Consider the following 105,232-nt stretch of genomic DNA (forward strand, 5'->3'; position numbering starts at 1 on the left):
CGATGTCCAGAATCCCTTCGATATCCTGAAAGACAAGGAAATGGCGTCTTTCATGCGGACGGCACTTGGTTTTCCGGCTGCGATGGCGCAGGTCGATATCGACCGGCAGGCCAAGTTCATCGAAGAAGCCTACGACCTGTCCAAGCTGCAAGACCCGGAAGAAGTCGAAAAGCTGATCAAGCGTTTCACGATCATTTCGGATGCCAAGGACGGGTCCAACGTCGCCAACAATCCAATTGTCCAGATGATGAGCGGTGCGACATCGATCGGGTCGGGACGCTTTGTGCCGATCACGCTCAACATCAGCACAATCGATTTTGCTTCGCTGAAAGCCTATCGCTGATTCCGCGCCTCTGCCCGGTCTCAGCTAAACCCCTGATCAGTCGATAAAATCATCCTCTTCATCATCTGATGGCAAGGAGATCACATCCTCTTCGGCCAGTTCCTTGGCGTAATCGACCATGGCGGATTGCGCCTCGCGGACGTGACGGCCACGTACCGGTCCCATGTTTTCCATCTCGTCGACCAGCATGTCGCGCGACCGGCCCGGCAGAACATCTAGGAAATAGTTGCGCACCTCTTCGCTGGCGCCGCGCAGGGCCAGAGGCAGCGTCGTTCCGGGAACGCCACGCATCACGCGGGCAAGGGACATACCGTCCAGCTTGATGAGGTCGTCGAAGGTGAACATCTTCTGCTTGATGTTGCCAAAGGCTTCGGGAACGCGCTTTTCCAACTCGGGCGCGATTGCATCGAACGTATCCCGGTCGAACTTGTTGAGCAGTTCCGCCATATGCTGCTGCATGTCCTGACCGTTGGATTCCAGCGCGGACCCCATGAGATCCGTTTTCAGCGTTTCTTCGATTTCCTTCATCAGATCCTGGGGTACAGCGTCCATGCGGATCATCCGTTCGACAACGTCCTGCATTTTCTCGGTTCCCATAAGCGGAAGGACCTTGGCGGCGACGTCGACTTTCACATTCGTCAGAATCGCAGCAACCGTCTGGACGTGTTCGCCCTTGAGATAGCTCGCGATGACGTTTTCGTTGATCGTGCTGAAACGGTCCCAGAGATCGCGGACCTTTAACGGACCAGAGATATCCTTGAGAATGCCGTCCACCTGTTCGCCCGGCAGGAAGTTCCGCAGAAGACGTTCGGCAACCGAGAAAGATCCTACAATGGCCCCGCCATTCGCGGCGCTTTCGACGAATTCCGACAGCACCTTTTCGACCTGAGGCGAGTCGATAACACCCAGACGAGACATGGCGCGAGTGATTTTCTGAATCTCCATTTCATCGAGCTGCTGCATAAGCTCGGAACCCCGACGTTCGCCGAGGCAGAGAAAGAGAATGGCCGCTTTTTCAGGGCCTTTCAGACGTTTGCGACGCGGTTGCTCTGCTACTTCTGCATTCGCGCGCTTCATTGCTGCTACTGCCATCGTGCCATCTCCATTTTAAATCTAATTCCCCGCCATCGGCAGGTAACCTTCCATCAGGCTGCCGGCGAGCATGTACCAACCGTCGATCAGAACGAAAAAAATCACTTTGAACGGCAAGGATACCAGCACGGGTGGCAGCATCATCATGCCTGCGCTCATCAGGATCGACGCGACGATCAGGTCGATTGCGATGAAGGGAAGATAGATCAGGAAACCGATCGAAAATGCCCGGCGCAACTCCGAGATCATGAAGCCGGGCACCAGCGTGCGCCAGCTTGCCGCCTCGGCACTGGTGGCCGTTTCCGCCGCTTCTTCGGCGCCTTCGCTGCGGGCCGCGATATTTTCGAAAAGCGCGATATCCTTTTCACGCGTGTTTGCATACATGAACCGTTTGAACGGTTCCCCGATGCGCGCCAGCGCCTGTTCCTCGGTGATCGCGTTGTCGATCAGGGGCTGCACGCCGCCGTCCCAAGCGTCCTCAAATACCGGCTGCATGACGAAGAAGGTCATGAACAAAGCCATCGACGACAGTACCATGTTCGGCGGCGTCTGGTTCAATCCGAGAGCCGAGCGGAGCATCGAAAACACGATAACGAAACGGGTAAAGCTGGTCATCACGACAAGAAGACCGGGCGCAATCGACAGCACCGTCATCAGCGCGATCAATTGAATGATGCGTCCCGAAAGGCTGGCCTGTTCGTCGGAACCGGCGGGTGCGTCGCTTATCGCGTCGGAAATCGAAGACAAGAGCCCCCCTGCCCCGTCCTGCGCAAAACCCGGGGAAGCCATAGCCATAAGGGCAGCTACAACAAGGACAGGAACGCCCCATTGCAGGGCCGCAGGCAAGGGGCGATTCATCTCCGCGTCATTCTCCGGGGATGTAGTCTTTGACGATCTCGGTCAGCGAAACACCGAGCCGGTCGTCCTGAAGCTTTACAAGATCGCCGCGCGCCACGAGGCGGTCGTTGATCATGACTTCGACCGGATCGCCGATCTTCTTGTCGAGTTCGATGATCGATCCACGTGTCAGCTTGAGCAGTTGCGAAATCGGCATCCGGCTGCGGCCCAGAACGATCTGCACCTGCAAGCCGACATTGAGCATCGCATCGATGTTACGACCCTCAGAAGGTGGTGCCTCCCCGCTTTCAGGGATGTCGCCGCCGAGGATGCCGGGGTTTGCCGTGGCCACGGTTTCCTGCTCTGTGGTTTCTGTTTCGTCACTCACGCGAGTTTCTCCTCATCGGGGCCGTGGCCCTTGCTGTCATCTGCCGGAGTTTTCTGTTCGCCTTCGGGCAAGAGCGCCGCGGCCCTGAGCGCCGTCAGAATGCGCTCGCAGATCAATCCAAAACTGTATTGCATGAACCCGTTGTCCCACTCGACCCGGGCGTCGCCGAGTTCGAGTTGCGGATCGGGCGAGATTTCAACGCGACCGTTATGGCCAAGTTGACGTGCGCTTTCCTCGAGCTTTTCGGCCATCTCCTCACAGGCGACGGGCGAGAGGTAGATCCGCAGGGCAGATGTCCCAAGAGCTACGGCCAGTGCGGCGCGCACTTCGGTTTCCGCGCGAACGCGGGCGCGCGTGTCCATAACTTCGGGGACGATCTTTTCGAATACCGCCAACACAAAGGACAACACCTGCTTTTCAAGCGCCGAAACGTGTTCATCTGCTGTCCGGAACATGGAATCGATGCCCGATGCGACCTCTTCGAGCGCCTTTACCTTGCGCAGCCTGTCCGTCTCAGCTGCCTCGGCGGCCGCTTCCTGCCTGCCGATTCCCCTGCCCGCATCGAAACCTTCCTTCCGGGCGCGCTCCACGGCTTCATTCAGATCTTCGGGCGTGTAGCAGGCGCGCTGCTTACGAAGAACCTCAAGATGTTCAAGTTCGATTTCCTGATCAAAGTCGCGTTCGAAAATTTTGTTCATGACCTATCAGTCCTCTGCCAGCCACGATTTCACGACCCGAAGGGATTCCTCGGGATGTTGTTCGAGCGTCTGGCCGACCGTATCGATCCAGCCGCGGTTGACGCCGCCGGCTACCGATGCCAGCCGCACAAGCTCAGGCGCTTCGCCAGTCGGGGGCAGAACCGTGCCGGTATGCGCTACACCCGGCGCCGCGACTTGCGTCACGTTTCCTGCAGGCGCAGTCTGGTTCGCGACGGCGACTTCGGTTTTCGTTCCTACGCGTTCTGAATCATTGCCGATGGCGGGTGCCGGCCCTGCGAGGGCAAGTCCCCCTGCCCCACCGGATTCCTGCATCTGGCGCATCAGCGGACGCACACCCAGAATGAGGATCAGGCTGACCAGACCAAGCGCGAGCATGCCGCGCAGGATCGAGGTGAAGTTTTCCGACAGAAGTTGGGCAACCGACAGGTTCGACGGGTCACCAACATCCATGGAATAGTCCATGAAACGAAGGCTATCGACCGAAACGATATCGCCCCGCGCTTCCTCGAACCCGACCGCCGATTTCACGAGTTCCTCAAGTCTGGCGAGTTCTTCCGGCGTGCGCTGCTCATACGCGACCTCACCGTCCGAAGCGACATTATAGATCCCGTTGACCAGCACGGCGACCGAGATGCGCTTGACCTCACCGGGTTCGCGAACGGTTTCGCTCTCGGTATTGCCGATTTCATAGTTCACGATCTCACGCGTGCGTTCGCTGGAGTTGGTTTCGCCACCGCCCTGGACATCATCGGCCAGTTCCGCCGGGATATTCCCGTTGACGCCGACTTCACCCTCGGCAATGTCACGATCTTCGCGGGTCTCTTCCTGGGTCTCGGTCGAGCGAACAACCTGCTGCGCGGGATCAAAGCTTCTTTGGCGGACGACCTCGCGCTCCGACGTCAGATCGACGCTGACCTGAACACGCGCATTCCCGGCACCGACACGAGCCGACAGCATGGCCGCGATGTTGCGCGCCATGCGCTCCTCTATGCCTGTACGAACAGACTGAAGGGTGATGTCGCTAGTGCTGTCCCCCTCTTCTGCAAGAATGGTTTCGCCGCTGGCGGAAAGTACAGTGACCCTGCCCGAGGACAGGTCGGGAACGGCCGCCGCGACAAGCGCCCGGATGGCATGCCCCTGACGGCGGCTGATGTTGCTGCTTGCCGCGCCACGCACAATGACCGAGGCGCTCGGCTCGGGGCGCTCACGCGAGAAAGCCTCACGCTCAGGCATGACGAGATGCACGCGCGCGGCTGCAACGCCATCGATTGTCTGAATGGACCGGGCCAGCTCGCCCTCTAGCGCTCGAAGCCGGTTCACGCGCTGCAGGAAAGAGTTCATGCCCAACCCGCTCTGATCATCGAAGAGTTCCCAGCCCGGTGTGCCATCACCGGGCAGGCCCTGCTCCGCAAGCGCCATCCTTGCGCGAGGCAGAGATTCGCGCGGCACGCTGACCGTCGATCCGGCATCATCGAGACGCACATCGAAACCGGCCTGCTCAAGCGTGTCGACCACGCCGTTTGCAGCCGAGGGGCTAAGCCCGCCGTAGAGCTCGACAAAATCTGGCGCCATTACAAGCCGCATCCCGACGAACAGCGCGACCAGAAGGGCCAGACCGGTGCCGCCCAGGATTGCCAGACGCGCCCCGCCCAGAGACTTCAGGTTATCCAGAATTGGTTTCAAGCGGCGCGCCTCGGCTATTGGACTCGAAGAATATAAGAAGATTTAACCGAAACTATCCTTGAAGATCAAGTAAAGATGTTAATATTATACTTGCACAATTACTGAGAAAACGCGATATTATTCTTAATTACACATGGTCTCGACAGGCTCAAAATGGCAGCGGAAACAGACTCGCACCCTTCGGACAGTATAAGTCTGGGCAAAAAGCTTGGGATTTACCTGCTGTTGCTGGTGCTTGGCTGTGTCGGCGCCATTGGCGGCCTCATGCTGTCGCCCGGGCGGGACGATGTAATTGCAGGCATTTTGGGTACGGAGCCAGAGGTCGAAGCCGAGGAAGATCACGGCGAGGTCGAAACGGCGGAAACGGCGCATGGAACGGACGATGGCCATGGGTCTCCGTCTGACGCAGAACCGGCGATGACTGTTTCGCCGTTCCGGGAAATCATCGTGAACATCAATGCAACAACAGCAACCGGGCGTACCACAAGCCGTTTCATGAAGCTGAACATCGCAATGGTGTATGATCCAAAGATTGCCGGGTCGGAACGCGTGGAACAACGGCGTTTATTCTTGCGGGACTCCTTTCAGGATTATCTTCGCCAGTTGAACGAGCGTGACCTGCGCGGGTCCATAGGACTGATCACCATCAAACAGGAATTGCTGCACCGTGCCCGCACCATCACCGAAAGCGATTCACCGCAGGAAATGCTCGTTTCGGATCTGATTGTTCAATAACATGGCTCAGACACAGACATCCCCACAGATCGATACGTCCTCGTCCGAAAGGGTCGAGGAACTGATCATCCGCTCAGCAAGCACGAGCCACCAGAGGCTCCCGGTGCTCGAAGTCCTGTTCGACCGCTTTGCACTGGCACTTGGTCCGGTAATGAAAAGCTATTGTTCGGGAACCGGCGCAGAAGCATCCCTTGAAAGCTTCGAATACATGTCCTGCGGCGCGGCATTGGAAAGCCTGCCAACCGACGAATTGCCTCTCGTCGTTTCGGTGCTTCCATGGGGCGCGCCAATCGGCGTGGTCATCGACCCAAAGCTTCTTTTCACCACGCTCGAAATCAACCTCGGCGGCCGCATGGTCAGCCAGAGCAACTGGACCCCGCGCGCCTATTCAGCAATTGAAAAACGTCTCGGAATCCGGCTTTGCGAAACCGTGCTTTACGAATTAACCGCCGCGTTCAGCCAGGTCAGTGAGATCGATTTCGAAATTGAACGCGCCGAAACCAGCCCGCATACGATGGTGCTTGCGCAGCCGGCAGCGGCCTGCATCAAGCTGGTCATGAACATCGTTTTTGAAGATGATCGCGGCGGCAAACTGACATTCGTACTGCCACATTCCTCATTCGAAGAAATCCGCCATATCCTTGCGCAACCCTTTCGTGGCGGTCAGCTTGGCGGTGACAGTTCATGGCGGGAACTTATTACGGAAACATTGTCGGGTACGGATGTAACCGTCGATGCCGTGCTGCACGAACCGGAAATTCAACTGAATGACATCCTTGGCTGGAAACCGGGCCAGATTGTCGATCTTGGCATCCAGTCAGATCAGGAAGTGACCGTAAGCTGCGCAGAGCTGAAAATGTTCAATGCTGCGGTCGGACATAGAAGAAACGGCGCTGTCGCGCTGCGTGTCACGCGGGACTTTAGTGAAAAGGAAGAACCTACAGATGTCGCTTTTGATTGATATTCTCATCCTCGCTCTTCTGGCTGGCGTTCTGGGCTATGCCTATCTGGTCGATCGTCGGGTTCGAAACCTCGTTGCCGTTTTGCGCGATCTTGAACCCGTCGTAGGTCAGTTTTCAGCCGCCGTGGATAAATCGGAAGATTCTGTTGCGGCCATGAAATCGGTAACCGAGTCCCTGCAGGAACAGAAAGCCGCCGCAGCGGCTGTGCCGCGCCAGACGGACAGCCCGTCGTTCCATTCGATCCGTCCCACGGCTCAGAAGAAACCGGCTGGCGTTGCGTCTGTTACCGGCAAAGCGGACATGGTTCGCAGCTTCTTTGACACCGTCCGGAGCCGCGAAGCATGAGAGGCCCCCGTCCAATCACGCTGATGCTAGGTGCGCTGGCAGTTGCCGGCCTGGCCAAGACCGGCAGCTCGATCATGAACCTCGACAGTGAGCCGGGCGATGTCATCCAGAGCGCCTTTATCTCTGCTGCGTTTGCGGCCGATTCAGAAGAGACGGCGACGGCACCGCAAAGCTGCTCGCCCGAACCGCGCCCGATCTGCGAAACGCCCGAAATGATGTTGCAGGCGATGAGCGACGAACGCGACCTTTTGGACAGCCAGAAAGAACGTCTGGCCGAGCGCAAGGCCGAAATCGAAATTGCCGAAGAGAAGCTGGCGATAGATCAGGCGAACCTGCTTGATCTGAAAGCTGAACTTGAAGAGATGTTCGACCGCATCCAGAAGGCACAAACCGATGACGTCGACCGGTTGGTCGCGCTTTACGCCGCGATGAAACCGAAAGAAGCCGCCGCGATCATGGACGATCTCGATATCGAGGTTTCCGTCATGGTGCTTGCCACGATGCCCGAACGGGATGCGGCGCCGATCCTTGCGAAACTGAACCGCACCCGCGCACGCGCCATTTCGCGGATCATTCTTGAACGCTCCAAACTGCCCGGCGACCAGCGTCTGCACGACCTGAAGCTTTAAAAGTTTCAGTCGTCGCGTAGCGATGAACCCTCGGGCAGTCTCGTTTCGATATTTGCCCGCATGTCCAGAATGTAGCGGATAATTCCGGCCACCGCCTGCCAGTGCTCGACCGGGATCACCTCGTCGACCTGGGCAACGGAATAGAGCGCTCGGGCCAAGGGGCGGTTCTCGACAACGGGCACTTCCGCCTCATGTGCAAGACGCCGGATCTGTGCGGCCATCAACTCTACCCCTTTTGCCGTACAGACCGGCGCGGAATCTGCGCCCGGTTCGTATTTCAGTACCACAGCGTAGTGGGTCGGGTTGGTCAAGACGACGGTCGCCTCTGATACCGCGGCAGCAACGCGTCGGCGCGAATTCTGGCGGCGGATCTGGTTGCGCTTGCCCTTGATCATCGGATCGCCTTCCTGATCCTTATGCTCATCGCGCACTTCCTTGACGCTCATCCTCTGACGGATAAGCCAGCGCACACGCTTAACGATGACATCGATCAGGGCGATGACCACTGCGAAAACCGCAACGATCAAAAGCAATCGCTGGACAAAGCCCTGAACGTAACCAAGCAGGAATTCAGGCAGAAAGTTCTCGGTCTGCCAGATCTCGGTGATCGAGACGTAGGTCAGCCAGACGGCCAGCGTTCCGACCACCAGAACCTTGGCGACACTTTTGAGGAACTCGACCAATGCACCGCCGGAAAAAATCCGCGTGAACCCTTTTGCCGGAGACAGTTTGGAAAATTTTGGCCGGATGCGCTCGACCGCAAAGACCGTTTCACCCTGAATGGCCACGCCGACAATGGCAGCAATGACAAACACCCCCAGAACTGGTGCCAGAACAAGGCTGATACGTCCGGCAAAAGCGGTCACGGACGAACCGATGTCCCGCACACCGCCGACACCTTCGCCAATGCGCGCTGTTCCAGAGATTTCAAGCATCTGCTTTAGGATGCCTGCAAGCTGCGGACCGATAGCCGGCAGAATAAAAACTGTCAGCGCAAGCAGTGACACGACGGTCATCATCATGCCCACTTCCTGAGAAGACGGTACGTCTCCCTGCTCGCGCGCCTTCTTGAGCTTTTGCGGGGTCGCTTCCTGACTTTTGGAGCTCTTGTCTTCCTGTTCCTCTGCCATGCCCGCCTCCCGTCAGAATGCCAGAAGGCCGAGCCAGTCGGCAAAGAAGCCAAGCCATGAGCGCAGCATCATCGGAGACGACATGACCAGCACGAAGAGGCCACAGACAATCAGCAAAGGCGCGGCGACGAAAAACACCGGCAGGGTTGGCATCATGCGGTTTGTAAGCCCAAGGCCGACGTTTAGAACCAGCCCCATGACGTAAAACGGTGCCGCGATCATGGTGCCGATATAAAAGCTCTTGCTCGCGGCCAGAACCACCTGTTCGGCCATATCCCCGATGATGGCGCCGCCCGGTGGAAAGACATCATAACTCATGAGCATTGCTTCGATGATGGCGTGGTGCAGGTCTGTCACGAAAATGAGGGTGACACCGGTCAGCATGATAACCGTGGCAAGTAGAGTCGAGCCCTGAAACGACCCGACATTCGGAGCGAAGGCGTTGGACAGGCCCGACACGATGCCTACTTGATAGCCCGCAAGCTGCAACGCTGTCAGAACAATACGTCCCGTGACGCCGATCCAGATGCCGATCAAAACCTCGATCAACAGAAGGGGCAACAGTTCCAGCGGCGATCCTATCGACAGCGAGCCAACTGGCGTCGCTGGGTACAGTGCCAATGTCAGAACCAACGCAAAGACGAGACGGTGACGCATGGGCACCAGCTGTTCGCCGAGGGCCGGCATGTAAACGATGATCGAACCCAGCCGGGCGAACACCAGCGCAAACCCCATGATCTGCGAGGTCCACAGGGCGGTCAGATCCATGGCTTAGCTGCCGATCGTCGCAACGGTGCGCATATGCGCCTTTCGATGCACTTCGTTATGCGAGATGACCTGGGTGTTGGGGCTTACCCGCTCGAGCATGGAACGCACGAAACTCCGCGCCTCGGGTGCCACCATCAAGGCAGGCCATTCGTCCCTTGCCGCGCATTTCTGGATCTGCTGACGTGCCGCGAGCACGAATTCCTGAACCCGTTGCGGCGACATCAGGAAGTTACGCTCATCACCCGATATGCGAACGGCTTCGGCGAATTCCTTTTCCCAAGACCCGCTGAGCGTGAAGACCGGGATAAAACCGCTTTCGTCGGTCAGGGCGCGGCAGATCTGATTGGCCAGACGTTTGCGTACGTGTTCGGTGATGGTGACGACGTTATTGGTGGAATGTCCGACCTCTGCCATGGCTTCGGCAATCAAGGGCAGATTTCGGATCGAAACCCGCTCGGACAACAGCGTCTGCAACACCTGCTGCAGGGTGATCACCGGCGTTTTTCCGGAAACTTCATTGATCAATTTCTGATACTCGCGATCAAGACCGTTCACCAGTTCCTGCGTCGCCGAATAGGTCAGCAGTTCGGGCATGTGCTCCTTGATGACCTCTGTCAGGTGAGTCGTAATCACACTCTCCGGATCGACGACAGTATAGCCCTGCTTTTCGGCTTCGGCCGCGTTGGCATGATCGATCCAGACCGCATCCAGTCCGAACGTCGGATCCTTGACCTTTTCTCCGGGAATCTGGATCGGCGCTTCGGCGGGATTGATGACCATCATGAGCGTCGGCCTCACCTCGCCCCGGGCCACTTCAACACCTTGAATCGACACCGTGTAGACCATCGCCGGAAGGTTCGCGTCGTCCTTGATACGAACAGATGGCAGGATGAAACCGTATTCTCGGCTGAAAAGTCCGCGCAAACTACGGATTTTGCCGGGCAGAACTGCATCGGACCCGACGGTCAATGGTACCAGCGAATTGCCGAGTTCGAGCCTAAGATCATCAAGCTTCATATTGGCACGCATATCTTCTTCAGGATTCGTTGCGCCTGCCCGCTCACTCGCAGCCTGCGCGCGCCGTTCCTCTTCTTTCTCGCGGATAACACGCCGATGCATGGCATACCCGAGCGAAACCATTACGATGGCGAGAATGAAAAAGATCGGCATCGGAAAGCCCGGTAACAGTCCGATTGCCATTAAAAGACCGGCGGCCATGAAGAGGGCCTTGGGAAACTTGGAAAGCTGACCTAACACCGCTTCGTTCGCGGCACCTTCGGTACCGCCCTTGGTCACGATCAGGCCCGCTGCCATGGACACGATCAGCGCGGGCACCTGCGATACCAGACCGTCGCCGATGGTAAGCGTGGTGTAGGAATTTGCTGCGGCCGACAGTGACAGGCCGTGCTGTGTCACCCCGACGAGGATACCGCCGATGACGTTTACAAGCGTGATGATGATCCCGGCAACCGCGTCGCCACGGACGAATTTCGACGCACCATCCATCGCGCCGAAAAATCCCATCTCGTCTTCAAGCTCTTTGCGACGCGCCCTTGCAGTCGCCTCGTCGATCAGGCCCGATCCAAGGTCGGCATCGATTGCCATCTGTTTGCCCGGCAAGGCATCGAGCGAGAAACGGGCCGCGACCTCAGCGATACGGGTCGAACCTTTTGTAATCACGACGAAATTGATCACGACGAGGATCGCAAAGATCACGATGCCGATGATAAAGTTCCCGGCGACAATAAAGCGCGAAAACCCTTCGATCACACCGCCGGCAGCCCCTGCCCCGGTGTGACCTTCGGAGAGAATGAGCCGGGTTGAAGCCACGTTGAGCGAAAGGCGCAAAAGGGTGACCACCAGCAGCAGCGTTGGGAAGGAGTTGAATTCAAGCGGTTTCGGTATCCAGAGCGCGACCATGAGGATCAGAACCGACACCGAAAGTGAAATCGCCAGTCCGAGGTCCAGTATCACTGCCGGCAGCGGCACAAAGAGCACAGCAAGAACAAGGGTCACGCCAATAGCAAAACCCACGTCGCGCCCGGCAAAGCCGCGCGCGAAACTGGTCATGAATCCACCCTGTTCCATCGCTGCCATCAATCCGGCCCTTGTAGAAACTGCGGCAACAATGGCTGCATATCATGCTGCGAATAGATGCTGCGTGCGCCGTTTTTGCCTTGCTGGCTGCGGCTCAACCCCGATGACCAGACCATGCCTGTTTGCGGTTCCGGCCTTTCCAACTGTTGTTCGCCGCGAGGACGGGCCTGACCGGCCAGAACGCGAAACTCTTCAAGCCGGCCATTGGCCACCATTACGTTCTGGCGCAACGAGGACAGATAGACCTCGCGACGCTCAGGCGTGAAGGAATGGTAAGAGCCCGCCGCGATCTCCCAGTCGCCCGTCTTGCGGTAGAGGGATTTCAGGAATCGCGCCGCATAGTCGACATTCACCGCCGGATCGAAGCCCTCGAGCGCATGGCTGAATGCCTCGGGGTGCCAGTGCAAATTGACCTGAAGACAACCGACATCGATGGACTGAACGCCTTCGGCGCGACGCTGTTGCACCCAGTCGTTGGCTGCCTCGCGGCTGGCAAAAATCCGGCCTTCACCTTCTGCGTTCACCGACCATGGCCATACTGTCAGGCTGCCTTCGCGCCTGATCCCGGCTTCCTGCAACCCGATCCCCAGCAATATGTTGCTGGGGATTCCATAGCGAAGCTGAGCCTTAAGGATTTCGCGCACACAGACCGCATCGTCATCAATGGCCATGCCTGCATAGCCCGCCCGTTCACTCGGCGTGTAGAACCCCTGCCAGCCTGTTGCCGCAACGGGGACCGCCAGCATCAGCAGGATCAATATGATTGCAGCCGCCCGGATCATACCGTCCCCGAAACCATCATATCAAAAATTCTGTCGGACAGGCGCTGGAGCACGGCAAAAGCCAGCGGCGTTGCGACCAGCAGTCCCAGAAAGATCGCGACAATCTTTGGCACGAAGGTCAGCGTCATTTCCTGGATTTGCGTAAGAGCCTGAAAAAAGGCGATGACCAACCCGACCGCAAGCGCAAGCGCCATGATTGGCCCCGAAGCATAAAGCACTGTCAGAAACGTCTGTGATAAAATCGTATAGGTGTCAGCTTCGTTCATTGCCCAGGATCCTCCGGATCAGATCGGCATCCGTAGAACTTCCTGATAGGCTGCGACCAGCTTGTCGCGCATCGAAACCGCGATTTTTACCGTCGATTCCATCGCGATTGTCGCCTCGACCACCTGCTGGGTGCTTGCCTCGCCAGCCAGACCGGAACGGACGACCATGTCGGATTCGCGCACCGTCTGGGCCGCGTCCCCGGCGGCCTTTTCAACCATTTGCGTAAAGCTTGTCGCCTCGGTGGCGTCCGACTTTTCCGCAACCATCGATTTCGACGCGCCATAGGCGCCCCGAACCGAGGCGCTGGATATGACTGAAATACCTTCGGCCATTTTCTTTCCCTAAATTACTTCAATAAATCAATCATTTGGCTACGCATACGGCGCCCGGCCTCGAACAGGTTCATGTTGGCTTCGTAGCTGCGGGAAGCCTCACGCATGTTGGCCATCTCAAGAATTGGGCTGACATTTGAAACCTTGACGTAACCATCCTCATTTGCCGCCGGATGAGACGGGTCGTGCCGCAACGTGAAGGGCCTTTCGTCGCGCCCAACGTCAGCCACGCGAACCGAAGTCATGCCCGTCTCTCTGTCGATGAACTCCTCGAAGGAGATCGTCTTGCGGCGATAAGGATCGGCCTCGGGCGTATTACCGGTGGAATCCGCATTTGCCACGTTCTCCGCCACGATCTGAAGTCGCGCGCTCTGTACATGCATGCCGCTGGCAGCAATTCTTGCTATCGTCTGAAGCGGATCCATTCCCTACCCCTGCTTACCGCATACCCGTCACGGAGAGGGTGAGCATCTCATACCCTTTCCGATACAGGGTTGCCGCCAACCGATAGCTTTCAGCCACTTCGGTTGCCTTGATTGTCTGCTGTTCCAGCACAACGCTGTTGCCATCCGGGCTGTTCGACCACGCTTCGGGGTCTTCCTCGACCCGAACCCCATCCACACCGGTTCCCGTACCAGCAATATGTCCGGGCGCCGTCACCGTCACCTGCCCGGCGGAAACCGTCTTGCTGAGTACATCCTCAAAGGAATTCACCTCACGCGCCTTGAAGCCCGGCGTGTCAGCATTGGCAACGTTCTCGGCCAGAACTTTCTGCCGCGCGCCAAGCCATTCCATCCGCTGCGATGCAAGGCCAAAATATGAAATAGATTCCAGCTTCAAGGGCTCTTTCCTTTTGGTCGCCTAAGAAGTACCATGTATTAAATCTGAATTCCAGTGGTTTATACATGACAACTGCATTCTCCGAACTATCTACTCTTGCCAGAACGCTAGAAAACTCAAGAATAGTCGGGCAAGTCGCTTCTGTCACCGGCTTGAACCTTACCGTTACCGGAATCGAACGGGCGATGGGCATCGGGCAGCGCTGCATAGTTCATGGTCATCGCGGGCCAGTCATGGGCGAAGTTGTCGGTATCGATCGCAATGGCACACATGTGCTTCCCTTTGGCACCTGGGCTGGCGTCGCCGTCGCGGACAAAGTCGTGCTCTGCGCCGATGCCAACATCGTCAGGCCGGACATTTCTTGGAAAGGAAGGGTGGTCAACGCACTCGGAGCCCCCATCGATGGAAAGGGCGCTCTGCACGAAGGCAACGATCCCCGCTATGTGAAATCTCCCCCTCCCCCGGCCTTTGAACGACGCCGCACGGGCGAGCGTCTGGATACCGGTATCAAGATATTTGACGTCTTCACGCCGCTCTGCCGAGGGCAGCGGATGGGCGTGTTTGCCGGGTCCGGCGTCGGTAAGTCCACTTTGATGGCTATGATGGCCAGACGGGCACAGGCGGATGTGATTGTGGTCGGTCTTGTCGGCGAACGGGGGCGGGAAGTTCAGGACTTTATTCAGGATGACCTCGGTCCCGAAGGCATGGCCCGTTCAGTCATTGTGGTCTCGACCGGTGACGAGCCGCCGCTGATGCGTCGGCAGGCAGCCTGGACCGCGACAACCGTGGCGGAGTATTTTCGCGATCAAGGGCTGCAGGTGCTCTTGCTGCTCGATAGCGTGACCCGCTTTGCAACCGCGCAGCGCGAAATCGGTCTTTCAGGAGGCGAACCACCCACCTCCAAAGGTTACCCACCAACCGTTTTCTCTGAATTGCCGCAGCTGATGGAGCGAGCCGGTCCGGGCATCGGAACAAGCGGTGATATTACTGCCATCTATACGGTGCTGGTCGACGGCGGAGAGATGAACGAACCCGTTGCTGATACAGTCCGAGGTATTCTAGACGGCCACGTCGTGCTTGATCGCCAAATCGCAGAGCGCGGCCGGTTCCCGGCGGTCAATCTCTACAAGAGCGTTTCTCGTATGCTGCCGGATTGTCATAGCGAAGCGGAATACGCAGTCTTGCAGGCGGCGCGACGTACCTTGGCACGGTATGCCGATATGGAAGAACTCATCCGTATAGGAGCCTATCGTCAGGGCACCGATCGCGAGGTCGATGCCGCGATCCGCTTTTTCGCCCCTGCTGAAGAGTTCCTGAACCAACGCAAATCGGAATCGATGACGGCCGACGAAACATTCGCACACATCTACCAACTGCTGAGTGACGCGGGTGTCGAAGTAGCTCTCCCCGAAGGCGACGCCTGATTATTCTGACGACGGCAAACCGTCGAAGATACCCGGGGACATTTCTTCCCAGAACAAGGCGATACGCGTAGCGTTCAGGGGTGACATCCAGCCATGGTTCTCGAAATCCTGCCGCGCGGCTGCATCCTGGACCTGGCTCAAAAAGAGTCGCTTGTCCGCGTCTCTCTGCGTCGGTGTCCGTTTCCTGATCGCATCCTGAACCCGACGCAGACGTTCCCCACGCTCACTCGGCTGCGGTTTAGCCGCAGGTTCCCCTCCAAAATCATTGCTCAATGCAGCGCTGAGGTAGCCGACCTTGCTTTTGACGTTTCGACGCGACTCCACATAGTCCAACCGGGCTGAGACCTCGTCTTCCCCATGAGCGTTCAACCACTGTCTTGCCAGTCGATCGCTTACACCAAGCTCGCGCAGTCGCGAATAGACAGCACCGTGCCGAACCGCTTCACCATCATCGATGTCGAGAATAGCGAGTTGCGGGTTTTCCTTGATCCGGAACCTGATTTCGGTGACCACCCTGCCCTGTTTTCGTGTTTCGGGAGTGATCAGGATATTGCTGGTCTTGTTCACTTCTGAAACGGCCGGTTTGATGACCTTGGCGTTCAGATGCTTGAAGCTTTCATAATAACTTGATCCGTCGAGACCCATGAGCCGGCGGAACAGATCAAGCGGCCACCATCCCGTCGATCCTGTCCTGACAAAACGATAGCAGTTCTCGTAAAGAGCCAGTGCATGGCCGGATGTGAAACGGCGTTGAATATTAAGGTTGATAAGGGCAAAGACCTTTGGGTCGTTCAGCTTTTCGGCAAGCGCGGGTGAATAGGCATATTCGCAGATACCTCCCTTGAGCTTGGCATAGCTCAGGAGACTGGAGATGCCCCACTCCTGTTCGCCGTCGGCATCAAGCATATCCCATTCCGCAACAGTCTCTGCCAGACCCTTCAGAGACTGTTTCAGGGTATCCATATCGTTGGAATTATAGCCGATCATCAAACATAGAGTTCGCGCGTCTATCTGGTGCTTGCTACGTGTTACCAAGGTATCGTAGGCATTGAGCAGCAAGACGTTCGAAAGTTTTCTTTGAAGAAGCGTCAACTTCCCCGATACGTGGATAGCGGCGACGTGTTTCTTCACTGCACCACGGCGCAATGCGCCGCTTAGCTTGTCCCGAGGTATGTCGTCCATGTCCCTGCTCGCTCTTGGCTTTTCTGCAAAGTATGGCCGATTAGGTACCCGATAGCAACTGGGATGCGGGTCCTTCTACGCAAAATTACCGATCCCGAGAATGGGTACCTTAACGCTCTAATCACCTGCGAACGGGGAGCCTAAGGTACCCTAATACGGTATCAACCGAAGCGAAAACCACGCGATCCTTTGAAATTCACCGCAAAATAGACTCTTACCGCTTGCAGATACCCTTAATACCGCGAATCGCCACCTTTCCGCCCGCAACCGGGTACCTTACATCCTGTTGACGGGTACCGTTGCACCTGTATCCCGGTACCGAAAGTCAGTTAAGTTATTGTGATAAAAAGACTTATTAGAAGTAAAGAATCTAAACTACTCAAAGACTCTACAAACTTGTTGATGCCTTCTCTCAATGAAATGAGCTCAAACAGCGTCTGAATTCTCGGAAAGGATTCACATAGAGCTGTTGATGTGCGATAGATTTTGGCAAAACCCAAATAATAACGAACATCCTCAAGGATACGACATGTCTGCAGGCAAAGACGATATACCGCCATATTTCAACATTGATCCGGCCAAGGCAGCGCAGCGTTTGTCACAGCCTATCGATACAGCACGATTCGCCAAGGCTGCCGCTTTTGCATCCAAGGGTAGGCAGGATCTTGCAGAGCGCGGATACGCTCCTGACGGACGCAAGAGGCTGCGCCGATTTTCCACGTGGGAAGTTTGCCGGTATCTGATACCGGTTGCGCCCGGTCATTTCAGACGGGTTTTACGAAGCCACCCGGATTTGCCGCAAGGCACAGGTGAAGGAAATTCCAAGTGGTTCACCCTGGAAGAAGTGCTTGCGTTGCGAGACCATTTTGCGACCGAGGGCGCGGCAGGCCGGGAGTATCGACCATGGCGTCCTGAGGGCCTGCCCGCCAAAACGATTGCGGTGGCGAATTTCAAAGGCGGTGTTGGCAAGACATCTACTGCAGCTCATCTGGCAATGTCCGCTGCTTTGGACGGGTACAAGGTTCTTGTCATAGATCTTGACAGTCAGGGCAGCATGACCTCGATCATGGGAGGGGTTGTGCCCGACGAATGGTCGACTGCTTTTCCGCTCTTGGCCAAGGACTACGCGCTCTCCGTACAGGATGAAAATAGTGTTCGGGAAGCTGCGGGTAAAGCCCCCCTGCCCTTCGACGAAACACTGTCGGAGGCGTTGAATGTGTCTGCGCGCGATGTGATTCAGTCGACTCACTGGCCGAACATCGATCTGATGGGGTCGCAGCTCAATCTCTACTGGGCCGAGTTTCAAGTTCCCGTCTGGAGAATGGGTCTTCGTAACTGGCCGCTATGGGATGCGTTGAACAACGCTTTAACAAGAGAGGCGATCGTTGATGAATACGATATCATCATTTTGGATACGCCGCCGGCCCTCGGCTACCTGACGATCAATGCACTGGCTGCTGCAGATATCCTTTTGGTGCCACTTGGGGCGTCTTTTCTGGAATTCGACTCGACGGGTCGCTTTTTTGATATGCTCTATTCCACCTTTGCGAGCGTGGAGGATGGCGAGAATGCCGCCCGCCGGAGGGATGGCTTGCCGGAAATGAAATTCGAATGGGACGCTGTGAGAGCTTTGATTACCCGGTTCGACGCAGGCCAGCAGACGGATCTGGCGAATGTCATCCAAGCCTATTTCGGGGATTTTATGACCACGTACCGTCAGGAGATGACAGCGATGGTCGGGCAAGCTGGCGAGCAGGTCAACGGTATCTACGAGGCTGATTACCGGGAGTTCAATCGCGATACGTATGTTCGCGGTCGCGAGACCTTCGATCAGACCTGGGCGGAGATAAAGGAACTCGTTCTGGGGACGTGGTGGCGAGATCAGCAGATGGCAAACGCAGAGAAGGAGGAGTAAGGCAATGGTTAAGCGAAGACGTCTGGAAACACCGAGCACCGCCGACCTCGACCGGATCGAGCAGGAGTTTCGCAGCGAAACCTCCCCTCGCCCGCCGCTGTCGCACTCGATCGCGCCGATCGCGCAGGTTGCCGCCGAAACTGCATCTCAGGTCCAGACAGAGGGGGCCGACGTCCGGGCGGTCCGGGCGCGAACCGAGGCCGACGCAGCACGGTATCACAAGGCACAGGAAGAAGGTCTGTTGATAACCGAACTTCCGACGCGTGAGATCGCCGAGAGTGCGATAATACGCGACCGGATGAACGTCGACGAAGCCGAAATGCTTGAGCTGCGCCTCTCCATCAGTTCCAGCGGGCTACGCTTGCCGATTGAAGTTTACGAGTTGGAAAAGCCCCGGCCTGACGGTGTCCGCTACGGGTTGATTTCGGGTTATCGGCGTCTCTTGGCTGTTCGCGGTTTGTACGATCTGACCGAGGCGGAAAAATACACAAGAATTCGCGCCATCCTTCGTCCTCGAACCGGGATGGATGCTGCCTTTGTCTCGATGGTCGAAGAAAATGAGATCCGCTCCGAACTCAGTCATTTCGAGCGTGGCCGAATTGCAGTTATCTCGGCACAGCAGGGCGCGTTTGCGAATACGGAGGAAGCGGTTGCGAAACTGTTCGCAAACGGGTCCAAGGCCAAGCGGTCCAAGGTGCGGTCGTTTGCTCTGATCTTCGAAGAGCTTGGCGATATGCTTGAACACGCTGAGCTGCTGACCGAAAAGCGTGGCCTGCGGCTTGCTGCGGCTTTGAGGCTTGGGGCCGAAGCTCGCCTACGTGACGCGCTGTCGAACCATTCGGCGGACGACGCGGATCAGGAATGGGCGCTGATGGAACCTGTGATTGTCGCATTAGAATCCGCACCGCGCGACAAGAGCCGAGGCGGCAGGCCAAAGACTGAAAAGCAGCCATCAAACTGGGCGGGCGCGAAGAGCATCAAAACATCTACGGGGATCACAATTCGATCAATGCAAGATAGCCAGGGTTTTGTTCTCAGGTTCGAGGGCAGGGCGATTGACGCCGAACGTATGGACAGCCTGTTGACCGAAATACAATTCTTGCTGGAAAAGTCATAAGGTTTCGCCGCGAAACCCAAGCAGTCCGCGGCCAAATTGAACGATCTCCTATAGACCGGCGGCCTTGGTCAAATTCACTCCGAATTTTTTTCGGCGACGCTTGGAGTTGCGGATGATGTCGAACGAGGTCTGCCCGCGTAGATCCGGCAAGTCGTTTTCCTCAGTTGAAACTGAACTGGCAAGACCGGTGCGCAGCGATTGACCGGAGAAAAGCGCCAGCCGCTCACTCTCCGGCAATTCGGACCGGATGCCAGCGTCAAGAACCGCCTGCTTGATGAGCCGTGCCACGTGCTTGTCATTCAACCTTGTCTCAAGCGCCCGTTTGCCATCGCGCGATATTCCCACGAACACCGGCCCGACACCAATCTTCGCAAAGGTTAACCATTGTTCCAAAGCATGAACCGGACACGTCTGCTCGCTAGACCCTCGACCGATTTCGACCTCACGCCAACCAGATTTGGCACGGAGGGTGAGCAATGCCCCTTCTTCCAAAATTTCGATGCGATTGCGGCCTTCACGCGTGGGATACGGAAGGATGTCGAGGCTTACGATCTCTGATCTGCGCAACCCACCAGTGAAGCCAATCAACAAAATAGCTCGATCGCGAAGCCCGCGCAGGTCGAAGGGCAAGGTAGCAATCATCGCTAAGATATCGTTGGCTGAGACAGCGGTTTTTTGTCTTTTGGGTCGCGCATTCTTGCGCTTGATCTCAGCCATCGCGGTCACGATGTAACGGTTCGTGCGTTCCAGATGGAATCCGCGCTGCGCGAAACTCCAAGCCAATCCCGCGAGACGACGTTCGATCGTGCCAACCGACAGTACAGGTGAAGCGTTAGCACCAGCAGCGAAATCGGTGATATAATGACCAATCATCTCTGGCGACGGGGGCAGGGGGTCGACGTCTTTCACTCGACACCAACGCGAAAAATGCGCCCAGTCCCTAGTGTAGGCCTTCAGCGTGTTTTCTGACACTGACAGCAAATCGCAATCGCTTTCGTTTCTGCCCGCAAATCAAGTGAGCGCGCCTTTGCTACATCCGAGGGAAGACAAGAGTCTTCTGCAACATCTTGCTCGGACGATGAGCTTGGTCTATACTCCTAAATCATACGTATTATATGTGAGGCTACCATGGGACGCGTGAAAGTCAATTTGACCCTCGATGCCGATGTCGCGGAAACCGCCCGCGCGCTTGGGCTCAATATGTCTCGTCTCGCCGAAGCAGCGATAGCCGATGCCGCAAAGTTGGAGCGAAATCGCTTGTGGCGCACTGAAAATAAATCTGCGATCGAAGCTTATGCCGAGGAGGTTACGAAGGAAGGGTTGCCGCTGGCCGGCTACAGAAGTTTTTAGGGTAGGTGGACTATGGCGCAGTTTGACCTCTACCGCCTCGCAAGTGGTCAACTTGTTGTGGATCTTCAGACTGATCTGATTGGCATTGACGCGTCTCGGATCGTGGCTCCGCTGCGTGACGCGGGACGGTACGCCGCTTTTCCAGGTCTTACCCCGTCTGTTGAGGTTGCAGGGAGTGTTTGGATCGTTCGTGTGCAGGAAATGGCTGCGGTGCCGGGATCGGAGCTGCGTGAAGTGGTAGGGTCTCTGGCGGCGCACCGGGACGCCTTGAAGCGCGCCCTGGACATCCTCATCGACGGTGTCTGACGCAATCCCGTCCACCGAAAATTTGTTTTACCCTCTCTCATTGTTTTACCTTTGTGCCGGCATCGAGATTATGTCGGGTAGACCTGAAAGCCGATACCAATGCTCTCTTTTCGGAAGCAGTTCGATTTTCGGACTGCGTCTAACCTAAACGCTACTTTTAAGCGTAGAGATCGTCGTTGACCAAATCAAGATTATCGGACATAGCAAGACCCAATAGGGACGGGCGGTTTCTCTATTAATATGTAGGCAAAAGCGCCGTGGTCGGGTAGAGGTTGGGAATGACGTTTTCCCAGATGACGCTGACTGGCGGTCTCGAGAATATATCTCGGATGCCCTCTTGGGTCACCTCTACGCGTGTCGAAACGCTCGAGGATGTGGCGTTTTTGTCGGGTGCGGCGTTGAGCCACCTGCATCTGGTGTTGAGTCAAAACGTCGTCCCCCAAGCCTTGTTAAGAGACCGCTTGGCACTCGGAGCTGCGACGGCCTGTGTGGCATTCTCTGGCCGGCAGGAGCGCGAGAGGGAATTGCGGGATGCGCTGCACCTTCTGCGCCCCGGCGATCTTCCCGGTCCGGCTGGAGAGATATGTTTTACCTGGCGTCGTGCAGTCGAGCGTCCGGTGAAGCTCAACGCGCTGGACCGGATATTGCCAAAGTTAACCGAAGGTCAGATTGCCAGCTGGCTTGCCGCAGCGCGGGGTGCCCCTGCGTCTCGCGTGGCTACGGTTCTGGAAACCGTTTTAGAGAACGTGCCGAATACTGAAACTTTGGCGCTGATCATGGCTGATGCCGCTCTGGCCCAAGCGATTGGTTGGGACTATGTCGTACCTCTTTTGGCACTTGGGTTGAAACGCGCAGACCTGCGCAAGCGGGGTGAAGACCTTCGACTGGCCTGTCATCGGGCGATCATCACCTCGGCGAGCGATGTCGTACCTCTTGCCGCCGATCTTGCCCGGCGCACCATTCGCTTAAAGGCAGTCGCGCCGAAGCTCCGGTCCAAAGGCGCGGGGGGAGCAGTCGAGATCTTCTTGACCCGCGATGCCGTCATGCCATCGGCTCTACCCTTGCCGAACCGTGCGGCGCGCCGCCTTTGCGACCGTCTGGTTCAGCTCGGTGCAGTGCGGGAGCTTACGGGGCGTGACACGTTCCGGCTATACGGCGTCTAAGCGATGACAAAGGATCGATCCAAGCCTGAATTTGACCGAGAATTGGTTGATCTGTCACCGGAGTTGCGCTGGCGTGAATGGATGCGGCGCATCGAGGCCGTGCTGTTCGCAACCGGATCACCAGTGTCGCGCGAAGATCTGGCGCGGGTGGTAGGGCAGGGGGTCTCGGTCGACCTTCTGATCGATGATCTGGCAGCCGATCTGGAAGGGCGGGCATTTGAGCTTGCGAAGGTTGCCGATGGTTGGCTGTTCCGGACGCGCGTTCCCTACGCGTCTGCCATTCGCGCCGCTGCCGACGTTGCCGAGCAACTTCTGGACCTGGCTGATTTCGACATCGCAGTGCTTGCTGCCATCGCTTATGATCAGCCGGTTACACGCGACGGGTTAAAGGATATTTTCGGCAAAGACATCAGCCGTGACTTGATCGGTCGGCTGCACGGGAGAAACCTTATTGCGAACGGGCCAAGATCGCCACGGCCGGGCGCACCCTACACCTACGTGACCACGGAGCAGTTCTTGGTGGCCTTCGGATTGCAGAGCCTACGCGACCTTCCAGACAGAGAGCAAATGGAAGATGCGGGTATGATTTCAGCACTCAGAACTTGAGTCAGGTCCGAGGCCACATGTTAAGCTGTCTTCCATAAATCACCGGTACGGACGCGGGCGGATCGGTTCAGCTGTGGTCCGAATGTCCCAGGTCCGGAACGTCTCTTCCTCATTCTGCTCAGCCCTTGGCAGCTCGGCCTAACCGGTCAGAATGAGCTTGGATCAGCAATTCGGCGGTTAGACAGTAATGAGCGGTCAGCAGTTCGACGGCGAGCGGCGCATCGCGGCCAAGCGCCGCGTCTGAAATCGCGCCATGCTCGATCATCAGGTCGCGGGCTGGGTTCGATGAAAGGTTGCTGAGGCTGGGCATCCGGTAACGGACCGACCCGAGGTACAGGTTATCAATAATTTGCTCCAGCCTGCGAGAGCCGCTGGCCGAGATCAGGGCCACGTGAAAATCGCGATGACGGTCTTCCAGCGCGGCGAGGCTGTCGGCATCGTCAGGATGGCTGCGTTCGTTCTGGCGACCCAGCGCGTGCAGGCTCGAGACGATACGTCCTTCCCAGTCGTCGTCGCCGCGTTCGATCGAGCGGCGCAGAGCCTCGGTTTCGACAAAGGTCCGCGTTTCCATCGTGTCGCGCAGATCGTCAAGCGATAGCGGGGCAACGCGAAAGCCACGCATAGCTTCGGAGGTAACCAGACCTTCGGCCGCCAGCCGTGTCAAAGCTTCACGCAGCGGGGAAAAGCCAACGCCGCAGCGCTCCTGCAACTGAGCCAATCGCAATGGCTGTTCGGGGGCAAAGGCTCCCCTAATGATCTCGTGACGCAGTAGCGAATAGGCCTGCTCGCCGCGCGATCTGGTTGATTTGCTCAAAGCCTTGCCCACGAACTGTCCTCTCTGCTCGGCACTGAACAGCGGAAGCAAGCGCCAATAGTACCGAAACCATAGAATATTTTCGCTGATACCTGTAATAATAGCAAGAAAATAGAATTTTCGAAAATATTTTGATTTTGTGTTGAACGCCGATATGGTCGTTTCCAGTACGCGAATGGAGGAATCGATGAGCAACCCGAGAGACAGCTACCGCGAGGACGTTGCCGGACGCGCTAACGTCGAGGATACGCCAGAGTTGCTGGCTTATTACGATGAGCTTGAAAGCTATGACGCGGGCGCTTTCTGGACTGTCGCGAACAAGATCGAACCTTGGGAGCCCGTGAGCAACTCGAAGCCGGTGCTGTGGCGGTTCCAAGACCTTCGCGAGCATGTGCTGCGTTCAGTCGAACTGGTGACGCCTGAAAAAGCCGGACGACGGGTAATCTACCTAAACAACCCGGGTCGAAGCGATGTCGCGGCAGCGGTGGGGTGGATCTACGCCGGTCTGCAGGTAATGCATCCGGGTGAACAGGCCAGCGCGCATCGCCATTCGGCCAGTGCGATCCGCTTCATCATGGAGGGCACCGGAGCCTACACCGTGGTCGACGGCCACAAGATGACGTTGGGTCATAACGATTTCGTATTAACGCCTAACGGCACATGGCACGAACATGCAGTTTCGTCAGATGGCTCACCCTGCATCTGGCAGGACGGGCTCGATATTCCCTTTGTCAACGCGATGGAGGCCAATTTCTACGAGGTTCATCCGGATCTGAGTCAGGCTGTCGCCTATCCGGTCGACGACATGACGAAGACATGGGGTAATCCCGGTCTGACGCCGGGCGGCGGAAACTGGACGAAGGGCTACAGCCCAATGTTCAAGTACGAATGGGCACCGACCTACGAAGCTCTTATCAAACTTGCCAGCTGCTCGGACGGATCGCCGTTCGACGGTGTGCTGATGGAATACGTTAACCCTGTCACGAACGGACCTGTGATGAAGACCCTGGGGGCGAGCATGCAGCTGCTGCGGCCGGGCGAGCGGACCAAGGCCCATCGTCATACCGGCAGTTATCTCTATCATGTCGCCAAAGGCAGTGGCCATTCAATCATCAACGGCAAGCGCTTCGATTGGAACGAGCATGATATCTTCTGCGTTCCGTCCTGGGCGTGGCATGAACACGCCAATGCCTCGGACCGCGACGATGCCGTGCTGTTCTGTCTGAACGACCTGCCGGTCATGCGGGCCATGGGGCTCTATCGTGAACAGGCTTTTGGCGAAAACGGCGGCTACCAACCTCTCCTGTGACGCACTCTAATAAAGGAATAACATATGAAACTCGTGACGTTTCGCAGCGGCGTTGAGGCCGCAGCTCGGCTCGGACTGTGCCATGAGGATAAGGTTGTCGATGTGGCGGCGCTGGCGGCCTCGCAAGGGGAAAAGCTGCCGGACACGATGCTGGGGCTCATCGATTCTGGTCAGGCCGGGCTGGATGCGCTGCGCGCACTCATGAAACGGGTGGGCAAGACGCTGCCGGCTGGCACCGCAACCGCGCTGGCAAATGTAACGCTGCTGGCGCCGATCCCCCGGCCGCGCAAGAACATCTTCGGAATTGGTCTGAACTATACAGAGCACGTGGCGGAAAGCGCAAAGACGCTCGACACGAACCCCGATCTGCCGCGCGAGCCGGTTGTATTCTCGAAACCCCCGACTAGCGTTATTGGACCGGGTGAGCCGATCCTGCATGACAGCAGTATGACCAAGCAATTGGATTGGGAGGTCGAACTGGCCGCAATCATCGGCACCCGCGCGAAACGGGTGCGCCGGGAAGACGCGCTGTCGCATGTCTTTGGCTATTCAGTGATGATCGACGTGTCGGCCCGTGACAACCGTCGTGCCGGGCAGTGGATCTTTTCCAAAGGGATGGACAGCTATGCGCCCTTCGGCCCTTGCATCGTCACCGCCGACGAAATCCCCGATCCGCATACGCTTGACCTATGGCTGACGGTGAACGGCGAGAAAAAGCAGAATTCGAGTACTGCGAAGATGCTTTTCAAAGTCGATGAACTGATCGCGGATATCAGCCGTGGCATCACGCTTGAACCTGGCGACATCATCGCCACCGGTACACCCGAAGGTGTGGGCGCGGGTCGCGATCCGCAGGAATGGATGTGGCCGGGTGACGTGATCGTGGCCTGTGTAGAAGGCGTCGGGACCCTGCGGCACCCGGTTGTCGACAACACGCCACCGGGAGAATGAGATGCGCGCTGACCGGTATCGTCTCTCGCGCATGAAAACCGCCGCGCTGTTCGGGGTGACCGGAACACCAAGGTTGGAACGCCACAATGCGCTATGATCTGACACCTGATACGCGCACCTTGGGTTACAAGCTGCTGACCGCCACCGTGACGCCGCGCCCGATCGGATGGGTTACCAGTGTTTCGTCCGAAGGCACCGTGAATGCTGCACCCTATAGCTTTTTCAACGTGATGGGCGATGCGCCCCCGGTCGTCGCGCTTGGGATCATGGGCAAGCCCGACGGCAGCCTCAAGGATACCGCGCGGAACATCCTTTCGGCAAAGGACTTCGTGGTTAACCTGGTAAGCAGGGACTTGGCCGAAGCGATGAACCTCACCTGCATCGACGCGCCGCCCGACGTGAGCGAAGTCGATCTTGCGAAGCTTGAAACCCTGCCCGGCGCGCATGTGGCCGCGCCTAGGATCGCGCGGGCCCCAGTGTCGTTCGAATGCGTGATGCAGCAGGTGGTGGAAACCGGGCCTGTTCAGCGTCTCCTGATCGGCGAGGTCAAGGCAATCCACATCGCCGATGCTTATCTGCTCGACCCTAAGCGCGGCCATGTCGACACTGTCGCGCTTGATCTGATCGCACGAATGCACGGCGCGGGCTGGTATGCTCAGGCACGCGACCTGTTCGAACTTGAGCGGCCGGTTTACGCGAACGAAACAAAATGAGGTCCGGCGACGAAAACAGAAGAGCGAATTAATGATCTGAAGATGTCTCCAATTCCTTGGACGATAACCATTTAAAGATCCCGCAAGTTCATGATGATCTCTTACAGATCCTAGCGTTTCGGATCCATCCGGCTTCCGTTTTCCTGAGCACTATGGCGGAACCCTCCTGTAAGAGAGGACCATCATGCCAGTCCGGGAATCGCGACTGCTCTTTTTTCCGCCCCCAGCCGATATGCACGCCAAAATAGAATCTTCCCTCCAAAGGTATTCGGTGTATGGCAACGGGCTTCGGAAAAGCCGGTGCATGGGACGTTTTCAAAATTGTTTGATCTCGTGCGCCGTCAATTCGGCTTCGAGCGCAGCTAGCCAGTCACCCATCGCGGATCCAGGCCTCGGTTCTACGAGAGAAAGAAAATCAAATGCGGCGGGGGTCATGTCAAAATCTTCGACGTCGAGACTCGTTAAAGAACCGCCCGTGATCCGATGACGGATGACCCAACTGGGACCACAGAATAGGCAATCTGTATCGGCGGAGATGGATAGTATCCCGATCAAACCGGTTGTCACCAGAGCGTCGGGCGGTTTCAATCCGTTTCGGCGGAACTGGGCGCTGATGGCCTGCCAGTTCGCCGAAGCCTCCGACGCGGAAGCCCATGGGTAGTCTAACAAATCTTCCGGACGCACGATCTCTTTCCGGGTCAGCGGGTGATCTCTGGCGCAACCGATCGACAATCCGAATTGGCCAAGATGGCGGCACTTCAGCATGTCGGCAGCATCCGGGTCGATGCCCGCCCAATTTACCTGGCCGATGTAGCAATCAATTTCTCCATTCACCAATGCATCGACCATTTCGCCGACAAGACCGGTTCGAAAGGTGAACCGGTTGCGAATGTTTCCTGACATAAGCCTTCGGAGCGCCATGGGAATTGGGTTTAGCATGACGGCCGGGTTGGCGCCGACTCTCAGTTCAGGCATGTCCTTGATCGCGATTTCGTCGGCCAGTTGTTCGATGAACGCAAGGCTGGGGCGGCTGCGCGTCAGCGCAAGCTGACCCGCCTGGTTAAGGACAACTCCGCGGACGGAACGCTCCACAAGCTCGGTTCCAAAGGCTTCCTCAAGATCGCGGAGCATGGCCGAAACGGCTGGCTGACTGATGTTCAATCTTTCGGCTACGGCGCGAAGGGATCCTTCCTCCTCGATCAGTTCGAGCAAAAGGATATGTCGCAGACGAAGTCGATAGTACCGCGGAATAGCCATCAGTTTTCCTGATCACATGATAGAAAGTTCGATCTTTTCTTATCATGCACCATTTGATTGTCTTCAAAAACCAGCCGTTTTCATCATCAGGGCGAGCTGGTCGGAAAGGCGCGTCCTTTCCAAGGGAGGAATAGATGAGAACCGCTAACATAATTTCCGGCGCTGCCTTGGCGGTGTTCGGGCTGCTCATGATCTTTGTTGTCATCCCCGTTCAGATTGAGGAAGGGCCGCCGGGGATGGTCTCGCCCCGTTTGGTGCCTCAGATCATGCTTTGGTCGATTACCGGACTGTCGCTGCTCCTCATCCTGACAAATTTGCGCAGTACTGCAGAGGAAGGACCTGCACCGATTTCTCGTTCAGAGATACTTGCCCTGCTGAAATTCATGGTGGCCTTTGCCGTCGCGCTGGCGTTGTTCTTTCTGGCCGGTCCACTTTGGGCCGGGATCGCGCTGGTCGCTGGCACACTCCTGCTGCTGGGCGAACGCCGACCGCTTGTGGTCGCGGTGATGACCGCAGCGCTGCTGGGCGCGGCGTGGGTCCTGTTTTACCAGATCCTGCGAGCTCCGATCCTGTGAGGCTGATATGCAATCCTTGATCGGCGGCTTCAACGACGTCTTGAACTTTTACACCTTGTTCTGGATCCTAGTCGGCGTCATGACGGGCTACGTGCTCGGCGCGCTCCCGGGTCTCGGCAAAGGCACCGGTGTGGCCGTTGCCATTCCCTTGACCTTTTACCTTGAACCCGTGGCCGCCATCGCGCTTTTGATCGGCATTGCAAAGGGATCAGCCGCAGGCAGCGCCGTATCGGCAATCCTGTTGAACACGCCGGGAGAGCCGTCTTCCGCCCCGACCGCACTCGACGGCTATCCCTTGGCCCGGCAGGGCAAGGCGCAGAAGGCGCTAAAGATGGGACTCTATGCGTCGGTCATCGGCGATTTCCTGTCCACGGTCGTACTGATCACCCTAGCCGCGCCTCTGGCCCAATATGCGTTGCTGATCGGTCCAGTCGAACTTTGCGCGATCCTCGTCTTTTCCCTGACCTTTATCGGCGGTCTGTCCGGCAAGTCCCTGATTAAAGGCCTGATCGCCGCCGCATTCGGGATCCTTGCCGCCACGGTCGGGCTCGAAACCGAAAGCTTCATTCCAAGGCTGACCTTCGGCCTCCTCGAACTAGATGACGGACTGCCCTTGATCCCGATTGCCATCGGTATGCTCGCCGTCGCCGAAATGGCGATCCAGGCGGGAAACATGAAACAACTGGATGAGCAGACAGCTGCCATGGCCGAAAGCAATGATCCCGCCGACCGTACAGTCACGCGCGATGATTGGCGTCGCTGCGCCATGCCGATCCTGCGCGGTACGTTCATCGGGTCGCTCGTGGGTATCTTGCCCGGCCTTGGCGCCAGTGTCGGGTCGTTCCTGTCCTATGGGGCTACACGTCGCGCATCCGACGATCCCGACAGCTTCGGGACCGGCCGGATCGAAGGCGTCGCTGCTGCTGAAAGCGCCGATAATGCCGTGGTGCCGTCAAGTTTTGTCCCGCTCTTCGCCCTCGGAATTCCGGGCAGCGTGATTGCGGCCATCCTGATTGCGGCCTTCGTATTGCACGGGTTGACGCCTGGGCCGCTGATGTTCCGCGAGGACCCGCAGTTGGTCGCCGCAGTCTATGCCGCCATGCTCTGCGCCAGCGTCGTGCTGCTCGCGATCGGCCTGACAGGGCAGCGGTTGTTTTCGCAGGTCGTCCGGGTGCCAATCCGGCTGATCATTCCGGGCGTACTGCTGCTGTGCTGCATCGGTTCCTATATGGAAACCAGCAGCCTCTTCCCGATATGGATTATGCTTGGCTTTGCATTGCTGGGCTTCTTCGCCAAAAAACTGGACTTCTCGTTCGTCACTTTCCTGATCGGCTTTGTCATTGGCCCGTCGGCAGAGCTGACCTTTCGGCAGTCCCTTCAGCTTCTGAACCACGACTGGCGCAATCTGGGTGATCACCCGATCGCGCTTGTCTTCATGGCCCTTACGCTGGTGACGCTTGTCATCCTCGCGCGGGGCCGCACCAAAAGCGCGTCCCACGAAACCGGACCCGCCGTTGGACAAAATCACGAAGGGAGGATATCGTGAAACTGAACCGACGCCATCTTACAGTGGCCTTTGCCGCGCTCTTTCTGGGCACAACAGGGCTGACCGGCCCCGTGCTGGCCCAAGAGGATTACCCGACCAAACCGATCTCGATGCTGGTCGGCTACAACGCCGGCGGACAGACCGATCTGGTCGCACGTGCTGCGGCGCAGGTCCTGTCGGCCGAACTCGGCCAGCCGATCAATGTCATAAACCGCCCGGGTGCGGGCGGGGCTGTTGCCGCACGTGAGGTGACCCAGGCCGAGCCTGACGGTTATACGATGCTGTTCCATGCCAACTCGGTCGTGAATGCCGAACCTTTCCTGATGAAGCGCGTGAACTTCACACCGGACGATTTTGAATGGGCCGGGTTCATAACGGCTTATCAGGTCAGCCTCGCCGCGCCCGCCAGTGCGCCCTATGACGATCTCGACGAGTTCATCGCTTGGGGAAAAGAAAACCCCGGCTTTTCGGTCGCATCTCTCAGCCCTACGGCAAGAATGATGATGAACGAGATCGCCAAGAAAGAGGGACTGGAGGTCAATTACGTCCCAGTCAAGGGTGGCGGCGACATGGTGAATACGCTTTTGGGAAATCAGGTGGCGGCGGCCTATTCCGGGGGCATCCACGTCAAGTATCCTGACCAGATCAAAACTCTGGCCACGCTGACCACCTATCGCCAGCCGTCCTGGCCCGATGTTAAGTCAATCGAGGAATACGGCTATCCACTTGCCATGGACAGCCGCGCTGGGGTGATGCTTCCCAAGGGCACGCCGCAGGAGATCGTGCAAAAGATTTCCGATGCGCTGGCCAAGGCCGAAACCGATGAGACCTTTCTCAAGGTCACCGGCTCGGCCGCCATTCCGGTCATGTACATGAATGCACAAGAGGCCCGCGCCGAGATGGATCGGACCTACAAGGTGCATGGCGAGATATTCCGCAAAGCGGGTATCGAACCGCAATAATTGCCTGCATCCAACCGCACGGCCCTGGATAGGGCTGTGCGGCACATTCCCTTACCCGAACGTTTCATAAGGACCCTACCGATGTTCCAACCGCTCAAGGGCCTGCGGGTCGTCGACCTGTCACAGGTGCTCGCCGGACCCTATGCCACCTATCTTCTCGCACTGATGGGCGCGGAAGTGATGAAAATTGAGAAACCGGGTGAGGGCGACTGGACCCGCGTTGGCGGCGGCGTCCCTGAACTGGCTGAACGCAAGTTGGGTTTAGGTTACCTCGTTCAGGGCGGTAACAAAAAGTCGGTCACTTTGGACCTCAAAAGCCCGGAAGGTCTCGAGGTCGCGAAGAAACTGATCGCGACCGCGGATATCTTCATTGAGAATTTCAAGCCGGGTGTTGCCGAACGCTTGGGTCTGGGTTTCGAGGTGGTCAAGGCGCTGGCGCCCAAAATCGTCTATTGCTCCATATCCGCCTTCGGGCAGAACGGCCCATTCAGCGGCCGTCCGGCTTATGACCATGTCATCCAAGGCATGTGCGGTATCATGATGACCACCGGTCAGCCCGGATCGGGGCCGAACAAGGTGGGATCGCCCTATGTCGATTATGCCACTGGAATGAACGCAGCCCTGGCCGTTGTTTCCGGCGTGCTCGAAACTCAACGCACCGGCGAAGCCGTTCAGGTTGATGTGTCGATGCTCGATACGTCGCTGATGCTGATGGCGTCCCTGATGAGCACCCATCTCACAACCGGCTGGATCCCTCAGCAATCGGGTAATGAAGCCTGGAGCCAGAGCCCTTCGTCCGGTGCTTTTGAAACCGCGGACGGCGTGCTGATGCTGGCCGCCAACAATGAACCGCAGTTCCAGCGTATGTGCCACGCAATCGGCGCACCCGACATCCTGCAGGACCCGCGCTGGGGTACGCCCGGGGACCGAAGTCAGAATGCCGCAGAGTTGCGTGAAAAACTGAACGCGATCTTTTTGACCCGTCCTGCCGCCGAATGGGAGACAATTCTCGCCGACGTAACAGTCCCCGCAGGACGTATACGCGGGCTGGAGGAAATACTGCACGAAGACCAGATTGCTGCGCGCGGTTTGATGTCCACGCTTAACATCGAGGGGATTGATCACCCGGTCCACGTGCCTTCGCTCAGCTTCGTTGCGAATGGCAAAGCGACCACGGCTACCCGCGTGCCTTCAGAACTTGGTGCAGACACCGATGCGGTGCTTGGCGCTTTGGGCTACGATGATGGTGCGATAGAAAGTTTGCGAAACGCCGGTAAAATCTGAGGACCGACGTGTGTATGTTGCCGGTTTTTTTCAGGAACAGCTCCGTCAAGAAACATCGGTAGTATCGGTAAGGAATTGAAATAAAAACTTTAATTTGCGGCGTGACACTATAATAAATATTGTAAGAAATTCGCACCGCTGTATTTGCCGGGTTTTTTTAATAATCAAGCATTCGTCATAAAATAAACATTTTCGAATAATGTATTGCTAGCGCTTGCTGAAAGTCCTCGCGGAGGAGGGGGCTTACTAAAACGCTGGCAATATATGGGATGGAGAGAATGTTTAATTCCGAAACTATTGCCCGCTTGTCTGGTGCAGGCATCGTAATTCTGACGCTGATCCTCGGCACCCTCGGCAGCGGCCTCCTGCTGCTGGAAAATTCACGCTATAACAGCTTGGTCCTCGCTCAGGTCGAAGACGATCTGCAGGATATTGCCCGAGATCTCCAGAGCAAATTCTATGGTCTTGATGTGACGGCAGGACGTCTGGGAACAGCTGCGGCTTCAGATGCGGGCGTTACCGCAGAAATCGCGTCAAACGCAGCTCAAGTCCTCGTGGGGCTCCACCCAAGCATCGCGGGCGTGTCCATTCTGGATAACCAGAACGGAAGCAAGGTCAGCTACGGATTTCAATCGCCGGAAATGATTGTTTACGCAGACATCGCATTGCAGTTCACGGTCTTTCCGTCACCATTCATAAGTGAAACCATCCAAGGCAGCGATGCCTCCAAGCTCCAACTTGTCGCCTACCCGATCTACCGAAAAGTTGGCGCCACGACGGGTAGGCTATGGGGTTCGATTCTTGTCGCCTTCCGCGATGATGAGGTCCTGACGGTTCCGACCGGGCAGGAAAGCTACAATGGTAAGTTGCTCGTCGCGTTAAGATCCGTCGATCCATCCTCGGCAAGTCAAACGCTGCTCGGCAGCCAAAGAGCTTTGACGATGGAGCCGGTCAGTAAAACGATTGCTTTGGGATCGAACGAATGGGAACTTCTCGCTGTCCCATCAGATGGGTGGCCTTCTATTTCGGCTTATTTCCTGCCTCTGCTAGCCATAATCGTTCTTGTCATTTCTCTTGTAACGATCGCCTTGGAATGGGTTCGGCGTCTTTCCCGCGCGAAAGTCCGCGCGCACAAGCTACTGAAAAATGCGGTCGAAGCCATCGATGCAGGTTTTGTTCTCTATGACGAGCATGATCGCCTGCTCGTCTGTAATTCCCGTTTCGCGGCACCTTTCCAAGACATCCTCGGCGATGTCGGACCGGGAATCCGGTACGAAACCCTTATCCGCATGGCCTCCAAGGGCCGCCGCAATCGGGAACTGGTTTCTGATGAAGAATGGGTCCGGGAACGGCTCGACGCGCACAAGGACGGTCAGGAGTTCGTCTATATGCGCCCGGACGAAAGCTGGGTGAGTGTTTCTGAAAGCCGCACCGCGGATGGTTTTTCGGTCTCGATTCTGACGGAAGTTACGGCGTTGAAAAATGCACAGATTGCAGCCGAGGCCGCGAACTCACAAAAGTCCGATTTCCTTAGCAACGTCACACATGAGCTCCGTACCCCCCTGACGGTAATCATTGGCTACGCACAGTTTCTCGCAAAAAAAGGCCTCCTTCCACAGCGAACAGCTTTCCTTTCCGAGTTGGAGATCACCGACCAGGAACAAGGCCTGGGAAAGGCTGGGTTCGCTTATGATCAGGCCGTCGAACTCTATTCGACCAAGATCGAGAAATCGGCCGACCACATGCTCACCCTTGTGAACGATTTGCTGGATTGGGCGGAAGTAGAACGTGGCAAGGTCGACATCGATTTCAGTGATGTGGATGTCGAGGAAGCGGTTCAGTCCATCCTCGATGATCTGACCCCGATGGCAAAGAAAAAGGGGCTGACATTGACCGCAGAGGTGAACGCGGCCACCGCCTTCGCGGATAAAAAGCGCCTGCGTCAGGTTCTGTATAACCTCGTCGGCAACGCGACAAAATTCACCACAGAGGGCGGCATAACCATAGCTGCCGAAGAGAACAACGGGCGCGTTTTCTTCAGAGTCGAAGATACAGGTTGCGGCATCGAACGTGAGGATCTTGAACGCATTTTCGAAAGGTTCCAGCAGGTCGATAACTCGCCGACCCGGGCGCATGGCGGCTTTGGCCTTGGGCTGGCCATCGCTAAGCAGATTGTCGAAGCTCACGGAGGCCGGATGTCAGCAACAAGCGAAGTCGGCAAGGGCAGCCGCTTCCAATTCGACCTCCCGGTTTCCGCGGCGGAAGAGGAGACAGCTGTTCTGTCCGTGGCATGACGATACGACTCAAAGGCCTTTATCGGTACCTTCCATCGTCGCAAGGCATCGCAGGGCGCGGAGCAATTTTTAAGTCACCCCAGCGATAATCCTTCGTCATTAGTTCCCGTGACATCGCGGCGAGGACACGGGAACTCTGGCGTGGTACAAATTACCCCGAGAAATCCTTCAAGCTGCCGGTCCGGTTGCGATCCGATCACTCGCTGACGGAAGCGATGTAGGCCCAGACATTCTGCGCATCTTCTTCCTTGTTGAGCTTGAAGATCATCTTGCCTCTGGCCTTGTCGTCTTCAAGGTAGCCTCTCAGGAAACCTGTTGGATCTGCGACATAGGGAATGAAATGTTCCAGATCCCAATTCAGACCCGCTTCCCCGGCTGCCACCATCGACTCCGAGTAGTTGAAGTCTTCGACGCTGCCAGCTTTCCGACCGGCCACACCGTATAAATTGGGGCCGACCTTGCCGCCTTTGACAATGGCTTCGCCGCTTGCATCGACGATGGAATGGCATGCCTTGCACTTATTGAATTCTCTGGCGCCTTTTTCCGGGTCTCCGGATGCGTCCTGCGCGAAAGCGGGAACAGCCAAGCTCAGGGCTGCCGCCGAAACCAAAAACACGACTCTCATTTAAACCTCCCAAAATGATATCTGTAAACCTAGCGCACCATGTTAGTTGTCAAGTGCACGAAAAAGAGACCTGCGTTTCTTGATCAGGCAACCGCCCGGGCCAGCGCACATTGCTTCCACAGAACAGTAAGCGCTTGCACCAGATGATCGATATCCGCGTCGCTGTGCAGCGGCGATGGCGTAAACCGCAGACGTTCCGTTCCTTTGGGGACGGTCGGATAATTGATCGGCTGCACGTAGATTCCGTAATCGTTCATCAGGATATCGGCCAGCATCCGGCATTTGACCGGGTCCTTGATCATCACCGGTATGATGTGGCTGGGGTTGTCGAGATGGGGAATGCCCTGCGCATTAAGCATCGACCGCAGTCTCGCCACGCGGTCACGCTGGATTTTGCGTTCCTCATCGGACTGCTTCAGATGCGCAATGCTCGCTTGTGCGGCGGCCGCGATGGCCGGGGGTAGGGCCGTGGTAAAAATGAAACCCGAGGCGAAAGAGCGGATGAAATCGCACATCGACGCCGATCCGGTGATATAACCGCCCATGCAGCCATAGGCTTTGCCCAGCGTCCCCTCGATCAGGGTAATGCGGTCTGCCAGACCTTCGCGTTCGCTGATACCACCGCCGCGCGCCCCATAAAGGCCGACCGCGTGAACCTCATCCAGATAGGTCATCGCGCCATGTTTTTCGGCGACTTCGACGATCTCCTGCATCGGGCAGATATCGCCGTCCATCGAATAGACTGATTCAAAAGCGACGATCTTGCAGGTATTGGCCGGCAGGGCCGACAGCGCACGATCGAGGTCTTCCGGGTCGTTATGTTTCCAGATGACCTTGTTGGCGCGGGACTGGCGAATGCCTTCGATCATGCTCGCGTGGTTAAGTGAGTCAGACAGGATCACCGCATCGGGCAGGCGGCTGCCCAGCGTCGACAGAGCGGCCCAGTTCGACACGTAGCCCGAGGTGAACAGCAGGGCGTCCTGCTTGCCGTGCAGATCGGCCAGCTCCCGCTCCAGCAGCAGGTGATGGTGGTTGGTCCCTGAGATATTGCGCGTCCCGCCCGCGCCAGTGCCGCAACGATCGATGGCCTGTTTCATGGCCTCGCGCACCACCGGATGCTGACCCATCCCAAGATAGTCGTTCGAGCACCACACCGTCACCTCGTCGGGCGCATTGTCATCATGGCTTTTCGCGCGGGGAAAATGGCCGCAGCGCCGCTCCAGCTCGGCGAAAACGCGGTAATTCCCCTCTTGCTTCAAAGCGTCGAGTTGCGTGTCGAACATTGCATCAAAATCCATGATGCACCTCCCGAATTGTTTTCTTGGTTTGTGTGGGTTTCGGCGCGGGAAGCATCCAGCGCCAGAGTTTCGCGTCGGGCAAAGGCAGGACCATCAGCCAGTGTTCGACCAGCGCCAGCCCGGTAATCGCGGCAACAAGCGCATAGCCGGTGCGCGCGCCAGTGCTCTCGGCCGCCAGCAGGCGCTCCAGCCAGCAATCGGTGGCAAAGGCCAGCAGCGTTACCGACACCGGGAACAGCCAGTTCATCGGCGCCATGCGAAAATGGCTTGGCAGGTGCGACAGGGCTTCTGGCAGGAACTCCAGATTGATCCGTGGCACGCCGAGATAGAGGTTCAGCTTGGCTGAGATCCGCGCCGCGAAAAGCACGAGGAAGGTCCAGACGCCTACCTGATTTTCTGCCCCCCATCCAAGGGCCAGCATGGCCAGCGCAAAGCCGAGGATCAGCATTTCATGATGGGCGATGGTGCCCCATGCGCGAATGAACCTTTCCCATTCGGGAATGTCTTTCGGGCAGGGATGCAGGTTGGGACCGGTGGCAAGCCCGGTCAGAAAGGCAAGCTCGATCCAGCCCCATATCGCCAGCGCCGCAAGAAAGCCACTATAGGCCCCTATGCTGCTCGTGTCCTGCAATGTCGAAGTGAATCCCCAGATGCCAAGCCCGAGGAAGGGCAGGGCGGCGAGAGCGACATTGGCTCCGCCTGTCCCGGCACGCCGCACCACGATCAGGATCGCGCCGGTGGCGAACCACCAGAGAAACAATGCAGACAGTGCGGCGATCCAGGGGTTTTCCATCAGTAGGCAGGCTCCAGACGGGTTGAGGCTGGAACCACATGGCGCTTGACCGGTATCGTATAAAGCCCCGCAAATGCCATCGCCGCCCGCGCCGAATTCAGCGTGCTTGTCAGCCAGCCGCCCAGCCCGCCACGCCGCTTGCCCTCGGCGATGCGCGCATTGGCGCGCTGGAGTTTCTCACAGCCGCGCTGCCATCTCGGGTTGTCGATATCCAATGTGACCGGAAAGATCTGCTTGGTCAGCTCGGAGGTCTTGGTAAACACTTCCCGCGCGTACCAGTCGGGATCGACGCCAAGGGCTTCGTGGAAGGCCGGGCGTTGATGGTCACGCACGTACATCGTGCCGTAGACCGCCGTCAGAAAGAACTTGATCCAGTAAACATTCATCCCCGAGGTCAGCTTGGGGTCGCTTTTCATCAGCAGGGCAAAGGCTTCGCCATGGCGGAACTCGTCGTTGCACCACTCCTCGAACCATTTGAAGATCGGGTGAAACCGGTGCTCGGGATGCGCCTGCAGATGCCGGAAAATCGTGATGTAACGCGCGTAGCCGATCTTTTCCGACAGGTAGGTGGCGTAATAGATGAATTTCGGCCGGAAATAAGTGTATTTCTTCTTTTGCGTCAGAAAGCCGAGGTTGATCGCCACACCGGCTTCGCGCAGCGCGTCGTTGATGAACCCGGCATGCCGTGCCTCGTCCCGCGCCATAAGCTGGAAAAGCTCGGTGATGTCCTTGTTCGTCCCGCGCCGTTTCATTTCCTTGTAAAGCACGCAGCCTGAAAATTCGGCCGTGCAGGACGAGATCAGAAAATCGATGAACTCCTTGCGCAGCGCTGGCTCCATCCCGTCCCAGTCGACATGGTCCCAGTCTTCGTTTTTCTTGAAATGGCCCTTGTTGGGGTCGCTTTTCATTTCGTCGATCAGCGCGTCCCAATCGGCGCGAACAGGCGACACGTCGATTCCGTCCATCTCGTCGAAGTCGGTCGTATAGAACCGGGGCGTCAGCAGCGTGTTCTGCATTGCCACATCCGTGGCCGAGGTGCTGTCGATGTCCGACTGAGCCTGCTGAAGCGCCAGCGACTCTTCGGCATTGGTCATGTCGGCGGTGTGCATGGTCTGGATGTTCATAGCGTCACCTCTTCCGAGAATGAGAATTCGCAAAGCTCCATCACTTCGAGATCTCCGGTCCAGCGGGTCCAGAACCGCTCCAACGCACTGGCGCGAAAAATGACGGCCTCGCGTTCTTCGCGGATGACCTCGCCAAAGGGCGCCATGATCTCCGGGCCCTGTACCTGAACCTCGTCACCCGGATTGACGGTGACGCCGTTGCTGAATCGTACATGCGCGTGCAGGCTTTCGAACCTGTGGCTGATTTCGACGGTACAGGGTGCCCGTTCGACTTCCTTAGTGATCAGTCCCATTTTTGCTTCCCTCTCATCTGTCCAGAAGCCTGGCGAAGGCCCTGGCATTATCCGCGCCGAACCCCATGAGGTCGGCGCTCCAGCCTGTGCTGGGGTCGGTAATGGCAATCCGGCCGGTGTCGCGGCGCACCAGCACGACCGGCCCGTCCGGCGCGGACCGGTTCTTGATCCTTTCGCGGTTGATGACCCGGGCGACCCCCGCGACAAACCCGCCTTCTTCGGGTCCAAGGTCGACCATCGGGCTGCCGTCGGGGTTCAGCACCTGCACCGCGCCGCTGAGATCGTTAAAGGACAGGATCAACTTGCGCTCCGCGACGATCGCACCTTCGGGCGGGGTGGCGGACAGGGGCACGTCGCTCAAACGGGCATAGGTGACTAGGGCCAGCACACAGATAACCAGCGCGAACATCGCGCGCAGCAGATAGCGCGGGATTTTCCCGTCGGGGGCTGCTCTGCGTTCTGCGCTGGCGTACATGGTCATGATCTCATCTCACTCTGCGGCCATCACCTGCGGTGCCGGGCGCCGTTCGATCCGGGGTGTCGAGACGCGGGTTTCTGCGGCATCGGCCAGCAGCGCGGCGACCTTTTTGGCGTCGGGAATGCAGCGCAGGGCCGGTTGTGTCTGGAAATGCCAGGGCCGGACATGCGGCCAGCAGACGAGGTAACTCAGCCTCACACTGCCATCCGGCTTCAGCGCGATCGTCCCGGTCCCGTCGCGGCGCAGCGACAGGTCGGCTGTTGCGATCCGGGTAAAGGGCATGTTCAGCGTGACCGTCAGGGCCGATCCGATCCGCATCGCGACCCGTCGATTGGTAAGCGTGTAAACCGTGGACCGTGCCTGCACAAAGGCGACGATCCAGAGTAGCCCGCAGCTGATCGCGCCAAGGATCAGAAAGGGAATGGAAGCCGCAATCGCCAGGTCAAGCGGCATCTGATCGACCACGGTGACAAACCGCCAAAGCGTGAGCGCAATGAAATACCCCGCAACCCAAAGGATATTCAGCGCCTCCCGCGCCAGCGCCCAAGTTTCCGGACGCCCCTGCCAAAGGATCTCTTCGCCTTCCGGCGGCAGTTCCGGCAGGCCCTTTATCGGTTCTGCGGCGAAATCGTCATGGCTCATGGCGTCATCTCCTTGCGTCGGGGTGTCAAAGCTGCGGCTCTAGCCGCTCCGCGCTCGCATACAGAAGACCCCCGGCGTAATAGCCGCTGATCTTGTCTTCCTCGAGCAGCGTCACCTGATTGGGCGCTGTATGTTTGGGAACCGCTTCGAAATGGCTGGAAAAGATCGAGCGTACAGCGACGTGGTTCGATTTCACCTTTGCCATCGGCATCGGCACCAGCCGCGAACCCATCCCGATATTGCCGTCCAGCTCAATTTCGAGATAGCGCACCATCTGCTCTGGCTCGTCGAGCCAGAGGTCCTTGATCCGTCCCACGATCACCCCGTCGCCTGCGACAACCGGCATCCCGCGCGGATCGCGGCCCGCGACGATCTGGTAATGTTCGGAAGCGGCCATCGGCACGATTTTCGGGTGTCCGGCCCCGTCCAGTTCCGGCACGTCGCGCCGCATCGCCCATGAGGCAGGCCCCACCCCGTCGATCATCGGATCGCCAAGCGGGACCATCGGAAAACCTTCACTGACCGCCGTACGCGCCAGCGCCATATCAAGACCGGCGCGTTCGCCCTTTTGGTCGCTTGGGAACGAAACGATGCCGCGGCCATGCGGCAGGATAAAGGTCTTGTCATCCGGTACCGGGAACATGCCCTGGTTCGCCGAAGGCTCGCCGTTTTCGTTCTGCAGCGGATAACCTTCGCGCATGTTCTCGCGTTGAAGGTAATAGATCAGCAGCGCGAAAAAGATCCAGAAAAGCCAGATCGACAGGCTGGCGAGATCGAAATTGCCAAAGAATGTCTGCGTCATGGAATGATCCTTTCCGGCGTCAAAGATGTCATGTCGGGAAATCGGCAAGGCCGATCCGCGTCGGGGTTGCAGATAGCGGGGCAGGTCGGATCGCGCTGCGCACAAGCGGTCCAAGCGCCGCGAGGGTCACAAAAATCAGTCCGATCTCGATATGGTAGACAAAGGAGTATCCGGTCGAGGCGCTGTTCAGCCCGGCACCCAGATGCCCGGCCAGCGCCTGCGTGTTGATGACATCGCGCAGCGTGCCGCCAATCGCGATCGACAACCCGGCGGCAGTGGCCTGCGCCGCGCCCCATGCGCCAAGGGCAAGACCACGGCCGGCGACGTCTCCCACCGGCAGCGCCATGGCGGCGGTCAGGGTGGCGACCGAAAAGAACCCGCCGCCCAGCCCGATCAGCCCGGCACCGGCAAAGAACAGCAGGCCCGACTGCATCGGCGCGGCAAAGATGACCAGCGAAAAGGCAACCAGCCCCACGATCAGCCCCAGCGCGGCAATGCGAAACGGATCGCCATCCCGGGCCAGTCTCCGCGCGGCCGCGCAAAATCCAGCCAGCGCGCCGGACGCCCAGACGGCCGTAAGCATGGTCGTCGCTCCGACCGAAAGACCAAGGATCTCGCCGCCATATGGCTCCAGCAGAACATCCTGCATGTTGAATGCCATGGTGCCGAAAAAAACGACCACAAGCAGGCGCACAGCCTGGGCGCGCGCGGCGAAATCGGTCCAGGCATCCGCGAATTTCGGACGCGGCGCGCTACGTTCGGCTCGGGTCATCGGGCGCACGGATTCCTGCTTCCAGAGCGCGATCAGGTTCAGCGCGATGCCAACCACCGCCGCGCCCTGCACCACTCGCACCAGCCGCAGACCCGAGAAATCGCGCAGCAGCCAGCCGATGATCACCGCCGACAGACCCATGCCCACAAGGAACATCACATAGAGCAGTGCTACGACGCGCGGCCGGGTTTCGTCGCTTGCCCGGTCGCTGGCCAGCGCCAGCCCGGCGGTCTGCGTCATATGCAGCCCCAGCCCTGTCATCAGGAAAGCCAGCGCCGCCAACACTTCGCCGGCAAAGGGCACGTCGTGAACCGGGTTGCCGCCAAGCACTAAAAGCGCAAAGGGCATCACCGCCAGGCCGCCCATCTGCCACAGCGAGCCGAACCAGAGATAGGGAATCCGCTTCCATCCGATCGCGCTGCGATGGGTGTCGCTGCGAAATCCAAGCAGGGCGCGGAACGGCGCAATCAGAACGGGCAGGGCGATCATCACCGCCACCACGCTCGCCATGACGTTCAGCTCCACGATCATCACCCGGTTCAGAGTTCCCAGTAACATGACCGAGGCCATGCCGACCGACACCTGAAACAGCGAAAGGCGCAGCAATTGTCCCATCGTCAGCCCCGGGCTGGCCGCATCCGCAAAAGGGAGTGCGCTCGGCGACAAAAGGGTCAGGGGGCTGCGCCGGGATTTCATGAGCGATACTCCAGCGCGTGCGAGATATAAAAGCCCGAGCTTGTCCGTCCCACATCGGTCATGCGTGCGGGTCCGCCAAGTTCACGTACCAGACGTGCGGGCGAATGCGGCACCATGACGGGCGACCGGTCGGCGCGGGGAAACATCTTGCCGCTGTGCCACATCGCCATCAGCAGCGGTGTGCGCGGTGCGACGGTGAAAACCAGCGACTGCGTGCAGCGCGCGCCAAGCCCGGCCACCGCGGCTCTTATGTCCTCTGGCCCGTAGTAGATCAGGCTGTCCATCGCCAGCGCGTGATCGAACGTCCCAAGTTCCGCGTCGAGCATATCGCCCACAGCAAAGCGCACGCGGCCCGCCAATGCCGGGTCAAGCCGTCGCCGGGCGATGTCGATCAGCGAGGGTGAGACATCCACGGCAACAACGTCAGCACCGCGCGCGGCCAGTTCCGCCGTCATCTGACCGGCGCCACAGCCCGCATCCAGTATCCGCGCGCCGTCCAGATCATCCGGCAGCCGCGCCAACATCCGGGCACGCATCTGGTCACGTCCCCGGCGCACGGTTTCGCGGATACGACTGACCTTGGCCGTACTGGTCAGACGCTCCCATGTGAGGGTCGCGGTCTGGTCGAAATAGGTTTCGACCCGGTTGCGTGTCGCCTCGTAGGTCATCAATCGAATCCCAGCAATTCAAAGATTTCACGGTCAGGCAGCGGCGCAGGCGCCAGCGGCTCGGTTCCGTTCCAGAGCGTTTCCGCCAAACGTATGTATTCCTTCTGGACCGCGACGATGTCCTCGTCGGCGTCCATCTCGAACAGCGTCTTTTTCTTCAGCCGTGACCGGCGGATCGCGTCGAGATCGGGCATATGCGCGATCCGGTTGAACCCGACGGTGCTGCAATAGCGATCCACCTCGTCGGTCTCGCGCGAACGGTTCGCGACGCATCCCGCCAGCCTCACCTTGTAATTGGCAGATTTCGCCTGCACGGCCGCGATGATGCGGTTCATGGCGTAGATGCTGTCGAAATCGTTGGCGGTCACGATCACCGCCCGATCCGCATGTTGCAGGGGCGCGGCAAAGCCGCCGCAGACCACATCGCCCAGCACGTCGAATATCACCACGTCGGTGTCATCAAGCAGGTGGTGCTGCTTCAGCAGCTTGACGGTCTGGCCAACGACATACCCGCCGCAGCCGGTTCCGGCGGGCGGCCCGCCGGCCTCGACGCATTTGACACCGTTGAAACCGTCAAAGACGAAATCCTCGGGGCGCAGTTCTTCGGTATGGAATTCGACCTCCTTGAGGATGTCGATCACCGTCGGCACGAGCGTACCGGTAAGGGTAAAGGTGCTGTCGTGCTTGGGGTCGCAGCCGATCTGCAGAACCCGCTTGCCCATCATGGAAAACGCTGCCGACAGGTTGGACGAAGTCGTCGACTTTCCGATCCCGCCTTTGCCATAGACCGAGAATACCTTGGCCCCTTCGATCTTCAGCGCATCGTCCTGATGCACCTGCACCGATCCTTCTCCGTCCAGTCCGCGCAGGGACGGAACGCCTTTGTCGAGCGGGCTCATGAGGGCTTCCTTTTCGGCTTAGGGGTCAACAGGGTCATTCTGCGGCAATCCCTTCCATGCGATCTTCCAGAAGGTCGGCGGCGTCCTGAAGCGCGGCAAGCGTAGCGGCGTCTGGCGTCCAATAGGATCGGTCATTCGCTTCCAGCAGGCGATTGGCCATTCGGGAGCTTGCGACCGGGTTCAAAGCCGACAGCCGCGCGCGCATATCCGCATCCAGCACAAAAGTTTCCGAAAGCCGTTGATAGACCCATGGTTCCACCTGTCCGGTGGTCGCGGACCAGCCCAGCGTATTGGTCAGATGCGCTTCGATCTGGCGCACCCCTTCCGAGCCGTGGGACAGAAGCGGTTCGTAGAATTTCGGGTTCAGCGCCCGCGACCGGGTTTCCAACGCGACCTGCGCCGCCAGCGTTCGAACCTGGCCCGCGCCCCGCGTATGGTCGCTGATATAAATGGCGGCCTCTTGTCCGCGGGCGCGTTTCACCGCCCGCGATATCCCGCCCAGCGTATCAAAGTAGTGGTCCACCGTGGTGACGCCCAGCTCGATGGATTCGAGGTTCTGATAGGCGACTTCGACATCACGCAGCACCTCGGTCAGCAACGCCGGATTCTGCTGAGCCTTCCCGTTCACGCCATAGGCAAAGCTCTTGCGTGCCTGATAGGCATCGGCCAGTTCGTCCTCGTCACCAAAGGCGGAACTGTCGACCAGCTGGTTCACGTTCGACCCATAGGCGCCCTCGGCATTCGAAAACACCCGCAGGGCGGCCTCTTCGAGGCTGACACCCATCCGCTCGGCATAGGCCAGCGCATGGGCGCGCACAAAGTTCAGCTCAATCGGTTCGTCGGCCGTCGCCGCCAGAAGCGCGGCTTCGGCGAGAAGCCGCGATTGCAGCGGCAGCAGGTCGCGGAATATGCCCGAGAGCGTCATCACTACGTCGATCCGGGGTCGGCCAAGCTCCGCCAGCGGAACAAGGTCGGCGCCGCTCAAACGGCCGAAACTGTCGAACCGGGGTGTGGCCCCGATCAGCGCCAGCGCCTGACCGATAGGTCCGCCATCGGATTTGATGTTGTCGCTGCCCCAGAGCACCAGCGCGACCGACCGGGGTAGCCCGTCATGGGTTTCCAGCAAAAGCTGCGCCTGTTTCGCGCCCTCGCGGCAGGCAAAGGCGGTCGGCATCCGGAACGGGTCAAAGGCATGTATATTGCGCCCGGTTGGCAGGATCTCGGGATTGCGGATCAGATCGCCGCCCGGCACCGGCGGGATGAACCGACCCTCCAATGCGCGCATCAGCGCGTCAATTTCGCTGTCACGATCCAGATGGGCTTCGACCATTCGGCGCGTTTCCTCGGTCGCATCCGCCACAAGCTCGAGGTATTCCGCCTTGGCCTCAGCACTCAGTTTCCGGCCAACCACGTGCAACCCATCGGGGATCAGCGCATCCTCGGTTTCCAACAGCCGCAGCCACAGCGCCTCCGGATCGTTTTCAGCCAGATCGACGGCGGCAGCCTGTTCGCGGATCAGGGCCTCCAGCTCATCGCGTTCCACCGCGTCGGGCGAGGTGCCGCGCCAGCGGGTCAGGCTGTCCTTCAACTCGGCAAGCCCTTTGTAGAGACCGGCCCTGGCCAGCGGCGGGGTCAGATGGCTTACCGTCACCGCGCCGCTGCGTCTTTTCGCCAAGGTCGCCTCGGACGGGTTGTTCGAGGCATAAAGGTAGACATTCGGCATCTCGCCGATCAACCGGTCCGGCCAGTCCGTGGCCCCCATCCCCGCCTGTTTGCCTGGCATGAATTCCAGCGCCCCGTGCATCCCGAAATGCAGCAGAACATCCGCCTGATAGGTATTTCTCAGCCATAGGTAAAACGCGGCAAAAGCATGGGTCGGGGCAAAGCCGCGCTCGAACAGCAGGCGCATCGGATCGCCCTCGTAGCCGAACGCTGGCTGCACACCGACAAAGACATTGCCGAAATGCTGCCCCAGCACAAAGACGTCACGTCCGTCGGTCTGCACCCGCCCCGGAGCCGGGCCCCAGATCGCCTCTATCGCTTCAAGATGGGCGGTGCCGCGCACTATAGTCTCTGCACTGATCCGGTCCGCGATATTGGCTTCCTGACCGTATCGCCCCGCATTACCTTCGAGCACGGCCGACCGTAAATCATCGACGCTTTCGGGAACCTCCACTGTATAGCCCCGCGCGGCCATCGCCCGGAGCGTGTTATGCAGGGATTCAAACACGCTCAGATAGGCCGCCGTGCCCGCCGCCCCGGCATTCGGTGGAAAGCCGAACAGCACGATCCCGACCTTTTTCTGCGCCAGTTCGCGTTTCCGCAGCCGCACCATGCGCAGGGTCTTCTCTACAAGGCTGTCGATACGTTCGGGGCAAGGGGTCATCGACTTGGTGCCCGCCCCATTCGTGCAACGATGCGCACAACCAGCGCATCCGTCAGACCCATGACGCCCGGCAAAGACCGTCGGGTTGATCGCCCCGTCCAACTCGGGCAGGGCAACAAGCATCGTCGTCTCGATCGGACCAAGCCCCTGCGTGCTCTCGGCCCATTGACCCAGCGTCTGGAATTCCAGCGGGTGCGCCGCCAGATAGGGCACATCCAGCGCTTTCAGAACCTCTATTGCGGCGGCGTTGTCGTTATAGGCCGGTCCGCCGACAAGGCTGAAACCGGTGAGCGACACAAGCGCGTCGATCTGCACGGCACCGGCCTTGCGGAAATAACCGTCGATGGCCGGTCGCCCGTCAAGCCCACCGGCAAACGCCGGGATCACCCGCAGTCCCGCCGCCTCCATCCGGCGAATGACCATGTCGTAATGCGCGGTGTCACCGGACAGCACGTAAGAGCGCATCAACAACAGTCCCACGGTGCCTTGGGTTTTTCCAAGCGCGGGCAGATCTCTCTCGCAGGTCGTGATGCGTGTCGGAAGATCGGGATGGTAAAGGCCAGCCTCCGGGTACTCGACTGGCGCGGCGGCCTCAGCCCCCTGCCATTCGGGCCGCTTTGCATACTTGCCCAGCAGATAGCGGACCATCGCCTCGATATTGTCGTCCGAACCGGCAAGCCAGTATTGCATCACAAGGAACCACGACCGCAGGTCCTGCGCTTTGCCGGGAAGGAACCGTAGGATACGCGGCAGGCGGCGCAGCATCTGCATCTTCTTCGCGCCGCTTTCGGTCGAGGGCGCACTCGATCCGCGCAGCCGTTTGACCAGTTTCATCATCGACGAGGCGGGTTTTGCCATGTCGAGCTGTCCCAGCCGCGTCAGCTTGACGATTTCGGCGTCGGCGATGACGCCGATCATGCCATCGACATGATCGCGCCGCGCTTTGAGGTCGGGCAGGATCTGGCGCACATGTTCCTCGAGGAACAACAGGTTGGCCAGGATCATGTCCGCGCTGGCGATAGCGACTTTGGCCTTTTGCAGTGTCTCCGGGTTCTCGCCCCATTCCGCCGCCGCATGGACCGTTACCCGCAGCCCCGGAAAGTCCTGCGCAAGGCGCAGGCTTGCCCGCGTCACGGGCCCCGCCGCATGGGAATCCAGCGTGATGATCACCACGTTATAGGCCTTGGCCGTGATGTTGAAATCATCGCGCATAATGGGCCTTTGCTTCGTAAAGAGTCTCGGCGCTGATTTCGTGCTGGCCCCGGTCATGGGCAAAAGCCTCGGTGTTGCGCCGCGCCTTGCCACGCACAAAGAACGGGACCTTTCGCAACTCGGTTTCTGCCTCTGCCAGCCAGATGACCGTTTCCGGATCGGCAACGGCATCAACCGCCACGGTAGTCGGCGCAGATGCGGGGGCTGCATTGCCGCGCGGCACGGCCGGGCCGCCATGATGGCTCGCGCCCGCGTCATCGTGAAATTCGAAATCGTCGCGGAACATGTGCAACAAATGTTCCTCAAGCCCCATGACCAGCGGATGCACCCATGTGTCGAAAATGACGTTGGCACCTTCCAGCCCCATCTGCGGCGAATAACGGGCGGGGAAATCCTGCACATGCACCGGTGCTGAAATCACGGCGCAGGGGATGCCAAGCCGCTTTCCGATATGCCGCTCCATCTGGGTGCCAAGGATCAACTCGGGCGCGAGATCCGCAATCGCTGCCTCTACGTCGAGATAATCTTCGGTGATCAGCGCCGTCAGTCCAAAATCGCTGGCCACGCGGCGCACGGCGCGGGCCTGTTCGCGGTTGTAACAGCCGATGCCGACAACCTCGAAACCCATCTCGTCCCGCGCGATACGCGCCGCAGTAACCGCATGAGTGCCATCGCCAAATATAAAGACGCGCTTGCCGGTCAGATAGGTGCTGTCCACGCTGGCCGTATACCAAGGCAGACGCAGCCGTTCCGTGTCCAGACGCGGGGCCAAACCTGACAACTCGGCCACCTCCGCCACGAAATCATGGGTGGCGCCAACGCCGATCGGCACGGTCTTGGTAAAGGGCAGGCCAAGCTCGCGCTCCATCCAGCGACAAGCACTCTCGCCGGTTTCCGGGTACATCAGCACGTTGAAATGCGCGGCTCCAAGCCGGGCGATATCGGCAGGCGTCGCGTCCAGCGGGGCGACAACATTCACCTCGGCGCCCATATCCGACAACAGTCCGGTCAACTCGGTCACGTCATCGCGGTGACGGAACCCAAGCGCGGTCGGCCCGATCAGGTTGCAGCTTACCCGTTCCGTCCGATCCACAGGCCGCGCGAGCGCGCGGGTGATCTGGAACAAGGTCTCATCCGCGCCAAAGTTTTCCTTGCGTTGATAGCTCGGCAGGTCCAGCGCGATGACGGGCACCGGCAGGTCCATCGCCTCGGCCATGCCGCCTGGATCGTCCTGGATAAGCTCAGCCGTACAGGATGCGCCCACGATCATCGCTTGTGGACGAAATCGGTCATAAGCGTCCTGACAGGCGGTCTTGAAAAGCATTGCGGTGTCGGCACCCAGATCGCGCGCCTGAAAGGTCGTGTAGGTGACAGGTGGGCGGTGGTCGCGCCGTTCAATCATCGTGAACAGCAGATCGGCATAGGTGTCGCCCTGCGGCGCGTGCAACACGTAATGCAGCCCCTTCATCGCGGTCGCGACACGCATGGCCCCCACATGGGGCGGGCCTTCATATGTCCAAACGGTCAGTTTCATTCCGCCGCCACCCGCAACATATCGCGTCGCCGCAGGGGTCGCGCGAAAAGGCCGGCCAAATCACCCGCCTGTTCGTAGAAATGAACCGGGGTGAATACCAGTTCGATGGCCCATTTGGTCGTCAGCCCTTCGGCCTCCAGCGGGTTCGCCAGCCCCAACCCGCAGACAGTCAGATCCGCCCGTGCGGCGCGGGCCCGATCCAGTTGCAAGTCGACGTCCTGCCCTTCAGATAGAACCGGCCCCTCGGGGATCATCGCCAAATCAGGTTCGACAAGTTGTCGATGGATGTAAGGCGCGCCGATTTCCAAGGCGCGCATCCCGCATTCCGTAATCAGAAACCGGGCCAGCGGGATCTCAAGCTGGCTGTCCGGGAAAAAGAACACCGAACGGTCGCGCAACACTTCAGACGCCCGCGCCACGGCATTGCGCGCCCGGGCGCGCGGCGCCTCAGTGACGCGCTCGAAAACGGCATCCGACACGCCGAACTCATCCGCAATCGTGCGCAGCCAAGCCGTTGTACCAACCTCGCCAAAGGGGAAGGGCGCCGGGATATGGCGTGCGCCCCGACGCTCAAGTGCGGCGCAGGTTTCGCCCAGAAACGGCTGCGTCATGGCAAAGACGGTTTTTGAACCCACGCCCACCGGATCGTCCGCGCGCATCGACGGCAGCACCGTGACCGGGCCGATCCCAAGCTGGTCCAGTAGGCTCAGCGCCTGATCCTGTACCACGTCGGGCAGCGCGCCCACCATAAGCAACTGCCGGTCATCAACTTCGGGCAGATCCGGCACCATCGCCGCCAGACAGGCATCCTCGCCTTCGGTAAACGTCGTCTCAATCCCCGAGCCGGAGAAATTGAGCACGCGCACTTGCGGTGCGTATTTCCTGCTGAGTCTTTCAGCCGCTTTCGACAGATCGAGCTTGATCACTTCCGATGGGCAGGACCCGACAAGAAACAACCGCCTGATGTCAGTACGCCGCGACAAGAGACGCTCGACCTCGCGATCGATCTCTTCCTGCGCATCTGCCATCCCGGCAAGATCGGTTTCTTCGAGCACCGCCGTTCCGAAACGCGGTTCTGCAAAAATCATTACCCCCGCGGCGCTCTGCAACAGATGCGCGCAGGTGCGCGAGCCGACCACAAGAAAGAAGGCATCCTGCATTTTCCGGTGCAGCCAGATGATCGAGGTCAGACCGCAGAACACTTCGCGCTGGCCCCGCTGGCGCAGCACCGGCATTTCCGCACAACTGAGGGCGGGCCCGGTCATTCTGTCACCCGGTCTTCAAGCCGCGCGATGCGCAGCTTCCAGACGAACTGGCCTGCGTTGATCACGTAGGCAAGGTAGGCGACCAGCGCCAGCGCCATCAGCCCTTCGGGGGACAGCGACCCGGCCCAGAGCGCGTAGAGATAAGCGCTGTGCAGGGCGATGACGGCGAATGAGAAGATATCTTCCCAAAAAAAGGCCCGCGCAAAAAGGTACTGGCCGAAAACGACCTTTTCCCAAATGGCGCCGGTGATCATGATCAGGAACAGCACGCCGGTTTTCACGACGATGGACAGCGTCGCCAGCGCATACCCTTCACCGGTCAGCAGATAGCGCAGCACCAGAATGACCGAGATCAGGAACACCGCGAACTGCAGGGGCGCTAGGACACCCTGAACCAGCGTCCAGCGGGAGGCGTCGCGCCTCTTACGCTGAACTGGCGTATACAGGGGGCCTGGATGTGCATTGTGGCGTCGGGACATATCCGATTCCTCACTTGCTTGTGAGAAAATCTAACGGGCGTTTTGGATAAGTGTCAATCAAAACTTACACATTCAACCTGACACTCGACTACTGGTGGGACCGATTCCTTCTGTCAGAGCCAGTGAATAAAGGAGTATAGACCCATAAGTTTATTTTCACCCCTTGAATCTCCTTACAAATTCCCCGGTCTGTCTAATCTCTTTGACATTTTACAGCCTCTGGATGAAACTTGAGGGGCGTTTGGAGGAAATTTTGGCCCTATCGCCGTGCTCGTCGCCGTGTTGGGCTGGGGAGGCGCGTCAATGCCAATACCTAAGAGGGACAATAGGCTGAAAGGGGTCGCAGCCAAAAACGTCGACGCATTAGCGCGCCGCGTCATATCAGAACTCCGCAATAAACCACCGAAAGAATTCCGCGAAAGAGTCACAGATGCGACCGACTGGCTGGTTCGAACCGCCATGTCCAAAGATATCTTCATTCTGGAAGAAGCGCGAAACGCGCTGCTCTCCCGCGATCTCAGCCCGGCAGACATCATCGATTACTGTATTTCCGATGCAGCCCGCGAGATGGGCCGGCAGTGGGAAGAGGACGAGGCCAGCTTTGCGGCGGTCTCGCTGGGATCCGCCCGGTTGCACGGGCTATGCAAGCTCCTCTCGGCGGACTGGCATCACAGCAGCAATCTCACCCCGATGGCATCTGTTTTGATCGCCGTTTGCGACAGGGAAGACCATCTGATTGGTCCCGTCGTGCTCGCCGACAAGATAAGGCGTTCGGGCTATTCGGTTCATCTTATGGCCCCCGCTTTGCCCGAAAAGATCGTCAGCAAGCTGACGTCAGAGCCTTTCGAAACCGTGCTGATATCGTGCAGCGGGTCCGTCGCATTGGACAATGTGGTGAAAACCGTGCAGGTGATGCGTTCCAGGCTTGCAAAAACACCTCGCATTGTCCTTGGTGGTCCGATCATTCAATGCGAAGAAGACCTTATCGAAAAGACCGGCGTTGATCTGGTGACCAGCGACTATAATATCGCTCTGGCGGCAATCGACTGCGACATAAATGAAAGAGTAATGGACCGTAAATGAATTCTGACCAGCGGAACGTGATGGAAGATTTTTCTATTCCCGGTATCGACAGTGAATACCTGCCCACGGTCCTTGCCTCGGCATCCGACATCGCGCTGGTCGTTTCCCATGATGGTGAGGTCATCTCGGTTCTCAGTGAAGAGCAAAGCAGCCGGTACGGAAATCTCGATCACTGGAAGGGAAGACCGCTGAGCGAATTCCTGACGATCGAGAGCCGGCCGAAACTCCAGTCGGTGCTCGACAGGTTTTCCAAGGGTCACGACAAGTCGATCACAGCCGAGCTCAATCACCGCGACAATGCCACCTGGCAGTTCCCGATCCGCTACAACGTCCACAAGGTAAGCCGCGAAGGCACGCTTTTGATGATCGGTCGCGATCTCCAGCAGGTCGCAGAGGCCCAGCAGCAATTGGTTCAGGCCCAGATTTCACTCGAGCGCGGCTACGAGGAACGGCGCGAATTCGATGCCCGCTACCGCATGGTCATGGCCTCCACGCGCGAAGCCTTCGTCTTGGTGAATGTGAACGACGGGCGGGTGCGCGATCTCAACGATGCCGCCGCCAATCTCCTCGGTTCCGGCGTCGAAGAACTGAAAGGGGCGGCTTTCGCACAGGAATTCAAGGATCGCCGCCGAACCGAGTTCACCGAAAGCCTGCTCAGCATCGCGATGTCCGAACAGCCGGCCGATCTGTCGGTCATGACCCGCGCGAGCCGGCGATTCATCTCCATCGTGCCCAACCTGTTCCGCGCCGCGGGCGAGCGTTACCTTCTGTGTAGGCTTGATGCCGAAGATACGGAGCACCTCGTCGATGACCGGCTCAGCCTGAACCTCAACGCCCTGTTCCGTGATGGCAAGGACGCCATCGTCTTCACGGATACCAAGGGCGTGATCGAATCCGCGAACGAAGCCTTTGTTGACATGATCGATTTTGGCAATGCTTCCGACGTCAAGGGCCGCAGCATCGCCGACTACCTGTCGCGCGGACAGATCGACATGACGATCCTGCTCGAGAACGCTGCGCGTTCGGGCCACATGCGCGTCTACTCCACCCGTCTCAAGAACGAACTCGGCGGCTGGACAGCTGTTGAGATCTCGGTCTCCTATCTGAACCTGCGGGCGCGACCCTCGCTGGCTTTCCTCGTGCGCGACGCCAGCCGTGTGGAAGCCATGCGCACCACGCTCAACCCCCAGTCCGAAGAAGCGGTGCATCAGAACGTGGTCGAACTGGTTGGCTCGGCCAAGCTCAAGGACATCGTCGCCGAAACCAATGATGTCGTCGAAAAGCTTTGCATCGAAACCGCCATCGAACTGACCCGGAACAACCGCGCCGCCGCGGCTGAAATGCTCGGCCTTTCGCGCCAGAGCCTTTATGTAAAGCTTCGTAAATACGGGCTGCACGACAGCGAATCCGAAAGCTGACCCCCAGTCGCAGCGCCGGCCATCCTTTTCCTTGCAACGACTCATTATGTAAACCAAGATAGACACATGAGTGTCATCTTGGATTCACATCCTAGGTCTCTTCCCGAGCCCGCCGCGGCGCTACAGCTGATCAAGCCGATCACGTGGTTCCCGCCGATGTGGGCCTATCTGTGCGGAGTCGTGTCCTCCGGAGAAACACCCCAAGGGCGCTGGACGCTGGTAGTGCTCGGCATCGTGCTCGCCGGTCCCGTTGTCTGCGGCATGAGCCAGGCCGCGAATGACTGGTGCGACCGTTTCGTCGATGCGATCAACGAACCCGACCGCCCCATTCCCTCGGGCCGCATACCGGGGCGCTGGGGTCTGTGGATCGCGCTGGCGATGACCGTGCTGTCGCTTCTGCTTGCCATTCCCCTCGGCCCCTGGGGTTTCGCCGCGACCGTCTTGGCCGTTCTGGCGGCCTGGGCCTATTCGGCAGAACCGATCCGGGTCAAACGCTCGGGCCTCTGGGGCCCGGGGCTCGTGGGTCTATGTTACGAAGGCCTGCCGTGGTTTACCGGCGCGGCGATCCTGTCCGCAGGCTTGCCGGAAACGCCGGTGATCCTGATGGCGCTGCTCTTTGCAATAGGCGCGCATGGCATCATGACGCTCAACGATTTCAAGGCGCTTGAGGGCGACAGCCGCATGGGCGTCAACTCGCTTCCGGTCACCATGGGTCCGGAGCGCGCGGCCCGTCTGGCCTGCTGGGTGATGGTGCTGCCGCAGGTTCTGGTCATCGCGCTCTTGTTTACGTGGGACAGGCCGATGCACGCCGCCGCCATTCTCGCTGTGCTGATCGGCCAGCTTGCGGCGATGCGCGTACTTCTGCGCGACCCGCGCGCCAAGGCGCCTTGGTACAATGGGGTCGGCGTGACGCTTTACGTATCGGGCATGCTGGTCACCGCCTTTGCCATCCGAACGCTCGAGGTCTTGCCATGACACTCAGTTGGTTTTCCATCATCCGCCTTGGTCTGGTGCAGATGTGTCTCGGCGCTATCGTCGTGCTGACAACCTCGACGCTGAACCGGCTCATGGTGGTGGAACTTGCCTTGCCCGCCGTACTGCCCGGCCTGCTGGTGGCACTGCATTACGGCATCCAGATCACCCGGCCTCAATGGGGTTATCATTCCGACACCGGTGGTCGTCGTACCGCGTGGATCATTGGCGGCATGGTCGCCTTGGCCCTCGGCGGTTTCGGGGCAGCTCTCGGAGTCGTTCTCTTTGCAAGCAGCTATGTCGCCGGTCTTGCGCTCTCTGTCATCTCCTACGCGCTGATCGGCCTTGGCGTGGGGGCCTCCGGCACCTCGCTTCTGGCGTTGCTCGCGACCGCCACAAAGCCCGAACGCCGCGCCGCTGCCGCCACGATCACATGGCTGATGATGATCGCGGGCATTGCCGTGACGGCGGGCACCGTCGGGGCATTCCTTCATCCCTACAGCACGGGCTTGCTGCTCCGGATCGTGGCCATTGTCACCTTGGGCGCGGTGGCGCTGACCACTGTCGCTGTCTGGCGTGTCGAACACGACCTGATCCGCCAGCCGCAGCCCGAACCGGTGCCTTTCCTCATCGCGCTGCGCGAGATCTGGGCCGAACCCGAGGCCCGCCATTTCACCATCTTCGTTTTCCTCTCGATGGTCGCCTATTTCATGCAGGAACTGATCCTGGAACCCTACGCAGGTCTGGTCTTTGCCTATACGCCCGGCCAGTCGACGCAGCTGTCTGGCGCGCAGAATGGCGGCGTTTTCCTTGGCATGCTGACGGTCGGTATCGCGGTGACCGGGTTGCGGATCGGAACGCTGCGCGGCTGGGTCGTCGCGGGCTGTATCGGCTCTGCCGCCAGCCTCGTTGCGATCACCCTTCTCGGCCAGGTCGGGCAGGGCGCGCCGCTGATGCCCGCCGTCGTCACGCTCGGTTTCTTCAACGGCATGTTCGCGGTCGCCGCCATCGGTGCGATGATGGCTCTGGCGGGGCGCGGGCGCGAAACGCGTGAAGGCACGCGGATGGGGCTCTGGGGCGGAGCGCAGGCCATCGCTGCAGGTTTTGGCGGTCTCGCCGGGGCTGCCGCCGTGGACATCCTGCGCCACACCACCCTTGGCGACGCGGAATCCTTCGGGCTCGTCTTTGTTGGCGAAGCCCTTCTGTTCACGGCCGCCGCGCTTTTGGCGGCGCAGATCATGAAACCTCACCCCGGCGCAGCCGGCCTGATACCGGGAGAATAGCCATGTACGATGTCGTCGTGATCGGCGGGGGGCCAAGCGGTGCCACCGCCGCCGAGGATCTGGCCCGCTCGGGCCACAAGGTCGCGATGATCGACCGCGCCGGGCGCATCAAGCCCTGCGGCGGCGCGATCCCGCCGCGCCTGATCGCCGATTTCGCCATTCCCGAGGATCAGCTCGTGGCGCATATCACCATGGCGCGGATGATCTCGCCCACCCAGCGCAGCGTCGACATGGCCATTGAAAACGGCTTTATCGGCATGGTGGACCGCGAGCATTTCGACGAATTCCTGCGCCACCGCGCGGAAGGGGCCGGGGCGACGCGGCTCACCGGCACCTTCGTCAAAGTCGACCGGGACGGGCCAAACCCAAGCATTGTCTATCGCGAAAAGGCAAGCGGTGAGCTGCGCAGCATTCCCACCCGCCTGATCATCGGCGCGGATGGCGCGCGGTCTGCCGTGGCCCGTGCCGAGGTGCCCGGAGGCAGCACTATCCCCTATGTCATCGCCTATCACGAGATCATCGAGGCACCGCAAACCGGCGCAGGTTACGATCCGGTCCGCTGCGACGTGGTCTACGACGGCGACATCTCGCCCGATTTCTACGGCTGGGTGTTTCCACATGGCAAGCAGGCCAGCGTCGGGATGGGCACGGGTCTCTCGGGCTTCGACCTCAAAGCCGCAACAGCCGCCCTGCGCAAAGCCTCCGGTCTCAGCGAATGCCGCACGATCCGCCGCGAAGGTGCGCCGATTCCGCTCAAGCCGCTCGACCGCTGGGACAACGGCAAGGATACCGTCTTGGCAGGCGACGCGGCGGGCGTTGTCGCCCCCAGCTCCGGCGAAGGGATTTACTATGCGATGTTCGGGGGGCGCGTTGCGGCCAGCGCCGCCGCCGCCTGCCTGACGACCGGGCGGGCCAGCGATCTGAAACTCGCCCGTCGGCTGTTCATGCGCGAACACAAGACGGTGTTCCGCGTACTGGCTTCGATGCAGAATGCCTATTACCGCTCGAACGACCGGCGCGAGCGTTTCGTCTCGCTTTGTCACGACGTGGATGTGCAGCGCCTGACATTCGAGGCCTATATGAACAAGGCCATAGTCCGGTCCCGTCCCATGGCGCATGTTCGGATCGGGCTCAAGAACCTTGCGCATCTGACAGGCATCGTCAGACCCGATTACGTCTGAGCGCCGAATTTCCCGTTTCTAAAAAACCGTTCCGGGCCGCAGCCCGCCTGTGCGCGGTATCAACAGCCTGTGCTATGCTCATGTCGAAGGGCAGTTGCCGATGGCTTATTGGTGGGTTTGACCCCGTTAAAAAACGTGGCACATGGGCTGATGCGCACTTGAGAGTGGTGACGGCGCGATAGCGGCGATCCCGGTTAGAAAGATGACGAACGTGCATGGCCCACGCCCTTCGCCTTGAACGGAGGACATGCCATGACGAAGCCCAGGACCCGGGACCCGTTGCCTGACAGGCGATCCCAAAGGATCGCCGAGAAGGGCCCGGACCTGAAGTTGGTCGACCCCAATGCGGCCGCCATCGACATCGGCTCGACGATGCATACGGCAGCGGTGAATCCGTCCAGCTGTGACATGTCGGTTAGCGCCTTCGGCACCTTTACCCAAGACCTGCACGCCTTGGCGGATTGCTTCCTCGACTGCGGCTTCACCAGCGTGGCGATGGAGTCGACGGGCGTCTACTGGATCCCGGCTTTCGAGATCCTCGAGGCCCGGGGCTTCGAGGTGATTCTGGTGAACGCCCGTTACGCCAAGAACGTGCCCGGCCGCAAAACCGATGTCAGCGATGCGGGGTGGCTGCGGCAGTTGCATTCCTACGGCCTGCTGCGCGGCAGCTTCCGCCCCGACGCGGAGATCGCGACGTTGCGTGTCTACATGCGCCAGCGCGAGCGACTGACCAAGTATGCCGCTGCCTAATCCAGCACATGCAAAAGGCCTTGATGGAGATGAACCTCCAACTCCATCATGTGGTCTCCGACATCACCGGGGCGACCGGCATGAAGATCATCTGCGCTATTGTCGCAGGGGAGCGCGATCCGGACGTGCTGGCCGACTACCGTGATGTGCGGTGCAAATCCTCGCTCGAGAAAATCCGCGCTGCGCTTATCGTCAATGACCGTGCCGAGCACGTCTTCGCTCTGGCCCAGTCAGTCGACCTTTACGACTTCTACAAGGCGAAGATCGCGGACTGCGACCACAGGCTGAAAGAGGCCATCACCACCCTGTCTGTCAATGGCGGGGAAGACCTGCCGCCGCTGCCGAAGGCCCGGATCAAAGGTCGGCAGGTCGATGCACCGGCCTGTGACGTGCGGGCAGCGCTCTACGGGGTGTTGGGAACCGACCTCACCCAGATCCACGGCCTCGGCCCTTCGTTGGCGCTGAAGCTGGTGGCCGAGTGCGGCACTGATCTGCGCGCGTGGAAGACGGCAAAGCACTTCACATCCTGGCTTTGCCTGGCGCCGGGCAACAAGATCTCCGCCGACAAGCTTCTGTCCTCGAAGACGCGGCGCTCCTCGTGCCGGGCGGCGGCCCTGTTGCGTTTGGCTGCTACAACAATCGGACGGAGTGACACCGCCCCGGGTGCCTTCTATCGCCGTCTCTCGGCGCGGATCGGCAAGCAGAAGGCGGTGACGGCGACCGCCCGCAAGACCGCCGTCCTGTTCTACAACGCCATACGCCACGGTATGACCTATCAGGATCAAGGCGCGGCAGCATACGACGAGAGGCACCGCCAGCGCGTTCTCGCCAACCTCCAGAGGCGGGCAAGGACCTTGGGTTACACCTTGGCACCCGTTCCGCCTGAACCGGCTGTTTCTTAGGAAGAACGCGGCGCAGCGCCCGCGTGCCTCAGGACACGGCGTTCAGCACCACCACCTGTCCCGAGGGCCGGAACGCTCCGCGCACCTTCTGCGCAATATCCGCCGCCGTCATACCGGCATCGGCATACATCTCCGCAGGTGAGGCCTGGGCGATGAACCGGTCGGGCAGGGTGATCGTGCGCACGGCGAGGCCCCGATCAAAGACACCCCTTGCGGCAAGCTCATGCAGCACCATCGCACCGAACCCGCCGAGCGCGCCCTGTTCAAGGGTGATCAGCGCCCGGTGAGTCTCTGCCAGTTCAAGCAGCAGTTCGATGTCCAGCGGCTTGGCAAAGCGCGCATCTGCAACGGTCACGCCGATGCCTTCCGCCTCCAGCAAATCCGCCGCGGCAAGCGCTTCGCACAGATGCGCCCCAAGCGACAGGATCGCCACGTCCTCGCCCCGGCGGATCACCCGCCCCTTGCCGATCTCAAGCGGCTGGCCCCGGTCGGGCAGCGTCACACCAACCCCGTTGCCGCGCGGAAAGCGAAAGGCGATGGGTCCGCTGTCAAAGGCGGCGGCGGTTTCCACCATGTTCATCAACTCGGCCTCGTCTGCGGCGGCCATCACCGTGAACCCGGGCAAGTTGCCGAGGTAGGCGAGGTCGAATGCCCCAGCATGGGTCGCCCCGTCCGCGCCGACCAGTCCCGCGCGGTCAATCGCGAACCGCACCGGCAGCCGTTGCAAGGCCACGTCATGGACCACCTGATCATAGCCGCGCTGAAGGAAAGTCGAATAGATCGCACAGAACGGCCGCAGCCCGCTCGCCGCCATCCCGGCGGCAAAGGTCACCCCGTGTTGTTCTGCAATTCCGACGTCGAACACCCGCGCCGGAAACCGTTCGGCCATGATATTGACCCCGGTCCCCGATGGCATCGCGGCGGTCACGGCCACAACGCGCGGATCGCGCGCGGCCAGATCGCACAGGCTCCGGCCAAAGACGCTGGTATAGCTAGGCGCACTCGCCTTCGATTTCTTCTGTGCCCCGGTGCCGATATCGAAAGACGCGACGCCATGAAACTTGTCGGCACTGCTCTCGGCGGGCGCATAGCCCTTGCCCTTGACCGTGCAGCAATGGATCAGCACCGGCCCCGTCGCCCGTGTCCGCGCGGCGCGCAGCACCGGCAAAAGCTGTGCCATGTCATGCCCGTCGATCGGTCCGATATATTCGAACCCAAGCTCTTCGAACAGCGCCCCGGTGCCGGGCATACCGGTGACAAGCTGACGGGCACGCCGCGCCCCGTCACGCAACGGCGCGGGCAGCGCGGCCTCGAAACCTTCGGCCAGCGATTTGATCCGGGCCAGCGGTTCCTGCGCGTAAAGCCCCGAGAGATACTTCGACATGGCCCCGACCGGCGGCGCGATGCTCATCTCATTGTCGTTCAGGATCACGAAGAGCCGACGACCCTCGGCCCCGGCATTGTTCAGCGCCTCATAGGCCATGCCGGCGCTGATCGCCCCGTCGCCAATCACCGCAATCGCATCGCCTGTCGGCTGACCCATGTCGCGGCCCACAGTGAATCCCAGCGCCGCACTGATCGAAGTCGACGAATGCGCCGCGCCAAACGGGTCATAGACGCTCTCGTCGCGCTTGGTGAACCCGCTCAGCCCGTCCTTTTTGCGCAGCGTCCGCATACGGTCGCGCCGCCCCGTCAGCACCTTATGTGGATAGCACTGATGCCCGACATCCCAGATCAGCTTGTCCATCGGCGTGTTGAACACCGCGTGGATCGCGACGGTCAGTTCGACCACCCCAAGCGAGGAACCAAGATGCCCGCCGGTTTCGGATACTGACGCGATGACTTCGGCGCGCAACTCGTCGGCAAGGCGACCAAGTTCCGCATCGCTCAGGCGTTTTAGGTCCGCCGGTCCGGCGATGCCATCAAGAAGAGAAAAATGAGGTCGGGACATGAGTAAATGCCTCCTGTGCGCTTCGTCGGTGATGCATGGGCGCCGTAGCCGAAAGGGAATGATCGGTACGGCGCCCGCCCCTGTCGCCAACAGGGCGTTACGGAAACCGGGGAGGAATCCGCGCCCGGACCCGAGAAGCAATGAGCCCGTGCCTGGCTTGAAGAGGGGCGGCGCGTAACCGTCCGCCGGTCTTCTATTCGTAGACCGGTTCCCCGCTTGTCGCGAGTTCCGGGTAGTTTTCGATTACGTTCAGCCCCTGCATCGGTTGCTGATAGCCCTTGTGGCAGGTGTTGCAGGCCGCCTTGGGCGCGTCGCCATGCAGCGGGCCAAGCCGTTCCGGCGGGTAGACGTCCTGAAGCGGCATGAGATATTCGATGTTCAATTCCTGAACCAACGCGATCCCGAGTGTAGCGGTCGCCCATTGCGGCGTGATCTGCGCCGTGTCGTAGAACGCGCGCGAATTGTGGCAGAAGGTGCAGTTCACACCCAGCGAGTTCGCAAAGTAGTTCATCAGCGAAAACGTCCGCTCTGCATTCTGGATGCCGGGGTAATCGTCCTGGCCCGGAATGCCCGCGACGCGGCTTTCCAGATCGTGCACCTTGATGTTGCCATACTCGGCCAGATAGGTCTCGAGCGCATCCGAGGGCAGCGACGTATACTGGCTGACCGGCGTCACGTAGTTCTGGTTGGCCGACCATCCCGCCATGTTCGTCACGGTCGGTGTCGACTGGAACCAGATACCGCTGGGCACATTCTGCCCCCGGTGGCAGGTGTAACAGGTGACTCCGACAACCTTGTTGGCATTCACATGCCCATCCCAGTTCTCATTGATGTTCTGCGTCATCTGAATCATCCGGCGGGACACGATCTTGGTGTAAAGATTGTCCTCCGCATAGGTCTCAAGGTCGCCATCGCCGTGACAATAGGCGCAACCCTGATCGGGAGAGACCCACATGGTGATCGCCAGCATCAGGCGGTTGAAATTGTCCTCGGTCAGCGCGCCCAGCACCTGGACGTTCTGATAGACATCGCCCGCCAGCGCCTCGCCACCCTCGGGCGGGTAGGGGCTGTCTGAATAATAGTCGTCGATGGTCGGATCGGGCGTGGCCAGATCGGCGACGAACTCCGGCACCGACATGCCGGTGCCGCGCGGACCGGTCTGCAGGCTCTTGGTGGCAAAGGGCTGACCCCAGGCCACCAGCATGGTTGCGACGAAAACGCCGCCGCCGACCGCGCCGACTAGAATGGCCGGCCGGTAGACGTCGACTGGATGGCGCTTGTTCCATTCGGTGAACCAACTGAACATGTCAATTTCCCTCCCCGATAAAGCCCTCGTAGGTGCCATAGGCTTCGTAGCCGTAGGAGCCGTCGTACATCGGTGCGAAATTGTGCTCCTGTGCCCAGATGAACCAGTTGTCGACAACCGTGCCGGTCAGCAGGATGCCGATCCCGCCGGTGATCGGCGTCAGGACGGCGAACCACCACGCCCAGCGGTGAATGCCCTCCATCGTTGCGTTGAAACCCATGGTCCAGCGCCAGAACAGCGCAGCCCGCTCCGATGCCGTGCCCCGGTCGAATATCTGTTCCAGCTCGCGGTCGCCGCCAAAACGCGTCACCGCAAGGATCGTCGCGCCGTGCATCGCGAAAAGCAGCACCGAACCGTAAAGGAAGACGATGGAAAGACAGTGGAACGGGTTGTAGTAAAGGTTGCCGTAGCGGATCGAGAATGCTGCCGTCCAGTCGAGATGCGGGAAGATCCCGTAGGGCACCGCTTCGGACCACGACCCCATCAGGATCGGCCGGAACAGCCCCAGCACAAGGAACAGCCAGATCGCGCTGGCAAAGGCCCATGCAACGTGTTTGCCCATCTTATGCTCCTGCGCCAGCAGGTAGGAACGCAGCCACCATGTGCAGACCGCGACCAGGAGGAAGAAGCTTGAAATGATGTACCAGCCCCCGTCGTTCAGCGGTGGAATCTTCAACCCGTATTCCGGGCTTGGCGGTTCAAGCGCCAGCCAGAACAGCTGACGCAGCATTTCCGAGATCGACCAGTCCACCTGGCTCAGCATGTTGAGACCGACGATAAAGAACCACAGCCCACCGGCCCCCAGTGAAATCATCCCGGTCCAGCCAAGGTAGATCGGCCCCAGCTGCGCATTCCCGAACCAGCCGAACAGCTTCGAAAAGCCGGGCCTGCCGATGCGTTCTTCCATCATGCGGCCGTTGTCGTTCATGCCCCATTCCGGTTGGCCCTGAACCTGTACCTGTGTGAATATGTTCTGATAGTCAGCCATGATTACATCCCCACCTGAGACGGCCAGATCGGCAGTTCGAGCCACCAGTTCCACCACTCGGGCCAGCCCTTGGTCCAGACCGGGCCGCTGATGATGATACAGACGGCCGAGAAGAAGGACGCGTTGATCGCTAGCAGGAAGCCAAGCCGGTGGATGCCCAGCGTGCCGATCGAATAGCCGATGAAATCGCGAAAAAAGGTATCTTCATGATCCGGCGTCTTCGCGGTCTCACCCTTTTCCGGGTTCGCCGCCGACAGGATCAGCCCGCCATGCAGCGACAGCGCAAGGCAGGTGGTAAAGAACAGGGTCACCGCCAGCATGTGGGCGGGATTGTAATGGAAATGCAGATAGGCGTAGCCGGTGTTCGACACCCAGTCGAGATGCGCGAAAATCCCGTAGGGAAATCCATGTCCCCAGGCGCCCATCAGCAGCGGGCGGAAAATCACCAGCGTCACATAGGCGAGGATCGCGAAAGCGAAGGCAAAGGGCACGTGATACCCGATGCCAAGCTTGCGGCAGATTTCGACCTCGCGCAGGGCCCAGCTGATAAAAGCGCCGGTCGCGCAGAAGGTGATGATCTGCCAGAGCCCTCCCTCCATCAGCGGCGCCATGCCAAGCCCGTAGGACAGGTCAGGCGGCGCGATGTTGATCAGCCATGGATTGAAAGTGCCCTGATGCGCGGCCCCCCAGAATATCAGGATCGTGCCGAGCAGGGCGAAGAACGCCGTGGTGACACCGAAAAAGCCCACGAAAAACGGACCCACCCAGAAATCGAACAGATCTCCGCCGATCAGTGTGCCGCCGCGGACGCGGTATTTTCTCTCGAAACTCAGCAGTGCCATTTTGATCGCCTCCGCACTGGGCGGCCGGTCCGGTCAGACGCCAGCCGTCATGGGTGTTCCTATGCGGCTGCGGCCGGGCGCACCGCCCGCAGCCTTGTTGTTTCTCCGCACGAACGAGAAGTCGTGCGGCGCGCGATCACATGCCTTGTACTGCTGCGGCTTTCTCAAACCAGTTGAGACCGTTGCTCAGCACCACAAGGTGGATCATAACTGCGAGCAGAAAGAGGAAGACGCCCTGTGCAACAAACACGCGGCGCGGATCGAAAATCAGCCAAATCTTGTAGAATTTTGCCATGTGTCAATCCTCCTCAGAACCATGGGGCCCAGATGTAGGTCGCGATATGTGCGACCACTGCGATCGCCACGAACAGCCAGAGGCCGCTCATGTAGACCGAATGCAGTTCCTGGGCCTGCTCGTCGGTAAGACCTGTAAAGGACAGGTCGGTTCTATCAGCCATGAACGATCCTCCGGAAAGTTACGCTGACACCGCAAACCCTGCGGCGGGGTCCCTTTGGGGCAGAGATCTGCCCCGCCGGATCTGGCCGCCCTTCCGGGCGTACAGCTCGTGGCCCGGCCGTCAGGCCGAGAAAATGACTGGCGTGATGCGGTCCGCTTCAAGCCAGGCGCGCGCCAGGGGGCCGCGCAGATTCAGGGTGCGCTGTCGCTTGATGCAAAGCATCCATTCGACGGTCGAAAAGGGCAGCGCGAGCAGAAAGATAAGGGTGAAATACAACCTGTATTCAAAGCGCTCCGCCCGCTGCGCCCGGAAATGCGGGTCGCGGGAAACATTGCTGTTCATCGTCATCCGAGGTCTCCTCCTCTTCTCGGTCGTCCGGGTCCGGCGCCCTCCGGCGCCAGCGCCCTGATCGTTTCGATCACGACACGTTCATCGCCCCGGTTCAACGCGGCGGTTTCCGCGGCGTCGCGCAGGGATTTCGCAGCTGAAATACGGGTCAGCACCGGGTGGCTGGCCACGATCCGGTCCAGCTCGGCCTGCGCATCCGCATCCCAAGGGAAATCGCGGCGCAGCGGAGTCGGCGTGGCTTTGGTCGCATCCATCGCACTCGCCAGCGGCAGGATATGGAACAGCGCATCGAACAGCCCGTTGCACAGTTCCTGCACCAGATAGGTGGCCCCGGCATATCCCATGAAAGGTGTCCCCGTCGCCCGGCGGATCACCGCGCCGGGAAAGCTGGCGGGGATAAAGGCCGGGCTCGGCCCGTGCCCGCTTTTCAACTCGGAAAGGTACATCTTCTCGTTGACGCTCCCGAACAGGACCAGCGGCCGTTTCGCGGCGATCATCGCCCTTATCCGCTCATTGTCGGTCTTGCGTCCGGCCATTCGCGCCTCGGCAAAGGCACAGGGCAATCCCAGGTCGTCCTCGAGAAAGAGCCGGATGCCCCGCGTATAGGTCTCGTTGGCCACGATCCCGAAGGAGGCGGTGGCAAAGAAATCCTGCGTGACCGAACGCCAGAGATCCCAGACCGGCTTGATGGTCGAATGTTTCTCGCGGGTGATGAAGGGCTCCGGGTCCAGCCCCAGCAATGCGCCAAGGCGGCGTAGAAAACGCGTGGTCGACTCGACCCCGATGGGCGCCTGCAGATAGGGCTTGCCCAGCACTTCGGCGAGTCCGCGCCCGAATTCGCGATAGAGGCAGATGTTCACCTCGGCGTTCACAAGGTTGCGCATCTCGGCCAGATGAGCGCCAAGCGGCATCACCATGTTGACCTCGGCCCCTATCCCTTCCACCAGCCGCCGGATCTCGTGCAGATCCGAGGGCATATTGAACGTGCCGTACATCGGCCCGAGTATGTTCACACGTGGAGGCGCATCCTCGGCCCGCTTCTTCTCCGGCGGCATCCGCCCCTTGGTCATGCCGAACTCGGTAAATATCCAGGTCATCGCCCGGTCCGCCGCCTGCCACTGGTCCTCGTCGATGGTGCGCGGCAGAAAACGCTGGATATTCGTGCCCTGCGGTGTCACCCCGCCGCCGATCATCTCGGCAATCGAACCCGTCACCACCACCGCCGGAAGCGCCGGATCCAGCGTCTCCCAGGCCCGCTTCATGGACTCCTCGGTCCCCGATCCCATCTCGCCTTCCCCAAGACCGGTCACCACGATGGGCAATTCATGGGGCGGCAAGGCATCCGTGTAATGCAGCACGCTCGTCACCGGCAGGTTCTCGCAACCCACCGGCCCGTCAATCACGACCTGCAATCCTTTCACCGCGCAAAATGCATAGATTGCGCCCCAATAGCCGCCGGCCCGGTCATGGTCCTGGATCAGCATGGGACTGCCTCCCCTGTCTTCTTTGGGTCAAAAATATCCCGGGGGAGTCCGCAGGACGGGGGCAACGCCCCCTGGCACCTCTGTCCATCAAATGCTGCGCTGCGGCGGTGTACAGGTGGTGTACGGGTTGTGCACGGATAGCACCCACAAATTTCCGGCCTTCCCGATCCCTGCCGCCTCCCCAACCGCATCAGATCATCTCCTGTGCCTTGGTGGCGCGCGCCAGCTTGTCGAGCTTCTTCTGATGCTGCGCCCGGAAATCGGGGCGCAGGTTCGGCGCACCTTCCCAGATTCCGGCGGTATCCTCTTCGCCGACCCCTTCGAAAAACGTGCGCATCCGGTCCATCCGGCCCTTGTTGGCAATCGCCGCGTTGATGACTTCGGCCAGCGAGCCCGCTCCGGCGGGTCCCATAAGCGGCCGCGAGGAAATCAGGTTGGTGAAGTAAAGCGCTGGAATCCCCAGCTGTTTCGCTTTCTGCACGACCGGCGTCGTACCTACCGCTAGATCCGGCTTGATCGCTTCCATCGCGGCGCAATCCTGCTCCAGCGAGGCTCGGAACGTCACCTTGACACCCCTTTCGGCCAGCCATGCCGCATCGGCCGCGTGCCACGGTGTCTTGGGGCAGGCGGTCCCGACATAGGGAACATCCGCACCGCTTTCGATCAGCAGGCGCGCGACCAGCAATTCACTGCCTTCGTACCCCGAGAGCGTGATGACTCCGTCGACCCTCGCCTGCGCGAGCGTCGCCTTGATCGCGGGGAGAAAGGCGTTCTGGGCAGCGGCGACCTTATCCGCAGCGATAGCAAAAGTTTCCCCGAGGTTCGCCAGCCAGTCTGCGGTGCCGTCCAGACCCACCGGCGCACTGCCAACGACAGGCCGACCAGCCTGCTCAAACACCCGGACCGCCGATGTATAAAACGGATGCACCGCCGCCACCGCGCCGCAATCCAGCGCGGCATAAAGCTCGCGCCACTCGCGACAGGGCACCACCGGTCCGACGGCCAATCCCATTGGGGCCAACATCGCACCGATCATGATAGGATCGGCCGGAAACATCTCGCCCAAAAGGGCAACACTCGGGCGATCATCTCGCCCGGTTAACGGCGCGGCGACCGGGCCGGCAGCGATTTCGCGGGCCGCATAATCCAGCATGGCACCGGCCAGCACGTCCTTGGCCTCGGCATGGGTCGGAATGCCAAATCCCGGCACGTCGATGCCGACGATACGCACCCCGTTGATTTCCTTCGGCAAAAGCCGAAGCGGCACGCCGCTTGCGGTCGGCACGCAAAGGTTCGTCACGACGATGGCGTCATAGCGGTCCGGATCGGCCAGCTCATGCACGCTTTCGCGGATATCTTCGAACAACTTGCCGGTGACCAGCGTTTCCGAATTGAACGGTACATAGCCAACCGAGCGCCGCGCGCCGTAGAAATGCGAAACAAAAGTCAGCCCGTAAACGCAGCAGGCCGATCCGCTCAGAACCGTCGCCACGCGCTTCATGCGCAGCCCGACACGCAGGCTGCCGAATGCCGGGCACATGGATTGCGGTTTGTCATGCGGGCCCTTGGGATAATCCGCTGCGTATTGATCCAGCAACGCGGAGTGCCCGGCCTGACGCGCGGCATCCTCAAGCGCGCCACCTCCGTGACAGCCGCCGGTCTCACTCAGGGCTTCGGGCTGGCTTTCGCCGTCATATGTCCGGTCATTGCTCATTCAGGCCTCGTCATAAATCACTTCGAGGGACGGCTTTGCAGCCGCATATTTGCCGCGCATGTCGGTGTCCGTTGCCGGTTCCAGCACGATGTCGCCGCCTGTGTCCTTGCTGTCGAACAGCGCCAGCAGCCCGTCCTGATCGAGCGGTGCAGGGCGGATCGGTGGCGCCTCGGAGACATTCATACCCAGTTCGGCGAACAGCGCGCCCCACGGGCTATGCCCCGTGCCGACGATCTGGTAATTCGCTGATTTCTTGCGCAAATCGTCATCCTGCGGGATCGAGGCGAGCACCGGGATATTGACCGCCGTCGCGAAAGCCTCTGCTTCTCCCGATCCGTCATCCTTGTTGATGACCAGCCCGGCAACGCCGACATTGCCGCCCAGCTTGCGGAAATATTCAACCGCCGAGCAGACGTTGTTCGCCACGTAGAGGCTTTGTAAATCGTTCGATCCTACAAGGATCACCTTCTGCGCCATGTCCCGTGCAATGGGCAGGCCGAATCCGCCGCAGACGACATCACCCAGAAAGTCGAGGAGGACAAAGTCGAAATCCCAGTCGTGAAAGCCGAGCTTTTCAAGCAGCTCAAACCCGTGGATGATCCCACGCCCACCGCAGCCTCGGCCGACTTCCGGACCGCCAAGCTCCATGGCAAAAACGCCGCCGCGTTTGAAACAGACATCGCCGATCTTCACCTCTTCGCCTGCCAGCTTCTTGCGGGTCGAGGTTTCGATGATCGTCGGGCATGCTTTTCCCCCGAAGAGGAGCGAGGTGGTATCCGATTTCGGATCGCAACCGATCAGCAGGACCCGTTTGCCCTGCTCGGCCATCATGTGGCTGAGGTTCGCTAGTGTGAATGACTTGCCGATGCCGCCCTTGCCATAAATCGCGATGATCTGCGTTTTGCTTTTCGGCGCTTCCGAGGCAATGACATCGGCCAGATCCTCATGCGCTTCGTCACGCAGACGCTTGTCGAAATCCTTGAGGTTCGGCACGTCGTCTTTCATGATACGTCCTTCCAGTTGAGGATCATTTTCAGGCAGGATGGGTCTTCGAAGGCTTGTCGGTAGGCCGCCCCCGCATCTGTCGCCGGGCTTTCATGAGTAATCAGACCAGACATCGACAGCGCCCCGGATTCGATCAGCGCGCGTGTTGCGGTCATGTCGTCGCGGGTCCATTCCGCTGCGATGCGGAACCGGGCCTCCTTCATGAAGGCGGGCGGAAAGGCAAAGCTGAGGGGCGCGGCGTAGAACCCCGCGAGAACGATTTCGCCGCCTCGCTGTATGCGCCCCACGAGGTCGTTCAAAATCGCCCCGTTGCCGGAGGCGTCATAAACGGCATGGTAATCGCGCCGGGCGTCCGCCTCGGGCGCAATGATTTGATAGCCTTCGGCACCTGATCGACGGATCGGGTCGATTTCCCAGACAGTGGGGGCGGGTGCACCGGCGGCAATAGTCAGCCGTGCCAGCAGGCGTCCCAGAACCCCGTGGCCGACGATTAGATCTGGCACTGAATTTTTTAACGCGGCTATCGCATGACGCGCGGTCGCAGCCAGCGCAAGAAGCGCGCTTTGGGGCCCAAGTGCTGCGTCGACGCGCGTGATCCGTTCGGCAGGGGTAACAATGCGCCGGGCCGATCCGCCGAACAGGCCAAAGGCGCCTTCGTAGCAATTGGCACCAGGAACGAACACGTGATCGCCAGGCCGGAAACCGGTTTCGGGCCGTGCCTCGACCACCTCGCCTGCGGCCTCGTACCCTGGCACAAGCGGAAATCCCATGCCGGGAAAGGGAGGCATGTCACCGGTCCAGAAGAGTTTCTCGGTCCCCGTCGAAATGCCGCTGTGAGCGATTTCAACGACCACGTCGCCGTCGCCCGGCTCACGCAGGCTAATCGTTTCTAGACCGAGATGTCGCGGGCTTTGAAGGACGATGGCGGCGGTCTGCAACGGATGGTCCCCTTCCGATGGGCGGTCCCGTCAAAAGGGACTCGGTATAGTGTTTATGTCAGCCTATCATTACATATAAAACTGTCAACTAAAACTGACATAATGGTGTAATAGCGGCTGAACCTATTTGAACCCGGTCACGACCGAAGTGACGTAGCTTCGGTGCGTCGCCGGATTGCGCAGGCCGCGGAAACCGACTGCCCGGCAAAGCGTTATGATCTCATCGGCCGACCGGGTCCGTCCGGTGCCCATTGCTTTGGTATAGAACGCAAAATAGACGTCTGTCGCCGGGTCCGGTCGGGGACCGCCAGACATCGGTTCGGTGATGATGAGACGCCCGTTTGGGGGCAAAGCCTCGTGTACCTTTCGCAACAGCGCGCGGACCGTATCGTCTTGATGATCGAACAGAACCCGGATCAGGGAAATGGCGTCCGCTCCGGTCGGGAGCGGATCATTGCGGAAATCCCCTGAGTGAAATTGCACCCTGCCCGGATGGGCATCAAGACGAGTCCGGGCAGTATCAATGACGAGGGGCAAATCGAATAGATCGGTGATCAGGCCCGGATACTGGCGCAGGGCGAGGGATAGAAACACACCGCTGCCGCCGGCCACATCCAGCAAGCGCTTGATGCCCTTGAGGGAGATTGTTGACAGGATCTCCTGTGCTACTAGGGCTTGGCTGTCGGCCATGAGACGCGAAAATTCTTGCGATGCCTTCGGGTTGATCGCGGCACCCTCGCCAAAGACATAGGGCCAGAAAGCGGCAACCTCCGGTGTGGTCTCCCCGCGCAGAAAGGCAACCGGGTCCTCCAGATCGCGGTAGAGCAGGCGGTTATGCCGGATCATCTCTTCAAGCCCCGGGACACCCAGCAGGGCGGCCCCCTTTCGAGCAAGGGCGTAGTGACCGTCTTTTTGACGTTTCACCAGCCTTAGCGCCGCGGCGGCCTGTAAAAGAACAACCATCGAGGGTTCTTTCAGATCGCACAATCTGGCGAGGTCGGACGGTGTGGCGGGTGCGTCGTACAGGCGATGAAGGAGGCGCAGCTCGACCAGTGCCAGCAGCGTCTGAGTGTGGGTAAAGCCTTGTACCAGATTGAAAAGATCAGCACCTTCGCGACGCGAAATCGACCGGGTGAAGGGGTTTTGCGCGGCCCATGCCTGAAATGCGGGTTTCGCGATCAGCCTGTGGAGCCAGTTCGTGCCTCTGCGTGGTTTTGAGCGGCCAGACCTGTCGGGCACGTCCATCGCATCAGGCTCGGTGGCGCGCCGGCATCGCGGGTGTCACCTTTTCCGAATAGGCGCGCACCATATGCGCGAGCATGGCTTCGCCCGGGCAGGACGGGATAGACGCGATTGCCCCGGCAAGGATATCCCGGAGCCGGTCATACGCGCCCTGCACCCCGAGTGTGGCCACGGCATTCGGCCGTCCATGCAAGTCGTCCTGACCCTGCGGCTTGCCCAGCGTTGTTTCATCGCAAAGCGCGTCGCGCAGGTCGTCGGCAACCTGAAATGCCTCTCCGATCCGGTCGCCCAGCTCGTACCAGGGTTCGGCTTCCTGCCCGGCGGCGATGGCGCCCATCTGGGTTGCGGCGATGAACAGGGCGCCAGTTTTGGACCGGTGGTAGGCGGCGAGATCGATGACCTCTTCGCTTTCCCAGCCCTGTCCTGCGCAGATACCGTGGGGCATACCGCTGCACCGGGTCAGCGTCAGCAAAAGCTCGGCACCGCGACTTGGGTGATCAACCGTGGCCCGGGCAAGAACCTGAAAGGCGAGGATAATGAGACTGTCACCGGTCAGAACCGCAAGAGGTTCGGAAAAGGCGCAGTGAACCGATGGCTTGCCGCGCCGGAAAGCGGCATCGTCGAAACAAGGAAGGTCGTCATGTACGAGACTTGCACAATGGATCAGCTCAAGTGCTGCGGCAGCATGATCCGTAAGCTCGGGTTGATCATCGCCGCAGGCCTTCGCGACCGAGACCAGAATGGTCGGGCGTATCCGTGCCCCGCCCGGATGGGTGGCATAGTGAAGGCACGTTGAAAGTTTTCCGGGTGCTGCGGGGCCTCTGCTCAGGCTGATGGCCCGGGACACGGCGGCGTTGATGCGGTCATCCAAGGGCATGTAGCCTCGCTTTCGTAGTCAAGTATTGACACTTGAGTGTAAATAATACTGGACACATGTGCGTAACGAGTCAACTCTTCTTTAATGGAGCTGTCGCATTCTCAGTTTGCAGGAAATCGTGCTGTGGTCGTTGGCGCGGGTATCGGCGGGTTGGCTACCGCGCTGCGTCTGGTCTCGGTCGGTGCCGATGTTACCCTGTGCGAGCGGCAAAGCGCGCCCGGTGGTAAGATGCGGGTGGTCGATACGCCGGTCGGACCCGTGGATGCCGGGCCGACCGTCCTCACGCTGCGCGGGGTGTTCGACGATCTGTTCCAAGCGGCGAATACGCGGCTGGACGCCCATGTTACCTTGATCCCGCAGGATATGATCGCGCGGCATTTCTGGCCCGATGGGTCCAGCCTTGATCTGTTTTCAGATCAGGCGCGCAGCTATGAGGCCGTGCGTTCCTTTGCAGGCCAGCAAGACGCCGAGGCGTTCAGACGATTTTGTGCCGATGCGCGCCGACTGTTCGCCGCTTTCGACGGACCCGTCATGCAATCTCAGCACCCTTCGTTGACGGGCATATTGAAGCGCACAGTTTCGGATATCGGTCTGGTATCGATCATCTCACCCCTTGCGACGCTGAATCAAAGCTTGGCGCGGCGGTTTTCCGACCCGCGCCTCGTCCAGCTCTTCGGACGCTATGCGACCTATGTCGGCGGTGATCCTTATCGCTCGCCTGCAATCCTGTCCTTGATCTGGCAGGCCGAAGCGTCGGGTGTCTGGGCGGTCGCAGGGGGTATGTACAGGCTGGCCCTTGCAATTACAGAGCTTTGCCAGACCAAGGGCGTCAGGTTCCACTTCAACACGCAGGTGGACCGGATTGAGGCCGGGCCCTCGGGTGTTCGTGCCGTTGTTCTCGAATCCGGGGCGCGCATTGCGACCGATACGGTTGTTTTCAACGGTGACCCCCGGGCCCTCGCCTTGGGTCATCTGGGTGAGGACGCGGGTAGGATAGCCAGGACCATAGTTGACGCGCCCCGCAGCCTGTCGGCTCGCGTCTGGAGCTTTGCCGCGCAGTGTTCTGGGCCGGAGCTGGCGCTGCATAACGTGTTTTTCACAGAGCAGCCAAAGGCGGAATTCGACGCGCTTCGGGATGGTCAAACGCCGAAATCGCCGACGCTTTACGTCTGTGCGCAGGATCGGGCGGGTTCGGACACAAAGGTCGACGGCCACCCGGAACGGTTCGAGATCATTGCCAACGCCCCGCCGCTGACAGTTTCCGAACAGCCAGAACCGGAGTTTGATATATGTCGCAGGATCACTTTCAAGACGCTGGAGCGGTTCGGGATGCGCTTTGCTCCGGAACCGGGAGAAGGGGCACTAACGACGCCAGCGGGGTTCGAGAGACTGTTTCCGGGCAGTGCGGGGTCTCTCTACGGGCAGAGCCCGCATGGCATGATGTCGACGTTTCGACGCCCGCAGGCGCGGACTTCGGTGCGGGGTCTGTATCTGGTGGGGGGCGGAGTGCATCCGGGAGCAGGGGTACCGATGGCGGCGCTCTCCGCCCGGCACGCGGTCGAGGCGATCATGCAGGACCACGCTTTGACCTGATCGTCCCGGCCAACGGATATGCATGGTGGTATGTGGATGGCATCAGCCATGATAAAAGCCGCGCTATTTCCGTGATCGGTTTTATCGGCTCGGTTTTTTCGCCGTGGTATGCCTGGTCGGGGCGTCGCGATCCGGCCGATCATTGCTGCATGAATGTGGCTACCTATGGCCCCGGCGGACGTTTTGCGATGACTGACCGGGGGCGGCAGGCCTTGCGTCAATCCTCGGACACACTTCGCATCGGTCCGTCTTCGATGCGATGGCACAACGGTGTGCTGAGCATCGAACTGGATGAAAAAGGCGCATTGCCAAGGCTTGGCCGGATCAAGGGGCGCGTCACCATAACGCCCTTGGCCGTGACCGGTGTCGAGATGCCACTGACGCCGGATGGTGCCCATATCTGGCGGCCTTTCGGACCATCCGCAAAGATCGATGTCTGTCTGGATGCCGAGGGCTGGCAGTGGCAGGGAGACGGCTATTTCGATGCGAATTTCGGCACGCGGGCGTTGGAACAGGATTTCGACAGCTGGAGTTGGGCGCGGTTTCCGACCAAGGGTGGTGCCGCCTGTTTTTACCAGGCTCAGCGGGTCGATGGCACTTCACTGCGGGCAGGGGTCCGTTTCGATGGTCAGGGCATCGCGCAAGTCATAGAAGTACCCAAAGCGAGGCTTGGCCGTTCGCTTTGGGGGCTGGAGCGGTGGACCTGGTGCGACACGGGCAGCGATCCAGAGCGTGTCATGGGCCTGCTGGATGCGCCATTTTACGATCGGTCCATGGTGCGCACGCGCATCGACGGCAATCTCGTAACCGGTGTGCATGAAACGCTTTATCTGACGCGTTTCCGCTCTCGGGTGATCAAGGCGATGCTTGCCGTGCGGGTGCCGAGGCGGGCCGGGTGGAAGGTTAGCTAGGCGTCTGCGGGTTGCGTGTCTCTTGCGGGTTACGCTGCCAGACCGAAAGGTTCAGGGCACCCGCGGTGGTGACCCATATGAGGTAGGGTACGAACAGGAGCCCGGCTATGGTATCGATCTGGAACAGGGCGATCATCGTGGCAGCCACTGCAATCCACAAACAGGAAAGCACCAGCATGCCTTCACGGATGCGGTGCAAACCAAAAAACACCGGCGTCCAGAGGCAGTTCAGGGCAATCTGCAGGGCCCAGAATGCCATGGCAAGACTATTGTCCGGCAACAAGGATGCGCGCGCGCCCGCGACCGCCATGAAAATGTAGAGCGTTGTCCAGACGACTGGGAACGCCCAGTCTGGCGGCGTCCAGGATGGTTTGTCGAGGCTTTGATACCACGCGCCGGGTTTGAACGCGGCACCGGTTGCGCCCGCGCCCATGCAGGCTGCCAGAAAGACAATGAACAAAATCCAGAACATGAGGGTTACTTAAACCGGGCGGCGGATTCGACAAATGCGTTTTTGCGAGAGTTGTCGGCATGTGCCAGCTGGGTAAAGGCGGTGCAGAGCGTATCGCTCCATGAATGTGTCTTAACTGACGGTTCCGCTGCTGCATCGACCAGAAAGGCAGTCTCTGGCAGTGGCTTGGCGTAAAGGATGGATGATTGCGGCGTGGCAACGCTTGCAAGACTCCGTGCCGCGGAAAGACCGAGCCAGCCGATCTTTTGCGCGATGCCCGTGCGGGCGCGACGGGTGATCGCGTCATATCCATTGGCGCGGATGCGCCCACCAATACCGGCGTAGATGTATCGCGCCGAAAAGATGCCGGCCCGGCAATCGAAGGGCAGGGCGCTGATGCCCGCTTCGGATCGGGCATAAAGTGTATCCGCGTGGTCCAGCAGGCGCCGAACGAGGGGCGTTGTCCGGTCGCTTGGATGCGGGTCGAACAGAAAGTTTTCGGGGTCAATGTCCAGCTCGTGCAACCAGTCGAGAGGCAGATAAAGGCGGTTTTCACGCGCATCCTCGCCGACGTCCCGCGCGATATTCGTAAACTGCATCGCGACACCAAGATCGCAGGCGCGGGCCAGAGCATCGCGGTCCCGAACCTGCATCAAAACGCACATCATGGCCCCGACCGATGCAGCAACCCGGGCGGCATAGCCGCTTAGTTCGGATAGGGTCGTGTACCGTCGTCCCATCGCATCCCAGGACAGACCTTCGAGCAAGGCCTCGGGCAAGGCGCGCGGCATTGCGTAATCTTCGACAATGGCGGCAAAGGCCCGGTCAGCCGCGAGATTGCGGGGCCGACCCTCGTAGACAAATTCGAGCCGTTCGCGCAGGGACTGGACAGCCGCCGATTTTTCCAGTTGCAGATCGACCTGATCGTCGGCCAAACGACAAAAGGCGTAAAGCGCCAACACCGGGTCGCGCACCCGTGCGGGCAAAAGGCTCGAAGCGGCATGGAAAGACCGGGATCCGTGGCGGATTGCATCGCGGCAGTGGTCGATATCGCTGGGGTCTATCATTTAACACCTGCCATGGATGCATCGGGGACAAGTTTCGACAGTACTTCGGCGCTTGAAATGACGCCGGGGAGTCCGGCGCCGGGATGGGTGCCGGCGCCGACAAGGTAGAGGCCCTTTGCCTCTTCGCTGACGTTGTGAGGACGGAACCATGCGCTTTGCAGGATACGCGGCTCGATGGAAAAACCGGCGCCGTAGGGGCTCAGGTATCTGTCGCGAAAGGTTTCAGGGGTAAAGACTTTTGAGGCGCTCAGGTATTTGCCAAGACCGGGTAGCAATTGTTCCTCGAGCACGTTTTGGACGCGGTCGCGATATATCTCCGCTATGCTTGACCAGTCGACGGGGTCTTCATGTCCCAGATGGGGCACCGGGCTGAGTGCGTAGAATGTATCGGCCCCGTCAGGGGCGACGCCAGAATCGGTGACGCTTGGCCGGTGAACATAGAGGCTCATGTCATCGGCTAGTTTGCCGCGCACAAAGATGTCGTGTACCAGCGACTGAAAGCGCGGGCCGTTCAGGATCGTATGGTGACCGACGTCTGGCCAGAGGTCCCGCGTGCCACGCGTGCCAAAATACCAGACGAATAGACCCATGCTCCAGCGGGATTTGGCGATCCGGATATTTGTCCAGCGCGACCTTTTGTGATGTCGCAGCAAGTGGCGATAGGTGTGACCCGGGTCTGCGTTGGAGACCACGATATCGGCATTGACCATCCTGCCGTTCTTTAGCCGAACACCAATGGTCTTGTGGTTCTGCGTGATGATTTCATCCACCTCCGCATCCATATGCACCCGCCCCCCTTGTTCCTCGATTACCCTGACCATCGCCTTGGCAATCGCTTCAACGCCGCCAATCGCGTAATGGACGCCAAAAGTCTTTTCCAGATGGCTGACCAGCGTATAGATCGATGTCACATTGAACGGGTCCCCGCCGATGAAGAGGGGATGAAAGCTGAACGCCATCCGCAGTCTTGGGTCGCGGAAGCATCTGGCGACGTGAGCATAAACAGACCGGTCAGCGCGAAGGCGGACGAAGACAGGCAAGGCACGCAGTAGATCGCTGAGCTTGTGCATTGACTGACGGCCGAGCACTTCGAATCCATAGGTGTATCGGGCGGCGCTTTCGCACAGGAAGCGGTCATAGCCCGCCACGTCATTCGGCGAGAGGCGGGCGATTTGTCGGCGCATCGCTTGGGTGTCCTGACTTACCGGTAAACGGCTGCCGTCGGGCCATCTGATTTCGTAGAATGTCTCGAGCGGCCGCAACTCGACATCCGCGTTGAAATCGCGGCCGCAGGTTTTCCATAATTCTTCGAACAGGTGCGGAGCAGTCACGATTGTCGGTCCAAGGTCAAACCGATGCCCGTTCTCGACCAATGCCGAACCACGCCCGCCCGGGCCATCAAGCCGGTCGAAAACGCTCACCCGGTAGCCTTTCGCTCCCAGCCGCATGGCCGAGGCAAGCCCGCCCAAACCTGCGCCGATGACCACCGCATGGGGCCGGTCAGCAAAATTTGCCAAGTCGTGGAGAGAGGGTTCGAACCGCGTCATGATAGAATCACACTAGGAGCGTCTAATTTGATTTACAATCTTTACGAAATTTCTTTCCAAACTGCCAGCGTTGTGTCAGAAATAATTGACACTTGGGAGGAAGGACCATTCAAGTCGTGACACTCAGCTTCTTTAGGTTTGACTGCCGCTCGGCAAAAGTCTGGGCGCTGTGGATGATGGGCGCTGCGCGAATTCCCCTGTCTCGAATCGCCGGGCTACAATTCTGGAAGCTTTGCGGCTCGGGAACGGATGAAGGGTTTACGCCCGTGCCCAATACGTCGGTCTATGCCATTCTATGCGTCTGGCATGATCGCCCCGCGGCCCAACAAGGGCTGGCCCAGCCGGTCTTTTGCCGGTTTCATCGGCGCGCTGCGGATCATTGGACCGTGTTTCTTTCTCCCGTGTCGGTGCGAGGGCAATGGTCTGGCACAAAACCTTTTTGTGCAAGCGCCCCGAAACAGCTTGAAGGTCCGATTGCGGTTTTGACGCGGGCCACCATAAGGCCATCAATTGCGCTCAGGTTCTGGCGGCGTGTTCCCGGTATCAGCGCGGTTATAGGTGAAAATCGCGACGTCCTGTTCAAGATCGGTATCGGCGAGGTGCCGCTATTGCACCAAGTCACCTTTTCGATCTGGCCGGACCTTTCCAGCATGGTAGCGTTTGCAAGGGCGGACGGTCCGCATGCAAGGGCGATCAACGCGGTCCGGGAAAACAACTGGTTCCGCGAAGAACTTTACGCGCGTTTTTCCGTCATCGATGAATGCGGTGCCTGGGGCGGGGGCAGCCCCCTGAGCAGAAAGGCGGCCGCATGATGGGACGCGCGTTTCCCTTTTCCGCGATTGTCGGGCAGGAGCAGATGAAACTCGCGATGATCCTAACGGCAATCGACCCGCGCCTAGGCGGAGTTTTGGTTTTTGGTGACCGGGGCACCGGTAAATCGACTGCCGTGCGCGCCCTCGCCGCCCTGCTCCCAAGGATTACGGTCGTGCGTGGGTGCCCCGTCAATGCGGCGTCCCCGGCGGATTGCCCCCCGTGGGCCAAGATTTGCTGCACCGAGACCGAAGAGCGCCAGACACCGGTCGTTGACCTGCCGCTTGGCGTGACCGAGGATCGCGTGACAGGTGCGCTTGATATTGAACGCGCGCTGACGCAGGGCGAAAAAGCATTTCAACCGGGGCTGCTGGCACAGGCGAACCGGGGCTATCTGTATATCGACGAAGTCAATTTGCTTGAGGATCACATTGTCGATCTGCTGCTTGACGTGGCCCAGTCGGGCGAGAACGTGGTCGAGCGGGATGGTCTTTCGATCCGGCACCCGGCGCGCTTTGTCCTGATCGGGTCCGGCAACCCCGAAGAAGGCGAATTGCGGCCCCAGCTTCTGGACCGGTTCGGGCTTTTGGTTGAGGTTGGCTCGCCTGACAGTATCGATGAGCGGGTCGAAGTGGTTGAACGGCGGGAAGCATTCGAAACAAACCCCGAGAAGTTTGCGAAAAAATGGGAAAAGCGGGAGCGGGAGGTCCGCGACCGCATCATTGCCGCGAGAGAGCAATTGGGAGCCATTCGAAAGCCCAAGGCAGTGCTGCGGGACTGCGCTGCGCTTTGCATGAAACTTGGCTCGGATGGATTGCGTGGTGAGTTGACCCTGCTGAGGGCAGGGCGTGCGCTGGCCGCCTATCAGAACGCCAAGACGCTGAACCGGGACCATCTGCGCGCGGTCGCCGGCCTCGCGTTGAGCCACCGGTTGCGCCGCGATCCAATGGACGAGGCGGGGTCGACGGCGCGTGTCTCGCGTGCAGTGGAGGAGGTCTTGCGTTGAATGGCGTGGTAGCGACGGACAGCATGGAACACGCCCCGTGGGACCGTGCCTGTCTTGCGCTTCACCTGCTATGCATCGATCCCATCGGGCTTGGCGGGATCACCGTGCGTGCAAGGGCAGGACCCGCGCGGGAGGCGTTTATATCTCTTTTGGATCGACTTGCCATGCGCCGGATCAGTTTACACCCGCAGACTGGCGATGATGTCCTGTTCGGCGGTATCGACGTGGCGCGGACGCTGGCTGCGGGTAAACTCGCGGATAATCCGGGTCTCTTATCGCAACGCGGAGTGGTCATAGTTCCCATGGCGGAGCGTTGCAGCGCTGATTTCGCCGCGCGGCTTGCCCTTAGCCAAGACGGTGGAATGCACTGCCTGATCCTGCTCGACGAAGGAGCCGAGCCGGAGGAAGCTGTACCGACTGTCCTGAGCGAAAGGCTGGCTTTCCATATCGATCTTGGTGGTATCGCCTTTTCGGAAGCGGCTTGGCCCGGTGAACCCGATCTGCGAGCGGCACGTGATCGGTACAGGGGCGTCTTTTCCGCGCCCGGCGATAAACGGCGGTTGGTCGAACTCGCGGCCTGTTTTGGTATCCACAGCTTGCGTGCTCCTGTGCTCGCCCTGCGGGTTGCACGGGCGCATGCTGCGCTGTCAGGGCAATCCAGCGTGGAAGAGACCGACATGAGGATCGCCGCCGAACTGGTCTATCCGCACCGTGCGACGATTGCTCCGCAACGAGATGATCAGGAGCAGACCGCGCCTCCTGAGGAATCGGAAGCACGGGCGGAAAACGGCAATGTGGATTCCGCTCAGATCCCTGATGACCTGATCGTCGCGGCAGTCAAAACCATGCTGCCCGAGCATCTGCTAGATTCGTCTCAGGGCAAGGTACGAGGGGTAGGGCCGTCGGGGACGGGCGCGGGTCTGCGCAAGACTGGCAACCGTCGGGGGCGTCCACTGCCGGCCCGGCCGGGTCGTATCGACGGGCGCAACCGTATCGATCTTTTGGCAACTCTAAAGGCCGCCGCCCCGTGGCAGGTGTTGCGTGGCACGGGAATGGCACAGCGTCGCAAGGTTGTCTTTTACCCGTCCGATCTTCGCCAGAAGCGCTTTGAAGAGCATAGCGACCGGGTTCTGATCTTTGTCGTGGATGCTTCTGGCTCGACCGCCGTGACCCGGCTTGCCGAAGCGAAGGGCGCGGTGGAACTGCTTTTGGCGCAATCCTATGCCCGGCGCGATCAGGTGGCCTTGATCGGCTTTCGCGGCACTTCGGCCGAACTATTGCTGTCGCCCACACGCTCGCTCGTTCAGGCAAAACGCTGTCTTGCAGCGATGCCCGGTGGTGGCGGCACGCCGCTTGCGAACGGGTTGCATGCCTCTGCGGAACTAGCCATGCAAGAGAGGCGGAAAGGTCTGACCTCGATGGTCGTACTCTTGACGGACGGTCGGACGAACGTTGCGCTGAACGGGGCGGCAGATCGGGCCGCAGCCTATGACGATGCGATGAAGACCGCGGCCTGGTTGCGGGGTCAGATCGCGGACGGTGTTGTTCTGGATGCGGCGAACCGGCCGGGCGCACAGTTGCAATCAATCGCGCAAGCCATGGGTGCAAAATACATCCCCTTGCCGCGCGCCGATGCGCAACAGATGAGTGCTGCCATTCGCGCAACAGGTCTTGGTTAGGATGGACTGGGAACGGGACTTGCCCTCGTGGCCGCTATCCGAGTTTTCGCGGCAGGTCACGGTGAGACCGCACCGCTGGCATGTTCAGGAGGTTGGCGAAGGGGACACAGTACTGCTCCTTCACGGCGCGGGGGCATCGACGCATACATGGCGTGACGTGATACCGCTGCTGGCCGTCGGTCATCGCGTCGTGGCTGTGGATATGCCGGGGCAGGGGTTTACCCGGGTCGGAAGCCGCAGCCGGTTTGGACTTGAGCAAACCTCGGAAGATCTGGAGTCGCTTTGTCGGCACTGCGCGTGGCAGCCGGTTGCAATCGTTGGCCATTCGGCGGGGGCGGCTGTCGCATTACGTCTCGCGGATCGGCTGTCGGATAAAGGACACGAAGCGCCGAAGGTGATCGGGATCAATCCGGCGCTCAGCCGGTTCAACGGGCTGGCAGGTCTGCTATATCCGCTAATAGCCAAGGCGCTTGCCGCCACACCATTGACTGCGATGGCCTTTACCCTTGGCGGAGGTCGGCTGGAGCGCGCGCGAACGCTCATCGAAAATACTGGTTCTCATCTGAATGAAGAGGGCATCGCATTGTACGCGAGGCTTATCGGGGATCGGGATCATGTTGACGCGACGTTGAACATGATGGCGCATTGGTCCCTCGACAAGTTGCTGATTGATCTGCCGGGCTTGCCCCTGGACTGCTTGTTCATAAATGGCGCCGGGGACAAAGCTGTTCCGCCAGAGCATTCGACGGGGCTGGCAAAGAGAATGGGCAATACACATGTGGTGACGCTGACCGGCCTTGGTCATCTGGCCCATGAAGAAGCATCCACCGAGGTTTCAAAGATCGTTCTGGATTTTGTTTCCTGTGCGACCGTCTGAGTTGGTTCTTTCCGCTCAACACAGGCGTGGGATCGGCTGGGCGAGAGGTTACTTACTTTCCTCGAAAAACCGGCGGGCGGCGTTCCATGAACGCGCGAGGACCTTCCCGGGCGTCTTCGGTCGCCATGACCCTGTTCATGCTCTCCGTTTCGATCCGATAGCCCTCATCCAGGGGTCGACCGGTGCTTTCGGAGATCGTGCGCTTGATTTCGGCAATGGCTACCGGCCCGTTGGCGGCGATACGTTCGGCAATTGCCATGGCGGTTTGCATGACCTCTTCCTGGGCCACGACATGGTTGATCAGTCCGAGGTCATGCAACCGTTCAACGCCGATCTGGTCACCAGTGAGAAGGACTTCCATCGCGACGGCATGAGGAAGCTGGCGCGGCAACCTCACGAGTGCGCCGGCGAAGGGGATGAGCGCATGACGCGCTTCGGGCAGGCCAAAGCGCGCGCGCTCGGTCGCGATGCGAATATCGGTGGCAAGCATCAGTTCGAAACCGCCAGCGAGACAATGACCGTTGATCGCGGAGATGACCGGTTTGACGCTGTGTGCCCCCTTGAAGTTGGACCGGAACAGGATTTCCCGGTCTGTTGCGAGACGGCGGTCCCAGTCGGTTTCCGGACTGCGAGCACCGGTCAAAAGAGGAAGAGTGAGAGCAAGATCGCCACCGGAGCAGAAGCTGCCGTCTCCTGCACCGGTGATGACGGCGACGCGCAGATCGGGGTCTGCTTTGAAATCGTCGAAGGCATCGGCAAGGCGGCAGATCATTTCCGGCGTCAGCGCATTGTGACGGTCTGGTCGGTTCAGCGTGATGACAGCGATGGGACCGTTTTTGTCGTAGAGGAGCGGCGAGGTCATGATTTATCCGCGGCCAGGGAAAGACTGATAGGCATACCGGAGAGCGCGTTCTTGAGTTCTTCGACCCGGGCCTCGGGCGCTTTCACCGATGTCTGCAGGTTTTCGTCCACCGCGATCATGATGTCGTCTGACTCAATACCAATCCGTTCCGCGGCGGATTGAATGGCCCATACGATGGCTTTGCGGCGCAGGTCTGGCTTGAAGATCTTGCCAACGGGCGTGAGAGGCAATGAAGCCTCGATACCGATCCGTTTGGGAAGGGCGACGGGGTCGTCAATGCGATTGCGCAGGAAATCGATCAGGGCATTCTCATCAAGGGTCGCGCCGCCGCGTAAAGTCACGAAGGCGACGGGTAATTCCCCAGCATAAGCATCGGGCATGCCGACGGCGGCCGCGTTTTCGACATCGGGATGGGCAAGCAGGGCGTCCTCGATCATCTGCGGGTCAATGTTATGAGCGCCGCGTATGATGATATCCTTCTTGCGACCGGTTACATAAAGGCGACCCTCCGCGTCGAGCTTGCCCAGATCGCCGCTGACGAGCCAGCCGCCGGACAGAAAAGTGCCCGCGTTGCGAGCCGGGTCCGAATAACCGGAGGACACGTTCGGTCCTTTGAGCGCAATGATCCCGGTTTCGCCAGTTGGCATCCGCTTTTCCGGGTCGAGATCGCCTTCGGTTTCCGCGAAGATTGCGACTTCGGAAAAGGGCATACGCAGCCCGCAGGAAAGTGGCGTTCTGGGCGCATGAACGGGTTCGACGGCAATGGCTCCGGCGCATTCTGTCATGCCAAGGATGTTACGCACGCCCTTGCCGGTTTTTCTTTCGGTTGCGTCGGCGAGTTCCGTGGGCAGCGGTGAGCCCCCCGTTAGGAACCACCGCAACGAGGATATGTCGGCGTTGATCTCGACACTGTTCAGAGCGGCCAGCACGGTTGGAACGGCGCCGATGATAGTGATCCCATGCCGTTCCACCTGCTGCCAGATGGTCCGTACAAAGGCCTGGTTCCGCATGCCGAGGCGGCCGGGAATAAGGAGCGTACCGCCTGCCGACAAAGTAGATAACCCGTAGACGAAAGCGCCGGCGACGTGGAATAGGGGAAACCCATTCACTACGACATCGTTTTCATTCAGATCGTGGAGCAGGGCACAGGACTGTCCAACGTGTGCTTCGTTGCCGCGGGAATGGCAGACAAGTTTCGGCGCACCGGTGGTGCCGCCCGTGTGATAATAGGCGGCGAGGGCGTTTTCGTCCCCTTCGGGTTCGATGTCGGCGCCACTGTCTTCAGCAAGCATATCCTCGAACAGACCGTCAGCGCCGGGGCAGGGGCCATCGCTGTCACAGGCAAGGATCGGCAGGGTGACGCCTTCGGCGCGTAGCGCGGGAACGAGCGCCGTCCAGTAATCGATTTCAGCATTAACGCCAGTGATGACGACCGCTGCCGCATCCCCGGCCTTGAGCAGGGCGGCGATATGGGAGGGCTTCAACATCGGGTTGATCGGGCAAGCGTGGCCTGCGATCTGCGCGCCCCAGAGCGCGATCTGCGCCGAGGGTGTGTGCTGCGTCAGCAGGGCGACGGATTTTCCTGGTACGACGCCGATTTCGCGAAACATTCGCGCGGCGGCCTGACATTTTTGAGCGAGCTGCTCATACGTCAGAAGCGTATCCTTGTCAGGATCGTCGGCGTCGTTCAGATAGCGGATGGCGGTACGGTCAGGCCAGGTTGCGGCGCTGTGACGAAGGATGTCCCAAGGTGTTTGGTTGGGAAAAACAGCGTCGAGGCCTTGCGCCTCGAGCTTTTCGAGATCGGTTGAACTTGCGATCTTCATGCTTCCGGGCCTCCCTTGGTGTCGACGAGATAGGAACGGAGATTGGCGTCGATACGGGCCAGGTCCCGTAAGAGCCGGGTCTTCTCGTTAGTTGAAAAGCCCGAGGTCATCATGGATTCGTGCCGGCAGACTTCGGTGTCGAGTGCGGCGAGGTCTTGTTCGCCCTGATCTGTGAGGAAGAGCCGTTTTACTCTGCGGTCATGGCTTGTTACGCGGCGCTCGAGCCAGCCTTCCTTGTTCAGCGTGTCGATGATCGGCACAAGGCTCGACCGGTCGAGATAGATCGCTTCGGCCAGCCGCATCTGGTGGATGCCGGGATTGGCCTGAACGAGCTTGAGGACACCGTAATATCGCGGGGCCGATCCGAATCCGCTGACCTGTTTCTCAAAGCTCTTGTAGGCGGCAATCTGAATGAGCCGGAGCCTGTAGGAGACGCTTTCGTAAAGCGCTGGCGGCTCGACCAAATCGGTGTTGTCGCGCATGACCCGAGCCATGTCACTGCATCCCCATCGGCAGGAACAGCACGATGGCCGGGAAGGCGATCAGCAACAGAAGGCGTAGCACATCGACGGCGACGAATGGCAGTACGCCCTTGAAGATCGCGGGCAGGGAAACACCGGGTGTGATCGAGTTGATCACGAAGACGTTCATGCCCACCGGTGGCGTGATGAGGCCAAGTTCTACCGTCATCACGATGATGACCCCGAACCAGATCGGATCAAAGCCAAGCTCGGTGATGACGGGAAATACGATCGGTACCATCAGGATGATCATCGCCATCGCATCGAGAAAACAACCCATGACAAGGAACATGAGGAGGATCAGGAGCAGAGTGCCGTACCGTCCCGCACCAAGATCGATCAGGAATTGCGTCAGTTCCTGCGGCACTTGGGTTATCGCAAGGAAATAGCCAAAGAGCGTGGCACCGATCAGAACGACGTAGATTGCGACAGAGGTGCGCATGGCTTCAACAAGGCTGTCCAGCAGCCCGGTCATAGAGAGTTTGCCGCGCGAAATGCCGATGATCGCCGTGAGGAATGCGCCGGCGGCCGCTGCTTCGGTCGCGGTCACGATTCCGAAATAGATCGAAACGATCACGGCGACAAATAGCAGACCAACGGCCCAGACGCCCTTTAATGACCGCATCGCTTCGGCAAAGCTGAATCGGTCTCCGGCGGGCAGGCTGTCACCGTACCATACACGCACCGTCAGCATGTACATCAAGACGGCTAGGATGCCCGGCACGATACCGGCGATGAACAACAACCCGATATCCTGTTCGGTAATGAACCCGTAGACCGCCAGAACGACCGAAGGCGGGATGAGAATGCCAAGGGTCCCGCCGGCCGCAATGATGCCGGTCGATGCTTCGTCGGAATAACCCGCGCGTTTCATTTCGGGATAGGCGATCTTGGTCATGGTCGCGGCAGTTGCAACCGAGGAACCGCAGATCGCAGCGAAACCGGCGCAGGCACCGACCGAGGCTAGCCCGAGGCCGCCTTTCAGCCCGCCAAGCCACGCGCGCCCGGAGCGGAACAGTTCGGATGACATGCCGGAATTGGTGGCCAGAACCCCCATCAGGACAAAGAACGGGATCAGGGTCAGGTTGAAGTCTGTGATGGTGCTGATCGGCGATTGAGCGAGGAGGTTCAGGGCTGGACCCATGCCGACGACGGCACCGAAACCGAAAATGCCCACAAGCCCCATCGCGACGCCGATCGGGACCCGAAGCAGCATGAGCATAAACAGCGCGACAAAGCCTGCGCCAGCGACGAATTCATTACTCATGACTTCTTGATATCCTCCAAGAGGTGCTCGTCGATGCCATCGTATTCGCCAAGGTCACGCCCTTCGCGGGCAATAAGCCAGAGACGGATGGCGGTCGTGAAAACTGCGGCAAGAATGCCGAGCCAGATTCCCAGAAAGAAAGGCCAGTGGGCCAGACGCAGCTCCATCGTGGCATCGCCACCGGACATGGCGGCCTGCACCCGTTCCCAGATCTTCCAGACAAGCAGCAGCGTGAAGCCAAGCAGAACGGACCAGGCAAAGAAATTCACGGCATTGCGCAGCTTGTGGGGCAGCGAATGAGCCAGCAGGTCCACCTTGATATGGGTGCCGTGATAGCCAAGACTCGCCAGTCCCCAAGAAATGGCAACGCCCAGAACCAGACGCGAAACGTCGAAGGTGTCCGCGATGGGGCTGGCAAAAAGGTAGCGGCCGATGGACGAGGCGACAATCAGGACGGTTACGAGGCCAAGTACGATACCTGCGATCCGTTCTATGATCAGGATTGCGCCGCTGAGCGAGCGGCCACCGTTCTGTGGCTGGGACATTTGGGTATCTCGCCTGAATTGCGCACTGGCGCGGGTCTGCGCCAGTGCGTCAGGATTGCTTAGTAGCGGGCGTCATTCGCTTCGAGCGACTGGGTGTAGCCTTCGAGGATGGCATCCGCGTCACCGCCCTTGGCTTCGACTGCTGCGCGCCATTCGTCGACCAGCGGCGCCGCCGCGTCGCGCCATGCCGCGACTTCTTCTTCGGTCGGCGTGTTCAGCGTCTGCTCGGGGTCGGCAATCAGTTTGTCGCGGGCGGCCATATCGTCATCGAACCAGCCTTGGGCAACTTTGGACGACCATTCCGGTGTGCAGTGATCGTCGATGACCGCCTTGTTTTCATCAGACAGCGAGTCATAGCTGTTCTTGTTCATGATCATGACCTGTGCCGAAAGGTAGAACGGCATATCAAGGTGTTCCGGGACTTCGTCGGTCAGCTTGAAGTCATACATCGAGCCCCATGGGAAGGTCACGGCCTCGGCCGTTCCGCGGGACAGTGCTTCACGTACCTCGGGCGCAGGAACCTGAACCGGTCCGCCACCAAGAAGGCTGACAAAACGGGCCATCGTCGCATGCGCAGGACGGATGTTTTTGCCTTTTATCCCTTCGGGAGCCGTGATTTTTTCCTTGGAGTGCAAGGTGCCGGGGGCGTGGGGATGGATGAAGCAGACCTTTACGTCACCCATTTCCTGCTCTGCACCGTATTCCATGTACCATTCATGGATCGCCTTGGCGCCTTTAACCGAGTCATCGGCCATGAAGGGGACTTCGGTCAGCGAATAGATCGGGAAGCGGCCAGCGGTGTAACCCGGGTTGACCCAGGCGAGATCCACGATGCCTTGCTTGGCCATGTCGTAGTGATCGGGGGCCTTGCCCAATTGCTGCGCCGGGAAAATCTGGATAGAGATCCGACCGTCTGAGGCGGCTTCGACATCCTTCGCCCATGGCTCGATGCCTTTGGACGCGGGCGAAATGCTTGCGGGAATCCAGTGCGACAGTCGCAGGGTGACCTCCTGAGCCATCGCCGTGGCCGGAACAGCAAGGAGCAAAGTCGCGCCAAGCGCGATTTTAAAAGTTTTCATGATATCCTCCCATAGGAGCTCCGGGATGAATCTCCGGCGCTCTGAAAATGATGGATATCAAACATTATTCACGGATCAACCGATTTTTTGAGGTAAACGATTTTTTGATCATGGCTTTACGGCGCTGAATAGCACTTTGGCATGCCATTTCTTTCATTTGGGGAGGGGTTGAAGCGGTCGAAGAAACAACGTTCTATCCGCCGAAATCAGGAGGAGCCCCATGCGTCGTTTTCCAACCATCTACAATACTCTCATGCGATCCAATTCTCGGGCTTTCCTACGCGGTCTGGGACTGAGCGAAGAGGAAATCGAGCGCCCGCATGTCGCGGTCATCCATACCGGCGGTGAGATGAGTCCTTGCAACGTCACGCTGCCCGCGCAGGTGACGCAGATCAAGACCGGGATCTATGGGGCTGGCGGCTTTGCCCATGAAACGCCCGTTGTATCGGTTTCCGACGGGTTGACCATGGCGCATCCGGGAATGCGTTTTTCGCTTATTTCGCGAGAACTTATCGCGGATTCAGTAGAGGCGACGATGCGGGCGCATTGCTTTGACGGCATGATCGGGCTGGGCGCCTGCGACAAGAATCTTCCAGGCCTGATGATGGGGATGCTGCGGGTCAATGCACCGGGGGTTTTCCTCTTCGGCGGGGCTACTCTTCCCGGTCGGGTGAACCGTGGAGAAGTGACAGTTCTGGATGCCTTCGAGGGGATCGGTAAAATGATCGCCGGCGAGCAGACCCGTGAGGAACTGGCAGAGTTCGTCGAGCACAGTATCCCTACTGGCGGCGCTTGCGCCGGACAATTCACGGCCAACACGATGGGCATGGTTTCCGAAGCGATTGGCCTGTCCCCCTTGGGGCTTTCAATGGTGCCTTCTGTGTATTCGGCGCGGAACCCCTACCTGCGCGACGCCGGTCGACTGGTGATGCAGGTCATCGAGGGCAAGGCGCCGCTGCCGCGTGAAATCGTGACGCGTGCGGCGCTTGAAAATGCCTGTGCGCTTGTCGCGGCGACCGGAGGGTCGACAAACGCCGCGCTGCACATTCCGGCAATGGCGCATGAGGCGGGAATCGATTTCGACATTGACGCCGTCGCCGAGGTTTTTGCCCGCACGCCGCTGATCGGTAACCTGTCTCCGGGCGGCAAGTACTTGGCCCGAGACGTCTACGAGATCGGAGGCGCGCCGGTCATCCTTGCAGAATTGCTTCGCGGCGGCTTCATCGACGGTTCCGCCCTGACGGTTAGCGGCCAGACGCTGGCCGAGGGGTTGGCGACCGTCGGGGTTGCGGATGGAGAGATCGTCCGCCCGGTTTCCGATCCGATTGCCAAGAGCGGCGGTGTGACAGTGCTGAAGGGCAATCTTTGTCCGGATGGTGCACTGGTCAAGGTTGCGGGTCTAAAAGAGTTGGTTTTCAGGGGACCGGCCCGCGTTTTTGACGGCGAGACTGCGTGTCAGAAAGCGGTCGAGGAACGCGAATACAAGACGGGCGATGTGATCATCGTGCGCGGTGAAGGGCCCAAAGGCTCGCCGGGTATGAAGGAGATGCTGGGCATTACCGCCCTGCTTTATGGGCAGGGTATGGGAGGACAGGTTGCCCTTGTGACGGACGGACGTTTTTCCGGTGCGTCGCGCGGTTTCTGCATTGGTTACGCAAGTCCTGAAGCAGCTGTCGGCGGCCCGATCGCTTTGGTCCGTGATGGCGACATGATCGAAATAGACGCGAGGGCCGGGGTTTCGTCCATCACTCTCGACGTACCGGAGGATGAGCTTGCTTCGCGGCGCGCGTCGCTGAAACTTGCCGACCCGGCCCGTCATGGCGGTCTGCTTGAGAAATATGCTGCGGTGGTACGAGGTGCCAACAAGGGGGCGGTGACGCATTCCGGTGCGGTCGATACAAGCGGCGACCTGATCTGACTGTCCTGTAGGGGCTTGTTCCGGAACCTTTGGTTCCGGCAGCCAAGGCGCGTTTCAGCTAGTTAAGACAAGCGCGGAATGCGCTTCGCATGGCATGCTGCCGGTCAACTACGCCGCCGGGAGCATCGATGTACGACAATTCAACCGCCGACCGCTATTTCACCGAAGAGCATCAGGCGTTCCGTCAAAGTCTTCGCAGCTTTGTTGCACGCGAGATGACACCGCATGTTGAGGAGTGGGAAACTGCGGGTCGATTGCCGCGCGAGCTTTTCCGCAAGGCGGGCGAAGTGGGGATCCAGGGTGTCCTTTTTCCCGAAGAAGTCGGCGGATCGAACGGCGATTTCTTCATGCAAGTGGTGGTGACCGAAGAAATGTCGCGTTGTGGTGCGGGCGGTGTCTGTGCATCGCTTGGCTCTCATTCCATCGGGATTCCACCTGTCGTGAAATATGGAAGCGAGGAGCTGCGCAGGACATTCGCGATCCCTGTCATCCGTGGCGAAAAGATTGCCGCGCTTGCCGTGACCGAACCGGGTGGAGGGTCGGATGTGGCGGCACTCAGGACAACGGCGATCCGAGACGGGGACGAATTCGTGGTGAACGGAGAGAAGACATTCATCACGTCGGGGATGCAGGCCGATGTTTTTACCGTCGCGGTGCGGACCGACCCGGATGCACGCGGTGCCGGGGGCATTTCCTTTTTGCTCGTGCCGGGCGACACGCCGGGATTGCAGCGGCATGAGCTGAAAAAGATGGGCTGGTGGGCATCCGACACCGCACAGCTTAGTTTCTCGGACTGCCGTGTGCCCGCTTCTTACCTGGTCGGAGAAGAGGGCAAAGGCTTCAAGGCCGCAATGATGAATTTTAACAGCGAGAGGCTGATCATCGCGGTGATGGCCTATTCGATGGCGCAGCTCTGCTACGAAGAGGCACTGGCATGGGCGCAGCAGCGGCCAGCCTTCGGATCTACGCTCTCGGAACATCAGGTGATCCGTCACAAGCTTGTTGATATGGCCGCTCGGATCGACGCTGCCCGGTGCCTGACTTACGACGTTATCTGGCGCCACATGCATGGCCTTGATCCGTTGAACCTTCATGTGGCGCGGACCAGCATGGCCAAGGTCATTGCCACCGACGCGATGAAGTTCTGCGCAGATGAGGCGGTTCAGATTCTTGGGGGCATGGGGTTCATGCGCGGTACGGTGTCGGAACGGATCTATCGTGAGGTGAAAGTCCTTACCATCGGTGGTGGCACCGATGAGGTCATGCGAAATCTTGCGGCTTCGCAATTGGGTATCTGAAAGACGGAAAAGAAGAAAATGGCAAAAGCCGAATTGCTGCGCGAGGACGGTATTGGAATACTTCGCATCGACAACCCGCCGGTAAACGCGATCTCTCCGGAACTCGTGGCCGATCTGGACCGATCGTTGACAGAGTTCGAAGAGGACGCCGGCCTGAAAGCATTGGTGATTGAGTGTGCTGGTCGGACATTCGTAGCCGGTGGCGACATCGCGGCGTTTGAAGACCCGCAGTTCAGCGCGGCCCCTTACAACAGGGTATTGGCGCGGATCGAAGCCTGCGACAGGCCAGTGGTGGCCTCCTTGTTCGGTACCGTGCTTGGCGGCGGTCTTGAACTGGCCATGGCCAGTCATTTCCGGATTGCGGCATCTGCGACGCGGCTGGGTCTTCCTGAGATCACCCTCGGCCTGATCCCCGGATCACTTGGGACGCAACGCCTGCCGCGCTTGGTCGGGCTGGAAATCGCCCGTGACATGATTTCCAAGGGTAAGCCTTTGAGTGCATTCGGTGCGCTGGCAGCGGGGCTTGTGGACATGCTCGACGATGAACCTGGTCGCGCAGCGCGCAGCAAGGCAGTTGAGCTTGCCGTGCAGGGCATGGCGCCGCGCAGGACACGCGCTCTGACACCGCCGGATATCGATAACGCGGATGCGGTGCTGGCCGGGGCGCGTCGAGCCGCGAAGGCTAAACCCTGGCTGCCGGCCCTGTCAGCCGTGGCGGATTGCCTTGAAGCGGCCGCTCGCAAATCGTTTCCGGACGGTGAAGCAGTGGAAAAGCGCGCGTTCCATGATCTGATTGGAACAACCCAGTCGCGCGCCATGCGGCACCTGTTCTTTGCAGAACGAGCGGCCCAGAAAATCCCCGGACTTGATCGGGAAACCAAGCCACGACCGGTCGAAAAGGTTGGTATTCTCGGTGTCGGAACGATGGGCGGCGGCATTGCAATGACCTTTGCCAATGCCGGGTTTCAGGTGACGCTCGTCGAAACCTCTTCAGAGGCGCTTGTGCGCGGCCAGGCGTTGATTGCCGATGCTTACAAGGCGACCCAGTCCCGCGGTTTAATGAGCGAAGAAGCGGTTATGGCCCGGCTAGGCGCGATGAACGGTTCTACGGAGATGTCCGATCTGGCCGACTGTGACATCGTCGTCGAGGCTGTATTCGAGGATATGGAACTGAAGCTTTCAGTGGCGCGGCAACTTGGTGAGATTTGCAAGCCCGGCGCGATCATCGCGACGAATACCTCGACACTGAATGTGAACCGAATTGCTGCCGCCACAGGGCGCCCCGGTGACGTGCTCGGCACACACTTTTTCAGCCCGGCGAACATCATGAAGTTGCTCGAAATCGTGCGCGGCGCGGACACCGAGCCAGATGCATTGGCAACGGTTATGTTGCTGGCGCGCAAGATCCGGAAGACAGCCGTTGTTAGCGGCGTCTGCTATGGCTTCATCGGGAATCGTATGGCCGAGGTCTATATGCGCGAAAGCGAGGCGATGCAGGTCGAAGGGGCGACCCCTGCCCAGATTGACGGCATTATTGAGAACCCAAAATACTTGGGCATGGCAATGGGACCAAGCCGGATGCTCGACATGGCAGGCGTGGACGTGGGCGCACGGACGGTTATTGAATGGATCAAGGGCGGCGACGGTCCTCAGGATCCTGCTTACCGTGCGATGTGCCGCAACTTGTATGAAAGCGGCCAGCACGGTCAGAAGACGGGTCACGGTTATTATCGCTACGAAGGCCGCAACCCGGTCCCATCCGAAGAGACAGCCGAACTTGGCCGCCACCTTGCGCGCGAGCAGGGCATCAATAGACGCGACAACATACCGGACGAGGAGATCTTTGAGCGCCTGTTGTTTGCTATGGCCAACGAAGCGGCATTTATTCTTGAAGAAGGAATCGCTTGCCGCCCTGGCGACGTAGATATCGTCTGGACAGCAGGCTATGGTTTTCCGGCGTGGCGGGGCGGTCCGGTCTTTATGGCCGATGAGATCGGCTTGGAAAAGATCGTGGCACGGCTTGACTACTACGCGGCAACGCTGGGCAATGAGCACGGATACTGGACGGTTTCTCCGCTGTTGCGTCGACTTGCGGAGAAAGGGGAGCGCCTTTCAGACTGGCGTCGGGAAGCATGAGAGCGGTTTTGCTCTCTGACGACGGAAGGTAGCAGCGCTTTTCAGTATTTTGTTCAGGCGGTTCTTACTTTTCTCCGAAGCGGTTTGTTCCGCTCCGGATACTGAAACTATGCCTATTTCAAAGCCCTAGAATGGCGCGCGCCTCTTGCGGGGAAGCGACCTCGCGGCCGGTTTCGCGCGCCGTTTTTGCCATCTCTTCGATCAGCGGTCCATTCGAGTTCACCTTGTCGCCGGATGAAAGATAGAAAGTATCCTCGAGACCCGTTCGCAGGTGCCCGCCAAGTTCCGCAGTGCGCCTGTGCAATGGCCAGATTTCAGCCCGGCCAATGGCCGTGACCTGCCATCGAGAATCTTCCGGCGCGAGGTCCACGAGAATTGGCAGCAAGTCGGGGTTCGTTGGCATGCCGGAGGCGACACCCATTACGAAATTGAGCTGCGCCGTCCCGGAAAACATGCCGTTGCGCTGATACATATCGACACAACGGACGATCCCCACGTCGAAGCATTCGAATTCGGGAATTGTATTGGCTTTGGCCATGACGTCGATGAATGCCTGTACCTTTTCGACCGGGTTGTCGAACATCATCGGTGGCCAGGCCCAGCTGCCATCCGAACGTAGTTTAAGGTAATTCAGCGAACCTGCGTTGCAGGCGGCCATTTCAGGACGGGTCGCGGCCACACAGTCCAGCGCAGGCTGATAATCTGGTCCGACCACACCCGTCGTGTGGTTGATGATGACATCGGGGCAGGCGTCGCGGATTGCGGCCTGAGCCGCCTTGGAAAGGCCGATGTCCCAGGAACCAAGATGGCCTTCGTCCGGCCCCTGTTTACGCAGATGGATATGCATAACAGAGGCGCCAGCATCATAGGCTCGCCGCGCCTCGGCCGCCATTTCATCGGGCGTGACGGGAACATTGTGCTGTTTTGGGTTGGTCAGCACGCCGTTGAGCGAACATGTGATGATGGCCTTGGACATGAGAACTCCGGAATTTCAGCTTTTCCGAGAGGATAGCCCACCAATATCACTGCAGCTTGCGCATAGGCGCTGTTGCGTCTCAGGACTGCTCTTGAAAACCCGAGAGTTCGAGGTCTGCGCCCTGCGCCGCCTTGGCTTGAAGGTAGCCCTGACGGGCGCAAAGACGATCATGATAGGCAAGACAATGCTCTGGCAGATCGTGGCGAAGCCCGATGATGACGGCCAGCATCAAGGCATACCCGACAGAGATATCGGCGTTGGAGAACCCGGATTGAAGCAGGTAATCGCGCCCGTCGGACAGTGTATGTTCAGTGAGGCGCAGACGCGCGAGAAACCAAGTCTTGTAGTCTTCGGCCACGACCGGCTGGCGTCGCTCTTTCGGCTCAAGCATCGCGTAGCGCAGGTAGATCGTCTGTGGAAAGGTCAGTGTCGCCTCGCCATGGTGCAGCCAGTTGAGGTAGGCGCCATAGTCGCGATGGCCCGGTTCTAGCGCAAGCCGGCCATCACCATGCACGGTCGAAAGGTAATGCGGGATTGCGGAGGATTCGGTCATCCGCGTTTCGCCATCAACCAGCAATGGAACGGTCCCAAGGAGGTTTTCACCGAGATATTCTTTCCGGTGTACGCGGGGCGGAAACGGGAGAACGTGCAATTCGTATTTTAGGCCAAGTTCCTCAAGCGACCATAGCGCCCGGAACGAGCGCGCATCGTTTGAATGCCAGAGTTGCAGCATCATCTTCCTCCCGTGTTCGCGGCAGATTGCTCCGAGCTTTGCATGAAGAATTGTGCAAAGTCGCTGGGCAGCCAGTCAAGCATGGCTCATGCCACGCCCAAAGCCCTGTCCGAAACTGCGGCCTGCCATCCATCGGCACCGGCAAGGTCGTTGCGATTGCGCAGCTTTTTGTACTCAAGTCGCGCAATCTGATCCCGATGTACTTCATCCGGACCATCCGCAAGCCGCAAGAGCCGGGCTGTCGCATAGGCAGAGGCCAGTCCGAAATCATTGCTTGTGCCGCCGCCCCCGAAAAGTTGTATCGCCCAATCGAGTACTTGGCACGCCATCTGCGGTACCGCGACCTTGATCATAGCGATCTCGGACTTGGCCTCTTTATTGCCCACAGTGTCCATCATATGCGCTGCGCGCAGTGTCAGCAGACGCGATTGTTCGATCATGATGCGGGATTCTGCGATCCTTTCGCGAGTGACCGATTGTTCCGACAACAGCTTGCCGAATGCAAAGCGATCTTCGGATCGCAAAATCATCTTTTCAAGCGTTCGCTCGGCCAGCCCGATCAGCCGCATGCAGTGATGAATGCGCCCAGGCCCCAGGCGGCCTTGCGCAATCTCAAATCCGCGGCCTTCTCCGAGCAACATGTTCTCGGCGGGGACCCGGACGTTTTCGAAGATGACCTCCGATGCCCGATCCGGCACACCATAAAACCCGAATACAGGTAGTGATCGTTTGACCGTTACGCCCGGCGTGTCCTTTGGGACAAGGATCATGGACTGCTGACGGTAGGTTTCTGCATTCGGATCGGATTTACCCATAAAAATGATGATCTTGCAGCGGGGGTCGGTCGCGCCGGTCGTGTACCACTTGATACCGTTGATTACGTATTCGTCGCCATCGCGTACAATCGCGCTCTCGATGTTGCGTGCGTCCGAGGAGGCCACTGCGGGTTCCGTCATCGCAAAAGCAGACCGGATTTCGCCGTTCAGCAATGGTTCAAGCCAGCGCTTTTTGTCCGCCTCGGATCCATAGCGTTCCAGAACTTCCATGTTGCCCGTATCTGGTGCCGAACAGTTGAAAACTTCTGGTGCAAGGTGGCTGCGGCCCATGATTTCGCACAGCGGTGCGTATTCCAGATTGGATAGCCCCGCGCCCCGATCGGATTCAGGCAGAAAAAGGTTCCAAAGCCCCTGCTCGCGCGCCTTTGCCTTGAGTTCTTCGACGACTGGCTGAACTTTCCATGGCCCTAGGTCCTCTGATTCTCGGTAGAATCGAGCCTCGTTCGGATAGATGTTCTCTTCCATGAAAGTCTCGATCCGAGCCTTTAACGACTGTGATTTTTGCGAAATTTCCGGAATCATAATGAGCTTTCCCTATGAGATGACATGCTGCCCTGCTGGCGATCACGCTATCGTCACCATCTTCGACAGGCAATAACGTCAGACGAAAAAGTTGACCCTAAAAATTTCGCGGTCTACGGTTCTGCACGGCCGAGGAATTCGATGTGGGAGAGCGTGAGAGTCGCGGCCAAGGTGATTAATAGCTGTAGGGAGGCAGCCGTGATCGACAATATCGCAGACAGAAAATACATGTTGGTTCTAGATGACCGGGTTTTCTACTTTGGCCTCCTTGGTCACAAGATGAAGGCCCGCAAACTAGGCGCGGTTTCCATTTATCTCGCTCCGGAAGGCCAGTTTCGGCTCAAGGAAGGTAATGGACAGTGGTCTCGGCATCAAATAGCCATCGTCGAGCCGTATCAGTCACACGAGGTGGTTTCGGATTGCGGCACGATCATCAGCGTATTGATTGAACCTGAACGGCTGGAGAGGTCGGAACTCTCACGCCTGATTGCCGAATACCGCGATCCTGAATGTGTTGCGGGTCTGGTTGCGAGGCTACGTTCGGTTACGGCACAGCTTTCCGGGTCAAGACCGGATGGCGAGATGACAACTCGTGAATTCGATCGGATCGTGATCGGACGAGAGCTTGATACTCGGAGCATCGACAGGCGGGTCGTTTCGGTTTTGAATGAACTGGAACTGGAAGGTCTTGAGAGCCAATCGCTGGCCGCAGATCTCGCCGCCAAGATTGGGCTGTCGTCATCGCGCTTTCTTCATCTGTTTAAGGAACAAACCGGCGTGTCCTTTCGCAATTACCGGATGTGGCGGCGTGCCCGGACCTTTCTCTTGCATGCAAATAACAGCAGCAGCCTTACCGACGTGGCTCTGACCCTCGGATATCCGGACTCAAGCCATTTCAGCCACTCGATCCGCAAGACATTCGGGCTGCAGCCCCGGTCGATCCGGATCGGTTCGCAGAACCTCCGCTTGGACAGCAGCGCGCGAATGATGGCCTATTCCTGCGCCTGAATCCCCGGTCAAACCGTTAACGCCATCCACTTCTAATCGGGTCGCGTTTCGTTTGGTCAGGTCAATTCCCCGGTCTCAACGTATCCACGCAAGTTTTGGAAAAAATCAGATGAGACAGTCCTGTCAAAGCATTTTGGGAGGACCACATGACATTTTTTCAGACTTTCGCCCCGGGAATTGCGATCTGTCTGACAGCCACTTCGCTGTCCGCCGATACGACACTGCGCTATTCCAACTGGCTGCCTGCAACACATCCCTTCATGTCCGAAGTAATTCAGCCCTGGATCGAAGATGTGGCTGAGGCGACAGAAGGCCGTGTCACCGTTGAAATCCTGCCCAAGGTCGTTGGAACGGTTCCGACCCAGTTCGAAGTGGTGCGCGACGGGCTGGCCGACATGTCGCTTATTGTCGATGGCTATTCCGCAGGACGCTTTAATTTGAATGGCATCGTGGAACTCCCTTTTCTTGGCAACGATGCACGGGCGATCAGCATAGCCTATTGGCGGATCTACAAGAAATACCTTGAGCAATTCGCCGAGTACGAGAATGCGATTCCCGTCGCGAAATCTTCGGTTGGCCCCATGGCGCTTGCAACCGGACCCGGACCCATCGACAGCATGGACAAGCTGAATGGTCTCAAGCTGAGGGTGCCGACGGCAACCGGTTCAAAGGTTGTTGTTTCGCTGGGCGGCGCGCCTGTCAACAAGCCGATCAGCGAGATGTATGAACTCATTTCCACCGGTGTGGTGGACGGGATGATTTCATCGACCGAAACCATCAACAGCTTCAAGATCGCCGGATCCATCGGCAACCTCCTGACTGTTCCGGGTGGCCTCGGCAGTGCGGGTATATCCTTTGTGGTGAATGAGGAAACGCTCTCTGAACTGTCCGAAGCCGATCAGGAAGCTTTCTGGAGCGTATCGGGCGAAGTTTTCTCGACCGGTATTGCCGAAGTCTATCATCAGCTTAACGCGCGGGGCCGGCAGGATGTGCTTGATGAAGGCGGCACGATCACACCGGCTTCCGAAGAAATGATTCAAGCACTCAAGGAAAATCTGGCGACCATCGACCAGATCTGGATCGACAAGGCAACGGAAATGGGCCTCGAAGACGCGGCGGGCGTACTTGCCGAATTCCGGGCGGAGATCGCCAAGGAGGAGGCGAAACTTGCCGGCGAGTAATGCCAAGCGGTTTAGTGCGGTCAGGCTGGTCATTTCACTGACCGATGGTCTGGCCGCACTGGCTCTTTTGAGTATGATGGGGATCGCGTTCTTTGATGTGGTCGGGCGCAGTTTCTTCCGATCCCCGATGGCGGGGGCGACGGAACTAACTGAACTGGCAGTTGCCATAACAATCGCCTGTGTCTTTCCCTCGCTTGCTTGGCGCGGCCTTCACGCGACGATCGATGTCCTTGACGTGTTCGTTCCCGAAAGGCTTCGGCCATGGCAGGTTGGTCTTTCAAACCTGCTTTGTGCTGTCAGCTTTGCCTTTGTCGCTTGGCGGGTGTGGATCGAAGGCGACAAGACAGCTCGTTTCGGCGGGCAGACGCCGCTTCTTGAAATTCCTATGGCGCCCGTCCTCTACGGCGTCGCCGTTCTTTTCGGAATTTCTGCGCTGGCTTTCCTTTTGGCTATACTCAATCCTTACAAGGTGACAGAGGCGTGACCGAAGCACTTATCGGCGTACTCGCCGCATTCATCCTTATCTTTGCGCGTGTCCCGTTGACTGTGGCGCTTGGCCTTGTCGGGTTCGTTGGTTTTGGTCTGTTGATCTCATGGAAGCCAGCATTTGCGATGGTTGCCCTGACCGCCAAGTCGAGCCTGTTGAACTACTATCTGTCAGTTATTCCGCTCTTCGTCCTAATGGGTAATTTTCTGACCCGGGCAGGGATCTCTCGCGAGCTATACGCTGCCGCCTACGCCGTTATGGGTCATTTACGGGGCGGGATTTCGCTGGCGACTGTCGTAGCCTGCGGGGGGTTCAGCGCCGTTTGCGGATCGTCGCTGGCGACCGCTGCGACGATGGCCAAGGTCGCGATGCCCTCGATGCGCGAATTCGGCTACGATGATCGCCTCGCGACCGGGTCCATCGCGGCAGGCGGTACGCTCGGGATCCTTATTCCGCCAAGCGTTATCCTGATCCTTTACGGTGTAATCACCGAAACCAACATCGGGATGCTTTTCGCTGCTGGCATGATACCGGGTCTAATCGGTCTCATCGGATACATGTTCGCCGTGCGTTACGTAACCTGGCGCAATCCCGACATGGGACCTGCCGGGCCGAAAATGAGCTGGTCGGAACGGATCTCAGCGCTGCGTGGTGTCTGGGCCGTGCTTGCGCTTTTCGTGATCGTCATCGGTGGAATTTACGGCGGCTTTTTCACGCCGACCGAGGCGGCGGGTGTGGGGGCCGGCATCAGCTTTGTCTTTGCGCTACTGCGTCGTTCGATGAATTTTCGCGCGTTTGTCGAGGTGCTGGTCGATTCCGCCCGAACCAGCGGCATCATGTTTGGCGTACTGATCGGTGCGACAATCTTCAGCGAATTCATCAACTACACCGGCATGCATACCAGCTTTCTTGAGTGGGTTACCGGTCAGGAGGTGAAACCCTGGATGGTGATCGCGGCAATCGTCGGCATTTATCTTGTCCTCGGCTGCGTCCTCGAAAGCCTGTCGATGATTTTATTGACGGTGCCGATCTTCTTTCCGATCATCGTCGAACTTGGATTCGACCCGGTGTGGTTTGGAATCGTCGTTGTCGTTTCGGTAGAAATCGGGCTGCTGACGCCTCCGATCGGCATAAATGTTTTTGTTTTGCGCTCGGTTCTGCCGGACGTGGCCACGACGACCATTTTCAGAGGCGTCGCACCGTTCTGGATCGCTGATATACTGCGCATCGCATTGATCGCTTCGATTCCGGCGATATCGCTCTTTCTGCCTAGGTTGCTCTTGTGAGGCTTCAGCTAAACGACGCAAGCCGCAGCCGGTATGAACTGTCAGAAAACAATGGAACTGATCGGGACGCCTGCGTCCATCGAACTTTCAAGCAATAATCCGGGTTAGACATGGCAAAGATTTTAAGCTCCGTTTCCACCGACGCAGAGACCTTCGTGGCCAACCGTAAAGGTATGACCGATCTGCTCGACCAAATGGAAAACATAGAATCCCGCACCCGGAAGGCTTCGGAAAAATCGCGCGAACGCTTCGAGAAACGCCATCAACTTTTGCCCCGTGACCGGGTCGCTCTTTTGCTCGATCCCGGTCGGCCGTTTATCGAATTGTCCAAGCTGGCGGGCTATGGGCTTGATCAGGAGGAGACCGAAAAGTCAGTTCCCGGTGGCGGCGTGATCGCGGGGATTGGTTATGTCTCGGGCGTGCGCTGCATGATCAACGCGTCGGATTCCGGCATTTCCGCCGGGGCGCTGCAACCTATGGGTCTGGACAAGCAACTTCGCATTCAGGAAATCGCTCTCGAGAACAAGCTGCCCTATGTCCAGCTTGTCGAAAGTGCCGGTGCAAATCTTATGGCCTATCGGGTCGAAGATTTCGTGCGGGGCGGTAACCTCTTCCGCAACATCGCCCGCTTCTCGGCGGCGGGGTTGCCTGTTGTCACGATCACCCATGGAAGTTCAACTGCGGGCGGTGCCTATCAGACCGGGCTTTCCGATTACATTATCATGGTGCGCGGCCGCACCCGGGTCTTTCTGGCTGGTCCACCGCTGCTCAAAGCCGCGACCGGCGAGGTCGCCACAGAGGAAGAACTTGGCGGTGCCGAAATGCATACCGGGATTTCGGGGCTGGGCGATTACATGGCAGAGGATGATCGTGAGGCCATTGGATTGGCGCGATCTATCCTGAAGAATATCGAATGGAACGCCACGCCAAGGGAAACGAAGTCATACGCCGAACCGGCCTATGACCGCGAAGACCTGCTTGGCTTGATGCCGATGGATCACCGCCGACCAGTCGATATGAAAGAGGTCATCGCGCGCCTTGTGGACGGGGCCGATTTTGTCGAATTCGGTGAGCGCTATGGCGGCGCGACTGTTTGTGGCAATGCGAAGATTGCAGGCTGGCCGATCGGTATCATCACGAATAACGGACCCATCGACCCGAGTGGCGCAGCAAAAGCAACGCACTTCATTCAGGCCTGCTGTCAGGCCGGAACACCGATCCTTTACCTCAACAATACCACGGGGTTCCTCGTCGGTCGCAGTTACGAGGAAGCAGGGAGTATCAAGCATGGGTCCAAGATGATCCAGGCAGTGACGACTGCCACTGTTCCACAGTTCACTATTTACTGTGGCGCGTCTTTCGGGGCTGGAAACTACGGCATGTGCGGGCGCGGGTTTCATCCTCGGTTCTGTTTTTCCTGGCCCAACGCGAAGACGGCCGTCATGGGCGGCGAGCAGGCAGCCGGAACAATGGCCGTGGTGCAGGAAATGCGCGCCGAAAGGCTGGGCGAAGATGTTGACCACGAAAAGCTGGATGCGCTCAAGTCCAGGATCACCGAAAACTTCAACCGTCAGATGGATGCATTCTACACCTCTGCCCGGGTGCTGGACGACGGGGTGATCGATCCACGGGATACTCGTGATCTTATGATCGAGTTGATGCAGATCGCGCGTGAAGCCGACGATCGCAGGCCTAATGAAATCCAGTTCGCCGTGGCGCGCCCCTGATAACCGCGAGACGTATGATGACCAGACCCAAATCATTCCAGAAGCTGCTTGTCGCGAACCGGGGCGAGATAGCAGTCCGCATCATGAAAACCGCCCGGACCATGGGATATGGAACGGTCGCCATTTACTCGGAACCGGATGCCAAGGCAGAACATGTGCGCATCGCCGATGAGGCGGTATGTATTGGAATGGCCGCTCCGTCAGAGTCCTATCTGAAAATCGCGGCGATAATCGATGCCGCCCGCCAGACCGGTGCCGATGCGATACATCCTGGCTACGGCTTTCTTGCCGAGAATGAGGATCTGCCAATCGCCTGTGAGCAGGCCGGTATCGTTTTTGTCGGGCCGGGTGCCGAAGCGATCCGCAACATGGGCGACAAGGCAGGCGCAAAAGCACTGATGGAACAGGCTGGCGTGCCCTGCGTGCCGGGCTATCAGGGTGAAGATCAGGACAGCGACAAGTTATTGAAAGAAGCCAAGCGCATCGGCTTTCCGGTCATGATCAAAGCAACGGCTGGCGGTGGCGGGCGCGGCATGCGGCTGGTTTTATCGGAAAAGGATTTTCTGAACCATCTGCAGTCGGCGAAATCCGAAGCGAGGACTGCATTTGGTAACGACGTCGTCCTGTTGGAAAAGGCCATCGTGAACCCGCGCCACGTGGAAATTCAGGTTATGGCGGATCACCATGGCAACGCCATTCACTGTGGCGAAAGGGACTGTTCGGTGCAGCGCCGCCATCAGAAGGTGATCGAGGAAGCGCCGTCACCCGCTGTCGACCCTGAGCTTAGAGAGCGGATGGGTAAAGCATCGATCGATGCAGTTCGGGCCATTGGCTACGCAGGTGCGGGAACCTTTGAATATCTGCTCGACGGTGACGGTAACTTTTTTTTCATGGAAATGAACACACGGCTTCAGGTTGAACATCCTGTCACCGAGATGATCACCGGTCTTGATCTGGTAGAACTGCAATTGCGGGTTGCCGCTGGAGAGAAGCTGCCGCTTGATCAGATTGATGTTTCCTACAGCGGCCATGCAATCGAGGTTCGCCTTTGCGCCGAAGACCCCGCCGCTGGTTTCATGCCGCAAAGCGGTCGACTGGAATTATGGGAGCCGGTGTCATTCGTAAGGGTAGACCATGCGCTGCGCAGTGGTGCCGAAATACCGCCCTTTTACGATTCCATGATCGCTAAGCTCATCGCCCATGGCTGCTCTCGTGACGATGCGCGGCGAAAATTAGTCTCGGCACTGGATCACACTGTGGCGATCGGTCTTCGGACGAACAAGAACTTCCTTTCTGACTGTCTGTCCCACTCGGTTTTCGCGGAGGGTAGGGCAACTACGGCGTTCATCGCTGATCACGGCGACGATCTGATGGCAGTCGAAACAACCCGCGAAGCCCGTGCTGCGATGATTACCGCAGCTCTCATGCGTGCGGGTCCGGGCAATCGTTTGACCCACGGGTTTTATACACCGTTGCGTCTGGCCCGTGGAGAGCGCGCGTTTGCCCCCATCGTGCAAGCTTTCCGTAATGGGGCATGTCATGTGGAAATGTCGGGTGAGGAACCTCTTGAGCTTTGCGTGACCACGGTTGACGGCCCTAGAGTTACGCTCGAACTGAATGGGGCAACCAGTAAAGCATTACTTTGGCAGGACGAAACCCGCGTTACAGTTCACTATCAGGGGCGCAGTTATGATTTTCTCGATCTCACTTTTCAGCCGACCGTTGCTGCCGAGGTCGCAGGTGGCGATGGCAAAGTTCGCGCATCGATGAATGGCAATATCGTCTCTGTTGATATCGCCGTCGGCGACACCGTTGAAAAGGGACAAAAGCTTGTCGTGGTAGAAGCGATGAAGATGGAACACACGCATGCCAGTACGCTTAGCGGAACGGTGACGGCAGTGAACGTTACGAAAGGTATGCAGGTCAGCACCCATGCCGTCCTGGTAGAGATCGACGCCGCATGACTAACGCCGTCGTTCTGTACAGCCGCGAGAACCATGCGTTTCGAATAACGCTCAATCGCCCGGAAAAGCGCAATGCGATTAATAATGACCTGATCGAAGGCATATCCGACGGCATCAAACAGGCCGAGGCCGACCCAGAGGTCCGGTGCATTGTACTGACCGGCGCGGGCGATAAGGTCTTTTGCGCCGGAGGCGATCTTCAGCCCGGGGGCGGGTTCAATTTCGATTTTGCCGAGCCTTCTACCGCATATGGAAACCTTCTGCGCCAGGCTCAGAACTGCCCCTTGCCGATTCTCGCAGTCGTCAACGGGACTTGTGTGGCGGGCGGCATCGGTCTTGTTGCGATGGCTGATTTGGCCATTGCCGTAGATACGGCGAAATTTGGTCTACCAGAAGCCAAGATCGGTCTGTTCCCGATGCAGGTACTGGCGTTGATGAAGGCACTTATCCCTGCACGGACATTGCGGGAATGGATGCTGACCGGGGAGTTGTTTTCGGCACAAGACGCGATGGAGGCGGGTCTGCTGAACCGTGTGCTTCCGGCCGGACAACTGGCCGAATGTGCGGACGGGCTCATTGCCAGCTTTGCCAAGACATCACCCTCTGCACTGCGTCGAGGGAAATATGCAATGCGCGTTGTGGAAGCGATGAGTTTCGATCAGGCCATTGCTTTTGCCGAAGGTCAGCTGGGCTTGATGACCCTGACCGAAGACGCCAAGGAGGGGCTTGCCTCATTCAATGAGAAGCGGTCGCCGAAATTTACCGGAAAGTAGTCATGAGTGAAAAGCCTGCTGTCCTTTTAGAGATCGACGGGAATATCGCGACGATCACGCTTAACCGCCCTGAGCGCCGGAACGCGGTAAACGCCCGACTATCAATGGCATTGCACGAGGCAATCGAGGAATGTGAAGACGACTCTTCGGTCTCGGTGACCATCCTGACAGGCGCAGGTTCTTCCTTTTGCTCAGGTATGGATCTTGTTGCTTTTGGTAACGGTGAAGGCAAAGCGATACTGCACGGTCCGGGCAGATTTGCAGGGTTCGTCGGCGTGAAACGCCGCAAGCCTGTGATCGCGGCGGTGAATGGTCCGGCGATGGCAGGAGGTTTCGAAATCCTGCTTGCCTGTGACCTTGCCTTGTCTGTGGATACCGCAATTTTTGGCCTGCCTGAGGCGCGGCGTGGGTTGATCGCCGGGGCCGGGGGTGTGTTCCGGCTTGCTCGGCGGTTGCCGATCGCTGTGGTGAATGAAATGACCCTCACTGGTGATCCCATCACTGCGGCGCGGGCGCTCGAACTAGGTTTGGTCAACAGGGTGGTACCATCAGAGAGTCTTATGAGAACAGCCCGTGAACTAGCCGAAAAAATCGCAGCTTCCGCTCCGCTCTCGGTAAGCCTCAGCCTCGACCTTGCACGTACGGCCGCCAGTGGCGATGAAGAGGCACTGTGGCATCTCAACGATAAATACCTGGATCAAACCATCGGGTCAGAAGACGCGCAGGAAGGCGCGCGGGCCTTTCTGGAAAAACGGTCACCACAATGGTGTGGCTGCTGAGCTTGACCTGCCCCCCTTCGGTCCCTCGTTCATAACGAGAGTCTGCGGGTTTGATCTTGATAATCATGGGTTTCGGTTTGGGCAAGCGCGCCGGGCGCGGAGCCCTCAAATTGCTCAAGCGCTCGGCGCGCTTGCAGTGGCG

Annotated in this window: 100 protein-coding genes and 1 pseudogene (1 of these 101 running past the window's edge); 44 read left to right on the top strand and 57 right to left on the bottom strand. The window is 59.3% G+C overall.

The genetic code is table 11. From position 1 onward, the window contains the following. A protein-coding gene (locus ACU0FH_RS02655) for a DUF1217 domain-containing protein (RefSeq protein WP_446193241.1) crosses the window boundary here: on the top strand, window positions 1-343 show its 3' end. 482 nt of this gene lie to the left of the window's left edge; the window shows 343 of its 825 coding nt (coding positions 483-825); its start codon lies beyond the left edge, outside the window; the stop codon is at window positions 341-343. A 36-nt stretch (window positions 344-379) separates the two neighbouring features. On the opposite strand, the gene ACU0FH_RS02660 is transcribed toward ACU0FH_RS02655, so the two are convergent. From ACU0FH_RS02660 to fliF, 5 genes are read right to left on the bottom strand one after another with little or no spacing between them, the layout of a single operon-like run. Continuing rightward, the gene (locus ACU0FH_RS02660; RefSeq protein ID WP_238372813.1) at window positions 380-1,435 is read right to left on the bottom strand and encodes a flagellar motor switch protein FliG; all 1,056 of its coding nucleotides are present in this window, start codon (window positions 1,433-1,435) and stop codon (window positions 380-382) included. 21 nt (window positions 1,436-1,456) lie between these two features. After that, window positions 1,457-2,293 carry a flagellar type III secretion system pore protein FliP gene (gene fliP, locus ACU0FH_RS02665; RefSeq protein WP_446193242.1) on the bottom strand — a complete coding sequence of 279 codons (837 nt, stop codon included), beginning with the start codon at window positions 2,291-2,293 and terminating at the stop codon, window positions 1,457-1,459. Window positions 2,294-2,300: 7 nt separating this feature from the next. Next, window positions 2,301-2,603 (bottom strand): flagellar motor switch protein FliN, encoded by a 303-nt coding sequence (gene fliN, locus ACU0FH_RS02670; RefSeq protein WP_238372868.1) that lies wholly within the window; start codon window positions 2,601-2,603, stop codon window positions 2,301-2,303. A gap of 53 nt (window positions 2,604-2,656) precedes the next feature. After that, entirely contained in the window at window positions 2,657-3,358 is a 702-nt protein-coding gene (locus ACU0FH_RS02675; RefSeq protein WP_446193243.1) for a FliH/SctL family protein, read from the bottom strand. Window positions 3,359-3,364: 6 nt separating this feature from the next. Then, complete coding sequence (gene fliF / locus ACU0FH_RS02680) at window positions 3,365-5,062, bottom strand: flagellar basal-body MS-ring/collar protein FliF (RefSeq protein ID WP_446193244.1); 1,698 nt, start codon at window positions 5,060-5,062, stop codon at window positions 3,365-3,367. 153 nt (window positions 5,063-5,215) lie between these two features. Between fliF and ACU0FH_RS02685 the strand changes: the two genes are divergently transcribed. Genes ACU0FH_RS02685 through ACU0FH_RS02700 form a run of 4 tightly spaced genes read left to right on the top strand, consistent with a single transcriptional unit; the run spans window position 5,216 to window position 7,733 of the window. Then, window positions 5,216-5,797, top strand: coding sequence for a flagellar basal body-associated FliL family protein (locus tag ACU0FH_RS02685; protein WP_446193245.1), 582 nt, complete (start codon window positions 5,216-5,218; stop codon window positions 5,795-5,797). A gap of 1 nt (window position 5,798) precedes the next feature. After that, entirely contained in the window at window positions 5,799-6,758 is a 960-nt protein-coding gene (locus tag ACU0FH_RS02690) for a FliM/FliN family flagellar motor switch protein (RefSeq protein WP_446193246.1), read from the top strand. After that, the gene (locus ACU0FH_RS02695) at window positions 6,742-7,104 is read left to right on the top strand and encodes a flagellar motor switch protein (protein WP_446193247.1); all 363 of its coding nucleotides are present in this window, start codon (window positions 6,742-6,744) and stop codon (window positions 7,102-7,104) included. The genes ACU0FH_RS02690 and ACU0FH_RS02695 overlap by 17 nt, the downstream gene beginning before the upstream one ends. Continuing rightward, the gene (locus ACU0FH_RS02700; protein ID WP_446193248.1) at window positions 7,101-7,733 is read left to right on the top strand and encodes a MotE family protein; all 633 of its coding nucleotides are present in this window, start codon (window positions 7,101-7,103) and stop codon (window positions 7,731-7,733) included. Before ACU0FH_RS02695 ends, ACU0FH_RS02700 begins: the two co-directional genes overlap by 4 nt. Window positions 7,734-7,738: 5 nt before the next feature. Here ACU0FH_RS02700 and ACU0FH_RS02705 read toward each other — a convergent pair whose 3' ends face one another. The 8 genes from ACU0FH_RS02705 to flgB are packed head-to-tail and all read right to left on the bottom strand — an operon-like array spanning window position 7,739 to window position 13,949. Continuing rightward, entirely contained in the window at window positions 7,739-8,863 is a 1,125-nt protein-coding gene (locus ACU0FH_RS02705; protein ID WP_446193249.1) for an EscU/YscU/HrcU family type III secretion system export apparatus switch protein, read from the bottom strand. A 12-nt stretch (window positions 8,864-8,875) separates the two neighbouring features. After that, on the bottom strand, window positions 8,876-9,631 hold the full coding sequence (locus tag ACU0FH_RS02710) for a flagellar biosynthetic protein FliR (RefSeq protein WP_446193250.1): 756 nt from the start codon (window positions 9,629-9,631) through the stop codon (window positions 8,876-8,878). A gap of 3 nt (window positions 9,632-9,634) precedes the next feature. Then, window positions 9,635-11,701 carry a flagellar biosynthesis protein FlhA gene (gene flhA / locus ACU0FH_RS02715; RefSeq protein ID WP_446193251.1) on the bottom strand — a complete coding sequence of 689 codons (2,067 nt, stop codon included), beginning with the start codon at window positions 11,699-11,701 and terminating at the stop codon, window positions 9,635-9,637. 26 nt (window positions 11,702-11,727) lie between these two features. Continuing rightward, window positions 11,728-12,510 (bottom strand): lytic transglycosylase domain-containing protein, encoded by a 783-nt coding sequence (locus ACU0FH_RS02720; protein WP_446193252.1) that lies wholly within the window; start codon window positions 12,508-12,510, stop codon window positions 11,728-11,730. Beyond that, window positions 12,507-12,776, bottom strand: a complete 270-nt coding sequence (locus tag ACU0FH_RS02725; protein ID WP_088634314.1) for a flagellar biosynthetic protein FliQ — start codon at window positions 12,774-12,776, stop codon at window positions 12,507-12,509. The genes ACU0FH_RS02720 and ACU0FH_RS02725 overlap by 4 nt, the downstream gene beginning before the upstream one ends. Before the next feature lie 18 nt (window positions 12,777-12,794). After that, complete coding sequence (locus tag ACU0FH_RS02730; RefSeq protein WP_088634315.1) at window positions 12,795-13,109, bottom strand: flagellar hook-basal body complex protein FliE; 315 nt, start codon at window positions 13,107-13,109, stop codon at window positions 12,795-12,797. A gap of 14 nt (window positions 13,110-13,123) precedes the next feature. Next, entirely contained in the window at window positions 13,124-13,534 is a 411-nt protein-coding gene (flgC, locus tag ACU0FH_RS02735; protein ID WP_238372825.1) for a flagellar basal body rod protein FlgC, read from the bottom strand. Window positions 13,535-13,547: 13 nt separating this feature from the next. Then, complete coding sequence (gene flgB / locus ACU0FH_RS02740) at window positions 13,548-13,949, bottom strand: flagellar basal body rod protein FlgB (protein WP_238372826.1); 402 nt, start codon at window positions 13,947-13,949, stop codon at window positions 13,548-13,550. A gap of 65 nt (window positions 13,950-14,014) precedes the next feature. Between flgB and fliI the strand changes: the two genes are divergently transcribed. Further along, complete coding sequence (fliI, locus tag ACU0FH_RS02745; RefSeq protein ID WP_446193253.1) at window positions 14,015-15,373, top strand: flagellar protein export ATPase FliI; 1,359 nt, start codon at window positions 14,015-14,017, stop codon at window positions 15,371-15,373. Here the strand turns inward: fliI and ACU0FH_RS02750 are convergent, their stop codons facing one another. Beyond that, complete coding sequence (locus tag ACU0FH_RS02750) at window positions 15,374-16,555, bottom strand: replication initiation protein (protein ID WP_446193254.1); 1,182 nt, start codon at window positions 16,553-16,555, stop codon at window positions 15,374-15,376. Window positions 16,556-17,084: 529 nt separating this feature from the next. On the opposite strand from ACU0FH_RS02750, the gene ACU0FH_RS02755 reads away from it, so the two are divergent. After that, a complete protein-coding gene (locus tag ACU0FH_RS02755; protein WP_446193255.1) occupies window positions 17,085-18,470 on the top strand; it encodes an AAA family ATPase in 1,386 nt (461 codons plus the stop codon). A gap of 4 nt (window positions 18,471-18,474) precedes the next feature. After that, window positions 18,475-19,587, top strand: a complete 1,113-nt coding sequence (locus ACU0FH_RS02760; RefSeq protein ID WP_446193256.1) for a ParB/RepB/Spo0J family partition protein — start codon at window positions 18,475-18,477, stop codon at window positions 19,585-19,587. Between the two features lie 48 nt (window positions 19,588-19,635). Here ACU0FH_RS02760 and ACU0FH_RS02765 read toward each other — a convergent pair. Next, window positions 19,636-20,657: pseudogene (locus ACU0FH_RS02765) on the bottom strand (integrase); the annotation flags it as partial. 58 nt (window positions 20,658-20,715) lie between these two features. On the opposite strand from ACU0FH_RS02765, the gene ACU0FH_RS02770 reads away from it, so the two are divergent. The 4 genes from ACU0FH_RS02770 (at window position 20,716) to scpB (ending at window position 23,012) form a co-directional block, all read left to right on the top strand. Next, a complete protein-coding gene (locus ACU0FH_RS02770; protein ID WP_446193257.1) occupies window positions 20,716-20,937 on the top strand; it encodes a type II toxin-antitoxin system CcdA family antitoxin in 222 nt (73 codons plus the stop codon). 12 nt (window positions 20,938-20,949) lie between these two features. Continuing rightward, window positions 20,950-21,243 carry a CcdB family protein gene (locus tag ACU0FH_RS02775; protein WP_446193258.1) on the top strand — a complete coding sequence of 98 codons (294 nt, stop codon included), beginning with the start codon at window positions 20,950-20,952 and terminating at the stop codon, window positions 21,241-21,243. Between the two features lie 278 nt (window positions 21,244-21,521). After that, window positions 21,522-22,406 (top strand): DUF1403 family protein, encoded by an 885-nt coding sequence (locus ACU0FH_RS02780; protein WP_446193259.1) that lies wholly within the window; start codon window positions 21,522-21,524, stop codon window positions 22,404-22,406. 3 nt (window positions 22,407-22,409) lie between these two features. After that, complete coding sequence (scpB, locus tag ACU0FH_RS02785) at window positions 22,410-23,012, top strand: SMC-Scp complex subunit ScpB (RefSeq protein ID WP_446193260.1); 603 nt, start codon at window positions 22,410-22,412, stop codon at window positions 23,010-23,012. Window positions 23,013-23,130: 118 nt separating this feature from the next. Here scpB and ACU0FH_RS02790 read toward each other — a convergent pair whose 3' ends face one another. Further along, complete coding sequence (locus tag ACU0FH_RS02790; RefSeq protein WP_446193261.1) at window positions 23,131-23,838, bottom strand: GntR family transcriptional regulator; 708 nt, start codon at window positions 23,836-23,838, stop codon at window positions 23,131-23,133. 175 nt (window positions 23,839-24,013) lie between these two features. Here ACU0FH_RS02790 and ACU0FH_RS02795 point away from each other — a divergent pair, with 175 nt between their 5' ends. The 3 genes from ACU0FH_RS02795 (at window position 24,014) to ACU0FH_RS02805 (ending at window position 26,799) form a co-directional block, all read left to right on the top strand. Then, complete coding sequence (locus ACU0FH_RS02795; RefSeq protein ID WP_446193262.1) at window positions 24,014-25,135, top strand: cupin domain-containing protein; 1,122 nt, start codon at window positions 24,014-24,016, stop codon at window positions 25,133-25,135. Window positions 25,136-25,159: 24 nt separating this feature from the next. Next, window positions 25,160-26,086 (top strand): fumarylacetoacetate hydrolase family protein, encoded by a 927-nt coding sequence (locus ACU0FH_RS02800; RefSeq protein ID WP_446193263.1) that lies wholly within the window; start codon window positions 25,160-25,162, stop codon window positions 26,084-26,086. A gap of 86 nt (window positions 26,087-26,172) precedes the next feature. Then, entirely contained in the window at window positions 26,173-26,799 is a 627-nt protein-coding gene (locus ACU0FH_RS02805; protein WP_446193264.1) for a flavin reductase family protein, read from the top strand. Window positions 26,800-27,114: 315 nt separating this feature from the next. On the opposite strand, the gene ACU0FH_RS02810 is transcribed toward ACU0FH_RS02805, so the two are convergent. Further along, window positions 27,115-28,056 carry a LysR family transcriptional regulator gene (locus ACU0FH_RS02810; protein ID WP_446193265.1) on the bottom strand — a complete coding sequence of 314 codons (942 nt, stop codon included), beginning with the start codon at window positions 28,054-28,056 and terminating at the stop codon, window positions 27,115-27,117. Between the two features lie 134 nt (window positions 28,057-28,190). Between ACU0FH_RS02810 and ACU0FH_RS02815 the strand changes: the two genes are divergently transcribed. The 5 genes from ACU0FH_RS02815 (at window position 28,191) to ACU0FH_RS02835 (ending at window position 34,717) form a co-directional block, all read left to right on the top strand. Continuing rightward, the gene (locus ACU0FH_RS02815) at window positions 28,191-28,631 is read left to right on the top strand and encodes a tripartite tricarboxylate transporter TctB family protein (RefSeq protein WP_446193266.1); all 441 of its coding nucleotides are present in this window, start codon (window positions 28,191-28,193) and stop codon (window positions 28,629-28,631) included. 7 nt (window positions 28,632-28,638) lie between these two features. Beyond that, the gene (locus ACU0FH_RS02820) at window positions 28,639-30,177 is read left to right on the top strand and encodes a tripartite tricarboxylate transporter permease (RefSeq protein WP_446193267.1); all 1,539 of its coding nucleotides are present in this window, start codon (window positions 28,639-28,641) and stop codon (window positions 30,175-30,177) included. Continuing rightward, entirely contained in the window at window positions 30,174-31,139 is a 966-nt protein-coding gene (locus ACU0FH_RS02825) for a Bug family tripartite tricarboxylate transporter substrate binding protein (RefSeq protein WP_446193268.1), read from the top strand. The genes ACU0FH_RS02820 and ACU0FH_RS02825 overlap by 4 nt, the downstream gene beginning before the upstream one ends. Before the next feature lie 81 nt (window positions 31,140-31,220). Then, entirely contained in the window at window positions 31,221-32,423 is a 1,203-nt protein-coding gene (locus ACU0FH_RS02830) for a CaiB/BaiF CoA transferase family protein (RefSeq protein ID WP_446193269.1), read from the top strand. A gap of 278 nt (window positions 32,424-32,701) precedes the next feature. Beyond that, the gene (locus ACU0FH_RS02835; RefSeq protein ID WP_446193270.1) at window positions 32,702-34,717 is read left to right on the top strand and encodes a sensor histidine kinase; all 2,016 of its coding nucleotides are present in this window, start codon (window positions 32,702-32,704) and stop codon (window positions 34,715-34,717) included. A gap of 196 nt (window positions 34,718-34,913) precedes the next feature. Here ACU0FH_RS02835 and ACU0FH_RS02840 read toward each other — a convergent pair whose 3' ends face one another. The 15 genes from ACU0FH_RS02840 to bchF all read right to left on the bottom strand — a co-directional run bounded on the left by ACU0FH_RS02840 (window position 34,914) and on the right by bchF (window position 50,683). Further along, window positions 34,914-35,333, bottom strand: coding sequence for a c-type cytochrome (locus tag ACU0FH_RS02840; RefSeq protein WP_446193329.1), 420 nt, complete (start codon window positions 35,331-35,333; stop codon window positions 34,914-34,916). 92 nt (window positions 35,334-35,425) lie between these two features. Beyond that, the gene (gene hemA / locus ACU0FH_RS02845) at window positions 35,426-36,640 is read right to left on the bottom strand and encodes a 5-aminolevulinate synthase (RefSeq protein WP_446193271.1); all 1,215 of its coding nucleotides are present in this window, start codon (window positions 36,638-36,640) and stop codon (window positions 35,426-35,428) included. Continuing rightward, entirely contained in the window at window positions 36,630-37,433 is an 804-nt protein-coding gene (puhE, locus tag ACU0FH_RS02850; protein WP_446193272.1) for a putative photosynthetic complex assembly protein PuhE, read from the bottom strand. The genes hemA and puhE overlap by 11 nt, the downstream gene beginning before the upstream one ends. Beyond that, window positions 37,433-38,557 (bottom strand): magnesium-protoporphyrin IX monomethyl ester (oxidative) cyclase, encoded by a 1,125-nt coding sequence (gene acsF, locus ACU0FH_RS02855; RefSeq protein WP_446193273.1) that lies wholly within the window; start codon window positions 38,555-38,557, stop codon window positions 37,433-37,435. Before acsF ends, puhE begins: the two co-directional genes overlap by 1 nt. After that, window positions 38,554-38,850: a hypothetical protein gene (locus ACU0FH_RS02860; protein ID WP_446193274.1), complete on the bottom strand. Its 297-nt coding sequence runs from the start codon at window positions 38,848-38,850 to the stop codon at window positions 38,554-38,556. The genes acsF and ACU0FH_RS02860 overlap by 4 nt, the downstream gene beginning before the upstream one ends. 13 nt (window positions 38,851-38,863) lie before the next feature. Then, entirely contained in the window at window positions 38,864-39,331 is a 468-nt protein-coding gene (gene puhC, locus ACU0FH_RS02865; protein WP_446193275.1) for a photosynthetic complex assembly protein PuhC, read from the bottom strand. Between the two features lie 9 nt (window positions 39,332-39,340). Beyond that, window positions 39,341-39,970, bottom strand: a complete 630-nt coding sequence (puhB, locus tag ACU0FH_RS02870) for a photosynthetic complex putative assembly protein PuhB (protein ID WP_446193276.1) — start codon at window positions 39,968-39,970, stop codon at window positions 39,341-39,343. Between the two features lie 25 nt (window positions 39,971-39,995). Next, window positions 39,996-40,772: a photosynthetic reaction center subunit H gene (gene puhA, locus ACU0FH_RS02875; RefSeq protein ID WP_446193277.1), complete on the bottom strand. Its 777-nt coding sequence runs from the start codon at window positions 40,770-40,772 to the stop codon at window positions 39,996-39,998. Window positions 40,773-40,800: 28 nt separating this feature from the next. After that, complete coding sequence (locus ACU0FH_RS02880) at window positions 40,801-42,240, bottom strand: PucC family protein (protein WP_446193278.1); 1,440 nt, start codon at window positions 42,238-42,240, stop codon at window positions 40,801-40,803. Further along, window positions 42,237-42,908 carry a magnesium protoporphyrin IX methyltransferase gene (gene bchM / locus ACU0FH_RS02885; protein WP_446193279.1) on the bottom strand — a complete coding sequence of 224 codons (672 nt, stop codon included), beginning with the start codon at window positions 42,906-42,908 and terminating at the stop codon, window positions 42,237-42,239. Before bchM ends, ACU0FH_RS02880 begins: the two co-directional genes overlap by 4 nt. Beyond that, entirely contained in the window at window positions 42,908-43,807 is a 900-nt protein-coding gene (gene bchL / locus ACU0FH_RS02890) for a ferredoxin:protochlorophyllide reductase (ATP-dependent) iron-sulfur ATP-binding protein (RefSeq protein WP_446193280.1), read from the bottom strand. The genes bchM and bchL overlap by 1 nt, the downstream gene beginning before the upstream one ends. Before the next feature lie 34 nt (window positions 43,808-43,841). Then, complete coding sequence (locus ACU0FH_RS02895; protein WP_446193281.1) at window positions 43,842-47,405, bottom strand: magnesium chelatase subunit H; 3,564 nt, start codon at window positions 47,403-47,405, stop codon at window positions 43,842-43,844. Continuing rightward, window positions 47,395-48,939 carry a ferredoxin:protochlorophyllide reductase (ATP-dependent) subunit B gene (bchB, locus tag ACU0FH_RS02900; RefSeq protein WP_446193282.1) on the bottom strand — a complete coding sequence of 515 codons (1,545 nt, stop codon included), beginning with the start codon at window positions 48,937-48,939 and terminating at the stop codon, window positions 47,395-47,397. Before bchB ends, ACU0FH_RS02895 begins: the two co-directional genes overlap by 11 nt. After that, on the bottom strand, window positions 48,936-50,204 hold the full coding sequence (locus ACU0FH_RS02905) for a ferredoxin:protochlorophyllide reductase (ATP-dependent) subunit N (protein WP_446193283.1): 1,269 nt from the start codon (window positions 50,202-50,204) through the stop codon (window positions 48,936-48,938). The genes bchB and ACU0FH_RS02905 overlap by 4 nt, the downstream gene beginning before the upstream one ends. Then, complete coding sequence (bchF, locus tag ACU0FH_RS02910) at window positions 50,201-50,683, bottom strand: 2-vinyl bacteriochlorophyllide hydratase (protein WP_446193284.1); 483 nt, start codon at window positions 50,681-50,683, stop codon at window positions 50,201-50,203. Before bchF ends, ACU0FH_RS02905 begins: the two co-directional genes overlap by 4 nt. A 267-nt stretch (window positions 50,684-50,950) precedes the next feature. On the opposite strand from bchF, the gene ACU0FH_RS02915 reads away from it, so the two are divergent. The 7 genes from ACU0FH_RS02915 to ACU0FH_RS02945 all read left to right on the top strand — a co-directional run bounded on the left by ACU0FH_RS02915 (window position 50,951) and on the right by ACU0FH_RS02945 (window position 58,272). Further along, the gene (locus tag ACU0FH_RS02915) at window positions 50,951-51,766 is read left to right on the top strand and encodes a cobalamin B12-binding domain-containing protein (RefSeq protein WP_446193285.1); all 816 of its coding nucleotides are present in this window, start codon (window positions 50,951-50,953) and stop codon (window positions 51,764-51,766) included. Next, on the top strand, window positions 51,763-53,184 hold the full coding sequence (gene ppsR / locus ACU0FH_RS02920; protein ID WP_446193286.1) for a transcriptional regulator PpsR: 1,422 nt from the start codon (window positions 51,763-51,765) through the stop codon (window positions 53,182-53,184). Before ACU0FH_RS02915 ends, ppsR begins: the two co-directional genes overlap by 4 nt. Before the next feature lie 66 nt (window positions 53,185-53,250). Beyond that, a complete protein-coding gene (gene chlG, locus ACU0FH_RS02925; protein ID WP_446193287.1) occupies window positions 53,251-54,159 on the top strand; it encodes a chlorophyll synthase ChlG in 909 nt (302 codons plus the stop codon). Next, window positions 54,156-55,439 (top strand): BCD family MFS transporter, encoded by a 1,284-nt coding sequence (locus tag ACU0FH_RS02930; RefSeq protein ID WP_446193288.1) that lies wholly within the window; start codon window positions 54,156-54,158, stop codon window positions 55,437-55,439. Before chlG ends, ACU0FH_RS02930 begins: the two co-directional genes overlap by 4 nt. 2 nt (window positions 55,440-55,441) lie before the next feature. Continuing rightward, the gene (locus ACU0FH_RS02935; RefSeq protein ID WP_446193289.1) at window positions 55,442-56,620 is read left to right on the top strand and encodes a geranylgeranyl diphosphate reductase; all 1,179 of its coding nucleotides are present in this window, start codon (window positions 55,442-55,444) and stop codon (window positions 56,618-56,620) included. A gap of 252 nt (window positions 56,621-56,872) precedes the next feature. Next, the gene (locus ACU0FH_RS02940; protein ID WP_446193290.1) at window positions 56,873-57,370 is read left to right on the top strand and encodes an IS110 family transposase; all 498 of its coding nucleotides are present in this window, start codon (window positions 56,873-56,875) and stop codon (window positions 57,368-57,370) included. 23 nt (window positions 57,371-57,393) lie between these two features. Next, window positions 57,394-58,272, top strand: a complete 879-nt coding sequence (locus ACU0FH_RS02945) for a transposase (RefSeq protein ID WP_446193330.1) — start codon at window positions 57,394-57,396, stop codon at window positions 58,270-58,272. Between the two features lie 28 nt (window positions 58,273-58,300). Here ACU0FH_RS02945 and dxs read toward each other — a convergent pair whose 3' ends face one another. The 13 genes from dxs to ACU0FH_RS03010 all read right to left on the bottom strand — a co-directional run bounded on the left by dxs (window position 58,301) and on the right by ACU0FH_RS03010 (window position 71,425). Then, a complete protein-coding gene (dxs, locus tag ACU0FH_RS02950; protein WP_446193291.1) occupies window positions 58,301-60,223 on the bottom strand; it encodes a 1-deoxy-D-xylulose-5-phosphate synthase in 1,923 nt (640 codons plus the stop codon). Window positions 60,224-60,416: 193 nt separating this feature from the next. Then, the gene (gene pufC / locus ACU0FH_RS02955; RefSeq protein WP_446193292.1) at window positions 60,417-61,529 is read right to left on the bottom strand and encodes a photosynthetic reaction center cytochrome PufC; all 1,113 of its coding nucleotides are present in this window, start codon (window positions 61,527-61,529) and stop codon (window positions 60,417-60,419) included. A gap of 1 nt (window position 61,530) precedes the next feature. Continuing rightward, window positions 61,531-62,517, bottom strand: coding sequence for a photosynthetic reaction center subunit M (gene pufM, locus ACU0FH_RS02960; RefSeq protein WP_446193293.1), 987 nt, complete (start codon window positions 62,515-62,517; stop codon window positions 61,531-61,533). 2 nt (window positions 62,518-62,519) lie between these two features. Further along, window positions 62,520-63,359 (bottom strand): photosynthetic reaction center subunit L, encoded by an 840-nt coding sequence (pufL, locus tag ACU0FH_RS02965; protein WP_446193294.1) that lies wholly within the window; start codon window positions 63,357-63,359, stop codon window positions 62,520-62,522. Between the two features lie 136 nt (window positions 63,360-63,495). Further along, window positions 63,496-63,654 carry a light-harvesting antenna LH1, alpha subunit gene (gene pufA / locus ACU0FH_RS02970; protein WP_446193295.1) on the bottom strand — a complete coding sequence of 53 codons (159 nt, stop codon included), beginning with the start codon at window positions 63,652-63,654 and terminating at the stop codon, window positions 63,496-63,498. A gap of 13 nt (window positions 63,655-63,667) precedes the next feature. Then, window positions 63,668-63,817 carry a light-harvesting antenna LH1, beta subunit gene (gene pufB, locus ACU0FH_RS02975; protein WP_088634358.1) on the bottom strand — a complete coding sequence of 50 codons (150 nt, stop codon included), beginning with the start codon at window positions 63,815-63,817 and terminating at the stop codon, window positions 63,668-63,670. 120 nt (window positions 63,818-63,937) lie between these two features. Next, complete coding sequence (gene pufQ, locus ACU0FH_RS02980) at window positions 63,938-64,165, bottom strand: cytochrome PufQ (protein ID WP_446193296.1); 228 nt, start codon at window positions 64,163-64,165, stop codon at window positions 63,938-63,940. After that, complete coding sequence (bchZ, locus tag ACU0FH_RS02985) at window positions 64,162-65,649, bottom strand: chlorophyllide a reductase subunit Z (protein ID WP_446193297.1); 1,488 nt, start codon at window positions 65,647-65,649, stop codon at window positions 64,162-64,164. Before bchZ ends, pufQ begins: the two co-directional genes overlap by 4 nt. A 190-nt stretch (window positions 65,650-65,839) precedes the next feature. Next, window positions 65,840-67,363, bottom strand: coding sequence for a chlorophyllide a reductase subunit Y (gene bchY, locus ACU0FH_RS02990; RefSeq protein ID WP_446193298.1), 1,524 nt, complete (start codon window positions 67,361-67,363; stop codon window positions 65,840-65,842). Beyond that, entirely contained in the window at window positions 67,364-68,368 is a 1,005-nt protein-coding gene (locus tag ACU0FH_RS02995) for a chlorophyllide a reductase iron protein subunit X (protein ID WP_446193299.1), read from the bottom strand. Continuing rightward, complete coding sequence (gene bchC / locus ACU0FH_RS03000) at window positions 68,365-69,306, bottom strand: chlorophyll synthesis pathway protein BchC (protein ID WP_446193300.1); 942 nt, start codon at window positions 69,304-69,306, stop codon at window positions 68,365-68,367. Before bchC ends, ACU0FH_RS02995 begins: the two co-directional genes overlap by 4 nt. A 123-nt stretch (window positions 69,307-69,429) precedes the next feature. Next, window positions 69,430-70,551, bottom strand: coding sequence for a methyltransferase (locus ACU0FH_RS03005; RefSeq protein WP_446193301.1), 1,122 nt, complete (start codon window positions 70,549-70,551; stop codon window positions 69,430-69,432). A 4-nt stretch (window positions 70,552-70,555) separates the two neighbouring features. Continuing rightward, window positions 70,556-71,425, bottom strand: coding sequence for a polyprenyl synthetase family protein (locus ACU0FH_RS03010; protein WP_446193302.1), 870 nt, complete (start codon window positions 71,423-71,425; stop codon window positions 70,556-70,558). 84 nt (window positions 71,426-71,509) lie between these two features. Here ACU0FH_RS03010 and crtD point away from each other — a divergent pair, with 84 nt between their 5' ends. Together crtD and crtC are read left to right on the top strand one after the other, a co-directional pair. Then, on the top strand, window positions 71,510-73,018 hold the full coding sequence (gene crtD / locus ACU0FH_RS03015; protein ID WP_446193303.1) for a 1-hydroxycarotenoid 3,4-desaturase CrtD: 1,509 nt from the start codon (window positions 71,510-71,512) through the stop codon (window positions 73,016-73,018). A gap of 71 nt (window positions 73,019-73,089) precedes the next feature. Then, on the top strand, window positions 73,090-73,929 hold the full coding sequence (gene crtC / locus ACU0FH_RS03020; protein ID WP_446193304.1) for a carotenoid 1,2-hydratase: 840 nt from the start codon (window positions 73,090-73,092) through the stop codon (window positions 73,927-73,929). Here crtC and tspO read toward each other — a convergent pair. Genes tspO through ACU0FH_RS03035 form a run of 3 tightly spaced genes read right to left on the bottom strand, consistent with a single transcriptional unit; the run spans window position 73,922 to window position 76,994 of the window. Further along, window positions 73,922-74,401 (bottom strand): tryptophan-rich sensory protein TspO, encoded by a 480-nt coding sequence (gene tspO / locus ACU0FH_RS03025; RefSeq protein WP_446193305.1) that lies wholly within the window; start codon window positions 74,399-74,401, stop codon window positions 73,922-73,924. The genes crtC and tspO overlap by 8 nt on opposite strands. Window positions 74,402-74,406: 5 nt before the next feature. Then, complete coding sequence (gene crtB / locus ACU0FH_RS03030) at window positions 74,407-75,447, bottom strand: 15-cis-phytoene synthase (protein WP_446193306.1); 1,041 nt, start codon at window positions 75,445-75,447, stop codon at window positions 74,407-74,409. Continuing rightward, the gene (locus ACU0FH_RS03035; protein ID WP_446193307.1) at window positions 75,444-76,994 is read right to left on the bottom strand and encodes a phytoene desaturase; all 1,551 of its coding nucleotides are present in this window, start codon (window positions 76,992-76,994) and stop codon (window positions 75,444-75,446) included. Before ACU0FH_RS03035 ends, crtB begins: the two co-directional genes overlap by 4 nt. Window positions 76,995-77,110: 116 nt before the next feature. Between ACU0FH_RS03035 and crtA the strand changes: the two genes are divergently transcribed. The 4 genes from crtA to bchO are packed head-to-tail and all read left to right on the top strand — an operon-like array spanning window position 77,111 to window position 81,366. Then, window positions 77,111-77,806 (top strand): spheroidene monooxygenase, encoded by a 696-nt coding sequence (crtA, locus tag ACU0FH_RS03040; protein ID WP_446193308.1) that lies wholly within the window; start codon window positions 77,111-77,113, stop codon window positions 77,804-77,806. After that, complete coding sequence (gene bchI / locus ACU0FH_RS03045) at window positions 77,806-78,810, top strand: magnesium chelatase ATPase subunit I (protein ID WP_446193331.1); 1,005 nt, start codon at window positions 77,806-77,808, stop codon at window positions 78,808-78,810. Before crtA ends, bchI begins: the two co-directional genes overlap by 1 nt. 5 nt (window positions 78,811-78,815) lie before the next feature. After that, on the top strand, window positions 78,816-80,489 hold the full coding sequence (locus ACU0FH_RS03050; protein ID WP_446193332.1) for a magnesium chelatase subunit D: 1,674 nt from the start codon (window positions 78,816-78,818) through the stop codon (window positions 80,487-80,489). A gap of 1 nt (window position 80,490) precedes the next feature. Continuing rightward, complete coding sequence (gene bchO / locus ACU0FH_RS03055; RefSeq protein ID WP_446193309.1) at window positions 80,491-81,366, top strand: alpha/beta fold hydrolase BchO; 876 nt, start codon at window positions 80,491-80,493, stop codon at window positions 81,364-81,366. Between the two features lie 52 nt (window positions 81,367-81,418). Here the strand turns inward: bchO and ACU0FH_RS03060 are convergent, their stop codons facing one another. From ACU0FH_RS03060 to ACU0FH_RS03085, 6 genes are read right to left on the bottom strand one after another with little or no spacing between them, the layout of a single operon-like run. Continuing rightward, window positions 81,419-82,228, bottom strand: a complete 810-nt coding sequence (locus ACU0FH_RS03060; RefSeq protein WP_446193310.1) for an enoyl-CoA hydratase/isomerase family protein — start codon at window positions 82,226-82,228, stop codon at window positions 81,419-81,421. After that, complete coding sequence (locus ACU0FH_RS03065) at window positions 82,225-84,054, bottom strand: AMP-binding protein (protein ID WP_446193311.1); 1,830 nt, start codon at window positions 84,052-84,054, stop codon at window positions 82,225-82,227. The genes ACU0FH_RS03060 and ACU0FH_RS03065 overlap by 4 nt, the downstream gene beginning before the upstream one ends. After that, entirely contained in the window at window positions 84,051-84,548 is a 498-nt protein-coding gene (locus ACU0FH_RS03070; protein ID WP_446193312.1) for a MarR family winged helix-turn-helix transcriptional regulator, read from the bottom strand. Before ACU0FH_RS03070 ends, ACU0FH_RS03065 begins: the two co-directional genes overlap by 4 nt. A 1-nt stretch (window position 84,549) precedes the next feature. Beyond that, on the bottom strand, window positions 84,550-85,842 hold the full coding sequence (locus tag ACU0FH_RS03075; protein WP_238372587.1) for a TRAP transporter large permease: 1,293 nt from the start codon (window positions 85,840-85,842) through the stop codon (window positions 84,550-84,552). Continuing rightward, complete coding sequence (locus ACU0FH_RS03080) at window positions 85,839-86,387, bottom strand: TRAP transporter small permease (protein WP_446193313.1); 549 nt, start codon at window positions 86,385-86,387, stop codon at window positions 85,839-85,841. Before ACU0FH_RS03080 ends, ACU0FH_RS03075 begins: the two co-directional genes overlap by 4 nt. Before the next feature lie 59 nt (window positions 86,388-86,446). Next, window positions 86,447-87,466 carry a TRAP transporter substrate-binding protein gene (locus ACU0FH_RS03085; protein ID WP_446193314.1) on the bottom strand — a complete coding sequence of 340 codons (1,020 nt, stop codon included), beginning with the start codon at window positions 87,464-87,466 and terminating at the stop codon, window positions 86,447-86,449. Window positions 87,467-87,686: 220 nt separating this feature from the next. Between ACU0FH_RS03085 and ACU0FH_RS03090 the strand changes: the two genes are divergently transcribed. The 3 genes from ACU0FH_RS03090 to ACU0FH_RS03100 all read left to right on the top strand — a co-directional run bounded on the left by ACU0FH_RS03090 (window position 87,687) and on the right by ACU0FH_RS03100 (window position 92,818). Then, window positions 87,687-89,384, top strand: a complete 1,698-nt coding sequence (locus ACU0FH_RS03090) for a dihydroxy-acid dehydratase (protein WP_446193315.1) — start codon at window positions 87,687-87,689, stop codon at window positions 89,382-89,384. Window positions 89,385-89,512: 128 nt separating this feature from the next. Continuing rightward, a complete protein-coding gene (locus tag ACU0FH_RS03095) occupies window positions 89,513-90,682 on the top strand; it encodes an acyl-CoA dehydrogenase family protein (protein WP_446193316.1) in 1,170 nt (389 codons plus the stop codon). A gap of 18 nt (window positions 90,683-90,700) precedes the next feature. Further along, entirely contained in the window at window positions 90,701-92,818 is a 2,118-nt protein-coding gene (locus ACU0FH_RS03100; protein ID WP_446193317.1) for a 3-hydroxyacyl-CoA dehydrogenase NAD-binding domain-containing protein, read from the top strand. A 118-nt stretch (window positions 92,819-92,936) separates the two neighbouring features. Here ACU0FH_RS03100 and ACU0FH_RS03105 read toward each other — a convergent pair whose 3' ends face one another. The 3 genes from ACU0FH_RS03105 to ACU0FH_RS03115 all read right to left on the bottom strand — a co-directional run bounded on the left by ACU0FH_RS03105 (window position 92,937) and on the right by ACU0FH_RS03115 (window position 95,885). Further along, window positions 92,937-93,794, bottom strand: coding sequence for a 3-keto-5-aminohexanoate cleavage protein (locus ACU0FH_RS03105; protein WP_446193318.1), 858 nt, complete (start codon window positions 93,792-93,794; stop codon window positions 92,937-92,939). A 79-nt stretch (window positions 93,795-93,873) separates the two neighbouring features. Then, window positions 93,874-94,527, bottom strand: a complete 654-nt coding sequence (locus tag ACU0FH_RS03110; protein WP_446193319.1) for a glutathione S-transferase family protein — start codon at window positions 94,525-94,527, stop codon at window positions 93,874-93,876. An 86-nt stretch (window positions 94,528-94,613) separates the two neighbouring features. After that, entirely contained in the window at window positions 94,614-95,885 is a 1,272-nt protein-coding gene (locus ACU0FH_RS03115) for an acyl-CoA dehydrogenase family protein (RefSeq protein ID WP_446193320.1), read from the bottom strand. A 198-nt stretch (window positions 95,886-96,083) separates the two neighbouring features. Here ACU0FH_RS03115 and ACU0FH_RS03120 point away from each other — a divergent pair, with 198 nt between their 5' ends. From ACU0FH_RS03120 to ACU0FH_RS03155, 8 genes are all read left to right on the top strand, one after another. Then, window positions 96,084-96,893: a helix-turn-helix transcriptional regulator gene (locus tag ACU0FH_RS03120; RefSeq protein ID WP_446193321.1), complete on the top strand. Its 810-nt coding sequence runs from the start codon at window positions 96,084-96,086 to the stop codon at window positions 96,891-96,893. Between the two features lie 146 nt (window positions 96,894-97,039). Beyond that, window positions 97,040-98,074, top strand: a complete 1,035-nt coding sequence (locus ACU0FH_RS03125; protein WP_446193322.1) for a TRAP transporter substrate-binding protein — start codon at window positions 97,040-97,042, stop codon at window positions 98,072-98,074. Beyond that, a complete protein-coding gene (locus ACU0FH_RS03130) occupies window positions 98,061-98,558 on the top strand; it encodes a TRAP transporter small permease (protein ID WP_446193323.1) in 498 nt (165 codons plus the stop codon). Before ACU0FH_RS03125 ends, ACU0FH_RS03130 begins: the two co-directional genes overlap by 14 nt. After that, a complete protein-coding gene (locus ACU0FH_RS03135) occupies window positions 98,555-99,847 on the top strand; it encodes a TRAP transporter large permease (protein ID WP_446193324.1) in 1,293 nt (430 codons plus the stop codon). Before ACU0FH_RS03130 ends, ACU0FH_RS03135 begins: the two co-directional genes overlap by 4 nt. 110 nt (window positions 99,848-99,957) lie before the next feature. Then, complete coding sequence (locus tag ACU0FH_RS03140) at window positions 99,958-101,574, top strand: acyl-CoA carboxylase subunit beta (protein ID WP_446193325.1); 1,617 nt, start codon at window positions 99,958-99,960, stop codon at window positions 101,572-101,574. A gap of 17 nt (window positions 101,575-101,591) precedes the next feature. Further along, window positions 101,592-103,538, top strand: coding sequence for an acetyl/propionyl/methylcrotonyl-CoA carboxylase subunit alpha (locus ACU0FH_RS03145; RefSeq protein ID WP_446193326.1), 1,947 nt, complete (start codon window positions 101,592-101,594; stop codon window positions 103,536-103,538). After that, the gene (locus ACU0FH_RS03150) at window positions 103,535-104,311 is read left to right on the top strand and encodes an enoyl-CoA hydratase-related protein (RefSeq protein ID WP_446193327.1); all 777 of its coding nucleotides are present in this window, start codon (window positions 103,535-103,537) and stop codon (window positions 104,309-104,311) included. The genes ACU0FH_RS03145 and ACU0FH_RS03150 overlap by 4 nt, the downstream gene beginning before the upstream one ends. Window positions 104,312-104,313: 2 nt before the next feature. Beyond that, window positions 104,314-105,090: an enoyl-CoA hydratase-related protein gene (locus tag ACU0FH_RS03155; RefSeq protein WP_446193328.1), complete on the top strand. Its 777-nt coding sequence runs from the start codon at window positions 104,314-104,316 to the stop codon at window positions 105,088-105,090. Window positions 105,091-105,232 lie beyond the last annotated feature (142 nt).

The sequence above is a fragment of the Heliomarina sp. genome (assembly GCF_052826185.1).

Bases quoted from the DNA above. Each gene is read 5' to 3' on its own strand.
- ACU0FH_RS02760 (WP_446193256.1), top strand. From the start codon at position 18,475: ATGGTTAAGCGAAGACGTCTGGAAACACCGAGCACCGCCGACCTCGAC.
- ACU0FH_RS03035 (WP_446193307.1), bottom strand. From the start codon at position 76,994: ATGACGCGGTTCGAACCCTCTCTCCACGACTTGGCAAATTTTGCTGAC.
- ACU0FH_RS02755 (WP_446193255.1), top strand. From the start codon at position 17,085: ATGTCTGCAGGCAAAGACGATATACCGCCATATTTCAACATTGATCCG.
- ACU0FH_RS03060 (WP_446193310.1), bottom strand. From the start codon at position 82,228: ATGACCTCGCCGCTCCTCTACGACAAAAACGGTCCCATCGCTGTCATC.
- chlG (WP_446193287.1), top strand. From the start codon at position 53,251: ATGAGTGTCATCTTGGATTCACATCCTAGGTCTCTTCCCGAGCCCGCC.
- ACU0FH_RS02695 (WP_446193247.1), top strand. From the start codon at position 6,742: ATGTCGCTTTTGATTGATATTCTCATCCTCGCTCTTCTGGCTGGCGTT.
- ACU0FH_RS02945 (WP_446193330.1), top strand. From the start codon at position 57,394: ATGGAGATGAACCTCCAACTCCATCATGTGGTCTCCGACATCACCGGG.
- puhB (WP_446193276.1), bottom strand. From the start codon at position 39,970: ATGAGCCATGACGATTTCGCCGCAGAACCGATAAAGGGCCTGCCGGAA.
- ACU0FH_RS02775 (WP_446193258.1), top strand. From the start codon at position 20,950: ATGGCGCAGTTTGACCTCTACCGCCTCGCAAGTGGTCAACTTGTTGTG.
- ACU0FH_RS03125 (WP_446193322.1), top strand. From the start codon at position 97,040: ATGACATTTTTTCAGACTTTCGCCCCGGGAATTGCGATCTGTCTGACA.
- ACU0FH_RS03080 (WP_446193313.1), bottom strand. From the start codon at position 86,387: ATGTCCCAGCCACAGAACGGTGGCCGCTCGCTCAGCGGCGCAATCCTG.
- ACU0FH_RS02880 (WP_446193278.1), bottom strand. From the start codon at position 42,240: ATGAAATCCCGGCGCAGCCCCCTGACCCTTTTGTCGCCGAGCGCACTC.
- ACU0FH_RS02935 (WP_446193289.1), top strand. From the start codon at position 55,442: ATGTACGATGTCGTCGTGATCGGCGGGGGGCCAAGCGGTGCCACCGCC.
- ACU0FH_RS02780 (WP_446193259.1), top strand. From the start codon at position 21,522: ATGACGTTTTCCCAGATGACGCTGACTGGCGGTCTCGAGAATATATCT.
- ACU0FH_RS02675 (WP_446193243.1), bottom strand. From the start codon at position 3,358: ATGAACAAAATTTTCGAACGCGACTTTGATCAGGAAATCGAACTTGAA.
- flhA (WP_446193251.1), bottom strand. From the start codon at position 11,701: ATGACCAGTTTCGCGCGCGGCTTTGCCGGGCGCGACGTGGGTTTTGCT.
- pufM (WP_446193293.1), bottom strand. From the start codon at position 62,517: ATGGCTGACTATCAGAACATATTCACACAGGTACAGGTTCAGGGCCAA.
- ACU0FH_RS03005 (WP_446193301.1), bottom strand. From the start codon at position 70,551: ATGGACGTGCCCGACAGGTCTGGCCGCTCAAAACCACGCAGAGGCACG.
- ACU0FH_RS03075 (WP_238372587.1), bottom strand. From the start codon at position 85,842: ATGAGTAATGAATTCGTCGCTGGCGCAGGCTTTGTCGCGCTGTTTATG.
- crtD (WP_446193303.1), top strand. From the start codon at position 71,510: ATGGAGCTGTCGCATTCTCAGTTTGCAGGAAATCGTGCTGTGGTCGTT.
- fliI (WP_446193253.1), top strand. From the start codon at position 14,015: ATGACAACTGCATTCTCCGAACTATCTACTCTTGCCAGAACGCTAGAA.
- bchO (WP_446193309.1), top strand. From the start codon at position 80,491: ATGGACTGGGAACGGGACTTGCCCTCGTGGCCGCTATCCGAGTTTTCG.
- ACU0FH_RS02725 (WP_088634314.1), bottom strand. From the start codon at position 12,776: ATGAACGAAGCTGACACCTATACGATTTTATCACAGACGTTTCTGACA.
- ACU0FH_RS02860 (WP_446193274.1), bottom strand. From the start codon at position 38,850: ATGGGACTGATCACTAAGGAAGTCGAACGGGCACCCTGTACCGTCGAA.
- ACU0FH_RS02690 (WP_446193246.1), top strand. From the start codon at position 5,799: ATGGCTCAGACACAGACATCCCCACAGATCGATACGTCCTCGTCCGAA.
- ACU0FH_RS03010 (WP_446193302.1), bottom strand. From the start codon at position 71,425: ATGCCCTTGGATGACCGCATCAACGCCGCCGTGTCCCGGGCCATCAGC.
- bchL (WP_446193280.1), bottom strand. From the start codon at position 43,807: ATGAGCCCGCTCGACAAAGGCGTTCCGTCCCTGCGCGGACTGGACGGA.
- ACU0FH_RS03105 (WP_446193318.1), bottom strand. From the start codon at position 93,794: ATGTCCAAGGCCATCATCACATGTTCGCTCAACGGCGTGCTGACCAAC.
- pufB (WP_088634358.1), bottom strand. From the start codon at position 63,817: ATGGCTGATAGAACCGACCTGTCCTTTACAGGTCTTACCGACGAGCAG.
- fliP (WP_446193242.1), bottom strand. From the start codon at position 2,293: ATGAATCGCCCCTTGCCTGCGGCCCTGCAATGGGGCGTTCCTGTCCTT.
- ACU0FH_RS02800 (WP_446193263.1), top strand. From the start codon at position 25,160: ATGAAACTCGTGACGTTTCGCAGCGGCGTTGAGGCCGCAGCTCGGCTC.
- ACU0FH_RS02895 (WP_446193281.1), bottom strand. From the start codon at position 47,405: ATGCGCGATGATTTCAACATCACGGCCAAGGCCTATAACGTGGTGATC.
- pufQ (WP_446193296.1), bottom strand. From the start codon at position 64,165: ATGACGATGAACAGCAATGTTTCCCGCGACCCGCATTTCCGGGCGCAG.
- ACU0FH_RS02940 (WP_446193290.1), top strand. From the start codon at position 56,873: ATGACGAAGCCCAGGACCCGGGACCCGTTGCCTGACAGGCGATCCCAA.
- pufA (WP_446193295.1), bottom strand. From the start codon at position 63,654: ATGGCAAAATTCTACAAGATTTGGCTGATTTTCGATCCGCGCCGCGTG.
- ACU0FH_RS03070 (WP_446193312.1), bottom strand. From the start codon at position 84,548: ATGGCTCGGGTCATGCGCGACAACACCGATTTGGTCGAGCCGCCAGCG.
- puhC (WP_446193275.1), bottom strand. From the start codon at position 39,331: ATGACCATGTACGCCAGCGCAGAACGCAGAGCAGCCCCCGACGGGAAA.
- ACU0FH_RS02815 (WP_446193266.1), top strand. From the start codon at position 28,191: ATGAGAACCGCTAACATAATTTCCGGCGCTGCCTTGGCGGTGTTCGGG.
- hemA (WP_446193271.1), bottom strand. From the start codon at position 36,640: ATGGATTTTGATGCAATGTTCGACACGCAACTCGACGCTTTGAAGCAA.
- pufC (WP_446193292.1), bottom strand. From the start codon at position 61,529: ATGTTCAGTTGGTTCACCGAATGGAACAAGCGCCATCCAGTCGACGTC.
- ACU0FH_RS03100 (WP_446193317.1), top strand. From the start codon at position 90,701: ATGGCAAAAGCCGAATTGCTGCGCGAGGACGGTATTGGAATACTTCGC.
- ACU0FH_RS02770 (WP_446193257.1), top strand. From the start codon at position 20,716: ATGGGACGCGTGAAAGTCAATTTGACCCTCGATGCCGATGTCGCGGAA.
- ACU0FH_RS02835 (WP_446193270.1), top strand. From the start codon at position 32,702: ATGTTTAATTCCGAAACTATTGCCCGCTTGTCTGGTGCAGGCATCGTA.
- ACU0FH_RS02995 (WP_446193299.1), bottom strand. From the start codon at position 68,368: ATGAAAGACGACGTGCCGAACCTCAAGGATTTCGACAAGCGTCTGCGT.
- bchZ (WP_446193297.1), bottom strand. From the start codon at position 65,649: ATGCTGATCCAGGACCATGACCGGGCCGGCGGCTATTGGGGCGCAATC.
- tspO (WP_446193305.1), bottom strand. From the start codon at position 74,401: ATGTTCTGGATTTTGTTCATTGTCTTTCTGGCAGCCTGCATGGGCGCG.
- ACU0FH_RS03095 (WP_446193316.1), top strand. From the start codon at position 89,513: ATGTACGACAATTCAACCGCCGACCGCTATTTCACCGAAGAGCATCAG.
- ACU0FH_RS03090 (WP_446193315.1), top strand. From the start codon at position 87,687: ATGCGTCGTTTTCCAACCATCTACAATACTCTCATGCGATCCAATTCT.
- ACU0FH_RS02810 (WP_446193265.1), bottom strand. From the start codon at position 28,056: ATGGCTATTCCGCGGTACTATCGACTTCGTCTGCGACATATCCTTTTG.
- bchI (WP_446193331.1), top strand. From the start codon at position 77,806: ATGGGACGCGCGTTTCCCTTTTCCGCGATTGTCGGGCAGGAGCAGATG.
- ACU0FH_RS03140 (WP_446193325.1), top strand. From the start codon at position 99,958: ATGGCAAAGATTTTAAGCTCCGTTTCCACCGACGCAGAGACCTTCGTG.
- ACU0FH_RS02905 (WP_446193283.1), bottom strand. From the start codon at position 50,204: ATGACCGGGCCCGCCCTCAGTTGTGCGGAAATGCCGGTGCTGCGCCAG.
- ACU0FH_RS03085 (WP_446193314.1), bottom strand. From the start codon at position 87,466: ATGAAAACTTTTAAAATCGCGCTTGGCGCGACTTTGCTCCTTGCTGTT.
- ACU0FH_RS02660 (WP_238372813.1), bottom strand. From the start codon at position 1,435: ATGGCAGTAGCAGCAATGAAGCGCGCGAATGCAGAAGTAGCAGAGCAA.
- ACU0FH_RS03155 (WP_446193328.1), top strand. From the start codon at position 104,314: ATGAGTGAAAAGCCTGCTGTCCTTTTAGAGATCGACGGGAATATCGCG.
- ACU0FH_RS02705 (WP_446193249.1), bottom strand. From the start codon at position 8,863: ATGGCAGAGGAACAGGAAGACAAGAGCTCCAAAAGTCAGGAAGCGACC.
- ppsR (WP_446193286.1), top strand. From the start codon at position 51,763: ATGAATTCTGACCAGCGGAACGTGATGGAAGATTTTTCTATTCCCGGT.
- ACU0FH_RS02820 (WP_446193267.1), top strand. From the start codon at position 28,639: ATGCAATCCTTGATCGGCGGCTTCAACGACGTCTTGAACTTTTACACC.
- acsF (WP_446193273.1), bottom strand. From the start codon at position 38,557: ATGAACATCCAGACCATGCACACCGCCGACATGACCAATGCCGAAGAG.
- puhE (WP_446193272.1), bottom strand. From the start codon at position 37,433: ATGGAAAACCCCTGGATCGCCGCACTGTCTGCATTGTTTCTCTGGTGG.
- bchY (WP_446193298.1), bottom strand. From the start codon at position 67,363: ATGAGCAATGACCGGACATATGACGGCGAAAGCCAGCCCGAAGCCCTG.
- ACU0FH_RS03145 (WP_446193326.1), top strand. From the start codon at position 101,592: ATGACCAGACCCAAATCATTCCAGAAGCTGCTTGTCGCGAACCGGGGC.
- ACU0FH_RS03115 (WP_446193320.1), bottom strand. From the start codon at position 95,885: ATGATTCCGGAAATTTCGCAAAAATCACAGTCGTTAAAGGCTCGGATC.
- scpB (WP_446193260.1), top strand. From the start codon at position 22,410: ATGACAAAGGATCGATCCAAGCCTGAATTTGACCGAGAATTGGTTGAT.
- ACU0FH_RS02700 (WP_446193248.1), top strand. From the start codon at position 7,101: ATGAGAGGCCCCCGTCCAATCACGCTGATGCTAGGTGCGCTGGCAGTT.
- ACU0FH_RS02730 (WP_088634315.1), bottom strand. From the start codon at position 13,109: ATGGCCGAAGGTATTTCAGTCATATCCAGCGCCTCGGTTCGGGGCGCC.
- ACU0FH_RS03150 (WP_446193327.1), top strand. From the start codon at position 103,535: ATGACTAACGCCGTCGTTCTGTACAGCCGCGAGAACCATGCGTTTCGA.
- ACU0FH_RS02830 (WP_446193269.1), top strand. From the start codon at position 31,221: ATGTTCCAACCGCTCAAGGGCCTGCGGGTCGTCGACCTGTCACAGGTG.
- puhA (WP_446193277.1), bottom strand. From the start codon at position 40,772: ATGACGCAGACATTCTTTGGCAATTTCGATCTCGCCAGCCTGTCGATC.
- ACU0FH_RS02710 (WP_446193250.1), bottom strand. From the start codon at position 9,631: ATGGATCTGACCGCCCTGTGGACCTCGCAGATCATGGGGTTTGCGCTG.
- ACU0FH_RS02685 (WP_446193245.1), top strand. From the start codon at position 5,216: ATGGCAGCGGAAACAGACTCGCACCCTTCGGACAGTATAAGTCTGGGC.
- ACU0FH_RS03110 (WP_446193319.1), bottom strand. From the start codon at position 94,527: ATGCTGCAACTCTGGCATTCAAACGATGCGCGCTCGTTCCGGGCGCTA.
- pufL (WP_446193294.1), bottom strand. From the start codon at position 63,359: ATGGCACTGCTGAGTTTCGAGAGAAAATACCGCGTCCGCGGCGGCACA.
- ACU0FH_RS02720 (WP_446193252.1), bottom strand. From the start codon at position 12,510: ATGATCCGGGCGGCTGCAATCATATTGATCCTGCTGATGCTGGCGGTC.
- crtB (WP_446193306.1), bottom strand. From the start codon at position 75,447: ATGATAGACCCCAGCGATATCGACCACTGCCGCGATGCAATCCGCCAC.
- ACU0FH_RS02930 (WP_446193288.1), top strand. From the start codon at position 54,156: ATGACACTCAGTTGGTTTTCCATCATCCGCCTTGGTCTGGTGCAGATG.
- ACU0FH_RS02795 (WP_446193262.1), top strand. From the start codon at position 24,014: ATGAGCAACCCGAGAGACAGCTACCGCGAGGACGTTGCCGGACGCGCT.
- ACU0FH_RS02750 (WP_446193254.1), bottom strand. From the start codon at position 16,555: ATGGACGACATACCTCGGGACAAGCTAAGCGGCGCATTGCGCCGTGGT.
- ACU0FH_RS03065 (WP_446193311.1), bottom strand. From the start codon at position 84,054: ATGAAGATCGCAAGTTCAACCGATCTCGAAAAGCTCGAGGCGCAAGGC.
- bchB (WP_446193282.1), bottom strand. From the start codon at position 48,939: ATGAAACTGACCGTTTGGACATATGAAGGCCCGCCCCATGTGGGGGCC.
- flgC (WP_238372825.1), bottom strand. From the start codon at position 13,534: ATGGATCCGCTTCAGACGATAGCAAGAATTGCTGCCAGCGGCATGCAT.
- ACU0FH_RS02805 (WP_446193264.1), top strand. From the start codon at position 26,173: ATGCGCTATGATCTGACACCTGATACGCGCACCTTGGGTTACAAGCTG.
- dxs (WP_446193291.1), bottom strand. From the start codon at position 60,223: ATGTCCCGACCTCATTTTTCTCTTCTTGATGGCATCGCCGGACCGGCG.
- bchM (WP_446193279.1), bottom strand. From the start codon at position 42,908: ATGACCTACGAGGCGACACGCAACCGGGTCGAAACCTATTTCGACCAG.
- bchF (WP_446193284.1), bottom strand. From the start codon at position 50,683: ATGTCCCGACGCCACAATGCACATCCAGGCCCCCTGTATACGCCAGTT.